This is a genomic window from Streptomyces sp. CC208A, from assembly GCF_030010625.1.
In the GTDB taxonomy this organism is placed as follows: Bacteria; Actinomycetota; Actinomycetes; order Streptomycetales; family Streptomycetaceae; genus Streptomyces.
Genome location: NZ_JASCXN010000015.1, coordinates 1 through 114,242, shown reverse-complemented (window position 1 = coordinate 114,242; position 114,242 = coordinate 1). Strand labels below are relative to the sequence as shown.

The window sequence follows — 114,242 nt, the reverse complement described above, 5'->3', positions numbered from 1 at the left end:
AGCCGAGCGCCGGCCGCTCGCCGTCATCGCCGACACCGTCAAGGGCAAGGGCGTCCCCGCCGTACAGGGGAAGGCCGGCTGCCACTACGTGACCATCGACGCCACCCGCGCCGCCAAGTGGAAGCGAGCCATCCGATGACCGCGACCGCCCAGGAGGCTCCCGCGCCGCTCTCCGGCCGGGACGCCTACCGCGCCGAACTCACCCGGCTCGCCGCCGAGGACACCGCGATCGTCTGCCTGGAGGCGGACCTCGGCGGCAAGGGCCACCCCTTCCAGACCGCCCACCCCGACCGCTTCTTCAACCTCGGCATCGCCGAGGGCGCCATGGTCGACATGGCGACGGGGCTCGCGGCCGCCGGCTACAAGCCCTTCGTCAGCACCTTCGCGCCGTTCGCGGCGCTCCGGGCGGCGGAGAGCCTGAAGCTGACGCTCGGCTACCTCGGCGCGGGCGTGACCGTCGTCGCGCCGTACGCGGGGGTGTCCGGGGCCTGGTTCGGCACCACCCACCACTGTCTGGAGGACCTCGCGGTCCTGCGGTCCGTCCCGGGCGTCACCATCGCCGCGCCCTACGGGGAGGCCGAGATGCGGGCCGTGGTCCGGGCCGCCGTCCGCTCCGGGAAGCCGCACTACATCCGGACCGGCCGGAACGCCGCGTACGCCTCCCTGTCCTGGGACGGCGGGCGGGACGGCGCCGAACTGCCGCCCGTCCTCTGGGAGTCCCGCTCCGCCGGCGGCGACGTCTGCCTCGTCTCGGTCGGCGAGGAGGGCACCCGGCTCGCGCTCGCCGCGCGCCAGGCCCTGCCCGGGGTCTCGCACGCCCACCTGGTGTACGTGGACCACGAGCACCTCGCCCGTTCCGCCGCCGAACTCGCCTCGTACCACCGGAAGTTCGTCGTGGTCGAGGAGCACCGGGCGCAGGGCGGGGTCGCCGAGGCGCTGGCCCTGCTGCTGCCCGCCCACGAGGTCACCGGCGTGGCGGCGGACCGGAGCTGGCCCGCCAGGGGCGGTGACCACGAGGAGGTCATGGCCTCGCTCGGCATCGACCTGCCCGCCGTGTTCGGCGCGGTCCACCGGGCGCGCACCCCGGACCGGCCCCTCGCCGCCACCGCCTGAAGCACCACCACCTGAAGCACCACCGGCCGAAACGCCGCCTGAAGCACCACCGGCCGAAGCCCCGTCATCCGCAGCACCGCCGGCCGCGGCACCGCTCGCCCGGCCGTCGCCCTCCCCGGATCCCAGAACTCGGAGCCCCCATGCACATCCTGATGATCGAATGCAACCCGAACGGCATCGCCGGCATCGCCGGCGCCCTGGAGCTCGGCCACGAGGTCACCCTCGTCTCGGTCGACCCGGACTTCTACCCGGCCGTCTCCCCGCTCGCCGAGGCCGCCTACGCCCACCCCCGATGCCGGGTGGTCAAGAGCGAACAGGCCTTCTCCATCGACGAGCTGATCGCCCTCGCCCGCGAGCTGCACGCCGAGCACCCGATCGACGGCGTCACCACCTACAGCGAGTACCACACCGTCCACACCGCCGCCGTGGCCCAGGCGCTCGGCCTGCCCGGCATGAGCGTCGACGGCGCCCGCAACGCCCGCCACAAGCACCTCACCCGCCTCACCCTGGACGGCACGGGCGTCCGCCAGCCCCGTTTCGCCCACGTCTCCGACGTGACGAAGGTCGAGGCCGCGGTCCGCGAGGTCGGCTTCCCCTGCGTCGTGAAGCCCTCGGACGGCACGGCCAGCCTCCACGTCCTGCACCTGAAGGACGAGGACGACCTCGCCGCCTACCTGGCCGAGCTGGCCGACGTCGTCGACTACGGCCGCGGAGTCGTCCGCATCCCGGACATCCTCATCGAGGAGTTCGTACCCGGCGAGCTGATCTCCGTCGAGTCCTGCGTGCTCGGCAAGGGCGAGATCGTCAACCTCGGTGTGACCGACCGCCCGCTGAGCGGCTTCCCGTACTTCATCGAGATGGGCGCCACCTACTTCGACGGCCACCCGCTCCAGGAGGAGCTGTTCGCCACGACCACCCGGGTCCTGGAGGAGCTCGGCATCGACTTCGGCTTCATCCACACCGAGTACCTGCTCGGCCCGGACGGACCGGTCCTGTGCGAGGTCAACGGCCGCCTGGTCGGCGGGATCGTCCCGACCCTGATGGAGATCTCCTCCGGCGTCGACACCTACCTCCAGGTTATCCGCCAGGCCCTCGGCGAGCGCCCCGAGCTGCCCTTCCCCGGCAGGACCACGGCCGGCGGCCACTGGTTCGGCGCCCCCATCGCCGGCACCGTCGAGTCCATCGGCTTCGACGCGCTCCCCGAGGTCCCCGGCTTCCACAGCGCCCAGGCGTACAAGAAGCCGGGCACGGACGTGGCCCGGCTCTCCAAGAGCAACTTCGACTGGATCGGCCACATCATCTTCACCGGCGCCGACCGCGACGAGGTCAACAAGCGCTGCGAGGAGGGCCTGGACCGGATCGACCTGAAGATGCGCGTCGGGGTCGCCCGATGAACACCCCCACCCGCCCCGGGACGGCACCCGGCCGCGTCGTCGAGCGCGGGGTGGCCGTCCCGGCCCTCGACCCCACCGCCGTGTACGACGTGACCTCCGAGGACGGCGTCTTCACCGCCTTCGAGGTCACCGGCGCGGCCCGGACGGGCACCGAGACCGAGCTGTGGCCCGGCTACACCGAGACCCACGCCCACATCGCGCTCCCCCCGAACTGGGACGACACGGTCGACGACCCCCGGATCACGGCCCTGCAGTACCTGTACCACGGGGTCACCCACCTCGTGGACATGTTCGGCTACCCGCTGCTCGCCGAGGGCTGGGAGGCCGGCCGGGCCGCCTCCCCGTGGCCGTACCCCGAACTCGTGCACTGCGGCTACGCGGTCACGGCGGTGGCCGACGCCGCCGGCCGCACCGGCCACGGCGTCGAGTTCCCGGCCCCCGTCCACCTGATCTCCGTCGAGGCCGACCTGGACCACGCGCTGCGCTCCAACGCCGAGCGCGGCGGCACCTTCCTCAAGGTGATGTTCACGGACGGCACCGAGCAGCCCGGCAGCCCGGTCCGCTTCTCCCGGCTCTCCGAGCGGGTCCTGCGGTTCACCGCGCGGACGGCCGCCGAACGCGGGGTGACGGCGGTCGTCGACTGCAACACCCTGGAGGAGACCCTCTTCGCCTACGCGTGCGGCTTCCGGCTCTTCGCCCACTCGGTCCGCGACAGGACCCTCACCGACGCCGAGTGGGAGGGCCTCGCCGGGGCGCGGTTCGTCTCCACCCTCGCCGGCCTCCGGTCGATGATCATGAGCCGGGAGGACTTCCGCACCGAGTACGGCCGCGAGGGCTTCCGCGAGACCCAGGACCCGTACAACCTGGAGTTCGTCGAGACGATCGAGAAGCCCTTCGGCATCGAGTACGGCTGCCAGGAGACCCGTACCGCCGCCCTCCGCGACATGCGGAACAACGCGCTCGCCGCGCTCCGCCGCGGCAGCCTGCTGATCGGCACCGACGCCGGCAACCTCGGCGCGTACCACGGCTACTCGTTCCTCGGCGAGCTCGACGCCCTGCGCGGCGACGACACCGACCCGGCGCTCGCCGAGGCCCTGCGCCACCAGGCGACCGTCGGCGGCCGCCGCTACTTCGACGAGATGAGCGGCGACCGCTCCGGCCGCCACCCGCTCGCCGTCGGCGCGAGCGCCACCTACAACCTGCACGCTCCCGGCCGGCCCCTGTCGGCCCTGCCCGTGGCCACCGTCGTCCGGGGCGTCCCCGTCGACCGCCCGGCCCTCGCGCGCGCCATCGCGGAGCTCCGCTCGAACGACTCGAAGGGGAAGGCCGCCCTGTGACCACCGACCGCCGGCGGGCGCTCATCGGCGTCAACGCCGGAATCCTGCTCGCCAACACCGGCAGCTTCATCTGGTTCCCCGTCCTCGTCGCCACGCTCGGCGGCACCGGCAGCGGCTTCTGGGCCGGCGTCGTGATGTGCATGACGTACGTCGGCCGGCTCCTCGCGACCTTCTTCTACGAGGGGATCGCGGCCCGCCTCGGGGTCCGCGGCGCCGTCTTCCTCGGCACCGCGACCGAGGCCGTCGCCCTGGGCCTGATGGGCTTCGTCGACGGCGTCGCCGTCTACGCCGCACTCGGCTTCCTCATCGGCTTCGGCTCCGGGACCTCCTTCCCCGGCCTGAAGAACGTCCTCGTGGCGTTCCCCGACGACGAGCGGCCCAAGGCGTTCTCGACCTTCCAGATGTGCGGCCAGACCGGCCTGTTCGGCGGCGCCCTGCTCGGCGGTCTCGTCATCGGGCTCGACCTGCGGACCCTCTTCTCCCTGGTCTTCGCCTTCTTCACGGCGTACTGCCTGGTCGCCTCCTTCCTCATCCCGAAGGCCGGCTTCGGGGAGCCCCCGGCCCCGGCGGACGGCCGGCGTCCCGCCCTGTTCAGCACCGCGGTCTTCCAGGGCATCGAAGTACGCGGCGCCACCCGCTACTTCCTCCTGTCGGCGGTCTTCTGGTTCCTCTCCATCGGCTTCGTCGTCGGCATCCCCCTCCACATGCAGCGGTACGCGGCCGACTGGGCGCCCTCCGCGCCGTTCTGGATCACCGGCCTGACCGTGCTCGCGCTGCAGTACCCGGTCTTCACCTTCCTGATCAAGCGGCTGCGCCCCGGTGTCGTCATGGCGGTGGGCCTGGGCGGGATGACCGTCGCGTTCCTCTCCTTCGGCGCCGGCCGCAGCGTCCCGTGGATCGTCCTCGGCTGCTTCGTCGTCGTCCTCGGCGAGATCCTCTTCGTGCCGTCCTTCGACATCTGGGTGGCCCGCAAGGTCCCCGAGGACCGGCTCGCCAAGGCGATGGGCGCCATGCACTTCTTCCGCAGCGCCGGCAACATGATCGGCTCGCTGTCCGCCGGCGTCCTCTTCGACCTGGCGCGGAATACCGGCCTGCCCGGCGCGAATTGGTACGTGACGGCGGCCGTGGCGGCGATCTGCGCCGTGGCCTGCCTCGCGGGCCGCGACGAGGAGACGGCCCCGGCCCCCGCGCCCGGCGCCCCGGAACGCGAGAAGACCGCCGCCTGACCGCCCGGCCCTCCACGGGCGACGAGCGACAAGAAACCAAGGAACCAAGGAGAAGGAACAGATGGCCGACATCTGTGTCGTGGGCGGGACCCGGTACTTCGGGAAGATCCTCGTCCGTGAACTGCTCGACCGGGGCCACCGCGTCACCCTGGTCACCCGGGGCCGCACCCCGGACCCCTTCGGCGACTCGGTCCGCCGGCTGCGCGCCGACGTCAACCGGCCGGGCGAGCTCACCGAGGCGGTGGCCGGCGAGCGCTTCGACGCCGTCATCCACCAGATGTGCTACACCCCGAACGCGGCGGTCGAGGCGGCCCGCGCCTTCGGAGACCGAGCCGGAAAGATCGTCCTGACCAGCACCATCGAGGTCTACAACAAGGACACCTTCCGCTGGCGGATCCCGGCCCCGCCGATCGGCGTCCTCGCCCGCGAGGACGAACTCGACCCCGCCGCGTACGACTACGACACCGAGCTGCCCTGGCTCGACATGTCCTACCTGGAGGAGAACTACGGCGAGGGCAAGCGGCAGGCCGAGGCCGCGCTCGTCCGCACCGCCCAGGTGCCGGTCCTGGTGGCCCGCGTCTCCCACGTCCTCGCCGCCGAGGGCGACTTCACCGGCAGGTTCCGCTTCCACCACGACCGGATCGTCGCGGGCGAGCCGATCACCGTCCACGCGAAGCCCGGAAAGACCTCGCTGGTACGGGCCGAGGACGCGGCCCGCTTCCTGGCCTGGGCCGCCGTCTCCGACGCGACCGGAGCCGTCAACGTCGCCTCCCCCGACAGCGCCGGCCCGCACGACATGATCGCGGCCGTGGAACGGGCCACCGGACTCCGCGCCACCGTCACGGAGAAGGACGACCCGGCGGGCGACCCGGCCCTGTCCCCGTACTCCTTCCCCGTCGACTTCGGCGTGACGACCGACCGGCTCGTCTCGCTCGGCCACCGGTTCCCGCCGATCGCCGAATGGCTCCCCGAACTCGCCCGGACCACCGCCCGGCAGGACCAGGAAGCCCAGCAGGTCCAGGAAGCCCAGCAGGCGCAGGAGGCCCGACAGGCGCAGGAGGCCCGACAGGCGCAGGAGGCCCGACAGGACCAGGAAGGCAAGGAACAGTGATGTTCGACCTCATCGTCATCATCGACACCAAGACCCCCGAGGACGTCGCCCCGGTCGCCGACGCCCTCACCCGGATGCGCCCGGTCTGCCTCGCCGAGGACGGCTGCGTCAGCTGGGAGGCGTACCAGTCCCACGAGACGGCCGGCCGGTTCGTCCTCGTCGAGCGCTGGGCCAGCCGCGGGCACTGGGAGCGGCACGGCGACGAGTCCGCCATCCAGGACATCTACCTCCCCGAGATCCTGCCGCGCATCGAGCGCGAGGTGCACCCCAGCACCCCCCTGGGCCACACCACCACCCCGGCCACCACCGAAGGAGCGACCGCATGACCACCGCCCCGCGCCCGCGCCGCATCGCCGTCGTCGGCGGCCGCCCCGCCCCCGTGCACGGCGCCCGCGAGCTCGGCATCGACGTCACCCTCGTCCACACGGAGGGCCAGTTCGACCGCGCCGAGGCCGAGGAGCACGTCTCCACGATCCTCACCGGCGACATCACGGACACCGGTGAACTCCTCGCCCTCCTCCAGCCGCTGCACGAGGAGAACCCCTTCGAGTTCGTCCTCACCACCACCGAGCTCGCCGCCGTCCCCGTCGGCGAGGTCAACGCCAAGCTCGGCCTGCCCGGCACCGACCCCGAGGTCTCCCGGATCATCCAGGACAAGGCGCTGACCCGCGCCGCCCTCGACCGCCACGGCCTGAGCCCGGTCCGCCACCGGATCGTGCGGGACGAGGCCGAGGCCGTCGCCTTCCTGGCCGAGGTCGGCGGCCCCATCGTCCTCAAGCCGGGCAAGGGCGCCGGCAGCCTCCACATCCACCGGGTGGAGACGCCCGATGAGGCCGCGGCGGCGGTGAAGGCCGTGGCGGACTTCGGCTACGGAGGCGTCCTCGCCGAGGAGTTCCTCCAGGGCCCGGTCGTCAGCGTCGAGGCCTTCTCGCACCAGGGCCGGCACGTGGTCCTCGGCATCTGCGAGTACCGGGTGAACGAGCACTTCGTCGAGTGGGAGTGCAGCGTCCCCAGCGACCAGGCCGCCCCCTTCCGCGACGAGATCCACGCGATGACCGCCGGCGTCCTGGACGCGGTGGGCCTCACCGACGGCCCCTCGCACAGCGAGTTCGTGCTCACCCCTGACGGCCCGCGCCTCCTGGAGACGCACAACCGGCTCTCGGGCTCCGGCATCCCCGAGATGGTCAACCGCTCCACCGGCTGGGACCCGGCCCGTCTCTTCCTCACCGTCCCGCTGGGCATCGACCGGCTCCCGGAGGAGGCCCCGGAGCCGAAGCGCGGCGCCGCGATCCGCTTCCTCGACGCGGAAGCGGGCGTGATCACCGCGATCAGCGGCGTGGACGAGCTGCCGGTGCCGGTCCGCCGGGTCCCGAAGGGCACCACACCGCCGCACATGATCCCGTACCTGAAGGACTTCACCGGCGTCGACGAGGCCGTGGTCCTCGCCAAGCACGTCGGCGACCGCACGGCCTCCATGGACTCCCTCCTCGCCTGCGACAAGGGCTACGCCGTCGCGACGGCCGCCACCCGCGCGGACGCCGTCCGCCGTTGCGAGGAACTGGCGGCGGCCATCCGCTTCCACGTGACCCCCGAATCCTGAGCCACGAGCCACGGGGCACGAGGCACGGAGCCACGGGCAGGCACCGGCAGGCACGCCAAAATGCCCCCTGAAACTGCTTTCCGCAGGTCAGGGGGCATTTACGTAGGGAGCCCAGACACCCCCCGAGGGGGCCGCTACTTGCTGACGGCGAAACGCATCAGGGCGAGCTCGTCGCCCTGCTTGATCTTCCCCATCTCGTTGATCACCTGGAGCTTCCAGGCCTCACCCACCCGCATGGCCTTGGCGACGGCACAGCCGTTGTCCTGGGTGAGCATGCTCGGCCAGATGTCGGCGACCTGCTGGGAGCTGCCGCCGGTCGCGTCGTACACCTTGAAGCTGATGTTGCGCGCCCGCTGGAAGGAGCTGCCCTTCTTGTAGGCGGCCGCGACGAACACGATGGACGTGATGTGGGGCGGGACCTTCGCGAACTCGACCGTCACCGTCTCGTCGTCGCCGTCGCCGTGCCCGGTCTGGTTGTCGCCGCTGTGCACCAGGGAACCGTTGCCCAGCGGGTCGAGCGAGTCGAGCCCCGCGAGACGCACCGGCTCCGCCCCGTGCATCGCGATGGCGATCAGGTCGAGATCGGTGCCCTTCTTGCGGCGCAGCATGCCCATCGGGCCGCCGCTGCTGCCGGCCGTGGGGTCCCAGGACACACCGATGGACATGTGGGTCACACCGTCCAGGTCCGCCGGACCGTCTTCCTTGGTGAGCGTGATCATGTGCGTGCCGTCCTTTCGCATGGTCTCAAACACACCGAACGTGCCCGGACCTTCAGCGGTTCCACGAACCGGCTCCCGCCCGCCGCGACCCCACGACATCCGGCACCACAGCACAAGAACACCCCCCTGCCTGTGTCTCCACAGGTCAGAGGGGTGAGGAGAAGTGGAGCCTAGGGGAGTCGAACCCCTGACATCTGCCATGCAAAGACAGCGCTCTACCAACTGAGCTAAGGCCCCGGAACGAGGACAGCGTACCGGTTCTCCCCCGGTCCCGGGCAAAAGGTGGGGACTCCCGGTGAACGACCACGCTCCGTAAGATGCTGACCGAGGTTCGCAGTGGTGAACCGCAGGGATGGGGAGAAGTGATGGACACAGCGCAGCAGGAAGCCACGGCAAGAGCCAGAGAGCTTCAGCGCAGTTGGTACGGGGAGCCGTTGGGGGCGCTCTTCCGTCGGCTGATCGACGACCTCGGGCTCAACCAGGCCAGGCTGGCGGCCGTGCTCGGGCTCTCCGCGCCCATGCTCTCCCAGCTCATGAGCGGTCAGCGCGCCAAGATCGGCAACCCCGCCGTGGTCCAGCGCGTCCAGGCCCTCCAGGAGCTCGCCGTGCAGGTCGCCGACGGCAGCGTCAGCGCCGCCGAGGCCACCGACCGCATGGACGAGATCAAGAAGTCCCAGGGCGGCTCCGTCCTCACCGCCGCCTCCGGCCAGACCGGCAACGGCTCCGGCGCCCCGACCGTGCGCCGCGTGGTCCGCGAGATCCAGTCGCTGTTGCGCTCCGTGGCTGCCGCCGGGGACATCATCGACGCCGCCGACTCCCTCGCCCCGGCCCACCCGGAGCTGGCAGAGTTCCTCCGGGTCTACGGCGCCGGACGCACCGCCGACGCGGTCGCCCACTACGAGTCGCACCAGAGCTGACACGCAACGACGGAACACACGACCGACGACGGACGGGGGGCGGCGCAGCACGATGGGTGAGGTCTTCGCCGGCAGGTACGAGCTGGTCGACCCGATCGGGCGGGGCGGCGCCGGCGCCGTCTGGCGCGCCTGGGACCACCGCCGCCGCCGCTATGTGGCGGCCAAGGTGCTCCAGCAGAGCGACGCGCACACGCTGCTCCGCTTCGTCCGGGAACAGGCGCTGCGGATCGAGCATCCGCACGTCCTCGCCCCGGCCAGCTGGGCCGCCGACGACGACCAGGTCCTCTTCACCATGGACCTGGTCGCCGGCGGCTCCCTCGCCCACGTCATCGGCGACTACGGGCCGCTGCCGCCCCGCTATGTCTGCACCCTCCTCGACCAGCTGCTCTCGGGCCTGGCGACGGTGCACGCGGAGGGCGTCGTCCACCGGGACATCAAGCCGGCCAACATCCTGATGGAGGCGACCGGCACGGGCCGGCCGCACCTGCGGCTCTCGGACTTCGGCATCTCGATGCGCAAGGGCGAACCCCGGCTCACCGAGACCAACTACGTCGTGGGCACGCCCGGCTACTTCGCCCCCGAGCAACTTCTCGGCGCCGAACCGGACTTCACCGCCGACCTGTACGCGGTCGGGCTCGTCGCGCTCTATCTGCTGCACGGCACCCGGCCGGACTCGCAGGCCCTCGTGGAGCACTTCCTCACCCACGGCACGCCTCCGGCGCCCGCGAGCGTCCCCGAGCCGCTGTGGCAGGTCATCGCCGGGCTGCTCCAGCCCGACCCGCAGGCCCGCTTCCGGACGGCCACGGGCGTGCGGAAGGCGCTGAACGCGGCCGTGGAGCTGCTGCCCGGGCCGGCGGCCGGCGAGGAACCGATCGAGATCCACGACCAGCTCGGCCCCCTGCCGGCCGGTTTCGGCCCCGAGGGCCCGACCGCCCGCCCGGCCCAGGACGCCCCGCCGCTCCAGGACGCCCCGCCGCCGCTCCAGGACGCCACCCCCGCGACCCCGCCGGTCCCGGCCGCCGCGCCCGCCCCCGTACCGCCCGTGCTGCCCGGACCGGCGCCCCAGGCGTACCAGGAGCCGTACCGGGACCAGTACCAGGAGCAGCACCCCAACCCGTACCAGCAGCCGTACCGGCAGCCGGTGCCCGCGCCGTCCGAGACGGGCAGCTTCCATCTGACCCCGCCGGTCGCCCATCCCGTACCCCCCTTCGATCCCTCCGCTCCGTACTCCCCTCCGCATCCCTACCCCGCTCAGCACGCCCAGGCTCCCGCCCCCCTCCCTGAGATGCCCCTGAGAACGACCCCGGAACGGCGTCCGGGACCGCCTCCCAAGGTGGCGGTCCCGGTGCTGCTGCTCGCGCTGGTGTCGCTCGCGGTCGGCTTCTGGGCGCTGACGCGGATCTGACGCAGGTCGGGCGCGCAGGGCTCTTACGGGCGGGCCGTCCTGCGGGCCCGCAGGGTCCACACGCCGAGGCCGACGAGCAGGACGGTGCCCAGGCCGAGGCCGCCCGCGGCGAGGGCCACCATCGCGGTCCCGCCGCCGGCCGCCGCCGAGGCGGCGACACCCTTCTCCGCCGCCGCCCGGTCGCCGTCCGTCACCTGGAAGATGCCAGGGTCACCGGCGTACCCGGGACCGTCCTTCCTCTCCCCGGTCACGTCGACCCGCAGGATCAGCGGCACGGCCTCGTCGCCGTACTTCTCGGCGACCTTCGGGTTGAGCGTGGCGGTGAGGTAGTACCAGCCGGCGAGCCCCATGCCCCTGGTGGAGGTCTGGTACGAGCTGCGGTTCTCGTGGGCGACCGGCCTCCGCGGGTCGAGCACGGCGGTGGCGGGCTTGCCGCCGTAGCTGACCGTCTGGTGGTCGACGAAGCCGCGCGCCGGGTTGTCGAGCACGAGCGTGAGCGCCGAGCTGACCGTGTCGGCGCCCTCGCTGCTGCTGCCCAGCTCGGCGCTGGCGAACAGCTGCTGCCCCCAGTCGACCGGCACCCGCCAGAAGAGCGTCTGGCCGGGCAGGATGTCCGCCCGCCACGTCCCCTTCTCCAGGGAGACGGCCTGGGCGAAGCCGTTCCCGCCCTGGCGCGGCTCCGGCCCGCCGGGGAGCGGCGGGGGCGTCGTCGAGGGCCAGGACTCGGGCAGCTTGGTCGGCCCGTTCCTGCTCAGCAGCGGCTCGGTGACGTGCTGGAGCTCCATCTCCCAGTCGTCCGGAGTGGAGGTGGCGTCCGACTCGCGCTTCACGAGCACGTAGTACGTGCCGGCGTCCTGGCAGCCGGAGAGGTCCGGGCCGACGATCCGGCGCGCGTAGGCGGCCAGCGGCCGGACGTACTCGCCGGAGCCGAAGTCGACCTCCTGGTCGTCGCACCGCCTGCCGGAGCTGTCCTGGATCTCGATCCGGATCCCGTCGCCGTAGTCGGCCTTCCCGCCCGGCTTCGGGACGACGACGGCGGAGACGTACGAGTTCTTCGTCGTGTCCAGGTCGAGCCGGTAGTAGACCTTGCCGTCCTTCTTGAGGGTGTCCCGGTAGGTCCCGCCCGGCGCCAGCGTCCTGGCGTCGGCGCTGGAGGCGGCGCCCTCGATCCGCTTCGCTCCCTCGGTGAAGCCGTACGGGGGCAGGGCGGGGCCCTCGGCCGCCCGGGCGGGCAGCGCGGTGAGCGTGCCCACCGCGGCCGCGGCGGTGAGCAGCGCGGAGACCTTCCGCGCCGAGACCTTCCGCACCGAAGCCTTCCGCGCCACGGCTCTCCGCGCCCCGGTCCCGCCCCCGGCCCCCGCCTGCGTGCTCACGCGCTTCTCCTCGTCGTGTCCGTCATCGCGCCCCGCCCCGGGCCCGCCGGACGCCGAGGAGGACCCCCGCGAGCAGGAGGAGCGCCCCGCCGCCGACCGCCAGGGCCGTCGTGCCGGACCATCCTGCCCCGCCGCCGCCCCCGGTGTCCGCCCCGGGGCCGGATTCGCCCCGGTCCGCCGGCGTCTTCGGGGCCACCACGCGCGCGTGGTGCTCGGGTCCCGCCTTCTCCTCCCCGAGGACCCCGATCCGCAGGACGAAGCCGATCTCGGGGTCGCGGGCGATCCGGGCCGCGTCGGCGCCCAGGGTGACGGCGATGTAGTGACCGCCGGGGAGGTGGACGGCGGTCACGTTCGGGTCGGGCTCGTAGCGGTTGGTCCAGGCGACCGGGACGGTGCCCATGCGCAGTCGGGCCGGGTCCCCGGTGTAGGCGGTCTGCGAGTCGAAGACGCCGGTGCCGCGGCCGACCGGCTGCCGGGCCGGGGTGTACACCTCGGTCCCGCCGTACGAGCGGGCCCGGCCGCCGGTGCCGGTGACGGTCGGCTCGTTGCCGAACTCGACGTCGTAGCGCAGCTGCTGGCCCCAGCCGACCGGCACCTTGTACCAGAGGGTCTGGGCGGGCAGCAGGCGGTCGCGGTACACCCCGGGGCCGAGTTCCCTCGCGTCGTTGAAGCCGGTGCCGCCCCGGACTTCCCGCGGCTCGCCCGCGGGCAGGACGGCCTTCGGCCCGCCGACCCCGTACTCGGGCTCCGACTGCGCCGGCACGGTCCCGGACGGCAGCGGCTTCTCGACGCCGAGGAGCAGCTCCAGCGGCCAGCGGGCGGCGTCCGAGCCGGGCTTGCTGGTGCGCTCGACGGTCAGCCAGTAGCGGCCGGGCCGGTCGCAGGCGGAGTACCGCGTCTGGGTGGGGATGCGGGCGACGGCGGAGGTGAGCGGCACCGCGCCCTCGTCCTGGTGGAAGATCTCGCTCCGGGTGGCGCAGCCGCCCTCGTCGCCTATGGAGGAGAGCCAGACCAGGCTGGTGGTCAGCTTGTCGACGGTGTCGACGGCGGCGCCGGGCTGCGGGACGGCCGTGGCCGCGAAGTGGGCGGTGGAGTCGGCGTCGAGGGTGGTCGCGTAGTAGCGCTTCTCGCCGGGCCCGATGGTGTCGAGGTACTGCCCCGGCGCGAGGTCCGGGGCTCCGGCCCGCCCGGGGGTGCCCTGCACGCGCGTGCCGCGGAGCCGGTAGCCGTCGGCGGAGAGCCGGGCGGCCCGCTGGAGCTGGCGGGCGAGCGCGTCGGCGTCCGGGGCGTCGTAGTAGCGGCCGTTCCCGGCGGCCGCGACGCACTCCAGTTCCTCGCGGGCCTTGCCGGCGACCTGGAAGCCGACGGTGTCGATGCGCAGGCCGATGCCCTGGCGGGCGAGGTCGGCGGCGACCTCGCAGGGCTTCGGGGTGCCGCAGGTGTCCTCGCCGTCGGAGACCAGCAGGATCGTCCGGGTGGCCGGGGCGCCTCCGGCGGGCTCCGGCAGGTCCTCGGCGGCCTTGCGGAGGGAGAGCCCGAGGGGCGTGTCGCCCCGGGGCGTGAGCGCGGCGACGGCGGCCTTGAGCCCGGCCCGGTCGAGCGGGGCGACCGGTCGGGCGAGGCGGGTGTCGTCGCAGCCGCGCGGCCGGTCGGCGCCGTAGACGCGCAGGCCGGTGGGGTAGCCGTCGGGGAGACCGTCCACGACGGTCCCGACGGCGTCACGGGCCGCCGCCATCCTCGTACGGCCTCCGGTCCCCGGCCCGCCCACCGGATCGGCCATGGAGCCGGAGGAGTCGAGCACCATCACCAGGGCCCCGCCGGGAGCGGCCCCGGTGCCCTCCTCCGCGGCGGCCTGCGGGGCCGGGCCGAGCAGCAGCGCGAGTACGCCTGCCAGCGCACCTCCCGTCACGGCCCTTCGTCGTCCTGTGCTCACGGCGTCCCCCTGAGTCTGCTCGCCCGCGAACCGCATGTGTGTTTGTTCGCGGGCATTCAACTTTCCCGGAGCAAGCCAATCATCGACTTCGGGAACGCCCCGCAGAGGGCCCGGAAACGCGGAGGTCCCGGCCACGCGATGCGCGTGGCCGGGACCTCGGCTTCAGATGGGTGGGTCTCAGGCACCGGAACCGGACGGCACGGAGTCGGTCGCCTCCGTCCACAGGTCCTGCTCGGCGCGATCCGCCTGGATCTGGCGGTACACGAGGAGCCCGCCGATGGCGGCCAGTGCGACCAGGAGCAGCTTCTTCACCGCGCGACCTCGTCTTTCGTTGACGTAGGAGACTTCTGACGCCCACTCTACACAGCGACCGATACCGATCGGTGACCTGTGCGAGTGCCGGGCCCGTCCTCAAACCCCGTACAACGAGATCGACCCGGACGGAGGAACCGTCCGGGTCGATCACTTCTGTGGGGCTAACAGGATTTGAACCTGTGGCCTCATCCTTATCAGGGATGCGCTCTAACCAACTGAGCTATAGCCCCGCCGCGCTGTGCGGTGTGTGTCCCGCGCGCTGACTCCTGAACATTAGCGCACGTGGGGGCCAGTGCCAAAATCGCCCGGAACCGAAGGCTCCGGAGAACGCGGTCCAGGCCCCCGCACGGCCTACTCGTCCTCGGCCAGCGTCAGCTCGACACCGCCGACGAAACCGGCCGACAGGTTGTAGATGAACGCGCCCAGCGTCGCCAGGGCGGTCATCAGGACCACATCGATCACGGCGATCACCGAGGTGAACATCAGCACCCGCGGCAACGACAGGAAGGACTGCAGGTCGAAGCCGTTGGACTCGTTCGAGCCCGTCGCCTCGCTGATCGTCCCGCCGACCGTCGAGAAGACGCCCATGGCGTCCATGACCATCCACAGCACCGCCGCCGCGACGACCGTGCAGATGCCCAGCGCGATGGAGAGCAGGAAGCTCACCTTCATCACCGACCACGGATCGGCCTTCGCCACCCGCAGCCGCGCCTTGCGCGTACGCGGAGTGGTCCGCGCACCCGTCCGGGGCCGCCGCACCGCGCCGGCGGACTGACCGCCCTGGGTATGGCCGTCGTACGCCCTCGGAGGGTGGTACGGGCCGCCCTGCTGCGCCGCGGGGCGCTCGCCGGGCAGCGCACTGCCATAGGTCTCGTAGGGGGGCTGCTGCCCCCGAGTGTCCGTCACCGCAACCCCCTGGGAGTCCGTGGCCGAACCACGGGCGCCGTGCGCTCCAGCACCTGCAGAAGCTCCGGCGGACGCCGATCCGGCGCCCGTGGCTCCACTCACGCTCTACTCCTCGTGCTCCCCGGCCTCGGGCTCCGTGCCCTCGGCCGCTGCCGCCGCCTCGACCGCCCCGGAGGCGCCTTCGGCGTCGACGGCGTCGTCGCCGTCCTCGTCCTCGCTGCCGGCCTCGGCGTTCCGTGCGATGCCGACGACGGCATCGCGCTTGCCCAGGTTGATCAGCTGGACGCCCATGGTGTCACGGCCGGTCTCCCTGACTTCGTTGACTCGCGTGCGAATCACACCGCCGGACAGCGTGATGGCGAGGATCTCGTCGGTCTCCTCCACCACCAGCGCGCCCACGAGCGAACCACGGTCCTCCACGATCTTGGCGGCCTTGATACCGAGGCCGCCGCGGCCCTGGACGCGGTACTCGTCGACGGGGGTCCGCTTCGCGTACCCGCCGTCCGTCGCGGTGAAGACGAACGTACCGGGCCGGACGACATTCATCGAGAGCAGCTCGTCGTCCTCGCGGAAACTCATGCCCTTGACGCCCGAGGTCGCGCGGCCCATCGGGCGCAGCGCCTCGTCCGTGGCGGTGAACCGGATCGACTGCGCCTTCTTCGAGATCAGCAGCAGATCGTCCTCGGCGGAGGCCAGCTCGGCACCGATCAGCTCGTCGGCGACGCCTTCGGCGCCGTTGTCCCGCTCCCGCAGGTTGATCGCGATGACACCACCGGAACGCGGCGAGTCGTAGTCCTTCAGCGCGGTCTTCTTCACCAGACCGGAACGGGTGGCGAGCACCAGGTACGGCGCGGCCTCGTAGTCCCGGATCGCCAGGATCTGGGCGATCTGCTCGTCCGGCTGGAAGGCCAGCAGGTTGGCCACGTGCTGACCGCGCGCGTCCCGCCCCGCGTCCGGCAGCTCGTACGCCTTGGCCCGGTAGACCCGGCCCTTGTTGGTGAAGAACAGCAGCCAGTGGTGGGTGGTGGAGACGAAGAAGTGGTCGACGATGTCGTCCTGCTTCAGCTTCGTGCCCCGCACGCCCTTGCCGCCGCGCTTCTGCGACCGGTAGTCCTCGGTCTTCGTCCGCTTGACGTAGCCGCCCCGCGTGATCGTGACGACGATGTCCTCCTCGGCGATCAGGTCCTCGATGGACATGTCACCGTCGAAGGGCACCAGCTTGGAGCGGCGGTCGTCGCCGTACTTCTCGACGAGCGCGGCCAGCTCCTCGCTGACGATCGCCCGCTGCTTCTCCGGCGAGGCGAGGATCGCGTTGTACTCGTCGATCTTCGCCTGGAGCTCGTCGTGCTCGGCGACGATCTTCTGGCGCTCCAGGGCGGCGAGCCGGCGGAGCTGCATCTCCAGGATCGCGTTGGCCTGGATCTCGTCGATCTGGAGCAGGCCCATGAGGCCCTCACGGGCGACGTCGACGGTGTCGCTGCGCCGGATGAGGGCGATGACCTCGTCGATCGCGTCGAGCGCCTTGAGGAGACCGCGCAGGATGTGGGCGCGCTCCTCGGCCTTGCGCAGCCGGAACCTGGTCCGGCGGACGATGACCTCGATCTGGTGCGTCACCCAGTGCCGGATGAACGCGTCCAGGGAGAGGGTGCGCGGCACGCCGTCGACGAGCGCCAGCATGTTGGCGCCGAAGTTCGTCTGCAGGTCGGTGTGCTTGTACAGGTTGTTGAGGACGACCTTGGCGACCGCGTCCCGCTTGAGCACGATGACCAGACGCTGGCCGGTGCGCGAGGAGGTCTCGTCGCGGACGTCCGCGATGCCGCCGATCTTGCCGTCCTTCACCAGGTCGGCGATCTTCTGCGCGAGGTTGTCCGGGTTGACCTGGTAGGGCAGCTCGGTGACCACCAGGCACTGGCGGTTCTGCACCTCCTCGACCTCGACGACCGCGCGCATCGTGATGGAGCCGCGACCCGTGCGGTACGCCTCCTCGATGCCCTTGCGGCCGACGACCAGCGCACCGGTCGGGAAGTCGGGGCCCTTGATCCGCTCGATCAGCGCGTCGAGGAGCTCCTCGTGACCGGCCTCCGGGTTCGCCAGGTACCACTGGGCGCCCTCGGCGACCTCGCGCAGGTTGTGCGGCGGGATGTTGGTCGCCATGCCGACCGCGATGCCGGCGGAACCGTTCACCAGCAGGTTCGGGAAACGCGACGGGAGGACCGTCGGCTCCTGGTTGCGGCCGTCGTAGTTGTCCTGGAAGTCGACGGTCTCCTCGTCGATGTCCCGGACCATCTCCATCGACAACGGCGCCATCTTGCACTCGGTGTAGCGCATGGCGGCGGCCGGGTCGTTGCCCGGCGAACCGAAGTTGCCGTTGGAGTCGACGAGCGGCATCCGCATCGACCACGGCTGGGCGAGACGGACGAGCGCGTCGTAGATGGAGGTGTCGCCGTGCGGGTGGTACGTACCCATGACGTCACCGACGACGCGGGCGCACTTGTAGAAGCCCTTCTCGGGCCGGTACCCGCCGTCGTACATCGCGTACAGCACACGCCGGTGGACGGGCTTGAGACCGTCCCTGACGTCGGGCAGCGCACGGGACACGATGACGGACATCGCGTAGTCGAGGTACGAGCGCTGCATCTCGGTCTCGAGCCCGACGGGCTCGATCCGCAGCACCGGCTCTTCTTCTTCGGTGGTCACAGGGGGGTTCTCGTCGGCCATTGCTGGTCGTCAGTCCTTTCGTACGGTCAGCTGAGACCGACTCAGATGTCGAGGAAGCGAACGTCCTTGGCGTTGCGCTGGATGAAGGAGCGCCGCGCCTCGACGTCCTCACCCATCAGCACCGAGAACAGGTCGTCGGCCTGCGCCGCGTCGTCCAGGGTGACCTGGCCGAGGACACGGTGCTCGACGTCCATGGTGGTGACGCGCAGCTCCTCGGCGTTCATCTCGCCGAGACCCTTGAAGCGCTGGATCGAGTCCTCGCGGATCCGCTTGCCGTTCTGCTTGCCCAGCTCGACCAGCGCGTCGCGCTCACGGTCCGAGTAGGCGTACTCGAAGTCGTCCCGGCCCCACTTGATCTTGTAGAGCGGCGGGCGGGAGAGGTACACGTGCCCGTGCTCGATCAGCGGCCGCATGAAGCGGAAGAGGAAGGTGAGCAGCAGGGTGTTGATGTGCTGGCCGTCGACATCGGCGTCCGCCATCAGGATGATCTTGTGATAGCGGAGCTTCTCGATGTCGAAGTCCTCGTGGACCCCGGTGCCGAAGGCCGAGATCAGCGCCTGGACCTCGGTGTTCTGCAGGATCTTGTCGACACGGGCCTTCTCGACGTTCAGGATCTTGCCGCGGATCGGCAGGATGGCCTGGTACATCGGGTTCCGGCCGGACTTGGCGGAGCCGCCGGCGGAGTCACCCTCGACGATGAAGATCTCGCACTTGGTCGGGTCGTTCGACTGGCAGTCGGACAGCTTGCCCGGCAGGGACGCCGACTCCAGGAGACCCTTGCGACGGGTCAGGTCACGGGCCTTGCGGGCGGCCACGCGCGCGGTGGCGGCCTGAATGCCCTTGCGGACGATGTCCGCGGCCTCGTTGGGGTTCCGGTCGAACCAGTCCGTCAGGTGCTCGTGGACGACCTTCTGCACGAAGGTCTTCGCCTCCGTGTTGCCGAGCTTCGTCTTGGTCTGGCCCTCGAACTGCGGCTCGCCGATCTTGATCGAGATGATCGCGGTCAGACCCTCGCGGATGTCGTCACCCGTGAGGTTGTCGTCCTTCTCCCGCAGCAGCTTCTTCTCACGCGCGTACTTGTTGACGAGCGTCGTCAGCGCCGCGCGGAAGCCCTCCTCGTGCGTACCGCCCTCATGCGTGTGGATCGTGTTCGCGAAGGAGTACACGCCCTCGCTGTACGACGAGTTCCACTGCATCGCGATCTCGGCGGAGAGCAGACGGTCCTTGTCCTCGGCCTCGATGTCGATGACCGTCGGGTTGATCAGATCGCCCTTGCGCGAGTTGAGGTACTTCACGAAGTCGACGATGCCGCCCTCGTAGTGGTACGTCACCGTGCGCGCGGCCGGCTCGGCGGCCGCCTCCGCGTCCGGGTCGTCGGCGCCGACCGTGGCCTTCGCGGACTCCCGCTCGTCGGTGAGCGTGATGGTGAGGCCCTTGTTGAGGAAGGCCATCTCCTGGAAGCGGCGCGAGAGCGTCTCGAAGGAGTAGTCGGTCGTCTCGAAGATGTCGCCGTCGGCCCAGAAGGTCACCGACGTACCGGTCTCGCCGGTCGCCTCGTGCTTCGCGAGGGGCGCGGTCGGGGCGCCCATCTTGTAGTCCTGCGTCCAGCGGTGACCGTCGGTCTTGATCTCCACCGAGACCTTGGTGGACAGGGCGTTGACGACGGAGACGCCGACGCCGTGCAGACCGCCGGAGACCGCGTAACCGCCGCCGCCGAACTTGCCGCCCGCGTGCAGCACGGTCAGCACGACCTCGACGGCCGGCTTGCCCTCGGACTCGACGATGCCGACGGGGATGCCGCGGCCGTTGTCGACGACGCGCACGCCGCCGTCGGCCAGGATCGTCACGTCGATGGTGTCGGCATGCCCGGCCAGGGCTTCGTCGACCGAGTTGTCGACGACCTCCTGCACCATGTGGTGCAGGCCGCGCTCACCGGTCGAGCCGATGTACATGCCAGGGCGCTTGCGCACCGCATCCAAGCCCTCAAGGACCTGGATGTTGCTGGCGGTGTACTGGTTGTTCTCGTTGGGGTTGCCGGAATCGGCCACGAAGCGCCCTTTCTGGCACAGCACAGGCCATGCTCCGGGCATAGGGGAGCCGGCTGCGTCGTTCGACAGTTCCGCAGTGTGGCGGGATTGTCTTCCAGTCTACCGGTACCACTGACACTCATGGGGGTTTGCGGGTACCTGAATGCGCATGTGCCGCCCTCAGCGGCCCCAAGACGACTCCCCATATCCGGAGAGGGCCCCCAGAGCCCCCTGACGGCCACCCAGCGCTTCGGGCCGTAGCTCGTTGTGGGCAGCCGTTCCGCAGGGGCCGGGGGAGGGTGGACACAACACTCCGCACCGACCGCCTCAGCCGTACGTGTCCCCCGGCCCCACAGACCCCGGCGCCCGCAGCGGCCCGTACCGCCGCGCCCCGCCGCCAGGCCCCAGCACCTTGATCAGCCGCACCGTCCCGTGCCCGAGGTCCTCGTTCAGCCGCGCCACCAGCGTCGGCGCCAGCAACCGCAGCTGCGTCGCCCACGCCGTCGAGTCGCACTGCACGGTCAGCACGCGCGCGTCCGGATCCTCCTCGTACTTCACCGGTACGCAGTGCTTGGCCAGGTCCTCGCCGACGATCTGCGGCCAACGCCCCATGACGCCCCCGACGGCCGCCGGCGTCTCCCAGCCCCGCTCGGCGAGCAACCGGTTGATCGCGGCGCCCAGCGCCATGGGGTCACGCCCGTCGGCGCGCGCCCCCGAGCGCAGACCGCCACCGCGCCGGGCCTGCTTCTTCTGCTGCGCGGCCGCCCCACGCGCGCGTGCCTGCTCCTTCGCGGCCCGCAGCGCGACCCGGGCGAGATCCACACCCGAGGGTTCGGGAGCCGTCGACTTGTCCACAGGCTGTGGGGAAAATTCGCCGTTCACGCCGCTCATACCCGTTCCACCGTCCCTCCGGCCACCGCGTACCGCGCCCCGGCCAGGACCCCCGGCACGTCGTCGTCCACCGCGGCCGTCACCAGCACCTGCTCGCCGTGGGCCACCAGCTCCGCGAGCCGCTCGCGCCGCCGCGCGTCCAGCTCCGCGAACACGTCGTCCAGGACGAGCACCGGCTCGTTGCCCTCCGACCGCAGCAGGTCGTACGAGGCGAGACGGAGCGCCAGCGCGTACGACCAGGACTCGCCGTGGCTCGCGTACCCCTTGGCCGGCAGGTCGCCGAGGCGGAGCAGCAGCTCGTCGCGGTGCGGGCCGACCAGCGTGACCCCGCGCTCGATCTCCTGCTTGCGGGCCTCGCCGAGCGCGGCGATCAGCTGCTCGTACAGCTCCTCACGGGTCTGCCCGGTGCCGGGCGCGGAAGGCCGGTACTCCAGCAGAATCGGTCCGCCACCGGGCGCGAGCTGCTCGTACGCCTTGTCCGCGAGCGGCTGCAGGGTGTGGACGAGGTCCAGGCGCTGGGCCAGCAGCTCGGCACCGGCCCGGGCCAGGTGCTGGTCCCAGACGTCGAGCGTGGACAGGTCCATGCCACGGCCGCCGTGGCGCCGGGCCATCGCCGCCGACTTCAGCAGCGTGTTGCGCTGCTTCAGCACGCGCTCGTAGTCGGAGCGCACGCCCGCCATGCGCGGCGCACGCGCCGTGATCAGCTCGTCGAGGAAGCGCCGGCGCTCACCGGGGTCGCCCTTCACCAGGGACAGGTCCTCGGGCGCGAAGAGCACGGTCCGGACGATGCCGAGCACATCACGGGGCCTGACCTGCGAGGACCTGTTGATACGAGCGCGGTTCGCCCGGCCCGGATTGAGCTCCAGCTCGATCAGCTGGGAACGCTCTCCCTGGGTGACGGCGGCCCGGATGACGGCCCGCTCGGCCCCCATCCGCACCAGCGGGGCGTCCGAGGCGACGCGGTGGCTGCCGAGGGTGGCGAGATAGCCGACGGCCTCGACCAGATTGGTCTTCCCCTGGCCGTTCGCCCCCACGAACGCGGTGACGCCCGGGTCGAGGGACACCTCGGCCCGGGCGTACGAGCGGAAGTCGGCCAGCGAGAGATGCGTGACGTGCATGGTGGGCGCCGGCCTTCCCCCGGTCGCTGTGCACCAGGTGGTGCACAGCCTGTGGATTGCTACTTCTTCTCGACCGCGTGGCCGCCGAACTGGTTGCGCAGCGCGGCGATCATCTTCATCTGCGGCGAGTCGTCCTGACGGGACGCGAACCGCGCGAACAGCGACGCGGTGATCGCCGGCAGCGGTACGGCGTTGTCGATGGCGGCCTCGACGGTCCACCGGCCCTCGCCGGAGTCCGACGCGTAGCCGCGCAGCTGGTCCAGGTGCTCGTCCTCGTCGAGGGCGTTGACCGCGAGGTCGAGCAGCCAGGACCGGATGACCGTGCCCTCCTGCCAGGAGCGGAAGATCTCGCGCACGTTCTCCACGGAGTCGACCTTCTCCAGGAGCTCCCAGCCCTCGGCGTACGCCTGCATCATCGCGTACTCGATGCCGTTGTGGACCATCTTCGCGAAGTGCCCGGCGCCGACCTTGCCGGCGTGCACGGAGCCGTACGGGCCCTCGGGCTTGAGCGCGTCGAAGATCGGCTGGACCTTGGCCACGTTCTCGGCGTCGCCGCCGTACATCAGCGCGTAGCCGTTCTCCAGGCCCCAGACGCCGCCGGAGACACCGCAGTCGACGAAGCCGATGCCCTTGGCGGCGAGCTCCTCGGCGTGCTTCTCGTCGTCGGTCCAGCGGGAGTTCCCGCCGTCGACGACGACGTCACCGGGGGAGAGCAGCTCCGCCAGCTCGTCGACGGTCGACTGGGTCGCCTCACCGGCGGGGACCATGACCCACACGACACGCGGCCCCTTCAGCTTGCCCACAAGCTCTTCCAGGCTGTGGACATCGGCGAGGTCCGGGTTGCGGTCGTATCCGATGACGGTGTGGCCTGCGCGGCGGATGCGCTCGCGCATGTTGCCGCCCATCTTGCCGAGACCGACGAGACCGAGCTCCATCAGAGTGTTCCTTAAGCGTCGTGTGCGGTTCCTACCCGGGTCCGAGCCTACGCCCGGACCCGGCCGCACACCTGTGGGGTCAGCCGCTCAGTCGAACCCCTGGAGCCACAGGTCAACCGCTCAGCCGCACCGGCATACCGTGCTACCCGGGGGGCGACCCCCGGACCCCCGGCAGAGACCGTCAGCCGCTCAGCCGCACCGGCATGATCAGGTACTTGTAGGCCTCGTCGGCCTCCGCGTCCTTGGCCGGTCGGCCGCTCAGCAGCGCCGGCTTGGTGGAGGTGGTGAAGGAGAGCTGGGCGACCGGGGAGTCGATGGCGCTGAGGCCGTCGAGCAGGAAGGTCGGGTTGAAGGCGATCGAGATGTCGTCGCCCTCCAGGTCCGCGTCCACCCTTTCCACAGCCTGTGCGTCGTCGCTGGAGCCGGCCTCCAGGATGAGCACGCCCTGCTCGAAGCTGAGGCGGACCGGCGTGTTGCGCTCGGCGACGAGGGCCACGCGCTTGACGGCCTCGACGAAGGGGGCGGTCTCGATCACCGCGACCGAGTTGAACTCGGTGGGGAAGAGCGTCCGGTACTTCGGCAGGTCGCCCTCGAGCAGACGGGTGGTGGTGCGGCGGCCCGCGCCCTCGAAACCGATCAGGCCCTCGCCCTTGCCGGAGCCCGAGAGCGCCAGAGTGACCGTGTCACCGCTGGTGAGCGCCTTGGCGGTGTCCAGGAGGGTCTTCGCGGGCACCAGGGCGACCGCGGAGGCGTCCGGGGACTCCGGCTTCCACAGGAACTCGCGGACCGCGAAGCGGTAGCGGTCGGTGGAGGCCAGGGTGACCGTGTCGCCCTCGATCTCGATGCGCACACCGGTGAGGACGGGCAGTGTGTCGTCACGGCCGGCGGCGATGGCCACCTGGGCGGCGGCGGCCGCGAAGACCTCGCCGGGGACGGTGCCGGTCGCGGTGGGCATCTCCGGCAGCGCCGGGTACTCCTCCACAGGGAGGGTGTGGAGGGTGAAGCGGGAGGAGCCGCAGACCACGGTCGCCCGTACACCGTCTGTGGAGATCTCGACGGGACGGTTGGGGAGGGCACGGCAGATGTCGGCGAGAAGGCGGCCGGAGACGAGGACGGTGCCGTCCTCCTCGACCTCCGCCTCGACGGAGACGCGGGCGGAGACCTCGTAGTCGAAGCTGGAGAAGCTCAGCGCACCGTCCTCGGCCTTCAGCAGAAGGCCCGCGAGTACGGGCGCCGGCGGACGGGCCGGAAGGCTGCGGGCCACCCACGCCACCGCCTCCGCGAGTACATCGCGCTCCACCCGGATCTTCACCGGAACCGCCTCCTGCTTGTTGCTGGCTCTTCGTCGACTGCGGGACCCAGTCTGACGTACGCCGCCGACACTCGGTGCGGCTCGGGGTCAAGTCGTGACGAGAGCGCGTCGGGGCTCCGGCGTCGAGTTGTGCACAGGCCCCGCTTCAAAGCGATTCCCGAGCTAACTATGAGTGGGAGTAGTAGTAGGGCCTGTGGAAACCGTGGATAACGTCGTCCACGCAGGTCAGCGCAGGTTTTTTGTCCACTGCCCCTGTGGGTGGAACCCGTGGACAACCAGGGTCCTCTGTGGACATCCGAAAGTTCTGCACACCCGATACACAGGCAAGCTCAAGTTCTCCCCAGTGCTGTCCCCAGCTTTCCCCAGGTTCCCCACAGCCCAAACCTCTCCCTTGGTGTGACGGCTTTCACTCTCACCGGTGAGCGGGGGTGTTTTGTTGCCGAACAGTGGACAGCGGTGTGGAGAAGCTGTGGGCAACAGACCCGTCCCTGTGGGTAGCCGGTGGACAACTTGACGGGCGCCCTGTGGACGGATGATTCATCCACAACCTGTGGAGAACCTTTGCCAACAATTCCACACCCCCCTGAGCTGGCGCGATGAGCCCTCACCGGCCCAGCCTGTGGACACAGTCCGGATAACTTGACGGTCCCCACCCTGTGGACGGGAGATCATCCCGCAATCTGTGGAGAACTTGCCACCGGAAGACCGCAATCGAACGGACCCGCCTGCGACCCGTCCGCGCCATGGCATCCACATGCCACCGCGGACCCTCCCCGCAGCCACCGCGGCCCCTCCTCCACACGCCACCGTGCCCCCCTCCTCCGCGGCCACAGCGCGCCCCCAGGAACGCCGAAGGGGCGCCCCAGGAGGTGTCCCGGGGCGCCCCTTCGGAGGCCGAGGTGCCGTCAGCCGTTCTTGATGCGGTTGGTCAGCTCGGTGACCTGGTTGTAGATGGAGCGCCGCTCCGCCATCAGGGCCCGGATCTTCCGGTCCGCGTGCATCACCGTCGTGTGGTCGCGGCCGCCGAACTGCGCGCCGATCTTCGGCAGCGACAGGTCGGTGAGCTCCCGGCACAGGTACATGGCGATCTGGCGGGCCGTCACCAGGACGCGGCTGCGCGAGGAGCCGCAGAGGTCCTCCACCGTCAGCCCGAAGTAGTCGGCCGTGGCCGCCATGATGGCCGGCGCGGTGATCTCGGGGGATGAGTCCTCGCCGCCCGGGATCAGGTCCTTGAGGACGATCTCGGTCAGCCCCAGGTCCACGGGCTGCCGGTTGAGGCTCGCGAAGGCCGTGACCCGGATGAGGGCGCCCTCCAGCTCGCGGATGTTCCGCGAGATCCGGGAGGCGATGAACTCCAGTACCTCCGGCGGGGCGTTCAGCTGCTCCTGCACCGCCTTCTTGCGGAGGATCGCGATGCGGGTCTCCAGCTCCGGCGGCTGCACGTCGGTGGTGAGGCCCCACTCGAAGCGGTTGCGCAGCCGGTCCTCCAGGGTGACCAGCTGCTTGGGCGGCCGGTCCGAGGAGAGGACGATCTGCTTGTTCGCGTTGTGCAGGGTGTTGAAGGTGTGGAAGAACTCCTCCTGCGTCGACTCCTTGCTCGCGAGGAACTGGATGTCGTCGACGAGCAGGATGTCCACGTCGCGGTAGCGCTTGCGGAAGGCGTCGCCCTTGCCGTCGCGGATCGAGTTGATGAACTCGTTGGTGAACTCCTCGGAGCTCACGTACCGCACGCGCGTGCCGGGGTAGAGGCTCCGCGCGTAGTGCCCGATGGCGTGCAGCAGGTGCGTCTTGCCGAGCCCCGACTCGCCGTAGATGAAGAGGGGGTTGTACGCCTTCGCCGGCGCCTCGGCCACTGCGACCGCGGCCGCGTGGGCGAAGCGGTTCGAGGAGCCGATGACGAAGGTGTCGAAGAGGTACTTGGGGTTCAGGCGGGCGTGCGGCTCGCCCGGCCCGCCCGAGCCGGAGGCCGTACCGGAGCCGCCGGCGGAGCCCTGGCCGACGACGGGGCCCGTGCTCTGGCCGCCGGTGGCGGGGCCGGGGCGCGGAACGGCGCCCGGCGGTTCGGGCAGCTCGGCGCGCTCGGGGCGCTGCGGCTGCTCGTAGCCGCGGGAGGGCTCGTCGTACCGCGGGCGTCCGGACTGCTCCGGGGTGGCCGGGCCGGTGTACGGGGCGCGCTCGGGGAAGCCGCCGAGGCGCGGCTGCTGCCAGGAGAGGTCCTCCTGGGTGCGCGGCCAGGAGCCCGGCTCGGGGCGCGTCGGCTGCGGGTAGTCGGGGTAGGCGGGGCGCGCGGTGGGCAGGCCGTCGTCGGGCAGCGCGCGGTGGCCGTAGCTCTCGTACTTCTCGTACGGCTCGGGCTGCGGGCGCTCGTCGTAGCGGGGCTGCTGCGGCGGCCGGCCGGGGGAGGGCACGGGGGCCTGTTCGCCGACGGAGTCGTCGACGGTGATCGCGATCCGGATGGGGCGGCCGCATTCGCGGCTGAGGGTCTCGCTGATCAGCGGGGCCAGGCGGCCTTCGAGGACGCGCTTGCCCCATTCGTTGGGGACGGCGAGCAGGGCCGTGTCGGCGACCAGGGCGAGCGGCTGGCAGCGTTCGATCCACTGCTTGTCCTTGGGCTCGATGCCCTGCTGTCCTTCTCCGAGCAGCTGATCGAGCACGCGTGGCCACACTGCGGCAAGATCAGCAGGTACGTCAGCCACAGGGCACGCTTTCTCGCAGGTCCCACCAATGTGTGGTTCTCGGGACGATAAGAACAGAACGGAAGAGATGGTCGAGTCCAGCCACGGTAGTCGGGGCGGCTGACGTCGTTCAAGTTGTTGTCCACAGGCTGTGAACAAAGGACCCCTGTGCCGGGTCGGTTTGACCGGATGGCGTAACCGCGCGTACCGTAACCAGGTCGAGTTGTCGATGGCTGCTGCCGCCTGCCTCCGATGGGCAAAGATCACCCTACGTGATCACGAAGCGGTGCACTCGGGCGTATTGCGAGCTACTCGTGGGCGCACGGTGACAGCCAGGCGATGTCCCGCCACCACCCGAATCATTTCTGGAGCCCCCGAGTGAGCAAGCGCACCTTCCAGCCGAACAACCGTCGTCGCGCGAAGACCCACGGCTTCCGCCTGCGCATGCGTACCCGTGCCGGTCGCGCCATCCTGGCGAACCGCCGCGCCAAGGGTCGCGCGAGCCTGTCCGCCTGATCCACTAAACAGGTCATGACGTGCTGCCTACCGAGAATCGGCTGAGGCGGCGCGAGGACTTCGCAACCGCGGTACGTCGAGGGCGCCGGGCCGGTCGCCCGCTCCTCGTCGTCCATCTGCGTAGCGGTGCCACGGACCCGCACGCGCCTGGGGAGAGCGCTCCTCCGACGCGTGCGGGTTTCGTCGTGAGCAAGGCCGTGGGCGGTGCGGTCGTCCGCAACCAGGTGAAGCGTCGTCTGCGCCACCTCGTCCGCGACCGGCTGTCCGCGCTGCCCCCCGGTAGCCTGGTGGTCGTACGGGCGTTGCCCGGAGCCGGTGACGCCGACCATGCCCACCTGGCCCGAGACCTGGACGCCGCCCTTCAGCGGCTGCTGGGAGGGGGCACGCGATGAAGTACCCGCTCCTCGCCCTCATCAAGCTGTACCAGTGGACGATCAGCCCTCTTCTGGGCGACGTCTGCCGGTACTACCCGTCGTGTTCCCACTACGGATTCACGGCCATAGACCGGCATGGCGCGATCAAGGGCACCGCCCTGACCGCCTGGCGCATCCTGCGGTGCAACCCGTGGTCGCCCGGTGGAGTGGACCATGTCCCCCCGCGGAAGCGTCCGCGCTGGCACGAGATGCTCAGGAACGCGCTGCGCGGCGACAAGGGCGGGATCTCCGCCGAGACGAGCCCGGCCGCAGAGACCTCGCCCAATGCTCAAGGAGCCTGATTAGTGGACACGATTGCCAGTCTGTTCAGCTTCATCACCTGGCCCGTTTCATGGGTCATCGTCCAGTTCCACAAGCTGTACGGGGCCATCTTCGGCCCCGACACGGGCTGGGCCTGGGGTCTGTCGATCGTGTCCCTGGTGGTGCTGATCCGTATCTGCCTGATCCCGCTCTTCGTGAAGCAGATCAAGGCGACGCGGAACATGCAGGTGCTCCAGCCGAAGATGAAGGCGATCCAGGAGCGCTACAAGAGCGACAAGCAGCGTCAGTCCGAAGAGATGATGAAGCTGTACAAGGAGACGGGCACCAACCCGCTCTCCTCGTGCCTTCCCATCCTGGCGCAGTCGCCGTTCTTCTTCGCGCTGTACCACGTGCTGAGCAAGATCGCCTCGGGTGACGAGATCGGTGTCCTGAACCAGCAGCTGGTCGACAGCGCCCGGCAGGCCCACATCTTCGGTGCCCCGATCGCCTCGAAGTTCATGGACTCCCCGGAGGCGGTCGCCGCCCTCGGCGCCTCGCTGACCGATGTCCGCATCGTGACCGCGGTCATGATCGTCCTGATGTCGGCCTCGCAGTTCTTCACCCAGCGCCAGCTGATGATGAAGAACGTCGACCTCACGGTGAAGACCCCGTACATGCAGCAGCAGAAGATGCTGATGTACATCTTCCCGGTGATCTTCGCCGTCATGGGCATCAACTTCCCCGTCGGTGTCCTCGTCTACTGGCTGACCACCAACGTGTGGACCATGGGCCAGCAGATGTACGTGATCAACCAGAACCCGACTCCGGGCAGCAAGGCGCAGGACTCCTACCTCCAGCGGCTGCTGAAGAGCGTCACGCACCACGGTGAGGTCCGCGGCCGGCGTCACAAGGCCGTCGTCAAGGCGATCGTCGCCAAGGGCTCGGACCGCAACGAGAACGAGCGCCGCTTCATCGGTGCCCTCGCCAAGGCCGGCTTCGCCGCTCAGGCGGACGGCACCGTCGTGAAGAGCGACACCGCCCTCGCCGAGGCGGAGGGCACCGCCTCCAAGCGGCAGCAGCCCAAGCGCCAGACCAAGGCCCAGCGCCAGGCTTCCGGCACCGCGCAGAGCAAGGGCGACGAGGCCGTGGAGGAGACCGCCGAGGAGTCCGCGGGCGAGGCCGCCCAGGACACCGAGGTGAAGACCTCCCTGGAGAAGAAGCCCGCGACGCCCGCCAAGGGCGGTGCGCAGGGCGGCCGCAGCCGCGCCAATTCCGGCGGCTCCCGTCAGCGCAAGGGCCAGCAGCGGCCCAAGCACCCGTCCTCCAAGAAGTAAGCGTCCACGTAGCTAGAAGGAGTCCATCCGTGACGGAAGGCACCACCTCCGCCGCCGAGGGTGGCGACACCCTGACCCGCCTGGAGCAGGAGGGTGAGATCGCGGCCGACTACCTTGAGGGTCTGCTCGACATCGCCGACCTCGACGGCGACATCGACATGGACGTCGAGGCGGACCGGGCCGCGGTCTCGATCATCAGCGACTCCGGCAGCCGCGATCTGCAGAAGCTCGTGGGCCGTGACGGCGAGGTGCTGGAGGCGCTCCAGGAGCTGACCCGGCTGGCCGTGCACCGGGAGACCGGTGACCGCAGCCGGCTGATGCTCGACATCGCCGGGTTCCGTGCGCAGAAGCGCACCGAGCTGGCCCAGCTCGGTGCCAAGGCCGCGGACGAGGTGAAGTCCACCGGCCAGCCGGTCAAGCTGGACCCGATGACGCCGTTCGAGCGCAAGGTCGTGCACGACGCGGTCGCCGCCGCCGGTCTGCGCAGTGAGTCCGAGGGCGAGGAGCCGCAGCGCTTCGTCGTCGTCCTCCCTGCCTGACCCCTCTCATCGCGTCGGCCCCGTCTGTTCGCAGACGGGGCCGATCTTTGTCAGCCTGATAGTTCAGCCACCACAGTGCGCTCGCACGGTATGCGTGCGGTACGGAAGGACGGTTCCCGTGACGGAGGCAGCGGAGCTCCCCGAGGCGCCCGAGCAGGCGCGGAAGGTCTTCGGCGAGTACTTCCCCGAGGCCGTGCGGTACGCGGAGCTGCTCGCGGACGCCGGTGTGAAGCGCGGTCTCATCGGTCCTCGTGAGGTCCCGCGGTTGTGGGAGCGGCACCTGCTGAACTGCGCGGTCCTCTCCGAGGTCGTTCCCGAGGGCGTGACGGTCTGCGATGTCGGCTCCGGTGCGGGCCTGCCCGGTATTCCGCTGGCCCTGGTGCGGCCGGACCTGAAGATCACGCTTCTGGAGCCGCTGCTGCGCCGGATCAACTTCCTCCAGGAGGTCGTGGAGCTGCTCGGTCTCGACCATGTGACCGTCGTGCGCGGTCGTGCGGAGGAGATGCTCGGCAAGCTGCAGCAGGTCCATGTCGTGACCGCCCGTGCGGTGGCGCCCCTGGACCGGCTGGCCGGCTGGGGTGTGCCCCTGCTCCGTCCCTACGGCGAGATGCTGTTGCTGAAGGGCGACACCGCGGAGGAGGAGCTCGAAGGGGCACGTGCCGCGCTCTCCAAGCTGGGTGTGGTGGAGACCTCGGTGCTTCACGTCGGTGAGGGGATCGTCGATCCGATGTCCACGGTGGTGCGGGTCGAGGTCGGCGAGAGCCCCGGTGGGGTGCGTTTCGCGGCCAAGCGGGCCAAGGCCGCCCGGACGAGCAAGACCCGCCGGCGCCGCTGAGTGTCGCATTAGTCCGCTTTCACGGAGTGTCGGAGGGTCCCGGCAGAGCCGCAGGGGCATCGTGTTTCACGTGAAACATCGCTCACTGCTCCAGGGGATCATCAGCCGCGGGCGTGCGGCTGCCACGCCTCAGGACCGCCGACCCCGTGTGAAGCCACCCGCGAGGGTTACGGAGTTTTCCACAGAGGTGGATTCACCCACAGAACCACCGACCTCGCTGGTTCAGGACCCCACGGGCATGGCAGGCTCTTCCCATCGCGAGCTTGATGCCGAGGAGAGTGAATCCTTGCGGTCCGACGCCAACATCGCGGGACCGATGACCGATCCGGTCCCCGGTCCCCGAACCGAATCGGCGGGGGAGGATGTTTCACGTGAAACACTGCCCCCGATGGACGACACCCCCATGGGACGTGCTGCCCAGCTGGCCGTAGAGGCGCTGGGTCGCGCCGGGGAGGGGCTGCCCCGTCCCGCTCAGACCCGCATCATGGTGGTGGCCAACCAGAAGGGCGGCGTGGGCAAGACGACCACGACGGTCAACCTGGCCGCTTCCCTGGCGCTCCATGGGGCCCGGGTCCTCGTCATCGACCTGGACCCGCAGGGCAATGCCTCCACGGCGCTGGGCATCGACCACCACGCCGATGTCCCCTCCATCTACGACGTTCTCGTCGACAGCCGGCCGCTCTCCGAGGTGGTCCAGCCGGTCCGGGACGTCGAGGGTCTCTTCTGCGCGCCGGCCACCATCGATCTCGCGGGTGCGGAGATCGAGCTGGTGTCGATGGTGGCGCGCGAGAGCCGGCTCCAGCGGGCGATCCAGGCGTACGAGCAGCCGCTGGACTACGTCCTCATCGACTGCCCGCCCTCTCTCGGCCTGCTCTCGGTGAACGCCCTGGTGGCGGGTGCCGAGGTGCTGATCCCGATCCAGTGCGAGTACTACGCGCTGGAGGGTCTCGGGCAGCTCCTGAAGAACGTCGATCTGGTCCGTGGGCACCTCAACCCGGCGCTTCACGTCTCGACGATCCTGCTGACCATGTACGACGGCCGGACCCGGCTCGCCTCGCAGGTCGCCGAAGAGGTCCGCAGCCACTTCGGGCAGGAGGTCCTCCGGACCAGCATTCCGCGGTCCGTCCGCATCTCCGAGGCGCCCAGCTACGGCCAGACCGTGATCACGTACGACCCCGGTTCCAGCGGAGCCCTCTCGTACATCGAAGCGGCGCGCGAGATCGCCTTCCGGGGCGTCGCCGTCCACTACGAGCCCCAGCACCACGGCCGTGTGGGGCACCAGAACAACCAGCACAGCATGGCGGAGGAACTTCAGTGAGCGACCGACGTAGGGGACTGGGACCGCGGGGGCTCGGCGCGCTGTTCGCCGGTGCTCCCCAGGACCCGCAGGCGCCGGAGGGCGGCGCCGTCTCCACGCTCCCCGGGAGCGGCGCGGCACGCCTGTTCCCCCAGGGGGCGCCGCAGCAGCAGACCGTGGCCGTGCCGGCGGAGGCCGAGCCGAAGCTGGTCGCCGGGGCCTACTTCACCGAGATCCCGATCGGTGACATCGCCCCCAATCCGCAGCAGCCGCGGAAGGTCTTCGACGAGGACGCCCTGGCCGAGCTGGTCACCTCCATCAAGGAGGTCGGCCTTCTCCAGCCCGTCGTCGTCCGCAAGACCGAGGGCGGGCGCTATGAACTGATCATGGGTGAGCGGCGCTGGCGGGCCTCCGACGAGGCCGGTCTGGAGACCATCCCCGCGATCGTCCGGGCGACCGACGACGAGAAGATGCTCCTGGACGCCCTCCTGGAGAACCTGCACCGGGCCCAGCTGAACCCGCTGGAGGAGGCCGCTGCCTACGAGCAGCTGCTCACCGACTTCAGCTGCACCCACGACCAGCTCGCCGACCGGATCGGGCGCTCGCGCTCGCAGGTCTCCAACACCCTGCGGCTGCTGCGGCTCTCCCCTGCGGTCCAGCGCCGGGTCGCCGCCGGAGTGCTCTCCGCCGGTCATGCCCGCGCCCTCCTCGGTGTGGAGGACCCGGAGGCCCAGGACCAGCTGGCGCACCGGATCGTCTCCGAGGGGCTCTCGGTGCGGTCGGTCGAGGAGATCGTGCGGCTGATGAGCTTCGAGGAGCCCGCCGCCGCCAAGGCGAAGAAGCCCCGTGCCGGTGCCCGGATCTCGCCGGTCTTCTCCGATCTGGCCACCCGTCTCTCGGACCGTTTCGAGACCCGGGTGAAGGTCGACCTGGGACAGCAGAAGGGCAAGATCGTCGTCGAGTTCGCCTCGGTGGAGGACCTCGACCGGATCCTCACGACGATGGCCCCGGGCGAGGACAAGGTCCTGCAGCAGATGCTGAAGGCCGAACAGGAGGGGGAGGAGGACGGGGAGTAAGCCCTCCCGTTCTCCCTCCGCGGCACCTCGATCTCACCGCAGGACACAGAGGGCGGGTCGCGTTCCGTGCTTCACCGGAACGCGACCCGCCCTTTGCCTGTGTGCGGTGTCGTCCCGATCGCCCGGTCGATACGATCCGAGAAGGCGTATCCGTGCTCGGAGGCCGTGCGTCGGCCAGGGAAGCGAGGGGCAGCTGTGGGGCGTCGGCTCGTACCGCTCACGCTGGACAATCTTCCGCACCTCCCGAAGCGCTGCCGCTCCTGTGTCTTCTGGGAGCTCGATCCGGTGAGCGGGGAGGCCGCCGTGAAGGCGGGCCGTCCGGAGGCGGAGAAGGAGGCGTGGATCTCCGCTGTTCTGCTGGAGTGGGGGTCCTGCGGCCGGGTCGTCTATGTGGACGATGTGCCGGTCGGTTATGTGCTCTACGCTCCCCCGGCCTATGTGCCCCGGTCGATGGCCTTCCCGACGAGTCCCGTGGCGGATGATGCCGTCCAGCTGATGACGGCCTGGATCATGCCGGAGTACCAGGGGCAGGGGCTGGGCCGGGTGATGGTGCAGACGGTTGCCAAGGACGTGCTGCGGCGGGGCTTCAAGGCCATCGAGGCCTTCGGCGACGCCCGGTGGAAGGAGCCGGCCTGTGTGCTTCCTGCCGACCATCTGCTCGCGGTGGGCTTCAAGACGGTCCGCCCGCATCACGCCTTCCCCCGGCTTCGGCTGGAGCTGAGGACAACGCTCTCCTGGAAGGAGGACGTCGAGATGGCGCTGGACCGGCTGCTCGGCGCCGTCCAGAAGGAGCCGGTGCTCCGGCCCTTGTGAGCTCTGCGCGTCCGGGAACGGAAACGGCCCGCCCCTCTCCAGGGGCGGGCCGTTTCACGTGAAACAACGAGGGGTCACTTCGCCTCGACGAAGTCCGCCAGGTCGCGCAGGATCGCGGCCTTCGGCTTGGCGCCGACGATCGTCTTCACGACCTCGCCGCCCTGGTACACGTTCAGGGTCGGGATGGACATGACGCCGTACTTGGCGGCCGTGGCCGGGTTCTCGTCGATGTTGAGCTTCACGACCTCGATCTCGCCGTGCTCGGCGGCGATGGCCTCAAGGGACGGGGCGATCTGACGGCACGGGCCGCACCAGGCAGCCCAGAAGTCCACCAGGACGGGCTTGTCGCTCTTGAGGACGTCCTCTTCGAAGGAAGCGTCGGTCACGTTCTTCAGAGTGCCGGCCACGGCAGTCTCCTTAACTTCGCGGGGTGTGGGATGGGGGGAGCTCGGGTCAGACCGCGGGGGTCTCGGCCAGCTTCTCGCTGTCGGAGAGAGCGGCCAGGAAGCGCTCGGCGTCGAGCGCGGCGGAGCAGCCGGTACCGGCGGCCGTGATGGCCTGGCGGTAGGTGTGGTCGACGACGTCACCGGCGCCGAAGACACCCGTCAGGTTGGTACGGGTCGACGGGGCGGCGACCTTCAGGTAGCCCTCCTCGTCGAGGTCCAGCTGGCCCTTGAACAGCTCGGTCCGCGGGTCGTGGCCCACGGCGATGAAGAGACCGGTCACCGCCAGCTCGCGGGTCTCGCCCGTCTTGGTGTCCCGCAGGGTCAGACCGGTGAGCTTCTGGTCGCCGTGGATCTCGGAGACCTCGCTGTCCCAGGCGAACGTGATCTTCGGGTCGGCGAAGGCGCGCTCCTGCATGGCCTTGGAGGCGCGCAGGGTGTCACGACGGTGGACGATCGTCACCGACTTGGCGAAGCGCGAGAGGAAGGTCGCCTCCTCCATCGCGGTGTCGCCGCCGCCGACGACGGCGATGTCCTGGTCCTTGAAGAAGAAGCCGTCGCAGGTGGCGCACCAGGAGACACCGCGGCCGGAGAGGGTGTCCTCGTTCGGCAGGCCCAGCTTGCGGTGCTGCGAACCGGTGGTGACGATGACGGCCTTGGCGCGGTGCACGGTGCCGGCGGTGTCGGTGACGGTCTTGATGTCACCGGTGAGGTCTACGGCGACGACGTCGTCCGGGACGAGCTCGGCGCCGAAGCGCTCGGCCTGCGCCCGCATGTTGTCCATGAGGTCCGGGCCCATGATGCCGTCACGGAAACCGGGGAAGTTCTCGACCTCGGTGGTGTTCATCAGGGCGCCACCGGCGGTGACGGCGCCCTCGAAGACCAGCGGGTTCAGCGACGCTCGGGCGGTGTAGAGCGCGGCGGTGTAACCCGCGGGCCCCGAGCCGATGATGATCACGTTACGGACGTCGCTCACGGGTTTCTTCCTCGTCTCTGCAGACTGCCTACTGCCTAAAGGGGGGGCGGTGTCTCCGTCACTCTCACCCCACCCAACGGATCCTAAGGGGCGAGCATTCCCGAGAGCGCCGCGCGGCGCGTGCATGAGACGGAGGGTGAGACGGACGGCGAGACGGAGGAGCGCTCAGGGCCTCGGGTAGGAGTCGGTCCGCAGCAGTTCGGCCGGGGTGTTCCCGGTGCAGGAGGCGGCGACGACGTAGGCCTGGACGCGGTGGCCGTCGGTCCGGTCGGGAAGGACGAGGAGATACGCGGCGGTCCCGCCGTACTCGCCGCGCTCGGAGGCGAGGACGGTGTCCTGGCGGCCGGTGCCCGCGAGGACGCAGTCGGGGAGGGCGCCGTCGCGGTTCCGCTGTGCGGTGCTGGCGCTCTCGGTCCCCTCGGCTGCCAGTGACTTGGGACTCTCACCCGTCGGGGCAGCGACGGCGGCGTCGCCCGTGAGCAGGCTCCGGACGCGGTCCTCCACCGGTTCCCCGGAGAAGCGGTTCAGGGGGGCGCTCGCGCTGGTGTCGGCCTGGGCGGTGTGCGTCTCCGCACCGTTCTGGGTGAGCGCGTAGAGGCCGTACGTGCAGAAGGCGGCGGCGAGGGTTCCGGCGAGACCGCCCAGGAGGGCGATCCGGCGGCGGTGGCGGGTGCGGCCCCGCCCGGGGCCGGTGGCGGCCCGGGGGGCCGGAGGGCGTTCGTCGGCGGGGCGGGCGGTGGGTGCCGGGCGGGTTGTTTCACGTGAAACAGCGGATGCTTCGGCGGCCGTGGTTTCACGTGAAACAGTCCGGGCGGAGTCTGGTGCGGTGGCGTTGAGGAGCGCCTCCGCGGCGAGGGCGGCGTCGATCCGGCCGGAGATCTCCGCGGGCATGCGCGGAGGACCCGGAAGGGTGCCCAGGAGTCCGCGGATCTCCTCCAGGGAGTTCCGGACGTCGGCGCAGAGCCCGCAGCCGTCGAGGTGCCGGCGGATCGTGGCGGAGCGGCTCGGGGAGAGCAGGCCCTCGGTCAGGTCGGAGATCTCCGAGACGTCCGGGTGCTGTGCTGTGTCGGCCTTGTCGGTCGTGGTCACGCGCGCCCACCTCCGCCCTTCACAGCAGCTGGATCAGTCGGTCCGGTTTCCGGCGGCTCCGACACCGGTGGGACGGATGCCCCCGGCGTCCGGTTCCTTCCCCCCTCGGGGGGCTCGTTACCCACGGTGTCGGCGCGCAGATGAGTGAGCATCGGAAGCAGCCGGGCCCGGCCGCGTGCACAGCGGCTCTTCACGGTGCCGGTGGGAACGTCGAGGATACGGGCCGCCTCCGCGACCGGGTATCCCTGCATGTCGACGAGGACGAGCGCGGCCCGCTGGTCGGGGGCGAGAGTGGCGAGCGCGGCGAGCAGCTGCCGGTGGAGGTCCTGGCGTTCGGCGGGGGCCTCCGCGGACTCGTGCGGTTCGAGGAGCTGCTCGAAGCGGGCGGTGTCGTCCACGGGCGAGGTTCTGCGGGTGGCGCTCTTCCGGGCGCGGTCCAGGCAGGCGTTCACGGTGATGCGGTGGAGCCAGGTCGTGACGGCCGACTGGCCCCGGAAGGTGTGGGCGGCCCGGAAGGCGGAGAGGAGGGCGTCCTGGACGGCGTCGGCGGCCTCCTCGCGGTCGCCGAGGGTGCGGAGCGCCACCGCCCACAGGCGGTCGCGGTGGCGCCGTACGAGCTCACCGAAGGCGTCTGGGTCCCCGGCGACATGACGGGCCAGAAGTTCCCGGTCGTCTGCGGCGTCTATCGGACGGTCCAACGGTGAGCCCCCTCCCCTGCGGTTCGTCAGCCCATGACCTTGACTTCGGTCAGCTGGCCGCGGAACTGGCCCTCGTTGAGGGGCAGCTCCGTCAGCCAGACCAGAACGTAGCGGGTCGTGACCGGCTTGGGCAGCTTCAGCTTCACGTCCTTGCCGGCGTCGGATGCCTGGGTCGTGAATCCCTCCGCCGTGGACGGTGCGGTGGCGGCGCCGTCGGGTGCCGTGCGGATCTCCACCGAGGTGTGTCCCACGAACGACAGATCGACGGAGCTGACCTTCTGGGCCGTACCCAGGTCCAGTACGAGACCGACGCCGTCCTTCAGATTGCCGAAGTTCGCGGTGGTGTAGTTCTTGGTGTACCAGTAGGTGCTCGGGTCGCCGTCGAAGGCCTTCGGTACCGCCTCGGGATACTCCTCGCCGTTGCCTCCGGGGAGCGGGTCGAAGTCGTCGGCGGACACGATCGTGAGCGGCTTCGGCGGTTCGGGCTTCTCGTCGGTCGTGGGCTGGACGACCGGTGTCTCGTCCTTGGGTTCCTGTTTGAGGAGCCGGTCCGCGATCTGCCAGCTGCCCAGGCCCAGGGCGGCGATGAGGAGGGCCCCGACGGCCCACTTCAGGGCCTTGCCCGTGCGGCTCTCCAGCGGGGCCGGCGGGACCGGGAGCGGCTGGGTGACCACGGGGCGGGGCTGGGGGCGTCCGTACGTGCCCTGCTGGTACGTGGTGCGCTGGTACTCGGCGGGGGCGGGGAACTCCGGCTCCGGCGGCTTGACGCGGGGCATCGCCGACACGGCCTTGGCGAGTTCGTCCGGCGTGGTGCAGGGCGGCTCCTGCCGCGAGGCGGTGGCCCCGTCGTTGACGAGGGCGCGCATGGCGAGCTCGGAGAGGCCTCGGTGGACGCCGGCGCGTACCTGGTCGGGCGGGAGCAGGCCGATGCCCTTGGGGAGCCCGGAGAGGCCGTAGGCGTCGTTCTCGTACGGCCAGCGCTGGGTGAGCGCGGCGTAGAGGAGGGCGCCGATGGCCTCGGTGTCGGTGCGCTGGGGGCGGTCGGCGGTGATGCCGCGCAGGGCGGCGTTCACGGCGAGGCCGCGGATGCGGTACTGGCCGGTGGAGCTGCGCAGGACGGCGCTCGGGGTGAGCCGCAGGTGGGCCAGGCCCTCGCGGTGGGCGGCGGCCATGGCCTGGGAGAGCTGGGCGACGAGCTGGTAGGCGTCGTGGGCCTGGAGGGGGCCGTCCGCGAGGAGAGCGGTCAGCTCGGTGGCGTCCGGGAGCCATTCGTGGACGACGTAGACGAGGTCGTTCTCCTCGACGGCGTCGAGGACCTGGACGAAGCGGGGGTCGCCGAGAAGGGCCGCCGAGCGGGCGGCGGCCAGGACGGAGCGGGCGCGGGGATGGTCGGCCGGCAGCAGGTGGACGCCCACGGCCCGGCGCAGCTTCTCGTCGACGGCGCGCCAGCTGCTGAAGCCGTCCAGACGGGTGACGCATTCCTCCAGGCGGTACCGCCGTGCCAGTTTGTGGCCGCTGTGCAGGTCGGGTGCCGGGAGGGGGGACTGTTCGCCGTTCTTCCGCTCGACCGCCTTCTGTTCGGCCCCGGGGGCCTGGGGGGCCTCGGTGGGCTCCTCCGTCGTCTCCGCCGTCTTGTGCTCTTCCGCCACCCCGTCGGTCGCGGCCGTGTCCGCCTGCGCGGTCAGCGGATCGTCACCGCTGTTGTCGGCCACGTCGACGGCAGCCGTGCTACGTTCCGCCACCGTCGTTCCTGCCTCCCCATCCGTTGCGCCACATCCAACAGCCAAGCCAATTGTGCCCACAGTCGGACGCTGTGCACGACACGCGGTTCCCCCCGATGGTTGCCCTCGGGGGCGGGATCAGCGTCCGAGACGGCCCCGGACCATGCCGACGAGGGTGTTCAGTTCGGTGATCCGCATGCGGCGGGCGGCGATGAAGAAGACGCCGAGAAGCACCACGCCGCCGACGACGAGCGCGACCAGCGAGCCGAGGGCGCCTTCGCCGAGCAGTTTCAGCAGGCCGAAGCCGACGGCGCCGGCCAGGACCGTGGCCGGCAGGGAGGCCATGCAGAGGCGGGCGTAGGTGCGCAGGACGTGGGCGCCGTCCAGGTCGCCGCCGAGGCGGTTGCGCAGGCGGCGCCAGGCGACGCCGACGCCGACGGCGTAGGCCAGGCCGTAGGCGGCGGCCATGCCGACGACGGCCCACTGGGCGGGCAGCACGACGTAGCAGAGGGCGGAGGCCGCCGCGTTGACGGCGGCGACGATGACCGTGTTGTAGAAGGGGGTGCGGGTGTCCTCGTAGGCGTAGAAGCCGCGGAGGACGACGTACTGCACGGAGTACGGGATCAGGCCGAGGCCGAAGGCCATCAGGATGAAGCCCATGCCCTGGGCGGCCTCGATGCCGCTGGAGGCGTACAGCAGGGTGCACATCGGGACGCCGAGGGCCAGGAAGGAGAAGGCGACCGGGACGATGGCGACGGCGGAGTTCCGCAGGCCCTGGGAGATGTCGTCGCGGACGGCGCCGGGGTCGTCGTCGTTGGCGGCGCGGGAGATCCGGGGCAGCAGGGCGGCCATGACGGAGACGGTGATGATGGCCTGCGGCATGCCCCAGATCAGCTGGGCGTTGGAGTACGCGAGGAAACCGGCGCCGTTCTTGCCGGACTCCTCGCCGGCCGCGGTGGCGAGCTGGGTGACGACCAGGACGCCCGCCTGGTTGGCGAGGACGAAGAGGACGGTCCACTTGGCGAGCTTGACGGTCTTGCCGAGGCCGTGGCCCTTCCAGTCGAAGCGGGGCCGGAAGCGGAAGCCCGTCTCGCGGAGGTACGGGATCATCGCCAGTGCCTGGACGACGAGGCCGAGCAGGGTGCCGATGCCGAGGAGGCGGATGCCCTCGTCGGGGATGGTCTGCACACCCATGTGGGACTCGGCGGAGGTGCCGTAGACCCAGATGAACAGGCCGAAGGTGACGATCATGACGATGTTGTTGAGGACGGGGGTCCACATCATCGCGCCGAACTTGCCACGGGCGTTGAGGATCTGTCCCATCACCACGTGCACGCCCATGAAGAAGATCGTGGGCAGGCAGTAGCGGGCGAAGGTCACCGCGACGCTGTTCGCGGCGGCGTCGTCGGCGATGGTGTTCGACATCAGCCGGATCAGGACGGGGGCCGCGAAGACGGCGGCGGCCACGATGAGGCCGAGCGCCACCATGACGAGGGTGAGCAGGCGGTTGGCGTACGCCTCGCCGCCGTCCTCGTCGTTCTTCATCGAGCGGACCAGCTGCGGCACGAAGACCGAGTTGAGGCCGCCGCCGACGGTGAGGATGTAGATCATCGTCGGCAGGGTGTAGGCGACGGTGAAGGTGTCGCCGAGGAGCGCGGCGCCGAGGGCGCCGGTGATGACGAGGGACCGGACGAAGCCGGTGAGCCGGGAGACCAGGGTGCCGGCGGCCATCACGGCGCTCGACTTCAGCAGTCCGGAGGCGCGGCCGGTCTTCTTCGGCGCGGGAGCGGGCAGCGGGTCGGGTTCGGCGGTCGGGGCGGGCACGTGGCCCTGCTGGTCCCGGTAGAGGTGGGCGAAGGCGTCCTGTTCGGGCTGCTCCTCCTCGCTGGCCCGGGTCACCAGGTCGTCGACGCCGGTGAACTGGACCGTGCGGGCGTCGTCGCCGTACGGGAGGTGGCGGGAGGGGCCGTCGGGCTCGGGCGCGGGGGTCTGGGCCCAGACGCGCGGGTCCGGGGCGTGCTGCGGTGCGGCCGGCTGCTGGTAGAGCGCGTGCGGGTCCTGGTACGTGCCCGGCGGGGGCGGCGGGTGGGCGGCGCGGTCGTAGAGCGCCTCGCCCACCGGGTCCTGCGCGGACAGGTCCTGTGCCCGGTACGGGTCGTGGGCATAGGCGTCCTGGACGTAGGGGTCCTGGGCGTACGGGTTCTCGGGGTACGCGGACGGGTCCTGCGACTGCGCGGGGTGCGGGCCCTGCGCGTACGGAGCCCGCGGGGTCTGAGCGCTCTGGGGCGGTCGGCCGGGCTGTCCCTGCGGCGGGGTCTGCGGGGCCGGCTGTCCGCCCGGCCCGGCGGGAGCCGCGGGCGTGCCGCCGGACGGTGCGGCGCCGCCCGCGTCCTGGCCGCGCTCAGCGTCGTACGGCGCGTTCATGGTTTACCCCACCTCATCGTCCCCGGCCGACCGGCCACGACATCGCTCAACGGTCCACTTTCTCACCCGGGCCCGACGGGTCGCCGCTTTCGGAGCCGGTGTCCGTGTCCGGGTCACTCGGGTGCCCGGCTCCGTCGGTGGTGACCTCCGCGTCGGCTTCCGCCTCGGTCTCGGTCTCCGCCGTCGGCTCCGTCTCCGCCGTCTCCGCTTCGGCGGCGCGGGCGGCCAGGCGCTTGCGCTGGGTGTACATGCGGACGCCGGCGAGGACGAGGAGCAGTACACCACCGGCGATGACCAGCATCACCGTCGGGGTCATCTCGGAGACCTTCACGGTGAAGTCCATCGGGGCGCCGTAGGGCGTGCCGTCCGCGGTGTAGAGCTGGGCGGTCATCGAGACCTGGCCGTTGGCGTTGGCCGAGGCGGGGAACTTCACCGACTGGCTGTGTCCGGCGCGGACCGCGACGGGCAGTTCGGCCCAGCTCTCGCCGTCGACGTTCAGGCGGGTCTTGTTGCTGGAGGTCAGCCGCAGGACGAGCCCCTTCACGTCCTGGAGCAGCTTGTTCTGCACCGTGACGGGGATGGTGGCGCTGCGGCCCGAGAGGGTCAGGTCGGACTTGTCGACGAGCAGGACGCCCTTGGTGAGTCCCTGGAGGACGTCCTGGACGTCGACGCGGTAGATCGTCGCGGCGCTCGCCCGGCCGCGCCAGGAGGTGGACATCTCGCGGTTGATCGCGTTGCCGATGGGGGGGACGACCCGGTTCGGCAGGCTGAGGACGACCTTGAAGTCGTCGAGCTCGTCGCGGGTGGTCTTCATGTCCCGGAAAGCCTCCACCGGGAGCTCGCCGTCCCGGAGCTTCTTCGGGTACTGCGAGGCGCGGGGCACCGTGGTGGAGGCGTCGGGGTCGGGCTTGGCCGCCGCCGCGGCGACCAGGTCGAGCGGCTGGGTCCAGCGGCGGGCGCCGAGCCCGCGTACGGCGGCGGCCATCGCCTGGGCCTGTGCCACGCTCGGCATCCGCTGCGGGGCGACCACGACGCTGCGCTGGTTCTCCGGCTGCTCCAGGGTGATCGCGAGGGTCTGTGCCAGGAACTCCTGGACGGCGAGGGTCGAGTTCTCGGCCCGGACCATGTCGCCCTGGAAGGCGGTGGACAGCTCCGCGTCGCTCACCAGCGCCGTGGTGCCCCCGCCGAGCGGGCGGGCCGCGGTGGGCGTGTAGGGGAGGTCGTCGTCCTGGATGCTGTCGCTGCGGGCGATCACCTTGCGGGCGCCGGCCGAGGTCGCGACCGCCACGACCGAGGGGTCGAGGGCGCCTTCGACGGGCCAGGCGAAGTCGGTGGACGGCTGGACGTGGAGGACCGTCTCGACGGTCGATCCGGCCAGCTGGGTCGCCGACTGGAGGTGCTGCAGCGAGCCGGGGACGGCCTTGCCCCGGTGGGCGAGGGAGGCGAGGTCGGGGTCGGCGAAGGGCAGCGCGACCACCTTGCGGCCCTGCACCGCCTGCTCCAGCATGCCGAGCCAGCGTTCGGCCAGCTTCCGGTTGGCCTCCTTGCCGGGGGTGTGCCCGGTGCCGTCCTTGACCCGGTAGCCGTTGGCCATGGCGTCGACGGAGGCCAGCAGGTCCGGGTCGATCACCCAGGTGACCGGGAGGTCCTTGCCGAGGGTGACCAGTTCGTCCAGGCGGCCGCCCGGGCGCAGCTCCTCCGCCAGGGCGTCGTCCTGGAAGACGGGGGTCTGCTGGTCGTCCGGGGCGGTGTCGGCGGAGATGTGGGCCGAGGAGATCAGCGGCCAGAGGTAGGTGAGCTGGGTCCGCTTGCCGGTGGGCTCGGGCTGGTACGGCAGGAAGGTCCGCTCGATGCCGAGGACGCGGTACTGCTGCTGCTCGGAGGTGTGGCCGGTGATCGAGACGCCCAGCTGGTAGATGCCGCCGTCGTCGTCGAGGTCCAGCCTGGAGACGGGCACGGAGATCCGGAAGTCGTGGCTGACGCCGACCTCCAGGCGCGGGATGTCGATCTCGGGGGTGGTGTCCAGCGGCCGTGGGTCGCTGTCGGAGCGGAAGCCCTTCCGCCGGGCGACCTGGTCGATCTCGCTGCGGCTGGACATCCGGGGGCCGACCCGCAGGTTCACCGTGGCGTCGGTGACGGCCCGCTTGCCGCGGTTGGTCAGCGTGCCGGTGACGGTGACGGTGTCCCCTTCGACCGGGGCGCTCGGGGTGAGCGTGTCGATCGACACATCGACGGTCCGCGAACCCGTGCCCTCCTCCGCGGCCCGCGCCGAAGGGGCGGAGGGGCTCTGGAGCAGGCCGGCGAGGAGCGGTGCGCCGACGGCGACGGTGAGGGTGCGCCGCAGCCATCGGCGGGCAGGTGAGGGACCGGTTCCCTGGAAAGCTGCCGCCTCAGCCACGCGTTCGCCCGTCCTCGTCGTTGTCGGTGGTGCCCGTGATGCCAGTGGTTCCGGTTGCTGTGTCCAGGCATGGTAACGAGGCACGAAGGGGCCGGGTGCCGGGGACTCCTCCAGCCGATGACGCGGGGGCGCCGGGAAAACGGGGGCGTCGGGGTGGAGCGGGGCACGTACCCTTTTCTGTTGTGCCGAACGCCAACGAAGACACCTCGACCGAACTGAGCCAGGTGCAGCGCCGCGCCGTCAGTGAACTGCTGCGCGTGTCCCCTGTCGCCGACGACCTCGCCCGCCGCTTCCAGGAGGCCGGATTCCGCCTCGCCCTGGTCGGCGGCTCGGTACGGGACGCCCTCCTCGGCCGGCTCGGCAACGACCTGGACTTCACCACGGACGCCCGCCCCGAGGACGTCCTGAAGATCGTCCGCCCCTGGGCCGACGCGGTGTGGGAGGTCGGGATCGCCTTCGGGACCGTCGGTGCTCAGAAAGAGGCCCGCGTCGGAGACGCTGTCCAGAACTTCCAGATCGAGGTCACGACGTACCGCTCCGAGGCGTACGACCGCACTTCCCGCAAGCCCGAGGTCTCCTACGGCGACTCCATCGACGAGGACCTCGTCCGGCGTGACTTCACCGTCAACGCGATGGCCGTGGCACTCCCCGAGAAGGAGTTCATCGACCCGTACGGCGGCCTGGAGGACCTCGCGGCCCGTGTGCTGCGCACCCCGGGCACGCCCGAGGAGTCCTTCTCCGACGACCCGCTGCGCATGATGCGGGCGGCCCGCTTCGCCGCTCAGCTCGACTTCGAGGTCGCCCCCGGGGTCGTCACGGCGATGACCGAGATGGCGGGCCGGATCGAGATCGTCTCCGCCGAGCGCGTCCGGGACGAGCTGAACAAGCTGCTGCTCTCCACGCACCCGCGGAAGGGGCTCGGCCTGCTCGTCGAGACCGGTCTCGCCGCCCATGTCCTTCCCGAGCTGCCTGCGCTGCGCCTGGAGAGCGACGAGCACCATCGGCACAAGGACGTGTACGAGCACTCCCTGACCGTTCTGGAGCAGGCGATCGACCTGGAGGAGGACGGCCCGGACCTGGTGCTGCGGATCGCCGCACTGCTCCACGACATCGGCAAGCCGCGCACCCGCCGCTTCGAGAAGGACGGCCGCGTCTCCTTCCACCACCACGAGGTGGTGGGCGCCAAGATGACCAAGAAGCGCATGACCGCGCTGAAGTACTCCAACGAGATGATCAAGGACGTCTCGCGTCTCGTGGAGCTGCACCTGCGCTTCCACGGGTACGGGACGGGCGAGTGGACCGACTCGGCCGTGCGCCGCTACGTCCGTGACGCCGGTCAGCTGCTCTCCCGGCTCCACAAGCTGACCCGCTCGGACTGCACCACGCGCAACAAGCGCAAGGCGGCCGCGCTCTCTCGCGCCTACGACGGCCTGGAGCAGCGGATCGCCCAGCTCCAGGAGCAGGAGGAGCTGGACTCGATCCGTCCCGACCTCGACGGCAACCAGATCCAGGAGGTCCTGGGGATCAAGCCGGGGCCCGCCGTCGGCCAGGCGTACAAGTTCCTGCTGGAGCTGCGCCTGGAGAACGGCCCGATGGAGCACGAGCGGGCCGTGGCCGCGCTCAAGGAGTGGTGGGCCGCGCGCGACTGACGCGGAACCCCATGTTTCACGTGAAACAGAGCCTGAAGCAGAGCCCATGAGCCCAGGAACCCATGAGCTTGTGAACCTATGAGCTTGTGAACCTATGAGCCCAGGAACCCATGAGCTCGTGTTTCACGTGAAACATCACCCCCCTGAGCGCCCTCCTCGCAGCAGCAGGGCGATGCCCGCGTACCCGGCCGCGACCAGTACGACCAGCAGCGGGGAGCGGCCGTCGGGCGGCAGCATCAGCGCGGCGACCCCGGCCGCCGCCACGAAGGCGACGTTGAACAGCACGTCGTAGAGGGAGAAGACCCGGCCGCGGTAGGCGTCGTCCACGTGGGTCTGCACGACGGTGTCGGTGGCGATCTTCGCGCCTTGAGTGATGAGTCCGAGGACGAAGGCGGCGACGAGGAAGGGCCCGGGCGCGAAGGGCAGGGCGAGCGCCGGGACGAGGACGGCCGCCGCGGCCGAGCACAGGATCATCCAGCCGAAGGGCCCGAACCGGCCCACTCCCCAGGGCGAGAGGACGGCGGCGGCGAAGAAGCCGGCGCCCGAGGCGGCGACGGCGATCCCCAGGAGCCCCAGCCCCTCGGATTCGGTGGAGCTCCAGGTGTACCGGGAGAGCATGAGCACGGTCACGAGCAGGGCGCCGTAGCAGAAGCGCATCAGCCCGACGGCGGTGAGCGCTCGTGCGGCCGGCCGGCGTTCGGAGAGGTGGCGCAGTCCGGCGGCGAGCCCCCGGGCGGTGGAGGCGAGCGCGGTGGAGAGCCGGGGCGTCACCTGGTCCGGGTCGGGGCCGAGCAGCGTACGGGCGATCCGGAGCGAGGCGAGCGCGGCGCACAGATAGAGGACGGCGCCGAAGGCGACCACGGCCGCGTCGGAGCCGTCGGCGAGCAGCCGGACGCCGAAGGCGAGTCCGCCGCCGACGGTGGCGGCGAGGGTGCCGGCGGTGGGAGAGAGCGAGTTGGCCACGACGAGCCGTTCCTCGTCGACGACCCGGGGCAGGGCGGCGGAGAGCCCCGCGAGGACGAAGCGGTTGACGGCCGTGACGGAGAGGGCGGAGCCGTAGAAGAGCCAGTCCGGGACGGAGACGAGGACGAGCACGGCCGTCACGCCGGCGAACAGGGCGCGGAGCAGGTTCCCGTAGAGGAAGACCTGGCGGCGCTGCCAGCGGTCCAGGAGGACGCCGGCGAAGGGGCCGATGACGGAGTACGGGAGCAGGAGCACGGCCATGGCGGAGGCGATGGCCGCGGGGGAGGTCTGTTTCTCGGGGGAGAAGACGACGTACGTGGCCAGGGCGACCTGGTAGACCCCGTCGGCGCACTGGGAGAGCAGCCGGACGGTGAGCAGGCGCCGGAAGTCGCGCAGGCGCAGCAGTACGCGCAGATCACGTACGACGGACATGGCAGCAAGACTCACATACGGCGAGGGTCCCCGGGCAGTGCCGCGGGGACCCTCGTCAGGTGGAACGTCTCAGACCTCGGGAGGTCAGCGCTCGACCTCGCCCTTGATGAACTTCTCGACGTTGGCGCGGGCCTCGTCGTCGAAGTACTGGACCGGCGGGGACTTCATGAAGTAGCTCGACGCGGAGAGGATCGGGCCGCCGATGCCGCGGTCCTTGGCGATCTTCGCGGCGCGCAGGGCGTCGATGATGACACCCGCGGAGTTCGGGGAGTCCCAGACCTCGAGCTTGTACTCCAGGTTCAGCGGGACGTCACCGAAGGCGCGGCCCTCAAGGCGGACGTAGGCCCACTTGCGGTCGTCGAGCCACGCGACGTAGTCGGACGGGCCGATGTGGACGTTCTTCTCGCCGAGGTCCCGGTCGGGGATCTGGGAGGTGACGGCCTGCGTCTTGGAGATCTTCTTGGACTCCAGGCGCTCGCGCTCGAGCATGTTCTTGAAGTCCATGTTGCCGCCGACGTTCAGCTGCATCGTGCGGTCGAGGATGACACCGCGGTCCTCGAAGAGCTTGGCCATCACGCGGTGGGTGATGGTCGCGCCGACCTGGGACTTGATGTCGTCGCCGACGATCGGGACACCGGCCTCGGTGAACTTGTCCGCCCACTCCTTGGTGCCGGCGATGAAGACCGGGAGGGCGTTGACGAAGGCGACCTTGGCGTCGATGGCGCACTGGGCGTAGAACTTCGCCGCGTCCTCGGAGCCGACGGGCAGGTAGCAGACGAGGACGTCGACCTGCTTGTCCTTGAGGACCTGGACGACGTCGACCGGGGCCTCGGCGGACTCCTCGATGGTCTCGCGGTAGTACTTGCCGAGGCCGTCGAGGGTGTGGCCGCGCTGGACGGTGACGCCGGAGGCGGGCACGTCGCAGATCTTGATGGTGTTGTTCTCGCTGGCGCCGATGGCGTCCGCGAGGTCGAGGCCGACCTTCTTCGCGTCGACGTCGAAGGCGGCGACGAACTCCACGTCACGGACGTGGTAGTCGCCGAACTGGACGTGCATCAGGCCGGGCACCTTGGACGCCGGGTCGGCGTCCTTGTAGTACTCGACGCCCTGCACCAGCGACGCGGCGCAGTTGCCCACGCCGACGATGGCTACGCGAACCGAACCCATTCCGGTTGCTCCCTGTGTGATCGTGGAAGCCCTGCTGGCGCAGGGTTTCACTTGGCGGTGTCGTCGGACGGATCCGGCCGGGTACTGCCCCCGTGCCGGGGCAGGCCGCCCGTCTCTCCAGAATCGTTGTCGTGCGGAGCGTCGGGGGAGCGCTGGTCGCGTCCCGCCCGTTCGCTCTCGATGAGCTCGTTCAGCCAGCGCACTTCGCGCTCCACGGACTCCATTCCGTGGCGCTGGAGCTCAAGCGTGTAGTCGTCGAGCCGTTCGCGCGTCCGGGCCAGCGAGGCGCGCATCTTCTCCAGGCGCTCCTCCAGCCGGCTGCGGCGGCCTTCCAGGACCCGCATCCGCACCTCGCGCTCGGTCTGGCCGAAGAACGCGAAGCGGGCGGCGAAGTGCTCGTCCTCCCAGGCATCGGGACCGGTGTGGGAGAGGAGCTCCTCGAAGTGCTCCTTACCTTCCGCGGTCAGCCGGTAGACGATCTTGGCCCGGCGTCCCGCGAGCGAGGAGGCGAGCGCCTCCTCGGGGGCGCTGCCCGGTTCCTCGATCAACCAGCCGTTGGCGACCAGCGTCTTGAGGCAGGGGTAGAGCGTCCCGTAGCTGAACGCCCGGAAGATGCCGAGCGAGGTGTTGAGGCGCTTGCGCAGCTCGTAGCCGTGCATGGGGGCTTCGCGCAGCAGACCGAGAACGGCGAACTCGAGGATGCCGGAGCGTCTGCTCATGCGTCGCCTCCTCCGTCCCTGGTCCTGTTCCCGGAAACCTTGTACCGCGGTCTCGTACGGCCTCGGGCAGCTTTATGCCGTCCCGATGTATCGGCTCGATACATCCCGACGATAGAACGGCCCGAGAGGTCGGACAAGTCGGGGTGCCGTGACCGGCGTCACATCGTCAATTCACAGTGTTCGAGTTGCCTGTTTTGGGGTGAACTCCGGTGCAAGAGGGGTTTTGGCCGTGCGTAGTCTGTGCGGCATGCACACCACCGGGAACCAGGAGCCGCGCTGGGGCGTCAGTGCAGCGGGTGACCGGCTGCGGTACGGAAGGGGCCTTCGATGGGCTCCGGCCGTACGCATTTCGGGGGGACCGGAACTCAACTGCCGCTTCCAGGCGCACGCGCCTGCCCGAGGAGTAGTCGTTCGATGAGCGAGCACCGTCGCAGGATGCCGTCGCAGGAGCCGCCGACGGGCGGCCGTGCGGCGGCACGACGCGCCGCCCAGCAGCCGACGGGCCGCCGGGCGGCCCCGGCCCATGACCCCGGTACGGGGACTCCTCCGTACGGATCGCCGACCCCCTACGGGTCCTCCGGTTCGTACGGGTCATCGTCCTCCCACGGGGAGGAGGCGCGCCCGTACGGCGGCCGCGCGGAGGCCCGGCGCGCCGCCCAGCGGGGCGGCCGCCGACGCGCGCCCGCGGGCGGCCCCGGCGGACCGAACGGCCCCGGCGGCGGTGGCCGCCGCGGAGGCGGTGGCGGCGGTGGCGGACGCGGCGGCGGCCCGGGCGGCCGTCCGCCGGGCAAGAAGCGGCTGATCGACTACCCGCGCCACGACAAGTACGGCTGGCGCCGCTGGATGCCGTCCTGGAAGCTCGTCACGGGTACGTTCCTGTTCTTCTTCGCGCTGCTCATGGGCGGCTCCGTCGTCGCGTACTCGAAGGTGGGCATCCCCGAGGTGGATGCGACCGCGACCTCCCAGAACAACATCTACTACTGGGCCGACGGCAGCCGCATGGTCGCCACCGGCGCCGGCCAGAACCGCCAGATCATCGGCATCGACCAGATCCCGATGGTCATGCAGGAGGCCGTGATCTCGGCCGAGAACAAGACCTTCCGCACGGACTGGGGCGTCGACCCGATGGGCATCGGCCGCGCCGTCTGGAACATGGCGAAAGGCGGCCAGACCCAGGGCGGCTCGACCATCACCCAGCAGTACGTGAAGAACGGCCTGCTCAACGACCAGTCGCAGACCCTCTCCCGGAAGGTGAAGGAACTCTTCATCTCCATCAAGGTCGGCAACGAGGTCGAGAAGCCCGAGATCCTGGCCGGCTACCTCAACACCGCGTACTACGGCCGCAACGCCTACGGCATCCAGGCCGCCGCCCGCGCGTACTTCGACAAGGACGCCAAGGACCTCAACGCCTCCGAGTCGGCGGTCCTCGCCTCCGTGCTCAAGGGCGCCACGTACTTCGACCCGGCCGGCTACCCCGAGGTCGACCCCAACGCCACCCCCCAGAACAACCTGGAGCGGCTCACCAAGCGCTGGTCCTGGATCCTCGACGAGATGGTCAAGGACGGGAAGATCTCGGCGGAGGAGCGGGCGAAGTACACGGCCCTGCCGAAGATCAGGGCGCCGAAGGCGGACGCGAAGCTGGGCGGCCAGATCGGCTACCTGGTCGCCACCGCGAAGGCCAACTTCCGCAGCAAGTACGACATCAGCGAAGAGGCCCTGAACCTGGGCGGATACGAGATCCACACCACCTTCGACAAGAAGAAGGTGGAGGCCATGCAGGACTCGGTCAAGAAGATCTACGACGAGTACATCGACGAGAAGAAGCGCCCGGAGACGGACACCCACGTCCAGTTCGGCGGCGCCTCCGTCGACGTCAAGACCGGGAAGATCGTGGCCCTCTACGGCGGCCAGGACGCGACCAAGCACTACACCAACAACGCCGACACCACCGGCGCCCAGGTCGGCTCGACCTTCAAGCCCTTCGTGCTCGCCGCCGCGATGAAGGACGGTGTCCGCGACCCGGAGAAGCCGGCGACGCAGGACGCCTCCACGCGCACCCTCGTCGACCCCGACAAGAGCCGCTACAGCGGCAAGGACAACCTCAAGATCCGCAAGTACAACGGCGAGATCTGGCACGACGAGAACGGCAAGGAGTGGCTGCAGAACAACGAGGGCGACACCAGCTACGGCCAGATGAGCCTGCGCCAGGCCATGGTCGTCTCCGCCAACTCCCCCTTCGTGCAGCTGGGCATGGACATCGGCATCGACAAGGTGCGCCAGGCGGCCATCGACGCGGGTCTGCGGCCCGACTCCCTGGTGCAGGAGGACACCCCGACCTTCTCCCTCGGCATCTCCAGCCCGAGCGCGATCCGCATGGCCGGCTCCTACGCCACCTTCGCCAACCAGGGCATGCGCAACGAGCCGTACTCGGTGACCAAGGTCCTCAAGAGCGGCCAGGTCATCTACGAGCACAAGGAAGGGGCCCAGCAGGCCTTCTCCACGGCCGTCGCCTCCAACGTCACCGACGTGCTCCGCAGCGTCGTCGAGGACAAGAAGGGCACCGGCCGCAAGGCCGCCATCCCGGGCCGCCAGGTGGCCGGCAAGACCGGTACCACCGACGACAACATGTCGGCCTGGTTCGTCGGCTACACCCCGCAGCTGTCGACCGCGATCGACATGTACCGCTTCGACGACGACGAGACGAAGAAGGACCGCAAGTTCGAGTCGATGTACGGCACGGGCGGCCAGAAGACGATCCACGGTTCGTCCTTCCCGTCCCGCATCTGGAACGACTACATGACCGACGCGGTCGCGGACCTGCCCGCCGAGGACTTCCCCGAGCCGGAGAAGCTGGCGGACGCCCGGGCGGTCTACGGCGGTGGCGCCACGCCCACCCCGACGGCCACCGAGACCCCGACCGAGTCGCCGACCCCGACCGAGACGCCCACCACCACCGAGCCGACGACGACTCCCCCGACGACGCCCACCAACCCGGGCCGTCCGACCACCAAGGAGCCGAAGCCCGGCAAGACCACCTGCGGCGTCTGGGACTGGAACTGCGACACCACCACCACGGGCGGGGGTGACTCCGGCGGCGGCACCGACGGTGGGGCCACCGGTCCGACGCCGACGGACACCACGGAGCCGACGCCGACGGACACGACGACGACGGACCCCGGCGGCGGCAACGGGAACGGCGGCAACGGGAACGGCGGTGGCGGCGGCGAGGAGCCGACCGACGGAACCACCGGAGGATCGCTCTTCGGCTGACCCGGGTCGCACTCAAGCCGACCCGGGCCGACCCGGCCGACCGAGGGCCGTCGCGCCCGCTTCGTACGAACACGTACGGGGCGGGCGCGACGGCCCTCCCGCGTTCCCAGGACCGGATTCCCGCCCCGCTCGCGGCCGGATTCCCAGGGGCGTACGGCAGGATGTCCCCCATGCCGAGCCTGAAGAAGACGAGCGGCCCCCTGGACGGGCCCGCGCCGCCGGACGGAGCGCGCGAGGGCAGGCCGCCCGTCGCCCCCACCCGGCGGGACGAGGTGGCCGCCGCGGGCAGCGAGCTCATCGGCGGCCGCTACGGGCGCCACGCCCTGCCCGGCAGCGGGCCCGCCGGCGGGCAGTTCACCCCGGTGCGGGTGGTCGCCCTCGTGGCCATCGGCATGTTCGCCCTCGGCATGGTGCAGAAACTCCCCTGCTACAACTGGGCCTGGTTCCGCGGCACCACCTCCCAGTACACGCACGCCTGCTACTCGGACATCCCGCACCTCTTCGCCGGACGCGGCTTCGCCGACGGCCTGGTGCCGTACTTCGACCGGATCCCCGGCGACCTGCCGTTCCTGGAGTACCCCGTCCTGACGGGGCTCTTCATGGAGGTCGCGTCCTGGCTGACACCCGGCGGCGAGCTCCAGGCCCGCGAGCAGGCGTACTGGCTGATCAACGCCGGCCTGCTGATGGTCTGCGCGGCCGTCCTCGCCGTCTGTGTGGCCCGGACCCACCGCGACCGCCCCTGGGACGGTCTGCTCGTCGCCCTGGCGCCCTCCCTGGCGCTGACCGCCACCATCAACTGGGACCTGCTGGCCGTGGCCCTCACCGCCGCGGCGCTCCTGATGTGGGCCCGCTCCCGGCCGCTCGCCGCCGGCGTCCTGCTCGGCCTCGCCGTCGCCGCCAAGTTCTACCCGCTGCTGCTCCTGTGGCCGCTGCTGCTGCTCTCCTGGCGGGCCGGGAAGTGGCGCGCGTTCGGCACGGCGCTGCTGGGCGCGGCGGGCTCCTGGCTGGTGGTGAACCTGCCGGTGATGCTCCTCGCGACCGACGGCTGGAAGCAGTTCTACGTGTTCAGCCGCGCCCGGAACGTGGACTTCGGCTCGGTCTGGCTGATCGTCAGCCAGCGAAGCGGCCAGACGATCCCGCCCGAGCGGGCCAATCTGTACGCGGTGCTGCTCCTGGCGCTGGCCGCGGGCGGGATCGGCTGGCTGGCGTTCACCGCGCCCCGCCGGCCCCGCCTCGCCCAGCTGGCGTTCCTGACGGTCGCCGCGTTCGTCCTCGTCAACAAGGTCTACTCGCCGCAGTACGTGCTCTGGCTGGTGCCGCTCGCCGTGCTCGCCCGGCCGCGCTGGCGGGACTTCCTGATCTGGCAGTCCTGCGAGGTCCTGTACTACCTCGGCATCTGGATGTACCTCGCCTTCACCGGCAGCGGCAACAAGCAGGGCCTGCCGCTGGACGGCTACCACTTCGCGATCGTGCTGCACCTGCTGGGCACGCTGTACCTGTGCGCCATGGTCGTACGGGACGTCCTGGCGCCCGAGAAGGACCCGGTGCGGCGGGGAGGCGGCTCCGACGACCCCTCGGGGGGCGTCCTGGACGGCGCCCCGGACGTCTTCGTGGCGGGCAGGGCCGCCCGGCCGGCCCGGCACGCGGCCCCCGCGGCCGAGTCCGGCGGGCCGGAGACGCCGGTGACATGGGGAACCCCCGGGGCCGAGGGCTCCCGGGGGTGACCGCGGAGGGGTGACGTACGGCCGGCTCAGCGCTCGACGAGCCGGTCGTACTGCGTCGTGGTGTGCCGCAGGTGCGCCACCAGCTCGTCGCCGACCTGCGGCTCCTGCGCGTCGGCGGGCACGAAGAGGATCGACACCTGCATGTGCGGCGGCTCGGCGAACCAGCGCTGCTTGCCCGCCCAGACGAACGGCGACAGGTTCCGGTTGACCGTGGCCAGACCGGCCCGGGCCACGCCCTTGGCGCGCGGCATCACGCCGTGCATCGCCTTCGGGGCCTCCAGGCCCACGCCGTGCGAGGTGCCGCCCGCGACCACGACCAGCCAGCCGTCCGACGCGGCCTTCTGCTGGCGGTAGCCGAAGCGGTCGCCCTTGGCGACCCGGGTGACGTCCAGGACCGAGCCGCGGTACTCGGTGGCCTCGTGGTCGCCCAGCCACAGCCGGGTGCCGATCCGGGCGCGGAACCGGGTCTGCGGGAACTGCTGCTGGAGCCGGGCCTGCTCCTCGGCCCGCAGGTGGCTCACGAACATGGTGTGGAGCGGCAGCCGGGCGGCGCGCAGCCGGTCCATCCAGGCGATGACCTCCTCGACGGCGTCCGTGCCGTCCGGGCGGTCGAGCGGCAGGTGCAGGGCGAAGCCCTCCAGGCGGACGTCCTCGATCGCGGCGGGGAGCAGCCCGAGCTCGTCCTCGCGGACGCCGTGCCGCTTCATCGAGCTCATGACCTCGATGACGACCCGGGCGCCGACCAGGGCGTGCACGCCGTCCACGGAGGAGACGGAACGGACCACCCGGTCGGGCAGCGGCACCGGCTCCTCGCCGCGCCGGAACGGGGTGAGGACCAGCAGGTCGCCGCCGAACCAGTCCTTGATCTTCGCGGCCTCGTACGTGGTCCCCACCGCGAGCATGTCGGCGCCGAACCGGGCCGCCTCCTCGGCGAGCCGCTCGTGCCCGAAGCCGTAGCCGTTGCCCTTGCAGACCGGGATCAGACCGGGAAACTGGTCGATCACGGTCTTCTGGTGCGCCCGCCAGCGAGCGGTGTCGACGTAGAGGGAGAGCGCCATGGCCGGCCCGGACCTTTCTGGTGGTTGCTGTGAGACGCGCGTACGGGACGCGTGTGCGAGACGTGTACGAGACTACGCAACCGTCAGCGGCGCGACATGTAGATGTCCAGCGCCTTGTGCAGGAGCTTGTTCAGCGGGAAGTCCCATTCGCCGACGTACTCCACGGCCTCGCCGCCCGTGCCGACCTTGAACTGGATCAGGCCGAAGAGGTGGTCGGTCTCGTCGAGCGAGTCGGAGATGCCGCGCAGGTCGTAGACGGTCGCGCCCATCGCGTACGCGTCGCGGAGCATCCGCCACTGCATGGCGTTGGACGGCCGGACCTCGCGGCCGATGTTGTCGGAGGCGCCGTACGAGTACCAGACGTGGCCGCCGACGACGAGCATGGTCGCCGCGGAGAGGTTCACGCCGTTGTGGCGGGCGAAGTACAGGCGCATCCGGTTGGGGTCCTCGTTGTTGAGGACGGTCCACATGCGCTGGAAGTACGAGAGCGGGCGCGGCCGGAACTTGTCGCGGACGGCGGTGATCTCGTACAGGCGCTGCCACTCGGCGAGGTCCTCGTAACCGCCCTGGACGACCTCGACGCCGGCCTTCTCGGCCTTCTTGATGTTGCGGCGCCACAGCTGGTTGAAGCCCTTGAGGACGTCGTCGAGGGAGCGGTTGGCGAGCGGGACCTGGAAGACGTAGCGGGGCTGCACGTCGCCGAAGCCGGCACCGCCGTCCTCGCCCTGCTGCCAGCCCATCCGGCGCAGCCGGTCGGCGACCTCGAAGGCGCGCGGCTCGACGTGGGTGGCCTGGACGTCCTTGAGGCGCTTGACGTCCGGGTCCTGGATGCCGGACTTGATCGCGGCCGCGTCCCAGCGGCGGATGACGACCGGCGGGCCCATCTTCACCGAGAAGGCGCCCTGCTGCTTGAGGTGGGCCAGCATCGGCTGGAGCCACTCGTCGAGGTTGGGGGCGTACCAGTTGATGACCGGGCCCTCGGGGAGGTAGGCGAGGTAGCGCTTGAGCTTGGGGAGCTGCCGGTAGAGGACCAGACCGACGCCGACGAGCTCGCCGTTCTTGTCGAACCAGCCCAGGTTCTCCGACCGCCACTCGGTCTTCACGTCAGCCCACGCCGGGACCTGGCAGTGGCTCGCGCCGGGCAGGGTCTGGATGTACGCCAGATGCTGCTCTCGGCTGATGGTCCTCAGGGTCAGGCTCATGCGGGGCGCTCCTCGGCAGGTGTGTCCCCATCGGTCAGGGGCTCCGGCTCTCGCGCCGAAGCCTACTGTGGCCGGGGAGCGCCCCGAAGGGCCGCTGGGTCCCTGACGTGCCAGGCGTCAGCTGATCGGGGTGCTCGATGTCAGCTGATCGCGCCGTGCCCGGGGTCAGCTGATCACGCCGCCGAAGAGCCCTCCGTGGGCCATGCCGAGGTAGAAGCCCACGCCCGCGGCGCCGAGGCCGATGATCAGGAAGAAGCGTTCGCGGGTGGTGACGGAGATGAACTGTCCGTAGGCACCGGTCAGGATGCCGATCAGGCCCGACCACGAGCTGAGCAGGTGCAGGCTGTGGAACTGCGCCGTGACGAAGGACAGGATGCCGAGGACCAGCGTCAGGGCGAGCAGGGTGTCCTGGAGCGGGTGGGGCTTGCCGTCCGTCGAGAAGAGGGAGTGGCCGGGATCGGGTCGCATTGCCTGTGCCATGGGGCACCTCCTGGCGTGCCGTGCGGAGGGCGGCGCATCTTAGCGCCGCCGACGTCCGTTGTGTACAGATTGCGTCCCCTCCCCGCCGGATTTCAACCGCAAGGCGATGGGCGGGTACTCTGTACGGTCTGCGCCGGTGTCTGCCCTGGTTCTGCCAGGAGCCGCCGATCCGCCCCGCTCGCCGGGCCGGTTGTCGGTGGTGGCCGATACCGTCGCTCACGCATCACGACCCTCCTGCCACGGAACGACCGTGGCCGCTGAGTCCAAAGGAGGTGGGTTCCACATGCGTCACTACGAGGTGATGGTCATCCTCGACCCCGATCTCGAGGAGCGCGCTGTCTCCCCGCTGATCGAGAACTTCCTCTCCGTCGTCCGTGAGGGCAACGGAAAGGTCGAGAAGGTCGACACCTGGGGCCGTCGTCGTCTCGCCTACGAGATCAAGAAGAAGCCCGAGGGCATCTACTCGGTCATCGACCTGCAGGCCGAGCCTGCGGTCGTCAAGGAGCTCGACCGCCAGATGAACCTGAACGAGTCGGTCCTCCGGACCAAGGTCCTCCGTCCCGAGACCCACTGAGCTCCGGCTCAGCGGTAATCGGGTCCGAGTAGCAGCAAGCAGCCAGAAGCAATCCCGCCGAGAGGTTCACCCATGGCAGGCGAGACCGTCATCACGGTCGTCGGCAATCTCGTCGACGACCCCGAGCTGCGCTTCACCCCGTCCGGTGCGGCGGTCGCGAAGTTCCGCGTCGCGTCCACTCCCCGCACCTTCGACCGTCAGACCAACGAGTGGAAGGACGGCGAGAGCCTCTTCCTGACCTGCTCGGTCTGGCGTCAGGCGGCGGAGAACGTCGCCGAGTCCCTCCAGCGCGGCATGCGCGTCGTCGTGCAGGGCCGGCTGAAGCAGCGGTCCTACGAGGACAACCAGGGCGTCAAGCGCACGGTCTTCGAGCTGGACGTCGAGGAAGTCGGCCCCAGCCTGCGCAATGCCACGGCCAAGGTCACCAAGACCACCGGCCGCGGTGGCCAGGGTGGCGGCGGTGGATTCGGCGGCGGCCAGCAGGGTGGCGGCGGCTGGGGTGGCAACTCCGGCGGCGGCCAGCAGGGCGGCGGCGGAGCCTCCTCCGACGACCCCTGGGCGACCGGCGGCCCCTCCTCCGGCGGCCAGCAGGGCGGCGGAGGCGGCGGCTGGGGTGGCAACTCCGGCGGCGGCTACTCGGACGAGCCCCCCTTCTAGGGCCCGGCCCTCGAAGCAGCTCGTACCCCCACTTCTTGATCACACAGGAGAAACACCATGGCGAAGCCGCCTGTGCGCAAGCCTAAGAAGAAGGTCTGCGCGTTCTGCAAGGACAAGACCGCGTACGTGGACTACAAGGACACGAACATGCTGCGGAAGTTCATTTCCGACCGCGGCAAGATCCGTGCCCGCCGCGTGACCGGCAACTGCACGCAGCACCAGCGTGACGTCGCCACGGCCGTCAAGAACAGCCGTGAGATGGCGCTGCTGCCCTACACGTCCACCGCGCGATAAGGGAAGGGTGACCGACTAATGAAGATCATCCTCACCCAGGAAGTCTCCGGCCTCGGTGCGGCCGGCGACGTCGTCGAGGTCAAGGACGGCTACGCTCGCAACTACCTGGTCCCGCGCGGTTTCGCGATCCGCTGGACCAAGGGTGGCGAGAAGGACGTGGCGCAGATCCGCCGCGCCCGCAAGATCCACGAGATCGCGACCATCGAGCAGGCCAACGAGATCAAGGCCAAGCTCGAGGGCACGAAGGTGCGCCTGGCCGTTCGCTCCGGCGACGCCGGCCGTCTCTTCGGCTCCGTGACCCCGGCCGACATCGCCACGGCGATCAAGTCCGCCGGTGGCCCCGAGGTCGACAAGCGTCGTGTCGAGCTCGGCTCGCCGATCAAGACCCTGGGCTCGCACCAGGTGTCCGTGCGTCTGCACCCCGAGGTCGCCGCGAAGCTCGGCGTCGAGGTCGTCGCCGCGTAACGCTGCGCTCGGCAGAAGCCGGCAGAAGGGCCGCATCCCGTCAGGGATGCGGCCCTTCCGCTGTTTCACGTGAAACGGGGTGTTTCACGTGAAACAGCCCTCGTGGAACGGTCAGCGGGTGGCGCCCGTGACGATCCAGCGGCCGGAGCGCATCCGGAACCAGAGGGTGGCCATCCGGACCGTCATCATCAGCGTCATCGCCCACCAGAGCGCCGTCAGTCCGCCGCCGAGCGCCGGCACGAGCAGGGCGACGGGGGCGAAGACCGCCAGAGTGAGCAGCATCGCCCAGGCGAGGTAGGGGCCGTCGCCGGCGCCCATGAGAACGCCGTCGAGGACGAAGACGACCCCGGAGACCGGCTGGGAGAGGGCCACGACGAGCAGGGCCGGCAGCAGGGTGTCCTGGACGGCGGGATCGCCGGTGAAGAGCGGGATGAAGAGCGGGCGGGTCAGGACGAGCAACAGCCCGAGGACCACGCCGGAGACCACGCCCCACTGGACCATCCGGCGGCAGACCCGGCGGGCGCCCTCCGCGTCGTCGGCGCCGAGGTAGCGGCCGATGATGGCCTGCCCGGCGATGGCGATGGCGTCCAGGGCGAAGGCCATCAGGCTCCACAGGGAGAGGATGATCTGGTGGGCCGCGACCTCGGTGTCGCCGAGACGGGCGGCGACGGCGGTGGCGATCATCAGGACGGCGCGGAGCGAGAGCGTACGGACCAGGAGCGGGGCACCGGCCTGGGCGGAGGCCCGGATGCCGACCGCGTCGGGCCGCAGCGAGGCGCCGTGCCGCCGGGCGCCCCGGACGACCACGACGAGGTACGCGGCGGCCATGCCGCACTGGGCGATGACGGTGCCCCAGGCGGAGCCGGCGATGCCGAGCCCGGCGCCGTAGACCAGTACGAGGTTGAGGGCGCCGTTGGCCGCGAAGCCGCCGACGGCCACGTAGAGGGGGGTGCGGGTGTCCTGGAGGCCGCGCAGGACACCGGTGGCGGCCAGCACGATCAGCATCGCGGGGATGCCCAGGAGGGAGATCCGGAGGTACGTGGTGGCGTACGGGGCCGCGGTGTCGGAGGCGCCGAAGACCTGGACCAGCCAGGGGGCGGCGGGCAGGGTGACGGCGGCGACCGCGAGGCCGAGGAACAGGGCCAGCCAGATGCCGTCGATGCCCTGCCGGAGGGCGGCGGACGGATCACCGGCACCGACTCGCCGGGCGACGGCGGCGGTGGTGGCGTAGGCGAGGAAGACGAAGACGCTGACGGCGGTGGAGAGCAGGGCGCCGGCGATGGCGAGGCCCGCGAGCTGGGGGGTGCCGAGGTGCCCCACGATGGCGCTGTCGAGCATGAGGAAGAGCGGTTCGGCGACGAGGGCGCCGAAGGCCGGCAGGGCGAGCGAGAGGATCTCGCGGTCGTGTCGGCGCAGCGCGGCCTTGGAGCTCGTGGGGGCCTGGGTCATGAGCCCAATCTAATCGTCCACAGGTAAGAGATGCAATGCACTAGTGATCCTTACTTTTGGGGGGATCGGGGCTTCGGGTGTGGGCTGTTTGTTCTGATCGTGGCCCAGGGGGAAAACTTTTTCCCCCCCACAGCCGGTGGATGGGAAAAGAGCAGGTCAGAGGGGTGATGGGGTGGGGTCTATGAATTTGTCCACATGACTGTCCCCCGGTCCGTGCACAGGATCCGGTGGCTTATCCACAGCAATGGCGGCTTCACCCACAGAGCCTGTGGATAACCAGATTGGCGGATGCCCCGCGCGGGCCTACCGTGGACCGGCGCCCGACGCGCCAGAAGCGGACGCAAAGCCACTCTTTGATCAAGGCCGTGGCGTAAGAAGGAACGGCGCGGCGAGGTCCGCGGAGCGGACGGAAGAGGTGGCCTGGTGAGCGTTCCCGAGCCCATGGACGACCCCTGGGCCGACGGCGGACCGAGCGACCGACTGCCCGTCCGCACCCGGGGTGAGGGACGGGGCGAAGGCCGGGGACGCGGCCGCGGCCGCGAGGAACAGCACGAGCGCGGCAGCGACGGGCCCTGGGACGGCGGACTCTCCGGCTTCGAGCGGGTCCCCCCGCAGGACCTCGACGCCGAACAGTCCGTGCTCGGCGGCATGCTCCTCTCCAAGGACGCCATCGCCGACGTCGTGGAGATCATCAAGGGCCACGACTTCTACAAGCCCGCGCACGAGACCGTCTTCGGCGCGATCCTCGACCTGTACGCCAGGGGCGAGCCCGCCGACCCCATCACGGTCGGCGCCGAGCTCACCAAGCGCGGCGAGATCAACCGCGTCGGCGGCGCCTCCTACCTGCACACCCTCGTCCAGTCGGTGCCGACCGCGGCGAACGCCTCGTACTACGCGGAGATCGTCCACGAGCGGGCCGTGCTGCGCCGGCTCGTCGAGGCCGGCACCAAGATCACGCAGATGGGGTACGCGGCCGACGGCGACGTCGACGAGATCGTGAACTCGGCCCAGGCGGAGATCTACAAGGTCACCGAGCAGCGGACCACCGAGGACTACCTGCCGCTCGGCGACATCATGGAGGGCGCGCTCGACGAGATCGAGGCGATCGGCTCCCGCAGCGGCGAGATGACCGGTGTGCCCACCGGCTTCAGCGACCTCGACTCGCTCACCAACGGACTCCACCCCGGCCAGATGATCATCATCGCGGCCCGTCCCGCCATGGGTAAGTCGACCCTCGCCCTGGACTTCGCCCGGGCCGCGTCGATCAAGCACAACCTGCCCAGCGTCATCTTCTCCCTCGAAATGGGCCGCAACGAGATCGCGATGCGCCTGCTGTCGGCCGAGGCCCGGGTCGCCCTGCACCACATGCGCTCCGGCACGATGACCGACGAGGACTGGACCCGGCTCGCCCGACGGATGCCGGACGTCTCGCAGGCCCCGCTCTACATCGACGACTCCCCGAACCTGTCGATGATGGAGATCCGCGCCAAGTGCCGGCGCCTCAAGCAGCGCAACGGCCTCAAGCTCGTCATCATCGACTACCTCCAGCTGATGCAGTCCGGCGGCTCCAAGCGCGCCGAGAGCCGCCAGCAGGAGGTCTCCGACATGTCGCGAAACCTCAAGCTCCTCGCCAAGGAGCTGGAGCTCCCGGTGATCGCGCTCTCCCAGCTGAACCGTGGCCCCGAGCAGCGCACCGACAAGAAGCCGATGGTCTCCGACCTGCGTGAGTCCGGCTCGATCGAGCAGGACGCCGACATGGTCATCCTGCTCCACCGCGAGGACGCCTACGAGAAGGAGTCCCCGCGCGCCGGCGAGGCCGACATCATCGTCGGCAAGCACCGCAACGGCCCGACGGCCACCATCACCGTCGCCTTCCAGGGCCACTACTCGCGCTTCGTGGACATGGCACAGACCTGATCGTGCCCGGGTGGGGAGGCACGGCATGATCAGGTCATGACCTCAGCCTTCGAAGCCCTGCTGCCCGCCACCGAGCGTTCCCTGCTGCATCGCGTGGCCCGCGCCCAGAGCGAGGGCCGCGCGCCCTCGTTCGTGGGGGCCGTCGCCCGTGGGGGCGCGATGGTCTGGAGCGGTGCCCGCGGCGGCGTCGACGGGTACGCCCCGGACGCCGACACGCAGTACCGGATCGGTTCGATCACCAAGGTGTTCACCGCCGTGCTCGTCCTGAGGCTGCGGGACGAGGGGCTGATCGGTCTCGACGATCCGCTGGAGAAGCACCTCCCCGGCACGGGGGTGGGCGAGGTGACCGTCGCCCAGCTGCTCGGCCACACGGCGGGGCTCGCCGCCGAGACCCCGTCGCCCTGGTGGGAGCGGACGCCGGGGGCGTCGCGGCCCGAGCTTGCGGACGTCCTGGGGGAGACGCCCGTGCTCCACCCGTCCGGTCGGAGCTTCCACTACTCCAACCCCGGTTACACCCTGCTCGGCTCGCTGGTCGAGGCGGTGCGCGGGGTCTCCTGGGAGGAGGCGCTGCGCACCGAGATCCTGGAGCCGCTGGGCCTGGACCGTACGACGGTGGAGCCGGTGGCCCCGCACGCCGGGGGCTGGGCGGTGCACCCCTGGGCCGACGTCCTGCTGCCCGAGCCCTCCGAGGACCTGGGGGTGATGGCCCCGGCCGGGCAGCTGTGGTCGACGGCCGCCGACCTCTGCCGGTTCGGCCTCTTCCTCGCGGAGGGCGACGACCGGGTGCTGAGCGCCGCGACCGTCGCCGAGATGCGGGTCCCGGCCGGGCCGACGGCCGTCGGGGACGAGCGGATGGGGTACGGCCTCGGGCTCCAGCTGGCGTACGGGGAGGGCGGCACGCTCATCGGGCACGGAGGCTCGCTGCCGGGCTTCGTCGCCGGTCTGTGGGTGGACGTCGAGGAGGGCGTGGCCGGTGTCGCCCTCGCCAACGCGACGAGCGGTCCGCAGACCGGGGCCGTGGCCGCCGAGCTCGTACGGATCGTGGCCGAGGCCGAGCCGCGGCTCCCCGAGCCGTGGCGGCCGCTGCCCGCGTCCGAGGTCGATCAGGATCTCGTGGCGCTGACCGGGCCCTGGTACTGGGGGACGTACTCCTACGGCCTGCGGCTCGGCGCGGAGCGGGGGCTTGTTCTGGAGCCGCTGCGGGGGCCCGGTCGCCGCGCCCGTTTCCGGGCCCTTCCCGGGGGCGGCTGGATCGGTCTCGACGGGTACTACGCGGGGGAGACGCTGCGGGTGGTGCGGCGGCCCGACGGCAGCGTCAGCCATCTCGACCTCGGCTCCTTCGTCTTCACCCGGGAGCCGTACGAGCCGGGGGACGCGGTCCCGGGCGGGGTGGACGAGGCGGGCTGGCGCGGGCTGTGAGCCGGCCCTGACCGGCAGCCTCGTGTCCTCATGCCCGTGTTTCACGTGAAACACGGGCATGAGGACACGGACGGAGGAGGTCAGAGGGCCCGCTTGAAGCCCACGTGGCTCGCCTCGAAGCCGAGGCGCTCGTAGAAGCGGTGCGCGTCGGTGCGGGTCACGTCGGAGGTCAGCTGGACCAGCACGCACTCCAGACGCCGGGACTCCTCGACGGCCCATTCGACGAGCAGTGTGCCCAGGCCGCTGCCGCGCTCCTCGGAGTGGATCCGTACGCCCTCGATGATCGAGCGGGTGGCGCCGCGCCGGGAGAGGCCGGGGACGACCGTCAGCTGGAGTGTGCCGACGACCTTCCCGTTGCGCGTGGCCACGGCGAGGTGCTGGTTCGGGTCGTCCGCGAGCCGGGCGAAGGCGGCGAGGTACGGCGCCGGGTCGTCCGGGGACTCCCGCTGGGCGCCGAGGGGGTCGTCGGCGAGCATCGCGACGATCGCGGGCAGGTCGTCCGCGGTGGCGGGGCGGATGGCGAGATCGCTCATGCCCGCAGCGTACGGCCCGGGCCGACCGCCGGGCGGGGCGATCAGACGGGGGTGGTCTCGCCTTCGAGGACCTGGACCAGGGAGGCCAGCTCCGGGTTCTCGGCGGCTTCGTCCAGGGCCTCGCGCAGTGCTCGGTCGTTGGTGGGGCGGGCCTCCTCCAGGAGCTTCCGGCCGGCCTCGGTGACGTCGGTGTAGATGCCGCGACGGTCGGTGGTGCAGAGGTAGCGGGTGAGCAGGCCCCGGTCCTCCAGGCGCGTGACCAGGCGGGTGGTGGCGCTCTGGCTGAGGACGACGGCGTCGGCGACCTGCTTCATCTGGAGGTGTCCGCCGGGGCCGTCGTGCTGGCGGCTCAGGACGTCGAGGAGCGAGTACTCGCGGACGCTCAGTCCGTGGCCGGACTCCAGTGCGCGCTCGATGTGGGACTCGATCCGGCCGTGCAGCAGGGAGAGGGCGCACCAGCGCTGTGCGAGCCCGGTGAGGGCGGGGTCCGTCGCGGTCATGGTGTCTCTCCTCGTCCTCATCCTCGCCGATCGGCCTGCTCGGTCCAGGGTAGACGAGGGGCCGCAATAATGGGCGTGTGCAAGTAATGCGGTCCTGGTGCCGTGCCGGTGGTGTCAGCCCGCCGCGACGGTCAGCGGGGCGAAGCGCCGGTCGGCGTCGCCGGGGAGGTCCGGGAGCGAGCGGACCATCATGGCGTTGGTCATGATCGGGTTCAGTCCGTTCTCCTTGAGCCAGCGCAGCAGCTCGGTGTGACGGAGGTCGACGTCCGTGCGGAGCGGGCGGTCGCTGGCGGCCGCCAGCGAGGCGACCAGTGCCTGCGCGGTGGCCGTGTCGCGGGCGATCAGCGGGCCGACGACATGGGTGTCCATGTTGGGCCAGGCGGCGGCGAAGCCGGTGATCGCGCCGTCCTCGACGGCGACCCGGAGGTGGTCGGCGAAGGCCGGGAGCCGGGTGATGAGCGGGGTGCGGTCGAGGCCGAAGATCTCCCGGTCGAGCCGGAGGACGTCCTGGAGGTCCTCGGCGGTGGCCGGGCGGACGTCGACCCGCGGGGCGGGCGCGGTCGTGGAGAAGAGGCCCTTCAGCATCTCGGACCGGCCGATCTCGGTGAAGCCGAGTTCTTCGTAGAGCGGCTGTCCGTTCGGGGTGGCGTAGAGCGTCAGCGGGGTCTCCCCCGCCTCCTCCAGGACGTGCCGCATCAGTCGGCGGCCCACGCCCCGGCGGGCGTACCGCTCGGCGACGAGCACCATGCCGATGGCCGCGAGGCCGGGTCCGTAGGAGGTGACCACGCAGGCGGCGACCAGGCCGTCGCCGTCCGGGTCGTCGATGCCGTAGCCGGTGCCCGCCGTGAGGAGGAGGCCCCACTTGTGCTCCTCGCGGAGCCAGCCGCGGTCCTCGGAGAGATCGGCGCAGGCCAGGAGGTCGGTGGCGTCGAGGCGCCGGATGGGGAGCTGTGCGAGAGCGGTGGGGGAGATCGGCATGAGGGTCAGGTTCTCGGACGGGGTGATCTTCCGTCCAGGGGTTTTCGCGGGATGTTTCACGTGAAACACGGCCCCTGGCGGTGAGCGGGTCGCGCACGCTCGCGCCGAAAGGGTGGAGCCTAGTCCGCACCCCGGCCCTTTGGGCCGAGAACACCGCTTTCCGTCCGAAGCGCCCCCGGCGGCGGCCATGCTGCGAGCACGAAGCCGGCTGCGTGAGGCGAGGCACATGATGGATGGTCCGACGAGCACGACGGGCGGGGCGGGGGCCCGCAGGGCGGAACCCTCTCCCGATGCGGTGCTCGTCCGCCGCACCCTGGAGGAGATCGCCCCGGTCGCCGACAAGGTGACCTCGTACTTCTACGCCCTGCTCTTCCTCCGGGATCCCGCCCTGCGCGAGCTGTTCCCGGCCGCGATGGACACCCAGCGGGACCGCCTGCTCAAGGCCCTGCTCACGGTCGCCGACCGGATGGACGACGGGGCGTTCCTCGGCACGTACCTGGGGCACCTCGGGCGGGGGCACCGCAAGTACGGCGTCCAGCCGGCCCACTACCCGGCGGTCGGCGAGGCCCTGATCGGGGCGCTCGCCCGGTACGCGGAGCGGAGCTGGGACGAGGAGACCGAGGCGGCCTGGGTCCGGGCGTACACCGCGATCTCGCAGACCATGATCGACGCGGCTGCCGAGGACGAGGCGAAGGCCCCCGCCTGGTGGCGGGCCGAGGTGGTCTCGCACGACCTGCGGACCCCCGACATCGCCGTGCTCACCCTGCGGCCCGACGCGCCCTACCCCTTCCTCGCCGGGCAGTACACGACGCTGGAGACCCCTTGGTGGCCGCGGGTCTGGCGGCACTACTCCTTCGCATCGGCGCCCCGCCCCGACGGACTGCTCACCCTGCACGTCAAGGCGGTCCCGGCCGGCTGGGTGTCCCAGGCGCTGGTCCACCGGGCCCGTCCCGGCGACGTGCTCCGCCTCGGGCCGCCGGCCGGTTCCATGACGGTCGACCACGCCACCGACGACGGGCTGCTCTGCCTGGGTGGCGGGACCGGCATCGCACCGATCAAGGCACTGGTGGAGGACGTCGCGGAGCACGGCGACCGCCGGCAGGTCGACGTGTTCTACGGGGCCCGCCGGGGCCACGACCTCTACGACATGGACACCCTACTGCGGCTCCAGAAGACGTTTCCGTGGCTCGTCGTCCACCCCGTCACCGAGGCGCAGGGCCCGCTGCCGGAGGCGGTCCGGGAGGCCGGGCCGTGGAACGAGCGGGACGCCTACCTCTCGGGCCCGCTGGGCATGGTCCGGCAGGGCATCGACGTGCTCCGCGGCGCGGGGGTCCCCACGGAGCGGATCCGCCACGACTTCCTGGCGGAGCTCACCGCCGTGGGGGCCGGGTCAGCCCAGGTCGGGGGCGTGCATGGCGCGGACGCCTTCGATGTTGCCGTCGAGGTAGTGGCGCAGTGAGAGCGGCACCAGGTGGACGGCGGCGATCCCGACGCGGGTGAAGGGCACCCGGACGATCTCGTACTCGCCGACCGGTTCGTCGACCTCGGGGCCGTGCCGTTGGCTGAGGTCCATCGACTCCAGCCGGCAGACGAAGAAGTGCTGGACCTTCACGCCGGAGACCCCGCCGTCGACGATGTGCTCGACGGTGTCGACGAAACAGGGGACCACATCGACGATCTTGGCGCCGAGTTCCTCGTGCACCTCGCGGTGGAGGGCCTCGACGACGGTGGAGTCGGAGGGCTCGACGCCGCCACCGGGCGTCAGCCAGTACGGATCCATCCCCGGTTTGGTGCGCTTGATGAGGATGAGGTCGTTTCCGTCGAGCAGGATGGCGCGTGCGGTGCGCTTGACCACGGGCCGTTCGGTCATGGGAAGAAAATGGCCCGTTCCCGCCGGGCTGAAACTCACCACTCCCCCGCGGCCCGCAGCAGTTCCTCGTGCGCGCGGGCGATGTGGGCCAGGGCGAGGGTGCCGGTCCGCACCACCAGGAAGTAGGTTCGCAGCGGCGGCACCGGCGGATCGAGCAGCGTCACGAGCCGTCCCCCGGTCAGCGCCCCCTCGCAGAGGTAGCGGGGCAGCACCGCAAGGCCCGCCCCGGCGGCCGCGGCCTCCCGGACGGCCCGAAGGTCGGGGGCGATGACGGTGGCCGCCGCGGCCGGCGCGGTCTCGAAGACGGCCGCCCAGTAGCGGCTGGCGAAGGGCAGCGACTCGTGCACCTCGACCACCGGGAGCTGCTCCAGGAGCACCGCGCCGGTGGAGAGCAGCACCTCGGGGGAGAGCCGGGCCGCCCAGCGCGGGGCGGCGACCAGGACGAGCTCCTCGTCGCAGAGCGGGGTGGCGGTGAGCAGTTCGCCGCGGGGCCGGGCGGTGGTGAGGGCCAGGTCGTGGTGGCCGGCGGCGAGCCCGTCGAGCAGCTGCTCGGTGTCGCCGAGGAAGGAGGTGCGCAGGGCCAGGCCCTGGGCGACGAGCGGGGCGAGCGCGGGCAGGGCGCGCAGGGAGGTGAACTCCGGCGGCCCGGCGATATGGAGGGTACGGGCTCCGCGCTCGGCGCCGAGCCCGGTCTCCGCGATCTCGACCAGGGCGTCCAGGTGAGGGGCGGCCCGGTGGGCCAGTTCGTCGCCGATGCTGGTGGGGGTGACCCCGCGGGCCCGTCTGAGGAAGAGCGGCCGGCCGAGCTGGCGTTCCAGGGCGCGGATCTGGCTGGTGACGGCGGGCTGGGAGAGGCCGAGGAGCGCGGCGGCGCGGGTGAAGGAACCGGCCCGGTGCACCGTGACGAACGTGCGCAGCAGGGACAGATCCATGCCCGCCCCTTCCGGTCGGTCGCCCGTCGTCCCGGGACCGTCCCACTATAAATATGTCGATAGGTCGCTGTCGCTACCGTGATTGGACACTGACGGTCAGTCAACTAACCTTGTCCGGGCGGAATCCGCGTGAGGACCGGTGGCGTTCCGAGCCACGAGGGGGGAGGCTCGGAGCGCCCCGGTCCGGAGCGGGGCCAGAGGCCCTAGCCCGTCTTCCGTGCCGCGTCGAGCGCCCGCAGGACGTCGGCGATCAGGTCCTCCGGGTCCTCGGCGCCCACCGAGAAGCGGATGAAGCCCTCCGCGACGGCGTCCCCGCCCCAGCGCCCGCGCCGCTCCGCGGAGGAGCGCACCCCGCCGAAGCTGGTGGCGTCGTCGACCAGGCGCAGTTCCTCCAGGAAGCGTTCGGCCCGGGCGCGGTCGGCGAGTTCGAAGGAGAGCACCGAGCCGAAGCGGCGCATCTGCCGGGCGGCGACCGCGTGCGAGGGGTCGTCCGGGAGGCCGGGGTGGCGCAGGCCGGTCACGTCGGGGTGCTCGGCCAGGATCCGGGCGAGTTCCAGGGCGGTGGCGCACTGGCGGTCGATCCGCAGCTGGAGCGTGGCCAGCGAGCGGTGGGCGAGCCATGCCTCCATGGGGCCGGGGATGGCACCGACGATCTTGCGCCAGCGCCGTACCTCCGCGGCCGGCCGCGGGTCGCGGCAGCTGACGTGGCCGAGCAGCAGGTCGCCGTGGCCGGTCATGCCCTTGGTGTCGCTGGCGACCGAGAAGTCCGCGCCCAGCTCCAGCGGACGCTGGCCGAGCGGGGTGGCGAGGGTGTTGTCGACGGCGACGAGCGCCCCGCCGTCGTGTGCCGCGCGGACCAGCCGGCGGATGTCGCAGACGTCGAGCCCGGGGTTGGAGGGGGTCTCGATCCACAGCAGCTTGGCGCCGTCGAGCACGTCGAGCTGGGCGTCGCCGCCGGTCGGGGCGGAGCGCACCTCGACCCCGTACGCGCGCAGCTGCTCGTGGAGGAGCGGCAGGGCCTGGTAGCCGTCGGCCGGGACGACGACGGCGTCGCCGGCGGAGAGCTGGGAGAGGAGGACGGCGGAGATCGCGGCCATGCCGGAGGCGAAGACGACGGTCTCGACGCCGGGCTCCCCGGGGGCTTCCAGGGTGCTGACGGCCCGTTCCAGGTGGGTCCAGGTGGGGTTCTCGTCGCGGCCGTAGGTGTAGGGGCCGGTGGGGTCGCCCGGCAGGTGGAAGTGGGCGGCGAAGACCGGGCCCGGCAGGGTCGGTTCGTGCTTCACGGGCTCGGGCAGTCCGGCCCGCACGGCGAGGGTCCCGTCGCCGGGACCGTCGCCGTGGTGGTGCTGTTCCTGAGGGCTCACGGGTTCACAGCGTCCTTTCTTCGGTTCGTCGTTCCCCCGTGTCCTCGGTTCGTCGTTCCCCCGTGGCGGTCCATATGGCGGTCGCTCAGTCGCCGTCGGGGAGCAGCACGTTGAGCGCCCAGGAGACGACGGAGACGATCAGGCCGCCGAGGACGGCGGTCCAGAAGCCGTCCACGTGGAAGCTGAGGTCGAGCTCTTCGGCCAGCCACGAGGTGAGCAGCAGCATCAGGGCGTTGATCACCAGGGTGATCAGGCCGAGGGTCAGGATGAAGAGGGGCAGCGTCAGCAGCTTCACGATCGGCTTGACCAGGAAGTTGACGAGCCCGAAGACGAGGGCGACGAGGAGCAGGGTGCCGATCGCCTTGCCCGTGCTCGCGTCGTCACCGGTCAGGGTGATGCCTTCGAGGAGCCAGATGGCGACCCCGAGCGCGCCCGCGTTGGCGAGCGTCTTGACTACGAAATTCTTCATGTGTCTGATCGTGGCAGAGACGATCGGGCAAGGGCAGGGGCGAACGGCAGTGAAGGCATTCAGACTGGACGAACTCGAGGCGGAGCGCCTCGCCAACCAGGGGGCGTACCTCCAGTTCCTGCGCGAACGGAACATGTCGGTGGGGTTGTACGCGCTCGACGCGGGCGATCTGGACCCGCAGTCGCCGCACGGCCAGGACGAGGTGTACTTCGTGGTGTCCGGGCGGGCGGCGATCACCGTCGGCGAGGAGACCACGCAGGTGGCGCGGGGCAGCGTGGTCTATGTGCCGGCGGGGGTGCCGCACCGCTTCCACCACATCAGCGAGGACCTGCGGGTCCTGGTGGTCTTCTCGCCCCCGGAGGCCTGAGCCGGGGATCCGGGAGCCGGATCTCGGGGGTGGACCCCCGGTTTCCCCTAGGGGGCGGATCAGGGGAGAGCCGGGGCCCCGGGGCCCCGGAGAGGGCGGGTGTCCGCCTAGCCTTGAGGGTGTCCGGGGCGGAGGGTTCCGGGCGGGGAGTCGAGAGCGAGGGAGAGCACCATGGCCGTACAGGAGATTCTCACGGGGCTGCCGTGGTGGGTGAAGTGGATCGCGATACCCGCCTTGGTCCTGCTTGTCTTCGGCGGAGTCATCACCAGCGTCCTCGCCTTCGTGGTCGGCCTGCTGTTCAAGGTGCTGCTGTTCGTCGCGCTGGTGGCCGGACTGATCTACGTCGTACGGAAGTTCAGCACCCCGTCGAGGTCCGAGCGCGACTGGTAACACAAGCTACTCATCGGTATCCGGCGCCTGCCGGGCGTTAGCCCGGCAGGGGGAACGCGCAGGTGGAAACAGGGTGGGGGGCGAGGACGAGCCACTAGAGTGGCAGATCTCCGCCGAGTCGGGGACTACGGATGTAGATCTCCGGCAGACCAGCGGTTTCCCGCTCGTCCCTGAGGGGTCCGTCCATCGGACCCCATCGGTGTCTCTGGCCTGGCGGGTGTGCGCGGGGGCGGCCCCCGCGGGCGGGTGCGACGCATCCGTCGTCACGCCTGGGGGTGACCTTTGGCCATGGCTACGCAGACAGCTGCGCCGACCCTGATCGGCTCGGTGCAGCGGGCGCTGAGACTTCTGGAGGCCGTGGCCTCCCACGCGGACGGTGCCCCCGCCAAGCAGCTCGCCCGGGAGACGGGCCTTCCGCTGCCCACGACGTACCACCTTCTCCGCACCCTGACGCACGAGGGCTATCTGCTCCGCGACAAGGGTGCGTTCTATCTGGGCGAGGCGGCCGCCCGGTTGGCCGGTGGCGGAGCCATGCAGAATCGTCGCATCAAGATCGAAGACTCCCTGGCCCACTGGCGGGACGCGATCGGGGTGCCGGTCTACTTCGCCCTCTACCGCGACGGCGAGATCGACCTGATCTCGGTGTCGGACACCCCCCATTCCCCCGCGGTGGAGGAGTGGGCCGACTTCCGGGAGACCGGTCACGCCCACGCGATCGGGCAATGCCTGCTCAGTCAACTCGATCTGAGATCTCGTCAAGACCACCTCGCCCGCCACCCCGTGGAATCCATCACTCCGTACACGGTGCGTAACCGGCAGGCGCTTTTGGAGCGTTTGGGCGGTTTGGGGCGAATGGAGCCCCTGGTGGAGCGTCAGGAATATGCGCTCGGCACGGTTTGCGCCGCCATCCCCCTCACGGTGGGCTCCACAGCGGCCACTTTGGCCATTTCCCTCCCCCTTCACCAGGAAGAACGGTTGCTCCCAGCAGTCGAGCGGCTACGCACAGAGATCGGAAACCTCTTCAGTTCGCTCTCTTTCTCTATCAGTATCTGAAAAATCACTCCTTGTGATCCGCTAGCGCGTGCAGCACGATTGCGTCAAGAGGGCCACGGGGGATCATTCCTGGCCGTTTCGGTCACAGCTTTCAGCAGCTGTGTTTACACAACTGCTCCATCTACTGCGGGGTACATGATGCGAGAGTCGGTTCAGGCCGAGGTCCTGATGAGCTTCCTCGTCTCGGAGGAGCTCTCCTTCAAGATCCCTGTCGAACTGCGATACGAGACCCGGGACCCCTACGCGGTTCGGATGACCTTCCACCTCCCCGGAGACGCGCCCGTCACCTGGGCGTTCGGCAGAGAGCTGCTGCTCGACGGGATCAACCGCCCGAGCGGCGACGGCGACGTGCACATCGCCCCGACCGACCCCGAGGGCCTGTCGGACGTCTCCATCCGGCTCCAGGTGGGCGGGGACCGCGCCCTGTTCCGCGCCAGCGCCCCGCCGCTCGTCGCCTTCCTCGACCGCACGGACAAGCTCGTCCCGCTCGGTCAGGAGCAGGCGCTGGGCGACTTCGGGGACAGCCTGGAGGCCGCGCTGGGCCGGATCCTCGCCGAGGAGAGCGCCGGCCCGGCCTGACCCCGACGCCCCGCCGCGTACGGCTGCCGGCCGCGATCGGCCCCGTACGGCTGCCGGCCGTGCGATCTGCGTACCGCTGCCGGCCCGCGCCCCGTCCCGTCCCGTACCGCTGCCGACCGCGCGATCCGCTGCGTACGGCTGTCGTACGGCCGTTACTTCGCGCGGCGTCGTCGGCCGCCGCGGCCTGCCGGTCGGGGGGTGGTCTCCTCCGAGGGGCGGTCGGCAGAGACCACGAGGGCCGCGAAGGCCGTGGTGACCGGGACCGAGGCGACCAGGCCGATCGAGCCGACCAGGGTCCGGACGATCTCCTCCGCCACCAGCTCGCTGTTGGCCACCGTCCCCACGCTGCTCTGCGCGATGGTGAAGAGCAGAAGCAGCGGCAGCGCGGCACCGGCGTAGGCCAGGACCAGGGTGTTGACCACCGAGGCGATGTGGTCGCGGCCGATCCGGATCCCGGCCCGGTAGAGCGCGCGCGGGCCCATGCGCGGGTCGGCCTGGTGCAGCTCCCAGACCGCCGAGGTCTGGGTGACCGTCACGTCGTCCAGGACACCGAGCGAACCGATGATCACGCCGGCAAGCAGCAGGCCGGACATGTCGATCTCGGGGTAGAGGCCGTGGATGAGCCCGGTGTAGTCGTCGGTGTTGCCGCTGAGCGAGGCCCAGCCGATGAAGAAGGAGCCGAGCAGCCCGATCAGCAGCAGCGAGATCAGCGTGCCCAGGACCGCGACCGAGGTGCGGGCCGACAGACCGTGGCACAGGTAGAGCGCGAGGAGCATGATCGCGCTGGACCCGACCACGGCCACGACCAGCGGGTTCGAACCCTCCAGGATCGCCGGCAGGATGAAGAGCGTGAGCACCAGGAAGCTCACCGCGAGCGCGATCAGCGCCATCACGCCCCTCAGCCGGCCGACGGCCACGACCGCGAGCGCGAAGACGGCGGCGAGGATCGCCATCGGCACCTTGCGGTCCACGTCCGTCACCGAGTACTGGAGGTCGCGCGGTGCGTCCGGGGCGTACGCGACCACCACGCCCTGGCCCTTCTCCAGTTGGCGCGGTGCGTCCGGCTGCACGATCTCGGTGAACCGGCGGCCCTTGTCCGGCCCGGTGGTGACCTCGATCGTCGCCTTCCCGCACTGTCCCTGCTGCGCGTTGACCGCCTCGCGGCCCTCCGGGGTGGAGGTGTCGCCGGTGGGCGGCACCTGCGCCGCGTTCACGTCCTTGCAGTCCACCTGCTCGACCGCCACCACCTTGCCCTGCTCGGTCTGCCGGTCGAAACCGACGCCGGTCCGCGAGTGCGCCGGGGTGCCGCCGGGCCAGAGCACCACGAGACCGACGAGGACGGCGGTGGCGAAGGGGATCAGGACCGCCGCGATGACCCTGCGCAGATGGCGGGAGACGGGCGCGGCGGGCCCGTGGCTGTGGCTGTGGCCGTGTCCATGACCGGGCCCGGCACCATGCCCGACACCGTGGTCGGAGCCGTGCCCGGCGCCGTGACCATGCTCATGGCCGTGCTCGTGGCCGTGCGGATCGGGGGACTGCTGCGGGGAAGTCACCGCCCGATCATCGCAAGAACGGCAGGGGCCCACTGTTCAGCACGCCCGGAAGGGCGCTAGCGTGGTGGCACCTTTGCACACGCGGGAGCTCGGAGCACCGGGCTGAGAGGGCGCTGATCACCGTACGCGCGTACTGCCGTACGTACGGGAGGAGGCTGCGCCGACCGCCGAACCTGTTACCGGGTAATGCCGGCGTAGGGAGATTCGGTCTCATGACCATTCAGGATGCACGCACGCCTGCCACCAGCCAGGACGAGCGCACGCCGGGCTGGCACAAGGGGTACGTCGAGGGCTCGCGCCCCGACATCCGGGTGCCGGTCCGGCAGGTGCACCTCACCAACGGCAAGGACGTGACGCTGTACGACACGTCCGGCCCGTACACCGACCCGACCGTCGAGACGGACGTCAGGCGGGGTCTGCCACCGCTCCGCGAGAACTGGATCATCGCGCGCGGCGACACCGAGGAGTACGCGGGCCGCCCGGTCCGCCCCGAGGACGACGGCATCAAGCACACCTCGCCGCGCGGCGGCGGGCTCAAGAACCTCGACGCCGTCTTCCCCGGCCGCCCGCGGCTGCCCCGCCGGGGCCGCGCCGGGCAGGCGGTGACGCAGCTCGCGTACGCCCGCCGCGGGGAGATCACCCCGGAGATGGAGTACGTGGCGATCCGGGAGAACGTCTCCCCCGAGGTCGTGCGGGAGGAGATCGCGGCGGGCCGTGCGGTCCTTCCGGCCAACGTCAACCACCCGGAGATCGAGCCGATGATCATCGGCAAGCGGTTCCTGGTGAAGGTCAACGCCAACATCGGCAACTCCGCCGTCACCTCCTCCATCGAGGAGGAGGTGGAGAAGATGACCTGGGCGACCCGCTGGGGCGCCGACACGGTCATGGACCTGTCCACCGGCCGCAACATCCACACCACCCGCGAGTGGGTGCTGCGCAACTCCCCCGTGCCGATCGGCACCGTGCCGCTCTACCAGGCCCTGGAGAAGGTCGACGGCAAGGCCGAGGAGCTGACCTGGGAGATCTACAAGGACACGGTCATCGAGCAGGCCGAGCAGGGCGTGGACTACATGACCGTGCACGCCGGCGTGCTCCTGCCGTACGTGCCGCTCACCGCGCGCCGCAAGACCGGCATCGTCTCGCGGGGCGGCTCGATCATGGCGGCCTGGTGCCTCGCGCACCACAAGGAGAACTTCCTCTACACGAACTTCGAGGAGCTCTGCGAGATCCTGGCGGCGTACGACGTCACCTACTCGCTCGGCGACGGCCTGCGCCCCGGCTCGATCGCCGACGCCAACGACGAGGCGCAGTTCGCGGAGCTGCGCACGCTCGGCGAGCTGAACACGATCGCCAAGCGGCACAACGTGCAGACGATGATCGAGGGCCCGGGCCACGTCCCGATGCACAAGATCAAGGAGAACATCGACCTCCAGCAGGAGATCTGCGAGGAGGCGCCGTTCTACACGCTCGGCCCGCTGACCACGGACGTCGCGCCCGCGTACGACCACATCACCTCCGGCATCGGCGCGGCGATGATCGCCTGGTGGGGCACGGCGATGCTCTGCTACGTCACGCCCAAGGAGCACCTGGGCCTGCCGAACCGCGACGACGTGAAGACCGGCGTCATCACGTACAAGATCGCGGCCCACGCGGCGGACCTCGCCAAGGGCCACCCGGGCGCCCAGGAGTGGGACGACGCCCTCTCCGACGCGCGTTTCGAGTTCCGCTGGGAGGACCAGTTCAACCTGGCCCTCGACCCGGACACCGCCCGCGAGTTCCACGACGAGACCCTGCCGGCGGAGCCCGCGAAGACCGCGCACTTCTGCTCGATGTGCGGCCCCAAGTTCTGCTCGATGAAGATCTCGCAGGACATCCGCCGCGAGCACGGCGGCACGCAGGAGGAGATCGAGGCCGGCATGGCCGAGAAGTCCGCCGAGTTCGCCGCCTCCGGCAACCGCGTGTACCTGCCGCTGGCGGAGTGACCCGCGGATGACGGGCGACCGGCCGACGGCCACGGGGGGCGTCGGCCGGTCGCCCGTCCGTGTTCTCAGGGGCGCTGGGCGCTCCGCGGCCGCTCCACCTGCCGGCTGATCGGTTCGGCCTGGACCGAGGGCGGGAGGAGCTTGCCGTGTGCGCGCCGCCTTCGGTTACGGCTCCGAGCGCTGGATCGTCGAAGCCGGGCCCTGGGTGGGGTCCAGGACGGCGGCGGCGTAGTGCCCCGTTTTCCTTGCTGGTGCGGGCCCCCTTGGGGGTACTGAACGTGTCGGTCGTTCTGCCGACGCCCGGCGCACGACCGGTGCCCGCGGTCGGTTCGTCGGCGCGGCTTGCTGCTCCGAGCCGAGTTCCCATCCGTCCCTGTATGCCACGATCTGCGGATCGTTCGCGTGCTGATCGGGACACGGCCGGGCGGCAGGTTGATGACGTTTCGGTCGGGGGCGCTGATTTTCCTGGTTCCTGAAGGGGCGCATGGATATGTTTCGGCCGCTTGGCTGAATATCGATCTGCCCTGACGAGGGGCACGGGGAGGGAACCCTAGTGAGCTGGTACCTGGCAGTCCTCAAGAACTACGCCGGATTCAGCGGCCGTGCGCGCCGCAAGGAATACTGGATGTTCTTCCTTTTCAACGCCATCGTCGCGCTCCTGCTCGGGGGCCTCAGCGTCGCGGTCGAGACGACGATCCCGTACATGATCTACGTGCTCGCGATCATCGTGCCGTCCCTCGCCGTCAGCGTCCGCCGGCTGCACGACACCGGCCGCTCCGGGTGGTGGCTGCTGTTCGCTTTTGTCCCGGTCGTCGGTGGGATCACGCTCTTCGTCTTCACGGTGCTTGAGGGCCAGAACACGGAGAACGAGTACGGCCCCGACCCCAAGTCCCTGTCTCTGGCCGTCTGACTCGACGTCCGGCCCCATGTGATCGGTTGATCGCATCACCTGACATGCCTCGGCCCGCGGTCCTCCATGGATCGCGGGCCGAGGCGCGTCAGGGGGTCGGCGGGGTCGGGTCGGGGGTGGCGGCGGTGAGGGCGGCGTGGAGGAAGGGCAGGACGCCGCGTTCCAGGAGGGCTTGGCGCCAGGCGGCGCGGGCGCGGGTGAGTTCGTCGTCGGGGGCGGCGGCGCCGCTGACCTCGGCGGGGCTGTTGCGGAGGGCGGTGAGGAGCAGACCGGCGCCGGCGCAGAGGAGGCCGACGGCGGCGAGGGCGCCGAAGACCAGGCCGGCGGTGAGCAGGGTGGTGCCGAGGACGGCGGCCGGGACGAGCAGGTGCACCACGGCACCGACCAGCAGGAAGATCGCGGCGGCCGTGCCGGCGAGGACCGGGACGAGGACGGTGAGGACCGCGACGGCGCCGGGGGGCTCGTCGGGGGCGGCGGTCCGCGGGCGGTTGGACGCGGCGCGGTTCTGCTCGCGCACCTTGACGAAGTGCTCGTACTCGCTCGCCGCCGCCGAGGTGATCAGCGCCGTCGCGTTCAGCGCCATCACGCGGAGCTGGGCGACCGTCAGCCGGGCGCCCGGACCGGTGAGTTCCGGCCGTTCCTGTGCGGTGCGCAGTGCGTCGTCGAGGACGCGCTCGTACTCCGCGCGGTCCTCGGTCAGCAGGTGCGGAGCCACGTTCATGTGCATCCCCCGATGCTCGGTGGGCCGGGACCGGCCGTGGAGAACGGCGGTCCGGGCGGAAGCGGAGGAGAGCCTGCCTACCTGGGGAGACCGATGGTAGGGCCGTGACCGTGCGCGCTGACAGGGGGTTTCCGGAATTCGCCTGCCCCGGCTGCGCAGGGTGAGGATCAGCCTTCCAGGGGGAGTTGGACCACCAGCAGCTTTCCGGCCATGGTCACGCCGCCGTCCATGGCGATGGCGAGCCCGTCGGCGTAGACGTGCGGGCCGTCGACGACCGGGCGGGAGTCCTCCTCGCCGTCCTCCGTGCCGACCTGGCCGAGGAGATACGGGATCGGGCTGTGGCCGTGCACGATCCGGGAGCCGCCGTAGGTGCCGAGCAGCTCCTGGACGGCCTGTGGGCCGGCCTCGTCGCGGAAGGCGAAGCGCTTGGTGAACTTCCGGAAGAGGTCCCAGACCTCGTCGGCGTCGTTGCGCCGGATGATCTCGTGGACCGTCTCGTTGACGTCCTCGATCGTCTCGCCGTACTCCAGGTACGCGGTGGTGTCGGAGTGCAGCAGCAGGTGGCCGTCCTCGTGGACGACGGCGTCGAGCCGGGACATCCACTGGAGGTGGTGTTCCTGGAGGCGGTCCATGTCGTGCTTCTGCCCGCCGTTGAGCAGCCACGCGGCCTGGAAGGTGGCGGTGCCCGCACCGGAGTTGACCGGGGTGTCGCCGAAGCGCTTGGCGCCGATGAGCAGCAGCTCGTGGTTGCCCATGAGGGCCTTGCAGTAGCCGCCGGCGGCGGCGGCCTCGGCGGAGAGCCGCATGACGAGCTCGATGACGCCGATGCCGTCGGGGCCGCGGTCGGTGAAGTCGCCGAGGAACCACAGCCGGGCGTTGCCCGCCGCCCAGCCGCCGTTCTCGTCGACGAGGCCCTGGGCGCGCAGGGCGGCCACGAGTTCGTCGAGGTAACCGTGGACGTCGCCGACGACGTAGAGCGGGCCGGGGCCCTCACCGGTGGGGACGGGCACCGGCGCGGCGGCCGGGGCGACGGGGACCTGGAGGGTGTCGCCGCGCTGGATGACCGGCAGGTCGCGCTCGGTCGGGGTGTAGCCCTCGGGGAACTCGTCGGCGTAGCCCCCGCCGGGGTGACCGGCGGTGGGAGGAACAGGGGGCGCGGCGGGGGCCTGCGGGACGGCGGGAGCCTGCGGGTCGGCGGCGGTCGGGGCGCCGACGGGCGGGGCGGCCGCGGGGGGAGCCGGGTACGCCGTCGGTTCGGCGTGTGCGGACGGCTCCGGGTACGCCGTCGGTTCGGCGGACGCGAGGGGTTCCGGGTACGCGACGGGGTCGGCGTGCGCGGGGGGTTCCGGGTACGCCGTGGGGTCGGGGTACGCCGTCGGCTCCGGGTACGCGGGCGGGCGGGGGCCCAGGTGGAGCGTGGGGTCGGCGGGTGCGGCGGGCGGCTCGGTCGCCTGGCCCTGCACGGGCACCCGGGCGTACGGCGGTACGCGGAAGTCACGCAATGTCGCCGTGCGCTCCACGGGATCCTGCCCGGCCCCCTGAGTCATCGACCCCTCCACCACCGTCGCGATGCCCTGCACATCGCGGACCGGCCTGGTCGGGGTGGTCCGCGGTGTCGTGCGCCCATCATAGGAATGAGGGTCCGCCTGTGTGACGCACCAGGGGTGGTGAATCCGGGTTGGCTCCGGGTTCACCGGTTGTTTCGCCCGAATTGAGAAGGTCCAGTCCAGGGTCGGGTCCGGTGGGGTGGCCGGTTTGGCCGTCTCCGCCCACGGGCAGGGGCGGGACGGCGCTTCGTTCCTTCGGCCGAGCCGGAGGAACGGTCGGAGGAACAGTCGGAGGCGTTCAGTCCTTGGCGGGCGAGCGCGGCGGGCTGACCGTCGTCCGCGGCGAGCGGCGCTGCGAGGAGGTGCGGACGATGAGTTCGGTCGGTATCACCTGCTCGACCGGACCGTCCCCGTCGACCCCCTCGATGGCGTCGATGAGCAGCTGGACGACGGCCGTGCCGATGCGGCGCGGTTTGAGCGAGAGCGTGGTGACGGGCGGTTCGGTGTTGGCGTACACGGTGGACTCGCTGCAGCACACGATCAGCAGGTCGTCGGGGACGCGCAGGCCGTAGCGGCGGGCGGCGGCGAGGAGGTCGGTGCCGTTGGGGTCGAAGAGGCCGTACACGGCGTCGGGGCGGTCGGGGCGGGCGAGCAGCCGGTCGGCCGCGACGGCGCCCGCGCACGGGTCGTGCGCCGGGTAGGCCTCGTAGACGGGGTCCTGTCCGACCCGCTCGCACCAGTCGAGGTACGCGGTGGTGGAGAGGCGGGTGTAGGTGTCGGTGGTGGTGCCGGTGAGGAGGCCGATGCGGCGGGCGCCGGCGGCGGCGAGGTGGTCGAGGAGGTCGAGGACGGCGGCCTCGTGGTCGTTGTCGACCCAGGCCGTCACCGGGAGCGTGCCGGCCGGGCGTCCGTCGGAGACGACGGGGAGCCCCTGCCGGACGAGCTCGGTGACGACGGGGTCGTGGTCGGAGGGGTCGATGACGACGGTGCCGTCGAGGGCGACGTTCGACCAGACGTCGTGGCGGGAGGTGGCGGGGAGGATGACGAGGGCGTAGCCGCGGGCGAGCGCGGCCGAGGTCGCCGCCCTGGCCATCTCCGCGAAGTAGGCGAACTCCGTGAAGGTGAAAGGTTCATCCCCGTACGTGGTCACGGTCAGGCCGATGAGTCCCGACTTGCCGGTGCGGAGCGTGCGGGCCGCCGCGGAGGGGCGGTAGCCCAGCCGGTCGGCGACCTCGCGGACATGCCGGCGGGTGGCGTCCGGGAGACGGCCCTTGCCGTTGAGCGCGTCGGAGACAGTCGTGATGGAGACCCCGGCGGCGGCGGCCACGTCCCGGATGCCTGCCCGGCCCTGCCGGCTTCCCCGGGTCTGTGCCCGGCTCACCTGGTGCTTCCCTGCTGCTGTCATGGCGAGCCGATAGTAGGGCGACGCGGGGTGGGCGAGACGGTCGCATATGCAGGCATTGACAGGCACGTTTCTGCATGGCCGACCGGGCTCAATGTGCATGAAATCCAAGGTAGTTGCTTGATTTCGCATGTGAGTCGGAGTCGTGGGGAGGGATGGGCCTGGCGAGGGGGCGAGGTCTCGAAGCGGTCTCAACTCACCTCTACGGGGGACGCGCGCCACGGCGCTCGCCACCGGCGCACGCCACCCATGCGCGCGCCCCCTGTTCGCGGAGGGCCCGAGGAGGGCCGTGGGGAGGGCCGTCGGCGGGAGTCGTCCACAGAGTTGCAGCCCTGTTGTCCACAGCCCATTCGCAGTGGACGGGAATCCTCATAAAGTGAGAAGCATTGGCGGTACGGACGGTCGAGGAGGCCACACTGTGAGCGAGACCAGCGGGACGAGCACGTCCACCCCGAAGCTGCGCGCCGAGCTGGACGGCATCCCCACCTACAAGCCGGGCAAGCCGGCCGCCTCGGGCGGCCCGGTCGCCTTCAAGCTGTCCTCCAACGAGAACCCCTACCCGCCGCTGCCGGGCGTGATGGAGAGCGCGCTGGCCGCCGCCGCGAGTTTCAACCGCTACCCGGACATGGCCTGCACCGCCCTGTCGGAGGAGCTGGCCGCGCGCTTCGGCGTCCCGGTCTCCCACATCGCCACCGGCACCGGCTCGGTCGGCGTCGCCCAGTCGCTGCTCCAGGCGACCTCGGGCCCGGGCGACGAGGTGATCTACGCCTGGCGCTCCTTCGAGGCGTACCCGATCATCACCCAGATCAGCGGGGCCACCTCGGTGCGGGTGCCGCTGACCGACGGCGAGGTGCACGACCTCGACGCGATGGCGGCGGCGATCACCGACCGGACCCGGCTGATCTTCGTCTGCAACCCCAACAACCCGACGGGCACCGCGGTGCGCCGGGCCGAGCTGGAGCGCTTCCTCGACCGGGTGCCCTCCGACGTCCTGGTGGTGATCGACGAGGCGTACAAGGAGTTCGTCCGCGACGCCGACATCCCGGACGGCATCGAGCTCTACCGCGACCGGCCGAACGTGGCGGTGCTCCGCACCTTCTCCAAGGCGTACGGCCTGGCGGGGCTGCGGGTCGGCTTCGCGATCGCCCACGAGCCGGTGGCGGCGGCGCTGCGCAAGACGGCGGTGCCGTTCGGCGTGAGCCAGCTGGCGCAGGACGCGGCGGTGGCCTCGCTGCGCGCCGAGGACGAACTGCTCGGGCGGGTCGGCTCGCTGGTGGCGGAGCGCGAGCGGGTCCACGCGGGGCTCGTGGCCCAGGGCTGGACCGTGCCGGACGCCCAGGCGAACTTCGTCTGGCTGCGGCTCGGCGAGCGGACCGTGGACTTCGCGGCGGAGTGCGAGCGGCACGGCGTGGTGGTGCGGCCGTTCGCGGGGGAGGGCGTGCGCGTCACGATCGGCGAGACCGAGGCGAACGACCTGTTCCTGAAGGTGGCGGAGAGCTTCCGCCAGGGGGTCTGACCAGGGCTTCAAGAGGCCCGACAAGGCCGGGGAGGCCTTGTCCTCAGGCGCGTTCCACGCGGATCGGGTCGCCGTCGCGGACGGTGGCCAGGATCCGCGGGTCGTCGTCGAGCGAGCCCAGCAGGTTGCACGGGCTCGCCAGCCTGCACTCTCCCCCAGACTCCGTCCGGGGGGACCCCCACGCCCGTGAGATCGGGGTCGGCCCGTAGGGGAGGGCGAGGGCGTCGCCGTCGGTCCAGAAGGCGACCGTGCCGGGGGCGACGACCTGGCGCGCCCCGTCCTCGCGCGGGACGGAGACCGGAGTGTCGAAGTAGACCTCCTCGCCCCAGGTGCGGGCGGTGGAGACGATCGGCAGGACCCCCATGAGCGCCGTGCTCGTGGGGGTCTCGTCGAGGGTGGCCGTGATGTGTCCGGCCGGCCAGGAGAGGCGTATCCGAAGAGTCATGCCTCGGATTCAACAATATGTTGAAGGTCCAGGGAAGGTGTGACCTTCGGTACAGCCCCCCGGCCTCCAGTGCGGATTTCGTATGAGTCATAATGCTTGTGAATGTGAACGCGTTCACAAGCGTGTCCCTGTTCCTCCCGTAAAGGGCGGTTTCGAGGGGGCACACTGCCGATGTCACCACGGCGATGTAAGGAGAAGACGTGGACCTGGCTCTGGCGCCGGAGACTCTGGCGCGCTGGCAGTTCGGCATCACCACCGTCTACCACTTTCTCTTCGTCCCCCTGACGATCTCCCTCGCCGCGCTCACCGCCGGTCTCCAGACCGCCTGGGTCCGCACCGGGAACGAGAAGTACCTCCGGGCGACGAAGTTCTGGGGGAAGCTCTTCCTCATCAACATCGCGATGGGCGTCGTCACCGGCATCGTGCAGGAGTTCCAGTTCGGCATGAACTGGTCGGACTACTCGCGCTTCGTCGGTGACATCTTCGGCGCCCCGCTCGCCTTCGAGGCGCTCATCGCCTTCTTCTTCGAGTCCACCTTCATCGGCCTGTGGATCTTCGGCTGGGACAAGCTGCCGAAGAAGATCCACCTCGCCTGCATCTGGATGGTGTCGATCGGCACCATCCTCTCCGCGTACTTCATCCTGGCCGCCAACTCCTGGATGCAGCACCCGGTCGGCTACCGGATCAACGAGGACCGGGGCCAGGGCCCCCGCGCCGAGCTCACCGACTTCTGGGCGGTGCTCACCCAGAACACCGCGCTGACCCAGTTCTTCCACACCATGACGGCGGCCTTCCTCGTCGGCGGCGCCTTCATGGTCGGCATCTCCGCCTTCCACCTGGCGCGCAAGCGGCACGTCCCCGTCATGCGGACCTCGCTGCGACTCGGACTGATCACCCTGATCATCGCCGGCCTCGGCACCGCCGTCAGCGGCGACGTGCTCGGCAAGGTCATGTTCAAGCAGCAGCCGATGAAGATGGCCGCCGCCGAGGCGCTGTGGGACGGCGAGTCGCCCGCCCCCTTCTCGATCTTCGCCTACGGGGACGTCGAGAAGGGCCACAACAAGGTCGCCGTCGAGATCCCCGGGATACTGTCCTACCTCGCCAACGGCGACTTCGACTCGTACGTCCCCGGCATCAACGACGTCAACAAGGCCGAGCAGGAGAAGTACGGTCCCGGCGACTACCGGCCCAACATCCCCGTCGCCTACTGGGGCTTCCGCTGGATGATCGGCTTCGGCATGGCCTCGCTCGCCGTCGGCGTCGTCGGACTCTGGCTGACCCGCAAGAAGTTCCTGCTCGCCCCCGGGCTGAGGACCGGTGAGGACGAGGTGCCGAACCTCGTCCTCTTCAGGAACAAGGCGCTCAGTCCGAAGCTCGGCAAGTGGTACTGGATCATCGCCCTCTGGACCATGGCGTTCCCGCTGATCGCCAACTCCTGGGGCTGGATCTTCACCGAGATGGGCCGTCAGCCCTGGGTCGTCTACGGCGTGATGCGCACCAGCGCAGCCGTCTCCCCCGGCGTCTCCCAGGGCGAGGTGCTCACCTCGATGATCGTCTTCACCACCCTCTACGCGATCCTCGCCGTCATCGAGGTCAAGCTCCTCGTGAAGTACGTGAAGGCCGGACCGCCCGAGCTCACCGAGGACGACCTCAACCCGCCCACCAGGATCGGCGGGGACACCCGCGACGCCGACCGGCCCATGGCCTTCTCGTACTGAGGCTCAGGAGATCGAGGCATGGAACTCCACGACGTCTGGTTCGTACTCATCGCCGTCCTCTGGACCGGCTACTTCTTCCTGGAGGGATTCGACTTCGGAGTCGGCGTCCTCACCAAGCTGCTCGCTCGCGACCGGCCCGAGAAGCGGGTCCTCATCAACACCATCGGGCCGGTCTGGGACGGCAACGAGGTCTGGCTGCTGACCGCCGGCGGCGCGACCTTCGCGGCCTTCCCCGAGTGGTACGCGACCCTCTTCTCCGGCTTCTACCTGCCGCTCCTGCTCATCCTGGTCTGCCTCATCGTCCGCGGCGTCGCCTTCGAGTACCGGGCGAAGCGGCCCGAGGAGAACTGGCAGCGCAACTGGGAACAGGCCATCTTCTGGACCTCGCTGATCCCGGCCTTCCTGTGGGGCGTGGCCTTCGGCAACATCGTCCGGGGCGTGAAGATCGACCAGGGGATGGAGTACGTCGGCACCTTCTGGGACCTGCTCAACCCGTACGCCCTCCTCGGCGGACTGGTCACCCTCACCCTCTTCACCTTCCACGGCACGGTCTTCACTGCGCTCAAGACGGTCGGCGACATCCGTGACCGGGCCCGCGCCCTCGCGGTGAAGCTGGGGGTGGTCACGGCGGGGCTCGCGCTCGTCTTCCTGATCTGGACCCAGATCGACTCGGGCGACGGCTGGAGCTTCGCGGCGCTGCTGATCGCGGCGGTCTCGCTGGTCGGCGCGATCGGTGCGGTCAGGGCCGGGCGCGAGGGCTGGTCGTTCGGGCTCTCGGGGGTGACGATCGCCGCCGCGGTCGCGATGCTGTTCCTGGCGCTCTTCCCGAACGTCATGCCGTCCTCGCTCGACCCCGCGTGGAGCCTGACGGTGACGAACGCGTCGTCGAGCCCGTACACGCTCAAGATCATGACCTGGTGCGCGGCGGTCGCCACCCCGCTGGTCCTGCTCTACCAGGGCTGGACCTACTGGGTGTTCCGCAAGCGGATCGGCACCCAGCACATCGCCGACGCCCACTAGGACCTTCCTCCAGAAGGGGCCTCTCACCGAGGGTCCTGTCTCACAGAGGGGCATGTTTCACGTGAAACCGATCGACCCGCGTCTGCTCCGGTACGCCCGGGCGACCCGCTTCTTCCTCGTCGCGGTCGTCGTGCTCGGCCTGGCCGGGGCGGCGCTGGTCGTCGCCCAGGCGATGCTCATCGCCGAGATCGTGGTGGGGGCCTTCCAGAAGGGCCTGTCGGTCTCCGGACTGACCACTCCCCTGCTGCTGCTCGCGGGGGTCGCGGTGGCGCGGGGCCTCGTCTCCTGGCTGACCGAGCTCGCCGCCCACCGGGCGAGCGCGGCGGTCAAGTCCGAACTGCGCGGCCGGCTCCTGGAACGGGCCACCGCCCTCGGACCGGGCTGGCTCGGCGGCCAGCGGACCGGCTCGCTCATCGCCCTCGCCACCCGGGGCGTGGACGCGCTCGACGACTACTTCGCCCGCTACCTGCCCCAGCTCGGCCTGGCGGTCGTCGTCCCGGCCGCGGTCCTCGCGCGGATCGTCACCGAGGACTGGGTCTCGGCCGCGATCATCGTCGTCACCCTGCCGCTCATCCCGGTCTTCATGGTCCTGATCGGCTGGTACACCCAGGCCCGGATGGACCGGCAGTGGAAGCTGCTCTCCCGGCTCTCCGGCCACTTCCTCGACGTCGTCGCCGGACTGCCCACCCTCAAGGTCTTCGGCCGGGCCAAGGCCCAGGCCGCCTCGATCCGCGCCATCACCGCCGACTACCGGCGGGCGACCATGCGCACCCTGCGGATCGCCTTCCTGTCCTCCTTCGCCCTGGAACTGCTCTCCACGCTCTCGGTGGCGCTCGTCGCCGTCACCATCGGCATGCGGCTCGTCCACGGCACCCTCGACCTCTACACCGGGCTCGTCATCCTGGTCCTCGCCCCCGAGGCGTATCTGCCGCTGCGCCAGGTCGGCGCGCAGTTCCACGCGGCGGCGGAGGGGCTCGCGGCGGCCGAGGAGATCTTCGACGTGCTCGGGACGCCGGTGCGGGGCGGCGGTACACGGGCGGTGCCGGAGACGCTCCGGATCGACCTCGACCGGGTGACGGTCCGCCACCCGGGGCGCGCGGAGCCCTCGTTGGACGCGGCGAGCCTCACCGTCGAGCCGGGGGAGACGGTGGCCCTCGTCGGGCCGAGCGGGGCAGGGAAGTCGACCCTGCTCGATGTCGTCCTCGGCTTCACGGAGCCGGAGGAGGGCGGAGCCGTACGCATCGGGGGAGTGGACCTCGCGGAGCTTGACGCGGACGCCTGGCGGTCGCGGATCGCGTGGGTGCCGCAGCGGCCGTACCTCTTCGCCGGGACCATCGCCGAGAACGTACGGCTCGCCCGGCCGGAGGCCACGGACGCGGAGGTGCGGGCGGCGCTGCGGGACGCCGGGGCGGACTCCTTCGTGGACGGGCTTCCCGAGGGTGCCGCGACCGTGCTCGGGGAGGACGGGGCCGGACTCTCGGCCGGTCAGCGGCAGCGGCTCGCGCTCGCGCGGGCGTTTCTCGCGGACCGGCCGTTGCTGCTGCTCGACGAGCCGACGGCGGCGCTGGACGGGGAGACGGAGGCGGGGGTCGTCGAGGCGGTGCGGAGGCTGTCCGTCGGGCGGACGGTGCTGTTGGTCGTGCATCGGCCGGCGTTGTTGGCTGTGGCGGATCGGGTGGTGACGATCGGGGGCGCGGTGTCGGCCGTGGCGGTGGGCGGGGCCGTCGCGGGTGCGGGCCCGGTGGTCGGCGACGGGTCCGTCGTGGAGGTGTGCCCACCGGTTCCGGCCCTCGCGGAACGCCTGCCCACACCCGGAACCGCGGGCGTCGGCGGGGTGCTCGCCCGGGTTCGGGGGGCTGCCGGGGCGCTCAAGGGGCGGATGGGGCTCGCGTTGGGGCTGGGGAGTCTGGCGCTCGGGTCGGCCGTGGGGCTCATGGCCGTTTCCGGGTGGCTCATCTCCCGGGCTTCGGAGCAGCCGCCCGTGCTGCATCTGATGGTCGCCGTCACCGCCACCCGGGCCTTCGGGATCGGGCGGGCCGTCTTCCGGTACGCCGAGCGGCTCGTCTCGCACGACGCCGCGCTGCGGATCCTCGCCGAGCTGCGGGTCTCCGTCTACCGACGCCTTGAGCGGATCGCGCCCGCCGGGCTGCGCCGCACCCGGCGCGGCGACCTGCTCTCCCGGCTCGTCCAGGACGTCGACGCCCTCCAGGACTACTGGCTGCGCTGGCTGCTGCCGGCCGGTGCCGCGCTCGTCGTGGGGCTCGGGGCGGTCGGCTTCACCGCCTGGGTGCTGCCCGAGGCGGGCGCCGTGCTCGCGGTGGGCCTGCTCGTCGCGGGCGTGCTCGTGCCGCCGCTCGGCGGCGCCCTGGCCCGCCGGGCCGAGCGGCGGCTCGCCCCGGCGCGCGGGGCACTCGCGACCGCCGTGGCCGATCCGCTGCGCGGCTGCGCCGAGCTGACCGTGGCCGGGGCACTGCGGGACCGGCTCGACCGGGCGCGGGCCGCCGACCGCACCCTCACCGGCATCGCCTCCCGGCAGTCCGCCGCGACCGCGCTCGGCGCCGGGCTCTCGGCCGTGGTGTGCGGCCTGACGGTGGCGGCCGCGGCCCTCGTCGGCGTCCAGGCCGTCCGGGACGGCCGGCTCGACGGGGTCGCCCTCGCGGTCGTCGTGCTCACCCCGCTCGCCGCCTTCGAGGCCGTCACGGGCCTGCCGCTCGCCGTGCAGTACCGGCAGCGGGCCAGGCACAGCGCCGAGCGGGTCTTCGAGGTGCTGGACGCGCCCGTCCCCGTACACGAGCCGGAGACGCCCGCCGCTCCCCCGGCGAGCCCGTTCCCGCTGGAACTCGCGGGGGTGGGGGCGCGGTACGCCGGGCAGGAGCGGCCCGCGCTCGACGGGTTCGCGCTCACCCTGGAGGCCGGGCGGCGGGTCGCCGTCGTCGGCGCCTCCGGTTCGGGCAAGACGACGCTCGCGCAGGTGCTGCTGCGGTTCCTGGACGCGGAGTCCGGCACGTACCGGCTCGGCGGGGTGGACGCGCGGGAGCTCGATGGCGACGACGTACGCCGCTTCGTCGGGCTCTGCGCGCAGGACGCGCACCTCTTCGACAGCTCCGTACGGGAGAACCTGCGGCTCGCCCGTACCGGCGCGAGCGACCAGGAGCTGCGGGAGGCGCTGCGCCGGGCCCGGCTCCTCGACTGGGTGGACGGCCTGCCCGAGGGGCTCGACACCCTGGTGGGCGAGCACGGCTCGAAGCTCTCCGGCGGCCAGCGGCAGCGGCTCGCGCTGGCCCGCGCGCTCCTCGCCGACTTCCCGGTCCTCGTCCTCGACGAGCCGGCCGAGCACCTGGACCTGGCCACCGCCGACGCGCTCACCGACGACCTGCTGCGCGCCACCGAGGGCCGTACCACCGTCCTCGTCACCCACCGGCTGCGCGGACTCGACGCGGTCGACGAGGTGGTGGTCCTGGACGGCGGCCGGACGGTGCAGCGCGGACCGTACGCGGAGCTCGCCGCCGAGGACGGGCCGCTGCGCCGGATGCTGGAGCAGGAGCGGGCGGCCGATCTTCTCCTCGGCAGGGCCGTCTCTCTCCTCGACCGCCCCGCCCCCGTCTCCGCGACCGTTCGGCTTTTCTCCCAAAAGGGGACTAACTAGGCTCGGTCCATGACCGCCGCCGCCACGCCCGCCTCGCCGGACGACCCCCTGGTGACCGCCACGGAGGCCACCCGGAGCCTCCAGGGGCTGTCCACGGAGCTGACCGCCCGGGTGCCGCAGCTGCTCGAAGCCATGCGGTCGGTGGGCAGCGGCCTCGAACTCCACACCACCCTCGACCGGATCTGCGAGACCGCCGCGGAGCTCTCCGGCGCCCGCTACGCGGCCATCGGGGTCGTCGACGAGGCCGGCGAGGGCCTCTCCGACTTCGTCACGTACGGCGTCGGCGAGGACATGGCCCGGCGCATCGGGCACCGGCCCGACGGGCACGCCGGGCTGCTCGGCGCGATCGTCCGCGAGCCGCGGACGATCCGGCTCGCCGACCTCACCACCGACCCGCGCTCCGGCGGCTTCCCGCCGGGCCATCCGGAGATGCGGACCTTCCTCGGCGTCCCCATCCGTGTCCAGGGCGAGATCTTCGGCAACCTCTACCTCGCGGAGAAGCGGGGCGGCGAGGAGTTCGACGACCACGACGAGCACATGGTCCGGGTCCTCGCCACCGAGGCCGGCATCGCCATCGGCAACGCCCGGCTCTACGAGGCGGCGTGCCGGCGCGAGCGGTGGATCGACGGCTCGGTCGCCGTCACCACCGCCCTGCTCTCCGGCGGCGACGCCGACGACGCCCTCACCGTCGTCGCCGAGCAGGCCCGCAGGCTCGCCGACGCGGACGCCGGGATCGTGCTGCTGCCGGCCGAGGAGGGCGGTCTGGAGATCGTCGCGGTCTCCTCGGCCCGCCCCACCAAGGCCCTCGGCGTGGTGCTCCCGCCGGAGAGCCCGGTCGTGGAGCTGCTCCTGGACGGCGAGGCGGTCTTCTCCCCGGACGCCTCCGCCGATCCGCGCATGATCAGCCGGCTGACCTCCGTCTACGGGCCGATCATGCTGCTGCCGCTGCAGAGCGGCGGCCGGGTCCTGGGCGCGCTCGCGATGCCCCGCGCCCGGGACGCCCGCCCCTTCACGGAGGCCGAGCGGACCCTCGCCACCCAGTTCGCCTCGCAGGCCGCGCTCGCGCTGATGATGGCCGAGGCGCAGCGCGACCGGGAGCGGCTCGCGGTCTTCGAGGACCGCGACCGGATCGCCCGCGACCTGCACGACCTCGTCATCCAGCGGCTCTTCGCCACCGGGATGATGCTGGAGAGCGCCCAGCGGAAGGCGGTCGTGCCCGCTGTCCACGAGGGCGTCGGCAAGGCCGTGGACGAGCTGGACGTGACCATCCAGGAGATCCGTACGGCGATCTTCGCGCTCCAGCAGGGCCCCACGGAGGCCCCGTCGGGGCTGCGCACCCGGGTTCTGCGGGAGATCAACATGGCGGCGGTGCCGCTGGGCTTCAAGCCCGCGCACCGCTTCCTCGGCGCGATCGACACCACCGTCGGCGAGCTGACCGGCAAGAACCTGATCGCCGCGCTCCGCGAGGCGCTGTCCAACGCCTTCCGGCACGCCGGGGCGGGCAGGATCGAGGTCGTCGTCGACGCGACCGCGACCCTGCCGGACGGTTCGCCCGGGGTGCGGCTCACGGTCGCGGACGACGGCGTCGGCCTCCCGGAGGGCGGCCGGCGCAGCGGCCTGCGCAACCTCGCCCGCCGTGCCGAGTCGCTCGGCGGCGCGAGCTGGTGCGGGCCGGGGATCGGCGAGGACGGCGGCGGTACGGCGGTGGTGTGGGAGGCGCCGCTCTGACCGCCGCTCCGGACCGGCCGCTCTGGACCGGCCGCTCTAGACCTTGTCCTTCCGGGCCTCCAGGGCTTCGGCGACGAGTTCTTCGATGACGACGGCGACGCCGTCCTCGTTGTTGCCGACCGTACGGCCCGAGGCGGCGGCGATCACCTCGGAGTGGGCGTTGCCCATGGCGTACGAGCGGCCGGCCCAGCTCAGCATCTCGATGTCGTTCGGCATGTCGCCGAAGGCCACGACCTCGTCCGCCGAGATGCCCCGCTGGGCGCAGCAGAGGGCGAGCGTCGACGCCTTGGAGACGCCGAGGGCGCTGATCTCGACGAGCGCGGTGGGGCTGGAGCGGGTGAAGGCGGCGAGGTCGCCCGCGGCCTGCCGGGCGGTGGCCAGGAAGGCGTCGGGGTCGAGCCCGGGGTGCTGGGCGAGCAGTTTGAGGACGGGTGCGGCGGCGCCCGGCGCCTCCTCGTACAGCAGTTTCTCGGCGGTGGCGACGGTGGCGCCGGGGTCGAGGTGGAAGGGCGGGTAGTGCGGCTCGTAGTGGATGCCGGTGGTCAGCTCGACGGCGAAGCTGGTGCCGGGGGCGGCGGCCCGCAGGGCCCGTACGACGTCGAGGGCGACGGACCGGGCCAGCGGCCGGACCTCCAGGAAGACGCCGCCCGCGTGCAGGTCCACGACGGCGGCGCCGTTGGCGCAGATGGCCAGGCCGTGGCCGTGGACGTGGGCGCTGACCACGTCCATCCAGCGGGCCGGGCGGCCGGTGACGAAGAAGACCTCGATGCCCGCGCGCTCGGCCGCCGCGAGAGCGGCGACGGTGCGCTCGGAGACGGACTTGTCGTCGCGCAGGAGGGTGCCGTCGAGATCGGTGGCGATGAGCCGGGCGGCGGGGCGGCCGGGGGGAGCGCTGACAAGCGTGTCGGCGGTCCGGGTCGATGGTCGGGGAGAGGTCACCTCCTCATTGTTCCGCACCGACCGCACGGGCGTGCGGGTCACTGCACATTTGAGTGGTTCTCGTGGGGGGCGGCGCCGGTGCGGGCGTGGACGCGCGCGGGTCGGAGCGCTGGCGAGGCAGCAGGAAACCGGCCGCGATCAGCCGCAGCAGGCCGCCGAAGCGGGCGACCGGGAGTCGGACGGCGGCGAGGGCGATGGTGGCGCCGGACGGCGGCGGTGGTGACGGTGGCGCCGGACGGCGGCGGTGGTGACGGTGGCGCCGGGGGCGCGGATGCCGGGCCGGTGGAGCCGGGCGAAGGCGGTGACGGCGTAGCGCGCGAGCGGGACGGAGGCCCTGGACCGGAGCGTCGCGGCGGCCCGGACGGGGCGGGCAGAGCGAGGGAATGCGTAAGCGGGGGCGGGGGCGGGGCGTCGGTCGTGCCGTGCTCCTTCAAGGACCGGGATTGCCGAGCGCGGGCAGTCAGGGACGGCTTTCATGGCCGTGAACAGCCCTGCCCGGCCCCTTGCCCGCGGGCGGATCATGCCGACCGGCGGAGAACCCGTCCGCCCGCTGTTCGTCCGCTGGTCGACCTAGGGCAGGAGGTGAATCCATGGCACGCACCCGCGCTGTCGTCCGTCCTTCGGGTGCGGTACCCCCCTGGCCGGTGGCCGGACCGGTCGCGGCCGTCATAGCCCTGCCCGGCGGGGCGGCGGCAGGAGCGCTTCTGACCGGGGGCGTGCTGTGGTTGCTGGACCTCGGTGACGGCAGCAGCGAGGCGCTGTACACCATCGGAGGCGCCCTCGGTCTGTGGATCACCTGGTGGCCGTTGCTCCGCTCCGTGCGGGCGGACCGGCTCTGGGCCTGGACCGGCGCTCTCGTGGCAGCCGCCCTGGCCGCCGCGTCGGCCGTCTCCTCGACGGGAGAGTACGTACGGCCGGTGTGGTCGGCCCCGCACGACACCCAGGCCGGCGTGCCGGCCGTGGGCAGCTGGCACGACGCCGGCGTCGTCGTCCGGGTGCGGGCGGACCGGGCGACCGCCTTCCGGGTCGACGGCGGGAGCACCGCCTGGAACTGGAGCCCTCCCGGCCGGGAGACGATCTGCACCCTGAGCCGTCGGACGGCAGAGGGCATCGGAGTCCTCGGCCACACCACGGACGGCACGTCCTGCACGGCCGCGACCGCCCTGGACCTGGGCACGGGGCGGGAGATCTGGCGCTCCTCCATGGCGCCGGTGGACCGGCTCTCGGAGGACCAGGCCCCCGACCTGATCGCGGTCACCGGTACGACCGCGGTCCTGCCCGAGGCCCGGGGGTGGCGGGCCGTCCGGCTGTCCGACGGGAAGGACCGCTGGCGCGCCGCGAGCGAGAAGGGCTGCACCCCCTTCCTCGCCGACGGCGACGACCGCACCGTGGTGACCGTCGACCAGTGCGGTACGCGCACCGCGCCCGCGCTGGCCACGTACGCGGGACACGACGGCCGGCGACTCGGCCGCGGCCGCGTACCCGCCGTCGGCACCCCGCGGTTCCTGACGGTCCTGGCAGCCGACCCCCCGACCCTCTGGGTGCACGAGGGCGACCTCCGAGGCACCCGCGCAGTGCTCCGCTACGACGAGCGGGGCGACATCCGCACCACGCTGCCGACGGACGGCCCCACGGGGGAGATCCGGATCCTGCCCGGACCCTCCAGCGCCTACCTTTCCGTGCTGAAGGCCCGCCCGGTCCGCTCGGCGGCCGTCGTCGGCGACACCTTGGTGGCCGCAGAGGTGCGCCCCGGCGACCGGCGGTGGGTGTCCAGCGGCAACAAGCCGGGATACCAGACCTCGCAGGGCCGGATATCCGGGTTCTCCCTGACTGACGGCACCCGGCTCTGGAGCGTCGACACCGACGACGAGATCGAAGCGGTGGTCCGCCACGGGGAAGAGGTCTGGACGATCGGCGGCGGCGAGCTGACGGCCGTCTCCCCCGGTACCGGTCTGCGGACCCACGAGATCGCGACACGGGACACCCGCACCGGATCCCCCGCCGACCTGTGGCTCCTCGGACCCGGTGGGTACGCCTTGGTCCGCGCGGACGGAGGCAGAGCGGCACCCGTCACCGTCCTGCGCTGAACACGAGGAGACGGACGGACACCACCTGCCGGCAGCGCACACGCCGCCGCTCTGTCCGTGGACCGGTGCGGCCGATGCCGGGCCTCGTCCCCCTGGCGCTCCTTCCGGGACGGGCCGTGGTTCGGCGCGGTCCCCACGCTCACGGCGGCGGCTACGGCGACCCGGCGTATGCGCCGGGGAACCCTCGTCACGTCAGTCAAGCCTCGTTCGCCCGTCGCGGCCTGACCTGGGAAGACGTAGGCCGGGCGGCTTGGTCCCGACCGAAGCGGATCAGAGCGCGATGAGTCGGACGTGACTGCCGCACAGCTTGGCCATGCCGTCGACGTCCGACGTGAGCATGGCCACCGGGCCCGGCTGGCGAAGCGCCAGCTCGGCGACGGTGGCATCGATCGCGTGCTTGTGGCCGTGTAGGCCGGCCTCCTTCAGCAGCCCGGCGGCGGCTCTGGCCGCCTGCTCGGTCACCGCTTCCACCTTGACCTGGGAGAGCGCCCAGTTCAGCCGGGCGGTGTTCACCCGGGCGTGCATGACTTCCACGATGGTGTTGGAACAGACCACCAGATCGGCAGCCATCGAATGGAAGGACCGGATCATCGCGAGCACCTCCCGGTCCTGCGAGATCCAGGCGGACAGCCCTTGGGAGTCCAGAACGACGGTCTCGATGCGGTGGTTCACGCGGCGCTCGCCGACTCCTCGTGCCCGGCCGTGCCGAAGATTCTGGCCTGGGCCGCGGCCAGCTCCTCGTCCGTGAACGCGCCGTGCTCCTCCTCGTAGCGGCGCAGCTCCTCACCGAGCAGCTGGTGCCTGATCTGGCGGGCGACCGCCTCCGCCACGTAGCCGGAGACGTTGTCCGTGAGCCTTTTCAGCTCCGCCACCTGCTCGGTGGGCAGAGTGACCGTGATGCGGGTCGTATCAGCCATGGGGCAAGCATACTTCGGTATGCGCGCCCTCCGTCGGGCTTCTTCGCCTACGAGCTCAGCGCCGTCCCGCACCGAGCAACTCGCACAGCCGGTCGCCTATCACTGACACCCCAGGGCGCGGATCGCTTTCGTAGTACCAGGGCTTGCGCCGGCGCAGCAGCGCGTCGCCATGCTCGCTCCAGGTGAATCCGGGCTTCCTCAGCAGCTTCCGGAACACGCCGTCCGCTGTCTCCGGATGAGCGGCGGCCAGGCGGCGGATCGGCAGTGGTGTGATCGACTCCTCGCGCAGGTACGTGCGCAGCAGGTCCTGGTGCTGTCTGCGGCCCGCGAGGGCCGGATCGGCGAAGAGGTCCCGCAGCATCCCGTAGTCGGCGTAGAAGTTGAGCCCGTCGATCTGGTCGTAGATGACGCCGACGGTGTCCGAACCCGCCAGTTCTGCCGGTAGCTCGAAGGAGGGCAGGCCCGGGCCGGGGAGCCGCCTGCGTCGGGCACGGCCGGGCGGTGCGGCGACGGCGGCCTGCTGGCGGTGGCGGTAGTAGGCGTTGAGGAGGTCCTCGGCCTCCGCAGGCGGAAGGACCAGTTCGTCGCCGCCGCAGAACTCGATGAACGCGGCCCGGTCCTCCCGCATCCGCTGCCAGCCCTGCTCGATCTTCTCGGCATTGCGGAAGACCAGTTCGGGGTGGTGCGTGGCCAGTCGCAGAGCGGCTTGGGCGATGTCGGTGGCGCTGGACCTGGGGTAGCTCGTCATCGCCCCGGATACCAGCCACGCCCCGTCGGCCGGGTGGACGGGTACCAGGCAGGTGTGAAGGAATCCCCCCTTGGACACTCCACGGAACGCCGCCCGGCCGACGTTCGAGTACGCGCGGTACTCCAGGTCGTCGACCAGGTTCAGCAGGACGACGGCATCGCCGTCCTTGCGCTGGATCTCGAAGATGCCCTCGACCGGGTCACGCCAGCCGAGCAGCATCTCCCGGTCGGACGGGGGCAAGTCCTTCCGGCCGGCGACGAACCGGTCCACGACGGTCGAACCATCCGGCAGGCGGTACCGCAGGATGAAGTGATCGGTGATCCGGATCGCCTCACCCTCGTCCAGTTGCCGTGTAGACCCAGCGGCCTCCAGCAGGAGGGGCGTCAACCACCGTTCGAACCGCGCGCCCTGAGCGAAGGCGACCAGATTCTCTTTCAGCTCGGCACCGCGCTCGATGAGATCGGTCAACGACGGTTCGCCGGAGCCCTGATGCGCGCTCTGTACGGCCTCAGCCACGTTCAACCCTTCAGTACAAGTCAGTTCCCCACGATCCTGCCGTCCGGCGTGAGGTCGACACCGCGGACCGTCACCTCGACGCCGAGAACCGTGGTGGTGAAGGGCAGATCGAGGTACTGCTCAAGCATGGTGAGCAGACCGGTCCGCTGCTCGTCCTCGCCGTAGGCGTCCACCGTCGCCTCTTCGACCATGGCCTCAAGCCCGGCCTTGTCCAGCGTGCCCATGACGCCACGGTAGCGACCTCCATCGCGACATCGGCACGGTTCCCGATCTGCTCCGCCGACGTATCCGTGGCAACAGAGGCCGCGTATCGTCGGAGCCATGCGTCTGAGCACGGTGATCCTCCCCATCCACCGGTGGGCCGAAGGACAGAAGACCTGGCGGCGGGCCGAAGAGCTCGGCTTCCACGCCGCGTACACGTACGACCACCTGTCCTGGCGTACCTTCCGGGACGGTCCGTGGTTCGGCGCGATCCCGACGCTGACAGCGGCAGCGACGGTCACACAGAGTATGCGTTTGGGTACGCTCGTGACCTCAGTCAAGCCTCGTTCACCTATCGCAGCCTGACCTGCGGCAACACTCCCTACGGGGCGCGTGCACCCACCCTTTGAAAGCGCGGGTCTAGGGAAGGTCGACGTCGAATCCTTGCGGGGTCGGCAGGGTCCTGAAGCCAAGGGTCTCGACGGCGAGCTTCAGCTTTCCTCTCCCCTTTTCCCTGCGGAACTTGTTGTAGGCATCCATCCCGAACAGGGTCTGCAACGCTTTGCCCAACTCCAACGAGGTCAGGCGGCGTTCCTCCCCGCGGGCTTGCTTCAGGAGATCGTGAATGGCTCGCTGGAAGTCCTCAGCCCCTCCGGGGCCGCGCTGACGGGCAGCGAGCGAACGCAGCACCGCCGGATCGACCCGATAGGGACCGGGACCGGCAGGCACCATGGGCACAGACTCTGACTCATCCGGCTGCGGTTCAGGTTCCGGATTAGGCATCGACGCTGCATCCGCAGGGGCGAGGGCTGACTGGGTGACCGCACTCGACGTGGCCAAGGGCGCGGATACCTTGGGTGGCTCCGCGTTGATCAGCGCGTCAGGCGTCTCTCCGGGAAGCGTAGGTTCCCAGGCTCGGAGTCCCTCGTAGCTGAAACCGAGGTAGAACTCGACGGACTCATTGACGCCACTGGTCTGCCGGAACCGATTTCGGGGAGTGAAGAAGGCCGACAACTGACCTCCAGTGATCCTCAGTCGTCCAGATTGAGGACTCTTGATCTCCTCGATGATCCCGCTGACGCGTACCAGCTCCTGCGGGTGACTCCAGAAGCCCGAAGGCCCGTGGCGCTGCCGGCCCATTTCGCTGAAGTGCACCAGCGGATGCGGGCGTGCGCTGCCACCGAGCCACTCAAAGCTCCACTGCCTTCGATGCTGACGGCTCAGACGCTTGCATTCCTCCAGGTAGTAGCGGACACGCTCCTCGTCCTGCGCGTCACCCCGCCGCCAGATGAGGAAGTGCAGGATATAGAGATAGTAGTTCGCGTCGAGGCTGTTGTGCTCGGAGGCGAACCACGCGAGCCGCTCAAGGGCGTGAGTCTCGGAGTATTCGGGGAGCCTACGGTAGGACTGGAACCACAACCGCAGGTCGGCGTCGGTGGCCTGGCCACTATTAACCGGCCCTTCCGCCATCTCAGCAATGGTCCGCGCTTGCTCCTCGGTCAGCTGCGACCAGTCCCGCCCGGCCTTCGCGTACAGGGTCCGGGCGATGGTCAGGTCTACGTCGGGGTTGTCGCCGCGACGGCGCAGCTCCTGCCACTGCTCGACCAGCCGTTCGACGTCTCCGTAGAGCACGGTCAGCCGTTGATCGAGCCGTCGATAGTACTTGCCTTCGGCATTGATGTTGCGGAGATTGTCTAGCAGCTCCTCGGCCCGCCCGATCTGCTCGGTCACCCATACGGCCGTGGGGTCATCGCCCTCCATGAACTCTGCGAGGCTCTCCTCGCCCGAGGCTTGCCTGAGGCGTTCCACAACGGTCGCGATCAGCTGGATGGGGGTGGACCACGTGTAGTCCGTGTTCTTGTACTTACCGGCGTCGGTGAAGGCTTCCATCGCTCGGTCGAACAGCGGCTCGACGGACGCGAGCAGCTCTTCCGGCGTGTGGCGTTCGCCGTCCCGGAGCAGCTGGTTGAGCTTGTTCTCGATCCAGAACCTGCGAACCATCCCCAGAGTGTGCAGATGGGTGGCGTCTCGGCCATGGGACTTCTCCACAGCCTTGAGTACAAAGCTCTCGGCTCGGCCGAAGTCTGCCTTGACCTTGTAAATGTCGTATCGGCCCCGATGGTTCCAGAAGTGCGCGTTGTTCGGGCACTGGGTGGTGAGTACCTCGAATACCTCCGCGCCGGCCTCCACGGACATGGCCTCAATCAGTTCCGAGAAGTTGTCCGACCTACCGTCCGTGGACGAGTTGGTGCGCCGGATGAACAGCTCGTTCAGCAGGTGCTTCGTCGTCCTGTTCTCGGGACCGAGCAGCGCTGTCGTCTTCCTGATGAAGTCCACTGAGATGTTGCCGAGGCTGTAACGCTCTCCATCAACTTCGCCCATCAGGACGCGCTCCGCGATGAGAGGGTGCAGCAGCCTCAGCGCACCTCGCTCCGTAACCACCAGGTGGCGCAGGTCTGGGCCGAGGAGTTCGCTGAGCTCAGCGTCGGTCAGAGGTGAGTAGACCGGCCGCTCGCGCCCCAGCCATGCCTCGACCATGACGATCGGTAGGCCGAGTTCCTGCCCGTATCGGGTGAGCAGCGCCAGATGACGGGCGAGCTCCCTTTGCTCCCGGGTCAGCCCAGCGAAATGGTTGTGCACATACGAAGCGATGCCTTCGAACTGATCCTCGTACACACACAAGCCGAAGAAGAACGGCGAGAGCTTCTGTGCGGCCACAACATCGGTGGCTCCCTCGGCCAAGCCATCCAGGAGCCGGCGCGCCCGATCGGTTTCCGCGCGCTCCTTGAATGTCTTAAGGAAACGTTCCCGTTCCGGGCCCTGCAGCGGGTCGAGCAGCTTGTGCCCGTTGCCGCTGTCGCCCACATTCGTCCGATTCACCCACAGCAGCACGGCGCGGGTGTTCCGCTGTGCCAGGGAATGGACCAGTTCGTCGAGGTCGTAGTCTGGAAGTATTGCCGACTCCGCAACCACGAGTGCGGGATGTCCAGTCTCCTGATAGATCTCGTCGATGCGATCTGCCGTGGTCTCCGAGTAGTTGCGCAGAAGCACGGTCGGATAGGTGCGGTGCAAGTCCCAAGCCACGCGACGAGACAGTGTCGTGCCGCCAGCTCCCGGTGAATGGTCGAGGTGGACGATGGCTAGCTGGTGGTCACTGAGACGCTGGTTGATTTCCTTCCACAGGCCGGGGTAGGCGTCTCGTGAGACGTCGACCGGTACTTCCAGTTCCTGCCAGGACGGCGGTCGACCACGCCAGAACTCATCCGTCAGCTGTTGGGCGGACTCTCTGTCGGAAAGGATCTCGGAGTGCAGTACCTCCAAGTCGACCGAGAGCCGGTGCAGATCTGACCAGTTGAGCGTCCAGCGTCGCCCGTTGATTCCGGGCAATGAAGGTGTCGAGGCACTCCCGTCTGGTGGCAATGACTCGGCGACCACGGTGAGGAACGCTTCGATGTCGATCCCGTTGATGGCGGGGGCCTGCGCCAGATCGAGACGCTCGGCGAGGCCGTCGTACTTCTCGTCGATGTAGTCGATCACACGCCCGATCTCCCGGTCACGCCGCCCGGAGCGCAGGACCAGGACGGCTGCGGACTGATGCGGGGTACCAGCGTGTGTCTCGTCGACCAACTGCCGCACGCGCTGCAGGTAACCCCGCCGCCGCCACTGGTCGTCGGAGTCTGCGGTCGGCTCGTCGTGCGTAGTCCAGCCGTTCGCCATCAGCCAGTTCGTGGCGTTATCCGGCGGGACCGGTACGCGGTTGCTGCCGAAGACACTGACGTGTCGTCGTTCCGCGAGCTCCGGAACGACGACACGGGACAGGCCGTTGCTGTCGCTGTCTGGATCGAGATCGATCACCGTCGCCCAGCCGCAGTGCGCGAGCGCGGCCAGTTCGCGTGTGGCGGCCACGCCGTCGGCGACGAGATAGAGGTCCATGGCCCCGTGTGTCTGCCGAAACGGCCTCCAGCGACGCAGGGCTTCCTGCGCAGTGACCGGGGTGGCACTTGCGCTGGTGGCCAGGCCGACGGCTCCAGCCCGCTCCTCCTTTGCGATGTTGACCCACACCTCCGGGTGACGCTCGCGCAGGAGAAGGCGGGCTGCCCAACCCGCGCTGGCTAGAGCGGCGCGACGCTGGGACATGTCGTCGAGAGGCTTGGCAGCCCAGTTGAGGCCCGCAGCGATCCGGGCCATGAGCATCTGCTGCCGCCAGACGTCCACCCGCTTCTGCTCGCGCGCGGTCAGCACGCTCTCAGTCTCACGGCGGATTCGACGGAGTAGGTTGACGAGCCCGGAGTCGTTGAAGTCCAGTTCGACAGGGACCGTCAGGCCCTCTTCGTCAAGCCGGGCGAGCAGGGGCAGCACCCGGCCGCTCGTGGACGCGCCCAGTCCGAACAGCAGCGCGGACAGCTCCAGGTACGCATGGTCGTACAGGAGCGGTGTGGGTGTGTCCCAGTTGACGTCGATCAGCCAGTAGGTGAGGTCCCGGGTTAGGCGGGAGCCCCGGACCAGGACGTTGCGCAAGTGGAGATCACCGTGGGCCGGTCCGCGGAAGCACGCCAAGTCACGGCCGGACAAGCCGAGGTCGAGGTCCAGTAGGACAAGCGGATCCGGCAGAAGTTCGCCCTCGTGACGAAAGACGCGACCCGTCCCATGAAGTTGGTCGAAGACCTCACGAACGCGGGAGCCGCGCTGGTTGTCAGGGAAGTCGCCTCCGAGCCATTCGCGCAGCACTGTGCCCACGGTGCCCTGGTAGTTCGGCGGGCCCGCGACGGCAAGTTGAGCACTCAGTAGCTCCCGAGATGCCCGGGCAAGGATCTCCTCGCGATCTTCTGCATCGACATGGTCGGCCGAGCGCAACCGGTTGAGGCTGAATCCTGCGATGTCGTAGATGTCGACGCTGATGCCGGGGCCCTGGAGCGACTGAACCAGCTGCGGAACCCGGGTCTGCCCAAACTCGCCAAGGCCCGTGGTGAAGGCGCTGTGGGCTGTGGCCTGAAGTCGGCCGGTGGAGAACCCCACCTTCAAGATGTGCTGGCCACGTGGGACACCGTCAGAGCCGCGCCCCGCCTCATGGCCAATGTCGCACAGCATCACCCGGGCATCGGTGTAACCGCCCGCAAGCGACTTAACGATCTCTACGGAAGTGCTGGCAGGTAAATCGTTCCGCAGCAGGGCCAGTCCGGACTCCAGCAGGTCACGGCCGGCCCCCTCGTTGCTGTTAGCCGCCTTGCGGTTCATGGCCGAAGCCTACATATGTAGACCATCCAGCACACCAAGAGTGGCACCATTTCCCACAAGAACTGTCCCCAGCGCAGGGAGTCTTCGACGACCCGCTGCTTCAGAGAGCCGCAACGGACGACCGGCCGGGCCGCTAGGAGGCGCCTCTGAGTCGCTCCCGGAGGACGGTCATGGCAACAAGGAGTCATTGGTGGAGGCACTGATCACTGCCGTAATTGGCGTATGCGGCACACTCTGCGCGACATGGTTGACCCAGCGCAGTGGAGCGCGAGCGCTGGCTGCGGAGCGGCGAAACACTGAGAGGCTTCGCCAGATTGAGGAGAGCACCCGAAGGGAGGAGCGCCTCCTCGATCTGCGCCGCACAAGCTACGTCGCCTTGAACCAGTCTGCGCGCCACTACTTCGGCGCGATCAACGATGGACTCCACCAGTTGCTGGCTGAGCGGGATGCCTCGGAGCTGGACGTGCAGGTTGCTGAGCTGGATGAGGTGCGCGCCCAGTACCGTGCTACCTATGCGGAGGCACAAATGGTCGCCCCCGACACTGTCCTGACCGTCGCCTCCACCGTCAATCGTGAGTTGAACCAGGCGTATGGGATTCTCAAGCGCCTTCATAGTCACATGCCGCGCGAACGGGACAACTCGGATCAGATCCGCACACATCTGGACGCCACACGTGGGCTCCTGCACGATCTCCGCCATGCAATGCGCTCAGACCTCGGGGTCACGAACCTTCCGCGTTCAGGGGGAGAAGGAACCCTGGCCGCGCTACCGCATGGTTCTTGAGATACCACGCTGAGTAGTGCCGCCGTTCAGGCGAGCTGAGTGAGGCCCTCCGTGGCGATCTGGTCGAAGACGACCTGGCCGACGGCGAAGGCAGAGCCCGCGATGGGCCAGTGGATCACGATCTCCGTGAAGCCGAGCTCCTTGTGGCGGCCCGCGAAGTCGACGAACGCGTCGAGCGACTCCAGCGGCCCGTTCCTGTCGGGGGTGAAGCCGTGGAGCAGGATCTTGTCCAGCCCGGCCACCTCCCGGCCGGCGTCCGCGCACGCCTTGCCTAGCTTCTCGATCTGCCCGCGCAGGGCCGCCACCGACTGCTCCGGGGTGCCCGTCTCGTACAGCTTCGGGTCACCGGTCGTCACCCACGCCTGCCCGTACCGCGCCGCGAGCTTCAGCCCGCGCGGCCCGGTCGCCGCGACCGCGAACGGCAGCCGCGGGCGCTGGACACAGCCTGGGATGTTCCGCGCCTCCTCCGCCGTGTAGAAGTTGCCCTTCTGTGAGACCGCACCCTCGGTGAGAAGCCGGTCGAGCAGCGGCACGAACTCGCCGAAGCGGTCCGCCCGCTCCTTCGGCGTCCACGGCTCCTGGCCGAGCGCGGTGGCATCGAAGCCGTTGCCGCCGGCGCCGATGCCGAGGGTGATCCGGCCGCCGGAGATGTCGTCGAGCGAGATCAGCTCCTTGGCGAGCGTCACTGGATGCCTGAAATTAGGCGACGTGACGAGGGTTCCCAGGCGCAGGCGGTCCGTGGCCGTGGCGGCGGCGGTGAGGGTGGGCAGGGCGCCGAACCAGGGGCCGTCGCGGAAGCTGCGCCAGGAGAGGTGGTCGTAGGTGTACGCGGCGTGGAAGCCGAGCTCCTCGGCGCGCTGCCACTTCGCGCGGCCTCCCTCGTGCCAGCGGTCGACGGGAAGGATTACGGTGCTCAGGCGCAGGCTCATGCCACCGAGCCTACGTCGGACTCAGAGGTGTCCCGTGCGACTCCGGAGTGCGACGTCCTCATGCTGTGGCGATCCGGTCTGGTGCGACGTGGGCGGCACCCGACGGAGCCGTCTCAGTATGGCGACCAAGCCCCCGATCACCCTGGTGCCTGCTCATTGCGCAGCGGTGACCGACCATCCGTAGCGCGAGAAGGAGGGGCCGCCGTCCAGGTACGCCGCCAGGGCCTGAGTGGAGGTCGGGAACGCGGGGGTGGGCAGGCCGCTCGCGGCGACCCACTCGGCCGTCAGGTGCTTGTCCGGCTCGGGGTTGGTCAGCTCACCGGCCCACGTGTCGGTGGCGAAGACGAACAGGACGAACTGCCCGGCCTGGTCCCAGCCCTGTTCGACGTGGATGACGTGGACGAGGGCGAGATCCGCCGGGTCGACGAGCAGGCCGGTCTCCTCCTTGAGTTCGCGGGCGGCGGCCTCGTCGAGGGCTTCGCCGGGTTCGGCCTTGCCACCGGGGAGGGTCCAGGCCGGCTGCGGGGACCAGTTGCGGGCTCCGTAGAGCACGGCGGCGATCGTGTCGGCGTCCTTGTCGTGGACGATCACACAGACTGCGTTGCGGCTGTTCATTACGCTGGTGTTGATCACGTGCCCACTCCTCGTCGACGTGCCGGAAGGTGTCGGTGGTCCTGGCGGGCGGCTCGGACCGGCCGGGCCGCTCGGAACGTGGGGGTGCTGCTCAGCGGCCGAGCATGAGGCGATCGGCGTTGGTGCGGGAGAAGACCAGGTCGGTCATGTGCTTCGGGGCTTCGGTGCACCGGACCGGCGGCTGTGGTCGGTGCATGGCCCGGGGGTAGGTGGCCGGGTCGTAGTCGTTGGTGAGCGTGTACGCGTGGAAGCCGCGCTCGTGCAGGGTGTCGATGATGTCGGTGGTGCTCTCGCCCTGCTTGGCCAGCAGCTTTGGGGTGACTTCCACGACGAGTTCCGCGTCGTTGCGCAGGTACGTGAGCGCGGGTAGCAGTCCGCGGATGGCTGCTGCTTCGGCGCCTTCCACGTCGATCTTGATGACGCGGGTGGTGGCGAGTTCGGCCCTGCTGACCAGGTCGGCCAGGGGTGCGGTCGGCACGTCGAAGGCAGTGTGGACGTGGCTGGGCCGGACGGCGGTGGTGTGACCGAGGTTGGTGGGGTCCTCCAGGTACAGGGTCAGGGTGCCGTGGGTGTCGGAGGCGGCGGAGCGGACGGCCCGGGTGTTGGTGCGGTGGTTGGCGGTGGCCGCGGTGGTCAGGTCGTCGTGGAACTGCGGGGAGGGCTCGATGGCGACGACGTGGCCGTGGGGGCCGACGGCGTGGGAGGCCAGGAGGCTGAAGGCGCCGCGGTGGGCTCCGACGTCGATGAAGGTGTCCCCGGGGCGGAGCCGGTCGCGCAGGAAGGCGCTCAGGTTCGGTTCCCACTCGCCGAACAGGTACTGGTAGCGCTGGATGACGTCGCTGGTGGTGACGCGGACCTTGTCGCCGGACCTCAGCCGGACGGTGGTGCGGACGGGGTGGGTGCGCAGGTGCTCGTCGAGGAAGCGGCCGACGAGCCGCGCCTTGCCCACGGTGCCGGGGGCGTAGCGGACGTAGGCCCGTAGTGTGCGGGCGAGTGCGGAGGCGGACACGGGCGGCTCCTTCGGGTGGTGGTGATGAGGAACGGGGTCCTGGGCTGGCTGGCGGTGGCAGACTGGCCAGGAGAACGCTTGTGGTGTTGAGGGGAGTTGGCGGTGGCCGAGCGCACTCCGGTGGTGTTTCTGCTGGTGGGGCTCACCGGTTCGGGGAAGACCACCTATGCCCAGCGGGTGCTGGAGCCCGAGGGTGCTGTGCGGCTGTCGGTGGACGAGGTCGTCTATGAGCGGCACGGTCGGTACGGCGCCGACTACCCGGAGAACACCTACTTCGAGAAGGAGGCCCCGGTCGTCGCCGAGCTGCACGAGCGGCTTGCCGAGCTGGTTGCCGAGGGCCGGGATGTGGTGTGGGACCACGGGCTGTGGCCGCGTAAGGACCGCGACGCGATGAAGGAGCTGGTGGAGTCGGCCGGCGGGCGGTGGCGGCTGCTGTACTTCCCGGTGGAGCGTGACGAGCTGCTGCGCAGGCTGGCGGAGCGCAACGAGCGGGCGGACGCCAACGCGCTCGTCGTGACGCCGGAGGCGCTGGACGACTTCGTCGGTCGGTTCGAGGAGCCTCAGGGCGAGGGCGAGGAGATCGTGGAGCCGGACTGGCTCTGAGCCGTGTGCGGGCGCCAGGTGGTGGCGATCTTGGCGGCTTCGGTGGCCCAGCCATCGGGGAGGCGGTCGAGGGTGACGCGGCGGAAGGCGAGGCGGGGATCGGCGACGTCGATGCGGCCGTTGTGACGGTCGATGTGCTGCAGTAGACGGGACGCCTCGCTGCGGACGGCCGGGGTGTGCTCGGCCCACTCGCCAGAGGTGAACCGGTCGACCCGTCGGCGCAGATCGTCCAGGACGCCCGAGCGCCACTTGAAGTGGTGCACGCACGCGAGCGTGTCAGGGTCCGGCTTGTGGCCGGAGGCGCGGTGGTTGCCGGAGGCCACGGTTACCGAGGAGTGGGCGAGGACGATCTTGCGGGGGTCGCCCTTGAGAAGCCGGTGGGTGAGGTGCCCGCCGAGCGGGAAGGCCCGGTCCAGTCCGGTTTCCGGGCGCCACAGGGCAAGGCGGCCGTCGTTCGTGGCGCGGTCGAGCATCAGCCCGCCGATCACCTTGTGCCTGGCGGCCTCGGCCTGGGCGATCATCTCGGCGAGCGGGGCGGGGTAGGTCTGGAACTCGTCGGAGTCGGTGATCAGGTGCCAGCCGGTCCCGGCCTGCTCGCGCAAGGAGTCGCGGAGCTGGGTGTTGGTGTGCTCGTGCCACGGTCCGGTGCTGATCCGGGCGGGGATGATGCCGAGGTCGTGGCTGGCCGCGATGAGCTGGTGCCGCCAGGCGTCGTGGACGTGGTCGGGGAAGTGGAAGGCGAGGTGGAACCGCTCGATGCCGAGCCGGCGGTAGTGGGCGGTCCAGGCGGCCAGCAGGGCCGGTTCGACCGGGCCCACCACCGCGACCAGGGCGGGAGAGACGGGCGTCTTCATCGGCATTCCTTGGTCAGGCGGGTGTAGGTGTCGGTGAGGAAGGCGGCCTGCTCGGCCGCCGAGTTCATGTCCAGGACCCCGCGCGCCAAAGGCCCCGGGCGGGCGGGCGCGTCGGCCTTGAGGTGGTCCAGCGTCTTGGCGAGGGTGTCTGGATCGCCGGCAGGGAAGAGTCGGGCCCACGATTCCCCGGCGAGGCGGGCGGTCAGCTCGGGGTCGTGTGCGGAGACGATCAGCGGGACGGCGAGGCGGGCGGCGTCCATGACCAGTCCGGATTCCTTGCCCACGCCGGACTTCCGGGCGACGAGGGCCGCGTCGGCGGCGGCATAGACAAGCCGCAGGACCTGATCGCCGACCGGGCCGGGCACCGTGTGAAGGCGGACATTGGGGAGCTGGTGCCAGCGTGTGAGGACGGCGTCGTCCAGTGGGGTGCCGCACACCAGGACGTGCAGCGGGGTGGTGAGGCGGGCGAGGGCGGCGTCGATGGTGGGGATGTCCTTGTAGGGCCACCAGCCGCCGACCACGCACACCGCCTTCGCGTCGGCGGGGATGGTGAAGGCGGTGCGGGCACCGTCTCGTTCGGCGTCGGTCAGCGGGCGCCCGTCGTCGACCGCGAACGCCCGCACCTCGCCGGGAAGGCGAGGGAAGGCCGGCGCGACCTGATCGCGGACAGCGGTGGTCGGGTACAGCGCGATCACCCGTTTCTCGCCCCTGCGGGCGAGTCGGCCCAGCCACCGGACCAGGCGGTCTTCGGTGGTGACCGCCTCGTGGATGAACCGCAGGTGCGGGGTTCCGCCGAGCAGGGCGGCCAGGCCGTGCAGGGCCTCGTTCGCGCTGAGGATCACCACTGCCGAGGCCCGCGGGGCGAGGCGGCGTGCGGTGCGAAGGCAGGCGGCCTCGGTCAGGCACCGGGCGAGAAGGGTGAGCTGGTGCGGGGACCTGCGGACCGCCAGCGGCCAGCGCCGGGAGGCGAAGATCTGCTGGCCGGCGGCGGAGACCCGTGCTGCCGCCCGCGCGACGGCCAGAAGGATCTTCGCCGCGGGCCCGGCCGGACCGACGGCGACCCGGGAACCGGACTGAACCAGCGGGCCCACGTCCTCGCTCAGGCCGCCCGGGGCGATGACGAAGCTGTCCGGCCGCGCGGTGGCGAGCGCCGCCAACGTGCGCTGGTGGTGTCCGCCGACCCGGTGCGCGTACGGCTCAATCAGCACCAGCGACCCGGGGGCGGCGTTCATCCGGTCACCGCCTGCTCGCCGTACAGCGTGGTGAAGTGCTGATACAGCCAGGGCGGGTCGTTGAGCGCCTCGAAGTGTTGCGGGTCGCGGGCGGCGGCCTTGGCGAAGCCGAGTCCGTCGCGGGCTCCGGCCGCCGCGTAGGCGGCGAACTCGCCGTCGCGGCCGGCCGTCCAGGCGGCGATGCGTTCCTGGGCGGAGGCATCGGTCATGCCGTACTCGCTGCCGCGCGCGAGCATCGCGCACTCGCGGAAGCCCGCCTTCCACGCGTGGAACGGGCTCTGGTTGAACCGCGTGACCCCGGCGGTCTGGCGGCAGAACTCGACCCGGCCGGGCAGGGCGGCCAGCACGTCGACGGCCTGGCCCATCTCCCTCAGCGCCGAGCGGCGGATCAGCTTGAGCCCGCCGTAGCCGTAGGTCAGGCCGTTGACCGGGTTGACCGCCTGCCATACCCGCATCGCCACCCCGTCGGCCAGCGGCTGGACCGCGGCGGTGGGGAACTCGGGGTCGATGGCGAAGTCACCGTCGGCGAGGAAGAACTGCTCGGTGTCGACCAGCTCGGCGGTGAGCCGGTAGGCGCGTCGCATCCCGCGGACTCCGTGCAGGCGCTTGACGGTGCCGCCCAGCACCCGGGCGAGGCGGGTGTGCAGACGGTCGGCCAGCGGCTCGTCGTAGGAGAGCTGGACCGCGTCGAAGCCGGTCACTTGATCGCCTCCAGGTAGCGGGCGGCCACCACGGCGGGCGTGAGGTCGGCGGTGGAGGCATACGCGCGCTTGGCGTGCACCAGGTAGAACTCGGCGTCCGTGGCGAGGCGCTCGGTGATCTGGACGGCCTGCTCGTCGGTGTCGAACAGCAGCTCGTGGTCGATGTGCTCGGCCAGCCAGCCGGTACGCGGGCCGATCACGGGCAGGCCCATCGCCTGGCAGTCGATCACCGACATGGACCAGGGGCAGCCGGGCCGGAAGGGGGCGATGCCGAAGTGGGCGCCGGCCAGCAGGTTGCGGTAGCGGACGCGGTCGCCTCGGTCGGAGGCGATGGTGACGCCGTCCGTGGTCGCCAGCTCCTCCAGGTGCCGTTCGGGGCTGGGGTCGAGGCGGATGCGCTCGGGGCTGCGGGTGCCGAACAGGTCCATCACCGTCAGCCGCACCGGGGCGTCGGCGACGAGGCGGCGGGCGAGACGGGTGAAGCGGGCGGTGCCGTAGTGCCTGTACAGGCGGTGGTTGTAGATGCCGGTGGCCCTGCCTTCGGGCGGGGTGATGTCGGCCGGGTCACGCACCAGCCGTACGTCCCTGGGGGCGGGGACGATGTGCAGCTTGTCGCCGAGGCCGACGCCGGTGCGGGCGGCGGCAGCGGTGGTCCAGGAGGCGGCGGTGGAGGAGTGGACCAGGATGCGGTCGCAGGCCGCGAGGCCGGCGGCGAAGGCCAGCAGCACGCTTCGGCCCAGGCCCCGGTCGTTCATCGCCGGGTCCAGCTCCAGGACGCCGGTGTCGGTGAAGGAGAACGGCAGGTAGTGGCAGTAGCCGGCGATCAGCGCGTCCACCCCGGCTTCCAGGAGTGCGGCCCGGAGCGCGGGGGCGGCCTCGATCTGGTTGGCCACCACCACCTCGGGCCGCCGGTCGCGGATCAGGGAGACCAGGGCGTCCATGCCGGGGTCGAAGCGGGCCCGGTACTTGGTGGACGGCGAGGTGGTGGGCGCGAAGTGCACGCGGGTGTCGCCGACCGGGACCGGCGAGGCCACGGTCACGTCGGCCCCGGCGTCCGTCAGAGCCGGGGCGAGCATGTCGGCGAAGGTGTAGCCGGAGTCGGCGGACAGCTGACTGGAGTTGGAGACGTTGAGCAGATACAGCACGCGCATCGCTGGGACCCTCCTGGTTTGGGCCCGGGGGTCGACCTGGGCCGGTAGAGGAAGGAAACTGGCGACCGGGGCCGTGACAGAATGGTGAATCGAGATCACTCACGGTTCATTCATCTCATCCGACGGCCAGGGCGGGGGCTTTGATGGACGCGCGGGACGACGCCTTGACGGTCGAGCAGGCCGCCGAGGCGTTCGCGGCGGAGGTCGCCTACTGGCGCGAGGTGCGGGGGCTGGCCAAGCGGGAGTTAGCCAGAAGGATGGGCTTCGACCCGTCCTACGTGAGCCACGTCGAGTCGGGCCGGCACAAGCCGACCGAGGACTTCGCCCGCCGCGCGGAGGAGGCCCTGAACGCGGGCAAGGCCATCTGGAAGCGCTGGCTGGACTACGAGACGGCCAAGGCTCCCGTGGCACCAGCGGCGGCCGTACCCGCCCCCCGCAGGGCCGAGCAGCCGTACGCGACCGGCTTGGCGATCGTCGTCGAGCACGACGCGGCCCACCTCGACTACGACGGGCGCCACTACCGGCTCACGATGCGCCGGCTGCTGCGGAACACCGGCAGTGAGCCGATCACCCGCTACCTGATCCGCATCAGCGTCGACCGCTACCCGGGCGAGCCGGAACGGTCCAACGCCCACTACCGCGAGCACCCGCTGACCTGGGACGAGCTCGCCCTGACCGCGACCTGCCGCGGCGAGGCGATGCGCTGGCAGGCCAAGCACGACCGCGACGCCTTCAAGGAGGTGTGGCTGCTGTTCGAAAACGAGCAGGGCCGCTTCCCTCTCTACCCGGGCGAGTCGGTGTGGATCGAGTACGCCTACTCCGTGGGCGAGGAGAAGTGGGGCCGCTGGTTCCAGCGCGCCGTCCGCCTGCCCACCGAGCACCTGGCGGTCGAACTCGCCTTCCCCGCCGAGCTCGACCCCGCTGTGTGGGGCACCGAGACATCCATGACCGCCGAGGCGGCGCCGCTGCGAACGGCCCCGGTCCAGCGCGAGGAGAACGGGATGCGGGTCTTCTCCTGGAGCACGTCCACACCCGCACTCCACGCCCGGTACCGTCTGGAATGGCGGTTCCGGGCGCGACCCGAACGTGAAGCGAACCAAGGGGAGTTCAGGTGATCCAGGTGCGGCCCAGCGAGCAGATGCGTGGCCTCGGCGTCGTGCAGAACGGAGCCCCCGTCCTTGCTGAGCCCGCCCGTGCCTTCGACCTGTCGGCCGAGCGCGAGACTGCCGAGCAGGTCATCGAGCAGCTTTTCTCCGCGATGGAGCGGATCGGGCAGGTCCATCCGTTCGCCAAGGGCATGGGCATCGCGGCCCCGCAGATCGCGATCGGCCGGGCCGCCGCTGTGGTCCAGCCTCCTGACCCCGGCGCCCCGGCGATCGTCCTGCTGAACCCCCGTATCACCGACCGCTCCAGCGACGAGGACGAGCAGTACGAGGGCTGCCTGTCGTTCTTCGACGTCCGCGGCCTGGTCCCCCGGCCGCTACGGATCACCGTGGAGACCACGACGCTGGAGGGCCAGCTGGTGACCACCACCTACGAACGCGGACTCGCCCGGCTGGTCCACCACGAGATCGACCACCTCGATGGCCTGCTCTACACCGCCCGGATGCGGACGGGCGTCGCTCCGATTCCTGTCGAGCAGTACCGCCAGACCGGCCTTATCTGCAGCTGTCAAGCATCTGCGCAGGTAGACGCCGCGGACCAGTATCAGGGACATGAGGCACGTGGCCTCTCGGAAACAGGGAAAGGAGCGCGCCGGTGACCACTCCGCCCACCGCGAGCGACACGATGAAGTCCATCGGGATCGTGCAGGAAGGCGATCCTGTGCTCACTCAGCCGGCTCGGCCCTTCGACCTCCCCGGTGAGGCGCCGGCCGCGCGGGAGGTAGTGGCGGCGCTCCACGCGGCTGCCGATCGAGCAGCAAAGGTGCACAACTTCAGTAAGGGCATGGGGGTGGCCGCGCCTCAGGTCGGCCTCGCTCGGCGTGCGGCGATCGTCCGGCCTCCTGAAGGGGGCGTGATCGTTCTCCTGAACCCGACGGTAGTGGAGGCGTCACCGGAGGTCGATGAGCAGTATGAAGGCTGCCTGTCCTTCTTCGACGTCCGCGGGAAGGTTCCCCGTCCGCGTGTGTTGCGGGTTGAGCATCAGGACTTCGACGGCCAGGTCCGGACGGCGACGTTCACTGATGGGCTGGCCCGACTGGTCGCGCATGAACTCGATCATCTGGACGGCGTGCTGTATGTGTCGCGGATGCTTCCTGGCTGCGAGGTGGTCACGGTTGCCGAGTACAAGGGGACCGGTAGGCAGTGGCAGTACGGAGAGGGCCAGTAGCGCGCTGGTCGGCATGGGGACAGTGCCATCCGGGTCGAGTCTGTTGACGGTGGCGCTAACGGCCAGTTGAGATGGCTCTGATCAACATTTCGGGATGACCGAGCGTGACTGTCACAGGGTGAGCAGCACGCGGCGCCGGAGTAGTTCGAATTCGGCGCCCACCCCGCCACGATGCATCGGGGCCCGTCGGTGGGTGGCGGGGCGGTTACGGGAGGTGCGGAGTGGGCAGGGTGTGGTGGTTGAGACGCGTGAGGTTCGTCGGCGGGGCCGGGGCGCGGTTGTCCCCCGGCCCCGCCGACGGCTGTCGGGAGTTGAGGATTGATGAGCGATTTCGCGGGTGCCCTCGTGGTGGATCTGGGGTCCGGCATGGTGAAGGCGGGGCGGGCCGAGGACGAGATGCCCTCGGCGCACTTCCCGGCGATCGTCGGGGTGCCGAAGTCCGACGTGGTGATGGCGGGCTCGGAGTCGAAGACGGCCTACGTCGGCACGCAAGCCCAGGAGAAGCGGGACGTCCTGACGATCAACTACCCGGTCAAGAGCGGGATCATCGAGGACTGGCGCATGGCCGAGCAGCTGCTGGAGCACTTGTTCTCGCATGAACTGACGATCGATCCGCAGGACTTCCGGGTGCTGGCCGCGACCGCTCCCAACGCTCCGGCCGAGCACCAGGAGAGACTGGTGACCATTCTGTTCGAGCGGTTCGAGGTGGCGGGCTGCCAGCTCGTCAGCTCGGCCGAGCTGGTGATGGCGACGGCGGGCTCCTCCACCGGCCTGGTGGTCGACATCGGCGACGGGTTCTGCACCGTCGTCCCGGTGGTGGAGGGCCGGCAGGTGCGCACGGCCGTGGTCCGCTCGGACCTCGGCGGGAACGTCGTCACCGAGGCGATGCAGACGAGCCTGGCGGAGGAGGGCATCGACCTGAGGACCTCGAGCGCGAGCTTCGAGGTCGTCCGAAGCGTCAAGGAGCAGGTCTGCTTCGTCGCCGCCGACTACGCGCAGGAGACCGAGCGCGGACAGGCCGCCGCGGTCGAGCTCCCCGACGGCACCGTGATCCGTCCCACCGTCAGTCGGTTCAAGGCCCCGGAGATCCTCTTCGACCCGCAACTGTTCGGCTACCAGACGCAGGGACTGGCCGCCCTGGTCAGCGAGGCGATCGGCAAGGCCGACCCGGCCCACCGCGCGGCCCTGTGGAACAACGTCGTGCTCGCCGGCGGCACCAGCGCCCTGCCCGGCCTCAAGGAGCGGCTCGCCGCCGAACTCACCACCCTCAGCCCCAAGGAGAAGATCACCGTCACCGTTCCCCAGGACTCGCGCCACGCCACCTGGAAGGGCGGATCCATCCTGGCCCAGCGCCCCGGCTTCGCCGACCGCTGGATCACCGCCGCCCTGTACGAGGAGCACGGACCCGAGGCCGCACTCACCGCGACCGCCTGACCAGCACACCGGGTGGCCGCTCTCGGCGCCGAACATCGCGCACCGGGAGCGGCACCACTCCGCGCCCCTCGGTACCGGGCACGAACCGGCCGGAGGCGGGGCGGGGAAGCCCGTCAGCCCGCTGGGTCAGCCGCCCAGAGCGGCGGCGATGGGCCCGAACAGGCCGGTGACTGCCAGGGGGGTCAGGTCGGGCCGGGGTTCAGGGGCCTGCCACGGCGCGACCGTCCAGGTCTGGCCGGAGCCACCCCTGCTCTTGCCGACGAGGGAGCCACCCTCGTCGGTCCAGTACGTCCGCTCGGCGTCCACCTTGTCGCTGTCGGCGGCGTAGATGTGGGCGCCGTCGTACACCCACCCAGAGGCGCCGACGCTGCTGCTGATTCCGCAGCCGTCGATTTCCGTGCGCGAGGGCTCGGGCTCAGGAGGACCCGCGGGCTCTTCGACGGGGGGTTCCTCGAATCCCGCGTCGGCGGCCGCCCTGAGGTATTCCTCCTTCTGGACGCCGTACCCGGTACGGCCGACCAAGCCGTTGGGGCCGAGCGCCCTGTAGCCGGCGCACTCGTAATGCCACTCCATCGAGCTCGCACCCTCGCCGTGCAGCTCCTTCCACTCCTCCGGGACGATCTCCTCCCACAGACGCTTCTGCACGTCCTCAGGAAGACAATCCAGCCCGTAGGAGATCGCGTAGAGCCTCACCATGGGGTCCGGGCCTCCGCTACCCAGCGGCGATTCGTAGAGCCAGACGCAGTGATTGCCGATGTTCTGGTACTCGCGGATTGCGTGACTGGCGATCTGGTTGTACGGCTTGCGCGCACCCGAGTCGTAGGCGTCGTGGTACCACCACGCCGTCGCAGGGCTGCCGTCCGGCTCGCCCAGGTGGAGCGTCGGCTTCTCGGACACACTCTGGAGGTACTTGGTGCCCAACCTGTGGTCGCTGATGTCGTGAGTGTCGCCCAGCCGCACCCGGACACAGCGCCCGGTTTCGTTGTTGATGATGGTGAAATTACCGCTCGGAAACGTGGACATGGCCGTAGCCTGCCATGCCGGTGTGTGGTTGGTCCGGCGCTTTGCGTGATCGTCACCCGACGGCACAGCAGCGCGAACCGGCTTGGCCCTCCCCGCGCTCCCCCTCCACCGCACAGCGGCGAAGTGACGCCGCCTGGCCGGGGCCGCAAGGCACAGCAGAGGCGCTCAGTGTGGGGTATCCGCCCATTACTGACCCGCGCATATCCGTCAGTGGCTAAGCTCCCAACCGGCAAGATCACCTGAGCTTAAGGAGCCCGCCATGCCTGACCAGCCCGACGACACCGTTGCCGCCGACAGCAGCGCCCCCGGTCCCGACGACCTCAACTTCGACAGCGTCTCGGTCGACTTCGGCCAGGAGTGGGTGATCGGCGGGGGTGCTGTGTCCGACGAGGAGA

The 114,242-nt window shown here is 70.7% G+C and carries 100 protein-coding genes, 2 tRNA genes, 1 pseudogene and 1 riboswitch (1 of these 104 running past the window's edge); of the genes and pseudogenes, 49 read left to right on the top strand and 54 right to left on the bottom strand.

Going from position 1 to position 114,242, the window contains the following annotated elements; all coding sequences use genetic code 11:
* The 8 genes from QK442_RS18375 to QK442_RS18340 form a co-directional block, all read left to right on the top strand.
* Positions 1–139, top strand: the 3' end of a protein-coding gene (locus QK442_RS18375; protein ID WP_282695039.1) for a thiamine pyrophosphate-dependent enzyme. 692 nt of this gene lie to the left of the window's left edge; the window shows 139 of its 831 coding nt (coding positions 693–831); its start codon lies beyond the left edge, outside the window; the stop codon is at positions 137–139.
* A complete protein-coding gene (locus QK442_RS18370; RefSeq protein WP_282695038.1) occupies positions 136–1,113 on the top strand; it encodes a transketolase in 978 nt (325 codons plus the stop codon). Before QK442_RS18375 ends, QK442_RS18370 begins: the two co-directional genes overlap by 4 nt.
* Before the next feature lie 140 nt (positions 1,114–1,253).
* On the top strand, positions 1,254–2,507 hold the full coding sequence (locus tag QK442_RS18365) for an ATP-grasp domain-containing protein (RefSeq protein WP_282695037.1): 1,254 nt from the start codon (positions 1,254–1,256) through the stop codon (positions 2,505–2,507).
* Positions 2,504–3,844, top strand: a complete 1,341-nt coding sequence (locus QK442_RS18360; RefSeq protein ID WP_282695036.1) for a hydrolase — start codon at positions 2,504–2,506, stop codon at positions 3,842–3,844. The genes QK442_RS18365 and QK442_RS18360 overlap by 4 nt, the downstream gene beginning before the upstream one ends.
* Positions 3,841–5,070 carry an MFS transporter gene (locus QK442_RS18355; RefSeq protein WP_282695035.1) on the top strand — a complete coding sequence of 410 codons (1,230 nt, stop codon included), beginning with the start codon at positions 3,841–3,843 and terminating at the stop codon, positions 5,068–5,070. The genes QK442_RS18360 and QK442_RS18355 overlap by 4 nt, the downstream gene beginning before the upstream one ends.
* Before the next feature lie 61 nt (positions 5,071–5,131).
* On the top strand, positions 5,132–6,181 hold the full coding sequence (locus QK442_RS18350; protein ID WP_282695034.1) for an NAD-dependent epimerase/dehydratase family protein: 1,050 nt from the start codon (positions 5,132–5,134) through the stop codon (positions 6,179–6,181).
* The gene (locus QK442_RS18345) at positions 6,181–6,507 is read left to right on the top strand and encodes an antibiotic biosynthesis monooxygenase (RefSeq protein ID WP_282695033.1); all 327 of its coding nucleotides are present in this window, start codon (positions 6,181–6,183) and stop codon (positions 6,505–6,507) included. Before QK442_RS18350 ends, QK442_RS18345 begins: the two co-directional genes overlap by 1 nt.
* Positions 6,504–7,781, top strand: coding sequence for an ATP-grasp domain-containing protein (locus QK442_RS18340; protein WP_282695032.1), 1,278 nt, complete (start codon positions 6,504–6,506; stop codon positions 7,779–7,781). The genes QK442_RS18345 and QK442_RS18340 overlap by 4 nt, the downstream gene beginning before the upstream one ends.
* 134 nt (positions 7,782–7,915) lie before the next feature.
* Here QK442_RS18340 and QK442_RS18335 read toward each other — a convergent pair whose 3' ends face one another.
* Complete coding sequence (locus QK442_RS18335) at positions 7,916–8,500, bottom strand: TerD family protein (RefSeq protein ID WP_282695031.1); 585 nt, start codon at positions 8,498–8,500, stop codon at positions 7,916–7,918.
* A 164-nt stretch (positions 8,501–8,664) separates the two neighbouring features.
* Positions 8,665–8,737: transfer RNA gene (locus QK442_RS18330), tRNA-Ala, on the bottom strand.
* Positions 8,738–8,865: 128 nt separating this feature from the next.
* On the opposite strand from QK442_RS18330, the gene QK442_RS18325 reads away from it, so the two are divergent.
* Positions 8,866–9,417, top strand: coding sequence for a DNA-binding protein (locus QK442_RS18325; RefSeq protein ID WP_282695030.1), 552 nt, complete (start codon positions 8,866–8,868; stop codon positions 9,415–9,417).
* Between the two features lie 52 nt (positions 9,418–9,469).
* Positions 9,470–10,822 carry a protein kinase gene (locus tag QK442_RS18320; protein ID WP_282695029.1) on the top strand — a complete coding sequence of 451 codons (1,353 nt, stop codon included), beginning with the start codon at positions 9,470–9,472 and terminating at the stop codon, positions 10,820–10,822.
* A gap of 23 nt (positions 10,823–10,845) precedes the next feature.
* Here QK442_RS18320 and QK442_RS18315 read toward each other — a convergent pair whose 3' ends face one another.
* The 12 genes from QK442_RS18315 to dnaA all read right to left on the bottom strand — a co-directional run bounded on the left by QK442_RS18315 (position 10,846) and on the right by dnaA (position 27,046).
* Entirely contained in the window at positions 10,846–12,195 is a 1,350-nt protein-coding gene (locus QK442_RS18315; protein WP_282695028.1) for a hypothetical protein, read from the bottom strand.
* Between the two features lie 22 nt (positions 12,196–12,217).
* On the bottom strand, positions 12,218–14,104 hold the full coding sequence (locus QK442_RS18310) for a VWA domain-containing protein (protein WP_282695027.1): 1,887 nt from the start codon (positions 14,102–14,104) through the stop codon (positions 12,218–12,220).
* 201 nt (positions 14,105–14,305) lie between these two features.
* Positions 14,306–14,440: a DLW-39 family protein gene (locus QK442_RS18305; RefSeq protein ID WP_282695026.1), complete on the bottom strand. Its 135-nt coding sequence runs from the start codon at positions 14,438–14,440 to the stop codon at positions 14,306–14,308.
* Between the two features lie 159 nt (positions 14,441–14,599).
* Positions 14,600–14,673: transfer RNA gene (locus QK442_RS18300), tRNA-Ile, on the bottom strand.
* A gap of 121 nt (positions 14,674–14,794) precedes the next feature.
* The gene (locus tag QK442_RS18295) at positions 14,795–15,451 is read right to left on the bottom strand and encodes a DUF3566 domain-containing protein (RefSeq protein ID WP_282695025.1); all 657 of its coding nucleotides are present in this window, start codon (positions 15,449–15,451) and stop codon (positions 14,795–14,797) included.
* Positions 15,452–15,454: 3 nt separating this feature from the next.
* Positions 15,455–18,067 carry a DNA gyrase subunit A gene (gene gyrA, locus QK442_RS18290; RefSeq protein WP_282695024.1) on the bottom strand — a complete coding sequence of 871 codons (2,613 nt, stop codon included), beginning with the start codon at positions 18,065–18,067 and terminating at the stop codon, positions 15,455–15,457.
* A 41-nt stretch (positions 18,068–18,108) separates the two neighbouring features.
* On the bottom strand, positions 18,109–20,139 hold the full coding sequence (gene gyrB, locus QK442_RS18285) for a DNA topoisomerase (ATP-hydrolyzing) subunit B (protein WP_282695023.1): 2,031 nt from the start codon (positions 20,137–20,139) through the stop codon (positions 18,109–18,111).
* A 282-nt stretch (positions 20,140–20,421) separates the two neighbouring features.
* On the bottom strand, positions 20,422–20,985 hold the full coding sequence (locus tag QK442_RS18280; protein WP_282695022.1) for a DciA family protein: 564 nt from the start codon (positions 20,983–20,985) through the stop codon (positions 20,422–20,424).
* Positions 20,982–22,103, bottom strand: a complete 1,122-nt coding sequence (gene recF, locus QK442_RS18275; RefSeq protein WP_282695021.1) for a DNA replication/repair protein RecF — start codon at positions 22,101–22,103, stop codon at positions 20,982–20,984. Before recF ends, QK442_RS18280 begins: the two co-directional genes overlap by 4 nt.
* Positions 22,104–22,162: 59 nt before the next feature.
* The gene (gnd, locus tag QK442_RS18270; RefSeq protein WP_282695020.1) at positions 22,163–23,038 is read right to left on the bottom strand and encodes a phosphogluconate dehydrogenase (NAD(+)-dependent, decarboxylating); all 876 of its coding nucleotides are present in this window, start codon (positions 23,036–23,038) and stop codon (positions 22,163–22,165) included.
* A gap of 181 nt (positions 23,039–23,219) precedes the next feature.
* Positions 23,220–24,350, bottom strand: coding sequence for a DNA polymerase III subunit beta (dnaN, locus tag QK442_RS18265; protein WP_282695019.1), 1,131 nt, complete (start codon positions 24,348–24,350; stop codon positions 23,220–23,222).
* Between the two features lie 905 nt (positions 24,351–25,255).
* Positions 25,256–27,046 (bottom strand): chromosomal replication initiator protein DnaA, encoded by a 1,791-nt coding sequence (gene dnaA / locus QK442_RS18260; RefSeq protein ID WP_282695018.1) that lies wholly within the window; start codon positions 27,044–27,046, stop codon positions 25,256–25,258.
* Positions 27,047–27,403: 357 nt separating this feature from the next.
* Here dnaA and rpmH point away from each other — a divergent pair, with 357 nt between their 5' ends.
* The 9 genes from rpmH to QK442_RS18215 all read left to right on the top strand — a co-directional run bounded on the left by rpmH (position 27,404) and on the right by QK442_RS18215 (position 34,109).
* Positions 27,404–27,541 (top strand): 50S ribosomal protein L34, encoded by a 138-nt coding sequence (rpmH, locus tag QK442_RS18255; protein ID WP_015659252.1) that lies wholly within the window; start codon positions 27,404–27,406, stop codon positions 27,539–27,541.
* A 20-nt stretch (positions 27,542–27,561) separates the two neighbouring features.
* Positions 27,562–27,933: a ribonuclease P protein component gene (gene rnpA / locus QK442_RS18250; protein WP_043222725.1), complete on the top strand. Its 372-nt coding sequence runs from the start codon at positions 27,562–27,564 to the stop codon at positions 27,931–27,933.
* On the top strand, positions 27,930–28,256 hold the full coding sequence (gene yidD / locus QK442_RS18245; RefSeq protein WP_282695017.1) for a membrane protein insertion efficiency factor YidD: 327 nt from the start codon (positions 27,930–27,932) through the stop codon (positions 28,254–28,256). The genes rnpA and yidD overlap by 4 nt, the downstream gene beginning before the upstream one ends.
* A gap of 3 nt (positions 28,257–28,259) precedes the next feature.
* The gene (gene yidC / locus QK442_RS18240; protein WP_282695016.1) at positions 28,260–29,549 is read left to right on the top strand and encodes a membrane protein insertase YidC; all 1,290 of its coding nucleotides are present in this window, start codon (positions 28,260–28,262) and stop codon (positions 29,547–29,549) included.
* 29 nt (positions 29,550–29,578) lie between these two features.
* Positions 29,579–30,088 carry a R3H domain-containing nucleic acid-binding protein gene (locus QK442_RS18235; protein ID WP_282695015.1) on the top strand — a complete coding sequence of 170 codons (510 nt, stop codon included), beginning with the start codon at positions 29,579–29,581 and terminating at the stop codon, positions 30,086–30,088.
* A gap of 118 nt (positions 30,089–30,206) precedes the next feature.
* Positions 30,207–30,923: a 16S rRNA (guanine(527)-N(7))-methyltransferase RsmG gene (gene rsmG / locus QK442_RS18230; RefSeq protein WP_282695014.1), complete on the top strand. Its 717-nt coding sequence runs from the start codon at positions 30,207–30,209 to the stop codon at positions 30,921–30,923.
* Between the two features lie 238 nt (positions 30,924–31,161).
* Complete coding sequence (locus QK442_RS18225; RefSeq protein ID WP_282695013.1) at positions 31,162–32,241, top strand: AAA family ATPase; 1,080 nt, start codon at positions 31,162–31,164, stop codon at positions 32,239–32,241.
* The gene (locus tag QK442_RS18220) at positions 32,238–33,296 is read left to right on the top strand and encodes a ParB/RepB/Spo0J family partition protein (protein WP_282695012.1); all 1,059 of its coding nucleotides are present in this window, start codon (positions 32,238–32,240) and stop codon (positions 33,294–33,296) included. The genes QK442_RS18225 and QK442_RS18220 overlap by 4 nt, the downstream gene beginning before the upstream one ends.
* 195 nt (positions 33,297–33,491) lie before the next feature.
* Entirely contained in the window at positions 33,492–34,109 is a 618-nt protein-coding gene (locus tag QK442_RS18215) for a GNAT family N-acetyltransferase (protein ID WP_282695011.1), read from the top strand.
* A 74-nt stretch (positions 34,110–34,183) separates the two neighbouring features.
* Here the strand turns inward: QK442_RS18215 and trxA are convergent, their stop codons facing one another.
* The 7 genes from trxA to QK442_RS18180 all read right to left on the bottom strand — a co-directional run bounded on the left by trxA (position 34,184) and on the right by QK442_RS18180 (position 43,858).
* Positions 34,184–34,516: a thioredoxin gene (trxA, locus tag QK442_RS18210; protein ID WP_282695010.1), complete on the bottom strand. Its 333-nt coding sequence runs from the start codon at positions 34,514–34,516 to the stop codon at positions 34,184–34,186.
* Positions 34,517–34,562: 46 nt separating this feature from the next.
* A complete protein-coding gene (trxB, locus tag QK442_RS18205) occupies positions 34,563–35,528 on the bottom strand; it encodes a thioredoxin-disulfide reductase (protein WP_282695009.1) in 966 nt (321 codons plus the stop codon).
* 165 nt (positions 35,529–35,693) lie between these two features.
* Positions 35,694–36,617, bottom strand: a complete 924-nt coding sequence (locus QK442_RS18200; RefSeq protein WP_282695008.1) for a hypothetical protein — start codon at positions 36,615–36,617, stop codon at positions 35,694–35,696.
* Entirely contained in the window at positions 36,614–37,315 is a 702-nt protein-coding gene (sigM, locus tag QK442_RS18195; RefSeq protein ID WP_282695007.1) for an RNA polymerase sigma factor SigM, read from the bottom strand. Before sigM ends, QK442_RS18200 begins: the two co-directional genes overlap by 4 nt.
* A gap of 26 nt (positions 37,316–37,341) precedes the next feature.
* The gene (locus QK442_RS18190) at positions 37,342–39,057 is read right to left on the bottom strand and encodes a protein kinase family protein (protein WP_282695006.1); all 1,716 of its coding nucleotides are present in this window, start codon (positions 39,055–39,057) and stop codon (positions 37,342–37,344) included.
* Between the two features lie 117 nt (positions 39,058–39,174).
* Entirely contained in the window at positions 39,175–41,460 is a 2,286-nt protein-coding gene (gene murJ, locus QK442_RS18185; RefSeq protein WP_282695005.1) for a murein biosynthesis integral membrane protein MurJ, read from the bottom strand.
* Positions 41,461–41,506: 46 nt separating this feature from the next.
* A complete protein-coding gene (locus tag QK442_RS18180; RefSeq protein WP_282695004.1) occupies positions 41,507–43,858 on the bottom strand; it encodes a DUF6049 family protein in 2,352 nt (783 codons plus the stop codon).
* Positions 43,859–44,040: 182 nt separating this feature from the next.
* Between QK442_RS18180 and QK442_RS18175 the strand changes: the two genes are divergently transcribed.
* Positions 44,041–45,507 (top strand): CCA tRNA nucleotidyltransferase, encoded by a 1,467-nt coding sequence (locus QK442_RS18175; RefSeq protein ID WP_282695003.1) that lies wholly within the window; start codon positions 44,041–44,043, stop codon positions 45,505–45,507.
* Between the two features lie 135 nt (positions 45,508–45,642).
* On the opposite strand, the gene QK442_RS18170 is transcribed toward QK442_RS18175, so the two are convergent.
* The 3 genes from QK442_RS18170 to QK442_RS18160 all read right to left on the bottom strand — a co-directional run bounded on the left by QK442_RS18170 (position 45,643) and on the right by QK442_RS18160 (position 48,788).
* Positions 45,643–46,902 (bottom strand): MFS transporter, encoded by a 1,260-nt coding sequence (locus QK442_RS18170; protein ID WP_282695002.1) that lies wholly within the window; start codon positions 46,900–46,902, stop codon positions 45,643–45,645.
* 84 nt (positions 46,903–46,986) lie between these two features.
* The gene (locus QK442_RS18165) at positions 46,987–48,069 is read right to left on the bottom strand and encodes an inositol-3-phosphate synthase (protein ID WP_282695001.1); all 1,083 of its coding nucleotides are present in this window, start codon (positions 48,067–48,069) and stop codon (positions 46,987–46,989) included.
* Between the two features lie 47 nt (positions 48,070–48,116).
* Positions 48,117–48,788 (bottom strand): PadR family transcriptional regulator, encoded by a 672-nt coding sequence (locus QK442_RS18160; protein WP_282695000.1) that lies wholly within the window; start codon positions 48,786–48,788, stop codon positions 48,117–48,119.
* A gap of 414 nt (positions 48,789–49,202) precedes the next feature.
* Here QK442_RS18160 and QK442_RS18155 point away from each other — a divergent pair, with 414 nt between their 5' ends.
* Together QK442_RS18155 and QK442_RS18150 are read left to right on the top strand one after the other, a co-directional pair.
* Positions 49,203–52,058: a transglycosylase domain-containing protein gene (locus QK442_RS18155; protein ID WP_282694999.1), complete on the top strand. Its 2,856-nt coding sequence runs from the start codon at positions 49,203–49,205 to the stop codon at positions 52,056–52,058.
* 170 nt (positions 52,059–52,228) lie between these two features.
* Positions 52,229–53,782 (top strand): glycosyltransferase 87 family protein, encoded by a 1,554-nt coding sequence (locus tag QK442_RS18150; RefSeq protein ID WP_282694998.1) that lies wholly within the window; start codon positions 52,229–52,231, stop codon positions 53,780–53,782.
* A gap of 26 nt (positions 53,783–53,808) precedes the next feature.
* On the opposite strand, the gene QK442_RS18145 is transcribed toward QK442_RS18150, so the two are convergent.
* From QK442_RS18145 to QK442_RS18135, 3 genes are all read right to left on the bottom strand, one after another.
* Positions 53,809–54,840: an alanine racemase gene (locus QK442_RS18145; protein WP_282694997.1), complete on the bottom strand. Its 1,032-nt coding sequence runs from the start codon at positions 54,838–54,840 to the stop codon at positions 53,809–53,811.
* Between the two features lie 83 nt (positions 54,841–54,923).
* On the bottom strand, positions 54,924–56,042 hold the full coding sequence (locus QK442_RS18140; protein WP_282694996.1) for a peptidoglycan bridge formation glycyltransferase FemA/FemB family protein: 1,119 nt from the start codon (positions 56,040–56,042) through the stop codon (positions 54,924–54,926).
* A gap of 165 nt (positions 56,043–56,207) precedes the next feature.
* Positions 56,208–56,522: a hypothetical protein gene (locus QK442_RS18135; protein ID WP_282694995.1), complete on the bottom strand. Its 315-nt coding sequence runs from the start codon at positions 56,520–56,522 to the stop codon at positions 56,208–56,210.
* A 283-nt stretch (positions 56,523–56,805) separates the two neighbouring features.
* Between QK442_RS18135 and rpsF the strand changes: the two genes are divergently transcribed.
* From rpsF to rplI, 4 genes are all read left to right on the top strand, one after another.
* Positions 56,806–57,096, top strand: coding sequence for a 30S ribosomal protein S6 (gene rpsF, locus QK442_RS18130; protein WP_004950685.1), 291 nt, complete (start codon positions 56,806–56,808; stop codon positions 57,094–57,096).
* Positions 57,097–57,168: 72 nt separating this feature from the next.
* Positions 57,169–57,753 (top strand): single-stranded DNA-binding protein, encoded by a 585-nt coding sequence (locus tag QK442_RS18125; RefSeq protein ID WP_282694994.1) that lies wholly within the window; start codon positions 57,169–57,171, stop codon positions 57,751–57,753.
* A gap of 57 nt (positions 57,754–57,810) precedes the next feature.
* Entirely contained in the window at positions 57,811–58,047 is a 237-nt protein-coding gene (rpsR, locus tag QK442_RS18120) for a 30S ribosomal protein S18 (protein WP_005315025.1), read from the top strand.
* Positions 58,048–58,065: 18 nt separating this feature from the next.
* Complete coding sequence (gene rplI / locus QK442_RS18115) at positions 58,066–58,512, top strand: 50S ribosomal protein L9 (RefSeq protein WP_282694993.1); 447 nt, start codon at positions 58,066–58,068, stop codon at positions 58,510–58,512.
* Positions 58,513–58,623: 111 nt separating this feature from the next.
* On the opposite strand, the gene QK442_RS18110 is transcribed toward rplI, so the two are convergent.
* The gene (locus QK442_RS18110) at positions 58,624–59,961 is read right to left on the bottom strand and encodes an MATE family efflux transporter (RefSeq protein ID WP_282694992.1); all 1,338 of its coding nucleotides are present in this window, start codon (positions 59,959–59,961) and stop codon (positions 58,624–58,626) included.
* A gap of 441 nt (positions 59,962–60,402) precedes the next feature.
* Between QK442_RS18110 and dnaB the strand changes: the two genes are divergently transcribed.
* Together dnaB and QK442_RS18100 are read left to right on the top strand one after the other, a co-directional pair.
* Positions 60,403–61,878 carry a replicative DNA helicase gene (dnaB, locus tag QK442_RS18105; protein ID WP_282695075.1) on the top strand — a complete coding sequence of 492 codons (1,476 nt, stop codon included), beginning with the start codon at positions 60,403–60,405 and terminating at the stop codon, positions 61,876–61,878.
* Between the two features lie 36 nt (positions 61,879–61,914).
* Positions 61,915–63,297: a serine hydrolase domain-containing protein gene (locus QK442_RS18100; RefSeq protein ID WP_282694991.1), complete on the top strand. Its 1,383-nt coding sequence runs from the start codon at positions 61,915–61,917 to the stop codon at positions 63,295–63,297.
* Between the two features lie 80 nt (positions 63,298–63,377).
* On the opposite strand, the gene QK442_RS18095 is transcribed toward QK442_RS18100, so the two are convergent.
* From QK442_RS18095 to QK442_RS18085, 3 genes are all read right to left on the bottom strand, one after another.
* Positions 63,378–63,830: a GNAT family N-acetyltransferase gene (locus QK442_RS18095; protein WP_282694990.1), complete on the bottom strand. Its 453-nt coding sequence runs from the start codon at positions 63,828–63,830 to the stop codon at positions 63,378–63,380.
* 41 nt (positions 63,831–63,871) lie between these two features.
* Positions 63,872–64,330, bottom strand: coding sequence for a MarR family transcriptional regulator (locus tag QK442_RS18090; RefSeq protein ID WP_282694989.1), 459 nt, complete (start codon positions 64,328–64,330; stop codon positions 63,872–63,874).
* A gap of 114 nt (positions 64,331–64,444) precedes the next feature.
* On the bottom strand, positions 64,445–65,308 hold the full coding sequence (locus tag QK442_RS18085) for a GNAT family N-acetyltransferase (RefSeq protein ID WP_282694988.1): 864 nt from the start codon (positions 65,306–65,308) through the stop codon (positions 64,445–64,447).
* A gap of 229 nt (positions 65,309–65,537) precedes the next feature.
* Between QK442_RS18085 and QK442_RS18080 the strand changes: the two genes are divergently transcribed.
* Entirely contained in the window at positions 65,538–66,767 is a 1,230-nt protein-coding gene (locus QK442_RS18080) for a globin domain-containing protein (RefSeq protein WP_282695074.1), read from the top strand.
* Here the strand turns inward: QK442_RS18080 and QK442_RS18075 are convergent.
* The 4 genes from QK442_RS18075 to QK442_RS18060 all read right to left on the bottom strand — a co-directional run bounded on the left by QK442_RS18075 (position 66,699) and on the right by QK442_RS18060 (position 69,943).
* Complete coding sequence (locus QK442_RS18075) at positions 66,699–67,178, bottom strand: NUDIX hydrolase (protein WP_282694987.1); 480 nt, start codon at positions 67,176–67,178, stop codon at positions 66,699–66,701. The genes QK442_RS18080 and QK442_RS18075 overlap by 69 nt on opposite strands.
* A 35-nt stretch (positions 67,179–67,213) precedes the next feature.
* On the bottom strand, positions 67,214–68,110 hold the full coding sequence (locus tag QK442_RS18070; RefSeq protein ID WP_282694986.1) for a LysR family transcriptional regulator: 897 nt from the start codon (positions 68,108–68,110) through the stop codon (positions 67,214–67,216).
* A 203-nt stretch (positions 68,111–68,313) separates the two neighbouring features.
* A complete protein-coding gene (locus QK442_RS18065; RefSeq protein ID WP_282694985.1) occupies positions 68,314–69,474 on the bottom strand; it encodes a cystathionine gamma-lyase in 1,161 nt (386 codons plus the stop codon).
* 85 nt (positions 69,475–69,559) lie between these two features.
* Positions 69,560–69,943, bottom strand: a complete 384-nt coding sequence (locus QK442_RS18060) for a phage holin family protein (RefSeq protein ID WP_282694984.1) — start codon at positions 69,941–69,943, stop codon at positions 69,560–69,562.
* A gap of 49 nt (positions 69,944–69,992) precedes the next feature.
* On the opposite strand from QK442_RS18060, the gene QK442_RS18055 reads away from it, so the two are divergent.
* The 4 genes from QK442_RS18055 (at position 69,993) to QK442_RS18040 (ending at position 72,332) form a co-directional block, all read left to right on the top strand.
* Positions 69,993–70,310 (top strand): cupin domain-containing protein, encoded by a 318-nt coding sequence (locus QK442_RS18055; protein WP_282694983.1) that lies wholly within the window; start codon positions 69,993–69,995, stop codon positions 70,308–70,310.
* 171 nt (positions 70,311–70,481) lie between these two features.
* Positions 70,482–70,700 (top strand): DUF5326 family protein, encoded by a 219-nt coding sequence (locus QK442_RS18050; protein WP_282694982.1) that lies wholly within the window; start codon positions 70,482–70,484, stop codon positions 70,698–70,700.
* A gap of 288 nt (positions 70,701–70,988) precedes the next feature.
* On the top strand, positions 70,989–71,753 hold the full coding sequence (locus QK442_RS18045) for a helix-turn-helix domain-containing protein (RefSeq protein ID WP_282694981.1): 765 nt from the start codon (positions 70,989–70,991) through the stop codon (positions 71,751–71,753).
* Between the two features lie 138 nt (positions 71,754–71,891).
* The gene (locus tag QK442_RS18040) at positions 71,892–72,332 is read left to right on the top strand and encodes an SsgA family sporulation/cell division regulator (protein ID WP_282695073.1); all 441 of its coding nucleotides are present in this window, start codon (positions 71,892–71,894) and stop codon (positions 72,330–72,332) included.
* Positions 72,333–72,484: 152 nt separating this feature from the next.
* On the opposite strand, the gene QK442_RS18035 is transcribed toward QK442_RS18040, so the two are convergent.
* Complete coding sequence (locus QK442_RS18035; RefSeq protein ID WP_282694980.1) at positions 72,485–73,885, bottom strand: YibE/F family protein; 1,401 nt, start codon at positions 73,883–73,885, stop codon at positions 72,485–72,487.
* A gap of 71 nt (positions 73,886–73,956) precedes the next feature.
* A riboswitch (TPP riboswitch) is annotated at positions 73,957–74,103 on the top strand.
* Here QK442_RS18035 and thiC point away from each other — a divergent pair.
* Entirely contained in the window at positions 74,098–75,867 is a 1,770-nt protein-coding gene (gene thiC / locus QK442_RS18030; protein WP_282694979.1) for a phosphomethylpyrimidine synthase ThiC, read from the top strand. Its footprint overlaps the riboswitch before it by 6 nt.
* Positions 75,868–76,420: 553 nt before the next feature.
* Complete coding sequence (locus QK442_RS18025) at positions 76,421–76,777, top strand: DUF805 domain-containing protein (RefSeq protein WP_282694978.1); 357 nt, start codon at positions 76,421–76,423, stop codon at positions 76,775–76,777.
* 88 nt (positions 76,778–76,865) lie between these two features.
* Here the strand turns inward: QK442_RS18025 and QK442_RS18020 are convergent, their stop codons facing one another.
* The 3 genes from QK442_RS18020 to QK442_RS18010 all read right to left on the bottom strand — a co-directional run bounded on the left by QK442_RS18020 (position 76,866) and on the right by QK442_RS18010 (position 80,450).
* Entirely contained in the window at positions 76,866–77,504 is a 639-nt protein-coding gene (locus QK442_RS18020; RefSeq protein WP_282694977.1) for a hypothetical protein, read from the bottom strand.
* 161 nt (positions 77,505–77,665) lie between these two features.
* Positions 77,666–79,060, bottom strand: coding sequence for a metallophosphoesterase (locus tag QK442_RS18015; protein ID WP_282695072.1), 1,395 nt, complete (start codon positions 79,058–79,060; stop codon positions 77,666–77,668).
* 283 nt (positions 79,061–79,343) lie between these two features.
* Positions 79,344–80,450, bottom strand: coding sequence for a LacI family DNA-binding transcriptional regulator (locus tag QK442_RS18010; RefSeq protein WP_282694976.1), 1,107 nt, complete (start codon positions 80,448–80,450; stop codon positions 79,344–79,346).
* Between the two features lie 415 nt (positions 80,451–80,865).
* On the opposite strand from QK442_RS18010, the gene hisC reads away from it, so the two are divergent.
* Positions 80,866–81,963 carry a histidinol-phosphate transaminase gene (gene hisC / locus QK442_RS18005; RefSeq protein ID WP_282694975.1) on the top strand — a complete coding sequence of 366 codons (1,098 nt, stop codon included), beginning with the start codon at positions 80,866–80,868 and terminating at the stop codon, positions 81,961–81,963.
* A 43-nt stretch (positions 81,964–82,006) separates the two neighbouring features.
* Here hisC and QK442_RS18000 read toward each other — a convergent pair whose 3' ends face one another.
* Positions 82,007–82,408, bottom strand: a complete 402-nt coding sequence (locus QK442_RS18000; protein ID WP_282694974.1) for a cyclophilin-like fold protein — start codon at positions 82,406–82,408, stop codon at positions 82,007–82,009.
* Between the two features lie 200 nt (positions 82,409–82,608).
* Between QK442_RS18000 and QK442_RS17995 the strand changes: the two genes are divergently transcribed.
* The 4 genes from QK442_RS17995 (at position 82,609) to QK442_RS17980 (ending at position 90,520) form a co-directional block, all read left to right on the top strand.
* A complete protein-coding gene (locus tag QK442_RS17995) occupies positions 82,609–84,126 on the top strand; it encodes a cytochrome ubiquinol oxidase subunit I (RefSeq protein WP_282694973.1) in 1,518 nt (505 codons plus the stop codon).
* A gap of 18 nt (positions 84,127–84,144) precedes the next feature.
* Positions 84,145–85,146, top strand: a complete 1,002-nt coding sequence (gene cydB, locus QK442_RS17990) for a cytochrome d ubiquinol oxidase subunit II (protein WP_282694972.1) — start codon at positions 84,145–84,147, stop codon at positions 85,144–85,146.
* A 61-nt stretch (positions 85,147–85,207) separates the two neighbouring features.
* A complete protein-coding gene (cydD, locus tag QK442_RS17985; RefSeq protein WP_282694971.1) occupies positions 85,208–88,792 on the top strand; it encodes a thiol reductant ABC exporter subunit CydD in 3,585 nt (1,194 codons plus the stop codon).
* Between the two features lie 9 nt (positions 88,793–88,801).
* Complete coding sequence (locus QK442_RS17980; RefSeq protein WP_282694970.1) at positions 88,802–90,520, top strand: GAF domain-containing protein; 1,719 nt, start codon at positions 88,802–88,804, stop codon at positions 90,518–90,520.
* Between the two features lie 36 nt (positions 90,521–90,556).
* On the opposite strand, the gene QK442_RS17975 is transcribed toward QK442_RS17980, so the two are convergent.
* Positions 90,557–91,381 carry an HAD hydrolase family protein gene (locus tag QK442_RS17975; RefSeq protein ID WP_282695071.1) on the bottom strand — a complete coding sequence of 275 codons (825 nt, stop codon included), beginning with the start codon at positions 91,379–91,381 and terminating at the stop codon, positions 90,557–90,559.
* A gap of 668 nt (positions 91,382–92,049) precedes the next feature.
* Here QK442_RS17975 and QK442_RS17970 point away from each other — a divergent pair.
* Positions 92,050–93,546, top strand: a complete 1,497-nt coding sequence (locus QK442_RS17970) for a hypothetical protein (RefSeq protein ID WP_282694969.1) — start codon at positions 92,050–92,052, stop codon at positions 93,544–93,546.
* Positions 93,547–93,639: 93 nt separating this feature from the next.
* Positions 93,640–93,741, top strand: a pseudogene (locus QK442_RS17965) (LLM class flavin-dependent oxidoreductase); the annotation flags it as partial.
* 75 nt (positions 93,742–93,816) lie between these two features.
* Here QK442_RS17965 and QK442_RS17960 read toward each other — a convergent pair.
* Genes QK442_RS17960 through QK442_RS17945 form a run of 4 tightly spaced genes read right to left on the bottom strand, consistent with a single transcriptional unit; the run spans position 93,817 to position 95,951 of the window.
* Positions 93,817–94,218, bottom strand: a complete 402-nt coding sequence (locus QK442_RS17960) for a DNA-binding protein (RefSeq protein WP_282694968.1) — start codon at positions 94,216–94,218, stop codon at positions 93,817–93,819.
* Entirely contained in the window at positions 94,215–94,463 is a 249-nt protein-coding gene (locus tag QK442_RS17955) for a hypothetical protein (protein WP_282694967.1), read from the bottom strand. The genes QK442_RS17960 and QK442_RS17955 overlap by 4 nt, the downstream gene beginning before the upstream one ends.
* 55 nt (positions 94,464–94,518) lie before the next feature.
* On the bottom strand, positions 94,519–95,727 hold the full coding sequence (locus tag QK442_RS17950) for a hypothetical protein (protein ID WP_282694966.1): 1,209 nt from the start codon (positions 95,725–95,727) through the stop codon (positions 94,519–94,521).
* A gap of 20 nt (positions 95,728–95,747) precedes the next feature.
* Positions 95,748–95,951, bottom strand: coding sequence for a calcium-binding protein (locus tag QK442_RS17945; protein WP_282694965.1), 204 nt, complete (start codon positions 95,949–95,951; stop codon positions 95,748–95,750).
* Between the two features lie 97 nt (positions 95,952–96,048).
* Here QK442_RS17945 and QK442_RS17940 point away from each other — a divergent pair, with 97 nt between their 5' ends.
* Positions 96,049–96,294, top strand: coding sequence for an LLM class flavin-dependent oxidoreductase (locus QK442_RS17940; protein WP_282694964.1), 246 nt, complete (start codon positions 96,049–96,051; stop codon positions 96,292–96,294).
* Between the two features lie 54 nt (positions 96,295–96,348).
* On the opposite strand, the gene QK442_RS17935 is transcribed toward QK442_RS17940, so the two are convergent.
* The gene (locus tag QK442_RS17935; RefSeq protein ID WP_282694963.1) at positions 96,349–101,163 is read right to left on the bottom strand and encodes a hypothetical protein; all 4,815 of its coding nucleotides are present in this window, start codon (positions 101,161–101,163) and stop codon (positions 96,349–96,351) included.
* A gap of 190 nt (positions 101,164–101,353) precedes the next feature.
* Between QK442_RS17935 and QK442_RS17930 the strand changes: the two genes are divergently transcribed.
* Positions 101,354–101,947 (top strand): hypothetical protein, encoded by a 594-nt coding sequence (locus QK442_RS17930; RefSeq protein WP_128462746.1) that lies wholly within the window; start codon positions 101,354–101,356, stop codon positions 101,945–101,947.
* A gap of 26 nt (positions 101,948–101,973) precedes the next feature.
* On the opposite strand, the gene QK442_RS17925 is transcribed toward QK442_RS17930, so the two are convergent.
* From QK442_RS17925 to QK442_RS17915, 3 genes are all read right to left on the bottom strand, one after another.
* Complete coding sequence (locus tag QK442_RS17925; protein ID WP_282694962.1) at positions 101,974–102,876, bottom strand: LLM class flavin-dependent oxidoreductase; 903 nt, start codon at positions 102,874–102,876, stop codon at positions 101,974–101,976.
* Positions 102,877–103,029: 153 nt separating this feature from the next.
* Positions 103,030–103,509 (bottom strand): NUDIX hydrolase, encoded by a 480-nt coding sequence (locus QK442_RS17920; RefSeq protein WP_282694961.1) that lies wholly within the window; start codon positions 103,507–103,509, stop codon positions 103,030–103,032.
* Between the two features lie 91 nt (positions 103,510–103,600).
* The gene (locus QK442_RS17915; protein WP_282694960.1) at positions 103,601–104,518 is read right to left on the bottom strand and encodes an FkbM family methyltransferase; all 918 of its coding nucleotides are present in this window, start codon (positions 104,516–104,518) and stop codon (positions 103,601–103,603) included.
* Between the two features lie 102 nt (positions 104,519–104,620).
* On the opposite strand from QK442_RS17915, the gene QK442_RS17910 reads away from it, so the two are divergent.
* Complete coding sequence (locus tag QK442_RS17910) at positions 104,621–105,121, top strand: ATP-binding protein (RefSeq protein WP_206281353.1); 501 nt, start codon at positions 104,621–104,623, stop codon at positions 105,119–105,121.
* On the opposite strand, the gene QK442_RS17905 is transcribed toward QK442_RS17910, so the two are convergent.
* The 4 genes from QK442_RS17905 to QK442_RS17890 are packed head-to-tail and all read right to left on the bottom strand — an operon-like array spanning position 105,079 to position 109,059.
* On the bottom strand, positions 105,079–105,975 hold the full coding sequence (locus QK442_RS17905) for a glycosyltransferase family 2 protein (protein WP_282694959.1): 897 nt from the start codon (positions 105,973–105,975) through the stop codon (positions 105,079–105,081). The two genes, QK442_RS17910 and QK442_RS17905, sit on opposite strands and share 43 nt — an antisense overlap.
* Positions 105,972–107,207 (bottom strand): hypothetical protein, encoded by a 1,236-nt coding sequence (locus QK442_RS17900; RefSeq protein ID WP_282694958.1) that lies wholly within the window; start codon positions 107,205–107,207, stop codon positions 105,972–105,974. Before QK442_RS17900 ends, QK442_RS17905 begins: the two co-directional genes overlap by 4 nt.
* The gene (locus QK442_RS17895; protein ID WP_071267672.1) at positions 107,204–107,908 is read right to left on the bottom strand and encodes a hypothetical protein; all 705 of its coding nucleotides are present in this window, start codon (positions 107,906–107,908) and stop codon (positions 107,204–107,206) included. The genes QK442_RS17900 and QK442_RS17895 overlap by 4 nt, the downstream gene beginning before the upstream one ends.
* Positions 107,905–109,059, bottom strand: a complete 1,155-nt coding sequence (locus QK442_RS17890; RefSeq protein ID WP_282694957.1) for a glycosyltransferase family 1 protein — start codon at positions 109,057–109,059, stop codon at positions 107,905–107,907. Before QK442_RS17890 ends, QK442_RS17895 begins: the two co-directional genes overlap by 4 nt.
* Before the next feature lie 143 nt (positions 109,060–109,202).
* Between QK442_RS17890 and QK442_RS17885 the strand changes: the two genes are divergently transcribed.
* From QK442_RS17885 to QK442_RS17870, 4 genes are all read left to right on the top strand, one after another.
* Positions 109,203–110,174 (top strand): helix-turn-helix transcriptional regulator, encoded by a 972-nt coding sequence (locus tag QK442_RS17885; RefSeq protein WP_282694956.1) that lies wholly within the window; start codon positions 109,203–109,205, stop codon positions 110,172–110,174.
* Positions 110,171–110,821 carry a peptide deformylase gene (locus tag QK442_RS17880; protein ID WP_282694955.1) on the top strand — a complete coding sequence of 217 codons (651 nt, stop codon included), beginning with the start codon at positions 110,171–110,173 and terminating at the stop codon, positions 110,819–110,821. The genes QK442_RS17885 and QK442_RS17880 overlap by 4 nt, the downstream gene beginning before the upstream one ends.
* Entirely contained in the window at positions 110,818–111,390 is a 573-nt protein-coding gene (locus tag QK442_RS17875) for a peptide deformylase (RefSeq protein ID WP_282694954.1), read from the top strand. The genes QK442_RS17880 and QK442_RS17875 overlap by 4 nt, the downstream gene beginning before the upstream one ends.
* Positions 111,391–111,711: 321 nt before the next feature.
* Positions 111,712–112,824: an actin family protein gene (locus QK442_RS17870; protein ID WP_282694953.1), complete on the top strand. Its 1,113-nt coding sequence runs from the start codon at positions 111,712–111,714 to the stop codon at positions 112,822–112,824.
* Positions 112,825–112,950: 126 nt separating this feature from the next.
* On the opposite strand, the gene QK442_RS17865 is transcribed toward QK442_RS17870, so the two are convergent.
* Positions 112,951–113,847 (bottom strand): hypothetical protein, encoded by an 897-nt coding sequence (locus tag QK442_RS17865; protein WP_282694952.1) that lies wholly within the window; start codon positions 113,845–113,847, stop codon positions 112,951–112,953.
* Positions 113,848–114,242 lie beyond the last annotated feature (395 nt).

Bases quoted from the DNA above. Each gene is read 5' to 3' on its own strand.
- QK442_RS17935 (WP_282694963.1), bottom strand. From the start codon at position 101,163: ATGAACCGCAAGGCGGCTAACAGCAACGAGGGGGCCGGCCGTGACCTG.
- recF (WP_282695021.1), bottom strand. From the start codon at position 22,103: ATGCACGTCACGCATCTCTCGCTGGCCGACTTCCGCTCGTACGCCCGG.
- QK442_RS18350 (WP_282695034.1), top strand. From the start codon at position 5,132: ATGGCCGACATCTGTGTCGTGGGCGGGACCCGGTACTTCGGGAAGATC.
- QK442_RS17900 (WP_282694958.1), bottom strand. From the start codon at position 107,207: ATGAACGCCGCCCCCGGGTCGCTGGTGCTGATTGAGCCGTACGCGCAC.
- QK442_RS18280 (WP_282695022.1), bottom strand. From the start codon at position 20,985: ATGAGCGGCGTGAACGGCGAATTTTCCCCACAGCCTGTGGACAAGTCG.
- QK442_RS18125 (WP_282694994.1), top strand. From the start codon at position 57,169: ATGGCAGGCGAGACCGTCATCACGGTCGTCGGCAATCTCGTCGACGAC.
- QK442_RS18320 (WP_282695029.1), top strand. From the start codon at position 9,470: ATGGGTGAGGTCTTCGCCGGCAGGTACGAGCTGGTCGACCCGATCGGG.
- QK442_RS18335 (WP_282695031.1), bottom strand. From the start codon at position 8,500: ATGATCACGCTCACCAAGGAAGACGGTCCGGCGGACCTGGACGGTGTG.
- QK442_RS18140 (WP_282694996.1), bottom strand. From the start codon at position 56,042: ATGAGCCTGACCCTGAGGACCATCAGCCGAGAGCAGCATCTGGCGTAC.
- QK442_RS17890 (WP_282694957.1), bottom strand. From the start codon at position 109,059: ATGCGCGTGCTGTATCTGCTCAACGTCTCCAACTCCAGTCAGCTGTCC.
- gnd (WP_282695020.1), bottom strand. From the start codon at position 23,038: ATGGAGCTCGGTCTCGTCGGTCTCGGCAAGATGGGCGGCAACATGCGC.
- QK442_RS18080 (WP_282695074.1), top strand. From the start codon at position 65,538: ATGGATGGTCCGACGAGCACGACGGGCGGGGCGGGGGCCCGCAGGGCG.
- QK442_RS18340 (WP_282695032.1), top strand. From the start codon at position 6,504: ATGACCACCGCCCCGCGCCCGCGCCGCATCGCCGTCGTCGGCGGCCGC.
- QK442_RS18370 (WP_282695038.1), top strand. From the start codon at position 136: ATGACCGCGACCGCCCAGGAGGCTCCCGCGCCGCTCTCCGGCCGGGAC.
- QK442_RS18050 (WP_282694982.1), top strand. From the start codon at position 70,482: ATGGCCGTACAGGAGATTCTCACGGGGCTGCCGTGGTGGGTGAAGTGG.
- QK442_RS18165 (WP_282695001.1), bottom strand. From the start codon at position 48,069: ATGGGTTCGGTTCGCGTAGCCATCGTCGGCGTGGGCAACTGCGCCGCG.
- QK442_RS17925 (WP_282694962.1), bottom strand. From the start codon at position 102,876: ATGAGCCTGCGCCTGAGCACCGTAATCCTTCCCGTCGACCGCTGGCAC.
- QK442_RS18040 (WP_282695073.1), top strand. From the start codon at position 71,892: ATGCGAGAGTCGGTTCAGGCCGAGGTCCTGATGAGCTTCCTCGTCTCG.
- QK442_RS18100 (WP_282694991.1), top strand. From the start codon at position 61,915: ATGACCTCAGCCTTCGAAGCCCTGCTGCCCGCCACCGAGCGTTCCCTG.
- QK442_RS18360 (WP_282695036.1), top strand. From the start codon at position 2,504: ATGAACACCCCCACCCGCCCCGGGACGGCACCCGGCCGCGTCGTCGAG.
- rplI (WP_282694993.1), top strand. From the start codon at position 58,066: ATGAAGATCATCCTCACCCAGGAAGTCTCCGGCCTCGGTGCGGCCGGC.
- QK442_RS18145 (WP_282694997.1), bottom strand. From the start codon at position 54,840: ATGGCGCTCTCCCTCTACGTCGACACCGCTCGCTGGCGGGCGCACCAG.
- QK442_RS17980 (WP_282694970.1), top strand. From the start codon at position 88,802: ATGACCGCCGCCGCCACGCCCGCCTCGCCGGACGACCCCCTGGTGACC.
- QK442_RS18150 (WP_282694998.1), top strand. From the start codon at position 52,229: ATGCCGAGCCTGAAGAAGACGAGCGGCCCCCTGGACGGGCCCGCGCCG.
- QK442_RS17865 (WP_282694952.1), bottom strand. From the start codon at position 113,847: ATGTCCACGTTTCCGAGCGGTAATTTCACCATCATCAACAACGAAACC.
- QK442_RS18365 (WP_282695037.1), top strand. From the start codon at position 1,254: ATGCACATCCTGATGATCGAATGCAACCCGAACGGCATCGCCGGCATC.
- QK442_RS17905 (WP_282694959.1), bottom strand. From the start codon at position 105,975: ATGAAGACGCCCGTCTCTCCCGCCCTGGTCGCGGTGGTGGGCCCGGTC.
- QK442_RS18170 (WP_282695002.1), bottom strand. From the start codon at position 46,902: ATGTCCGTCGTACGTGATCTGCGCGTACTGCTGCGCCTGCGCGACTTC.
- QK442_RS18155 (WP_282694999.1), top strand. From the start codon at position 49,203: ATGAGCGAGCACCGTCGCAGGATGCCGTCGCAGGAGCCGCCGACGGGC.
- QK442_RS18085 (WP_282694988.1), bottom strand. From the start codon at position 65,308: ATGCCGATCTCCCCCACCGCTCTCGCACAGCTCCCCATCCGGCGCCTC.
- QK442_RS17955 (WP_282694967.1), bottom strand. From the start codon at position 94,463: ATGGCTGATACGACCCGCATCACGGTCACTCTGCCCACCGAGCAGGTG.
- QK442_RS18160 (WP_282695000.1), bottom strand. From the start codon at position 48,788: ATGAGCAGACGCTCCGGCATCCTCGAGTTCGCCGTTCTCGGTCTGCTG.
- QK442_RS18010 (WP_282694976.1), bottom strand. From the start codon at position 80,450: ATGACAGCAGCAGGGAAGCACCAGGTGAGCCGGGCACAGACCCGGGGA.
- dnaB (WP_282695075.1), top strand. From the start codon at position 60,403: ATGGACGACCCCTGGGCCGACGGCGGACCGAGCGACCGACTGCCCGTC.
- thiC (WP_282694979.1), top strand. From the start codon at position 74,098: ATGACCATTCAGGATGCACGCACGCCTGCCACCAGCCAGGACGAGCGC.
- QK442_RS18045 (WP_282694981.1), top strand. From the start codon at position 70,989: ATGGCTACGCAGACAGCTGCGCCGACCCTGATCGGCTCGGTGCAGCGG.
- QK442_RS18090 (WP_282694989.1), bottom strand. From the start codon at position 64,330: ATGACCGCGACGGACCCCGCCCTCACCGGGCTCGCACAGCGCTGGTGC.
- cydB (WP_282694972.1), top strand. From the start codon at position 84,145: ATGGAACTCCACGACGTCTGGTTCGTACTCATCGCCGTCCTCTGGACC.
- rpsF (WP_004950685.1), top strand. From the start codon at position 56,806: ATGCGTCACTACGAGGTGATGGTCATCCTCGACCCCGATCTCGAGGAG.
- yidD (WP_282695017.1), top strand. From the start codon at position 27,930: ATGAAGTACCCGCTCCTCGCCCTCATCAAGCTGTACCAGTGGACGATC.
- gyrA (WP_282695024.1), bottom strand. From the start codon at position 18,067: ATGGCCGACGAGAACCCCCCTGTGACCACCGAAGAAGAAGAGCCGGTG.
- rpsR (WP_005315025.1), top strand. From the start codon at position 57,811: ATGGCGAAGCCGCCTGTGCGCAAGCCTAAGAAGAAGGTCTGCGCGTTC.
- QK442_RS17945 (WP_282694965.1), bottom strand. From the start codon at position 95,951: ATGGGCACGCTGGACAAGGCCGGGCTTGAGGCCATGGTCGAAGAGGCG.
- QK442_RS17940 (WP_282694964.1), top strand. From the start codon at position 96,049: ATGCGTCTGAGCACGGTGATCCTCCCCATCCACCGGTGGGCCGAAGGA.
- QK442_RS18110 (WP_282694992.1), bottom strand. From the start codon at position 59,961: ATGACCCAGGCCCCCACGAGCTCCAAGGCCGCGCTGCGCCGACACGAC.
- QK442_RS18060 (WP_282694984.1), bottom strand. From the start codon at position 69,943: ATGAAGAATTTCGTAGTCAAGACGCTCGCCAACGCGGGCGCGCTCGGG.
- QK442_RS17970 (WP_282694969.1), top strand. From the start codon at position 92,050: ATGGCACGCACCCGCGCTGTCGTCCGTCCTTCGGGTGCGGTACCCCCC.
- murJ (WP_282695005.1), bottom strand. From the start codon at position 41,460: ATGAACGCGCCGTACGACGCTGAGCGCGGCCAGGACGCGGGCGGCGCC.
- QK442_RS18095 (WP_282694990.1), bottom strand. From the start codon at position 63,830: ATGAGCGATCTCGCCATCCGCCCCGCCACCGCGGACGACCTGCCCGCG.
- QK442_RS18070 (WP_282694986.1), bottom strand. From the start codon at position 68,110: ATGGATCTGTCCCTGCTGCGCACGTTCGTCACGGTGCACCGGGCCGGT.
- QK442_RS17885 (WP_282694956.1), top strand. From the start codon at position 109,203: ATGGACGCGCGGGACGACGCCTTGACGGTCGAGCAGGCCGCCGAGGCG.
- QK442_RS18020 (WP_282694977.1), bottom strand. From the start codon at position 77,504: ATGCACATGAACGTGGCTCCGCACCTGCTGACCGAGGACCGCGCGGAG.
- QK442_RS18325 (WP_282695030.1), top strand. From the start codon at position 8,866: ATGGACACAGCGCAGCAGGAAGCCACGGCAAGAGCCAGAGAGCTTCAG.
- QK442_RS18000 (WP_282694974.1), bottom strand. From the start codon at position 82,408: ATGACTCTTCGGATACGCCTCTCCTGGCCGGCCGGACACATCACGGCC.
- QK442_RS18075 (WP_282694987.1), bottom strand. From the start codon at position 67,178: ATGACCGAACGGCCCGTGGTCAAGCGCACCGCACGCGCCATCCTGCTC.
- QK442_RS17870 (WP_282694953.1), top strand. From the start codon at position 111,712: ATGAGCGATTTCGCGGGTGCCCTCGTGGTGGATCTGGGGTCCGGCATG.
- QK442_RS18225 (WP_282695013.1), top strand. From the start codon at position 31,162: ATGGCAGGCTCTTCCCATCGCGAGCTTGATGCCGAGGAGAGTGAATCC.
- QK442_RS18345 (WP_282695033.1), top strand. From the start codon at position 6,181: ATGTTCGACCTCATCGTCATCATCGACACCAAGACCCCCGAGGACGTC.
- QK442_RS18135 (WP_282694995.1), bottom strand. From the start codon at position 56,522: ATGGCACAGGCAATGCGACCCGATCCCGGCCACTCCCTCTTCTCGACG.